Below are 115,343 nucleotides of genomic sequence, written 5' to 3' on the forward strand. Positions count from 1 at the left end.
AGCTTGCGTTTAGACGGCCTGGTTGAATTGACTGTGCTGCTCTGGATAACGATGAGTGCATCGGTAAATTAGCTAAGGGTCGGGACATTTCCCAGTTTTTCACAAATGAGGAGTCAGAAAAATGAGTACCAAAAAGCATATTGATGTCGAGGGTAAGCAAGTGATCATATCCGCCTCCATCCCCACAGAAGACGTGCTGGTTCGCTCTAAGACTGGATATATCCCTCAATACCTGACAGATATTTACGGTAAGACTGACAGGGTTTGCAAAGATGTGACGCTGCTAAGGTTGGTCAATCTTTCATTGAAAGATTTTCCCGGATATGAACTGGTCAGTTTAGGAACACCAGTCAATTTTGACGTTGCTCCCACTCATTTGACGCGCGTTGAAATGCATTTCAATGACAAAGATCAAGTGGAGAAATGTCTTAAGGAGATCAATACATCTGACATGATGATACGTTTGCGTGTACAGCCAGCCTGGGATTGGCAAGCCATTATTCGCAATGGACATGATGATGTTGTGCTGCATGTAGGTTGGTATGACACTGTCTATTTTTTGCAATTTAAAGATGTATTTCTTGGCGACTTGCATTGCCGTTATTCCGCCAAATTTGGCTTCGATCCCAAGGATGCAAAAATCACCCATTTCCGTTATGACGAGCGTGGACATCTGGAAATGATTGAATCACACAATGAAAATGAACGTAAGGCCGATGCGATGAAAGATCAGGTTGAATTCTTGCGTGTTTTCCGTGACGGTTCGGTTGAAACCACCTGATCACTTAATCCCCTGTTTTGAATATCCGATCTTTATCTGGGAGCCCATCATGCAAAATCACATGCAGGCAGCGGTAGTAGAACAATTTGGTCAGCCACTGGTGATACAACAGTTACCGATCCCCGTACCCGGCGCTGGCCAGATATTGGTCAGAACAGAAGCATGCGGTGTTTGTCACACTGATCTGCATGCGGCGCAAGGTGACTGGCCAATCAAGCCGGGTCTTCCCTTTATACCTGGTCATGAAGGGATAGGGATAGTCACTGCGCTGGGTGCTGGCGTGACAGCGGTAAAAATGGGTGACCGGGTTGGTGTGCCTTGGTTGTATTCGGCTTGTGGCCATTGTGAATACTGTCTGGCGGCACGCGAGCCGGTCTGCGCCAGTGCGGAGTTTGGCGGTTATACCAAAAATGGGGGATTCGCGGAATACATACTGGCTGATCCGAATTATGTAGCGCACATTCCGGCAAATCTGGCAGCGCGCGATGCAGCTCCATTGATTTGTGCCGGGGTGACCTCGTATAAGGGCATCAAGGAAACCCAGGTGAAACCAGGGGACTGGATTGTTATATCTGGTGTTGGTGGTCTGGGGCACCTGGCAGTGCAATTTGCGAAAGCGATGGGCTTGCACGTGTGTGCGGTGGATATCGATGATGGCAAGCTGGCCCATGCCAGGCGTTTGGGGGCGGATGTCACAGTCAATGTCAGGCAAAACGATGCGATTGCTGTCGTCAGGCAAATGACGGGTGGCGGTGCGCATGGGGTGCTGATTACTGCTCCTTCACTATCCGCTTTCAAGCAAGGCGTGGGGATGACACGCAAATGGGGAACCTGTGTCTTAGTTGGTTTGCCACCAGGTGAGTTTCCTACCCCCTTATTTGATGTGGTGGCGAACTGCATCACCATACGCGGTTCTTTTGTCGGAAATCGTTTGGATATGGCTGAAGCACTCGCTTTTGGTGCTGAAGGCAAGGTGAAGGCGGATATTGAGTTGCAACCGCTGACTGCAATCAACAGTGTTCTGAAGCGTATGGAGCAGGGTGAGATACCCGCACGTGTGGTGCTGGAATTTGGACACCAAGGACACTAAGAAATGCACGACCTAAAGAAGAGGAAGGGCAAGTTGATGTCGCATGCGGATAGGTAGTCTGTGATTGCTTAAGCCGGATACGCCGTCATTGCTCAGGGGAGTTGTATCAGATAAGTTGGGTTTGCCTTTGAAATGGAACGAATGATGAGAGATGCTACGCAAGCAGACGACTTTACTGCCATTGCAGCAGTTGACACTGCAATACCAGTGACCGGTCTGACTGAGGCAGAAGCCCGGCTACGTCTGGCTAAGGGTGGTGCCAATGAAATGCCTGAGCCTTTGCAGCGTAGCATGCTCAGGCTGGCTGCCGAACTGATCTCCGAACCTATGTTTCTATTGCTGTTAGCCTGTGGTGCTGTCTACATGGTGTTGGGGGACTGGCAAGAGGCGCTGATGTTGCTGGGCTTTGTCTTCATCGTGTTGGGGATCAGTTTTGTTCAGCGCCATCGTAGCGAGCAATCAATACGGGCTTTGCGTGATCTGGCCAGCCCGCGTGCAATGGCTGAGCGGGATGGAAAGCTCATCAATATTCTGGCCAGCGAGCTGGTTGTCGGTGACATAATCGTACTGTCTGAGGGCGATCGGGTGCCAGCCGATGCGCAATTGATCAGCGTGTCTAACCTGAGCATTGATGAGTCTATGCTGAGTGGTGAAGCACTGCCTGTGATGAAGCAGTGCGCTGTGCGGAATGCACAAACATCTCAACCATCGTCTCAACAATCAGTTCAACAAACAGAGCCAGAATCAGTACCGGAATCAGCGCAGTACTCAGATAAGTCGCGCTCCTATGCGTATGCCGGCACGATGGTCACAAGTGGCACAGCACGGGCGTTGGTTGTGGCGACGGGTACGCAAAGCGCTCTGGGGCGCATCGGTCTGTCGCTGGCGGGCATTGCACCAGCCTTGACGCCGGTGCAGCAGGAAACTGGGCGGGTCGTTAAATACGCTGCGATGACCGGGCTGGCGCTTGCGACTGCGCTGACGATCTTGTATTGGATTACAAGCGGCGACTGGCTACACAGTGTGTTGGCAGGATTGACTTTGGCAATCGCCGTATTGCCGGAAGAATTACCGCTGGTACTCAGCTTATTTCTCGGCCTGGGCGCATGGCGACTGGCGCGTGAACAGGTGCTGACACGGCAGATATCCGCAGTGGAACTGCTGGGTGCTGCGACCGTGCTATGTGTAGACAAGACTGGTACGCTGACGACTAACCATATGACGGTCATGCGTTTATGGACTTTTGCGGCAGCCTATGACGCCAATCAGGCTGCAACCCAGGCTGCAACCCAGGCCGCTATCGCCCCACTGCAAGAAGAACTGCACGGCATACTTGAGTATGCCGTGCTGGCCAGTCACCGCCGTCCGTTTGATCCTATGGAACTGGCCATTGCAGAAGCTGGACGAAGATTGTTGCTGGGTACTGAACATCTGCATAGCGACTGGGACTTAGTCGAAGACTACCCGCTCGCGCCGGACATGCTGGCGATGTCACGTGTATGGCAGTCACCTGATCATCGTGAACTGATGATCGCCAGCAAGGGCGCTCCCGAAGCTATCGTTGATCTTTGTCACTTTGATGCAGCTCAGGTTGATGCCGTGATGCGGCAGGTGCTTGCCATGGCCAGAGATGGACTGCGGGTGTTAGGCGTAGCCTGTGCGACTTTTCCCAGCGGCGAACTGCCAGATAAGCAGCATGATTTTCATTTCAGCTTCCTTGGGCTGATCGCACTGGAAGACCCGGTGCGGGCGGATGTGCCACAAGCGATTCGTGATTGCCAGGCTGCTGGAATACGGGTTGTCATGCTGACTGGGGATCATCCTGCAACCGCTGTTTCTATCGCAAAACAGGCGGGGATAAATACGGAGTCAGGCGTGATCAGCGGGTCTGAACTGGCTGATATGGATCAAGAAATACTCGCCTTGCGACTGGCAGCCAGTCATATTTACTGTCGTGTACAGCCCGAGCAGAAATTACGATTGGTGCGTGCATTCCAGGCCGCTGGTGAGGTGGTGGCAATGACAGGAGATGGCGTCAATGATGCGCCGGCACTTAAGGCCGCGGATATTGGTGTTGCGATGGGCGCGCGTGGCACAGAAGTAGCGCGTGAAGCGGCAGCAATCGTATTGTTGCGCGATGATTTTTCATCGCTGCTGACCGCAGTTCGCTATGGTCGCCGGGTATTTGCCAATTTACGCAAGGCGATTGTTTTCGTGATTGCGGTTCATGTCCCTATCGTAGGGCTATCCATCATTCCGGTCATGATGGGCTGGCCCATGGTATTAATGCCTGTGCATATCCTATTCCTGCAATTGATCATCGACCCGGCTTGTTCTATCGTATTTGAGGCGCAGCCGCTCGATACTGACGCCATGAAACAGCCACCGCGCCCGAAAACCCAGAAGCTGTTTGATCGCTTTGTATTGACGCGCGGATTCTGGCAAGGACTAGGACTGATGGGGCTTTTGTTACTGGTGTATGGCGTGACCAGAAGTGTTTTGTCTATCGATGTACAGCGTGATCAGTTGGCACGAACTTTGAGCTTCATCGTGCTGGTGTTGGCAAACCTGGCGCTGATTTATGTCAATCTGAGCTGGAGCCGTGGGGTTGGGACGTCTATCAAACGACTTAATTTTCCATTTGTCTGTATTGTTACAGCAAGCCTGGTTGCGCTTGGGCTTGCCTTGTATGTGCCAGCACTGACCAGGCTATTTGCTTTTGCAGAACCGACGCCGGTGATGCTACTTACCGCAATGGCTGTGGCAGGTCTGAGCCTGATGTGGTTTGAATTTATCAAAAATTTGCATGTGGATTACCTGGTGGATAGTCAGCAAGGCATGCGAGAAGGATATTCCGACTCTAAGCCAGCTTAGGTAGCTGCCTTAGAGAACAATTGGCATGGCGCTGTTAAAAGGACTGAAAACAGCGTCATCGTGTTTTATGCCAATAAGTGAAAATGTCTGACCAGAGCCAATAAGATCATGGCACCAATCACAGACATGATCAGACCGGCAGGGTGCAGTAAGCTGCCATCTGCCGGTTTACTGAACAAGCCGCTGATCATTCCACCGATGAATGAACCTGCGATACCGATCAGTCCTGTCATGAGTAATCCCATTTGATCAGCACCCGGCATCAAGAAACGAGCCAGTAGTCCGGTAAATATGCCAACGATAAACATCCAGATATATTGCATAGCGACTCCCTTAAATTCCCCGGCACCATTGCCGGAAGTTGAGTGCTGAGAATAGCCAGTTTTCTGATAGATAAATGCGGTGTGCTAAGGCGATTTTGTGAAGAATTGTTTTATTTTTATGCTAATTTACAAAATGTAAAGCAATAGTTTTTTTATGGAAACTTAATGTCAAAACTCGTATGAGTTCCCGACAATTCTGGATAGCACCACCCGCTAAGATCTTACTTTGAGCAAGATGGCTTCATTGCGAACGGTTCCAACGCAGCAGGCGTTCGTCTGAGGCTTCCTTCAATAAATGACGTGCACGCTGGCGGTCGGTATGTTGGGTATTATCAGTTTCCAACAGCAAGGCCAATGCATGGATAGCCGGTGGAAATTCACCTTCGGCGGATTGTTCCAGCCAGTCGCGGGCTTTTTCTTTATCTTGTTTGACGCCATCGCCGGTGTCATAAGCGTTGGATAGTAAGAACATCGCTTGTGCATGGCCGAGTTCACTGGCTTTCAATAGCCAGGCAACAGAGGCCTCGGAACTGGCACGCGTGCCTTCGCCGTATTTCGACATACGAGCCAGCATGAAAGCCGCTTTGGCATTGTTTTGCAGTGCTGCTGCCTGATACCAGACTTTTGCCTCTGCGTTATTTTTCTCGATTCCGAGCTGGGCTTTGTAGTTGGCTTCCGCCAGCGCAAATTGCGCTTCGATGTCGCCCGCCTGGGCTGCTGCTTTCAGCCATTTTCGCGCTTCTGCATAGCTTGCCGGATCAGAAGAACGTGCCAGGGCCAGCTCACGCTGCGCTTTGACGACGCCAGCTTGCGCCCATTTTTCTAAATAACGAAACGCTGCATCTTGTTTTCCCTGCAGGGCCTGCATTCCCGCCATTTCTATTTCCGAGGCGGCTGGAATCTTGCCCGGACCGATGGAACACGCAGTTAAGCTTGTCACTATGCTTGCCACTAAGCCTGCCACTAAACTTGCCATTAAGGCTGTCATCGCGAATCTACGCATTATTCATCATCCATCTATGTTGCCAGTGGATCTGCGCGCATAAAGATTACGCAGAGTTTGCAGCCCCACTGGCGATTTACTCAGGCCTCGTCCAGCTTAAGCTGAAATTTACTTCGATAAGTCTATCGCATACTTCGCGTAGCCCGACGCATCCAGCGCACCCTCGCTAACCACTTGCGGCAAGCCCAGGTTGGCTGCTACAGCCAGTTTTCCCGGTGCTGAACGCAGGATGACGGGGCCTTGTGTGCTGACTTTGACGAAGCTCCAGCTGCGCCCGGAACCATGCTTAACCAAGGTAACTGCACCTTGTTTTTTGACAAAATTGCTGACTACCGCCTGGTTGGCATCAGGGGACTTGATAATGGTTTTGCTGCCATCAATGCCTGGTACACTGCCACCGCCACTGGCGCGGTAGTCATTGGTCGCCACGATGAAGTCATCGCCATCTGCAACAGCTTTGCCTGCATATTGCAGATTGCTGATGCGGCTGCCTGCGGGTTTGGTCACATCGATTTGATAACGCAGTGCGTTATTGTCAGCATAGAACACGTCATAGTTGTAGATGAACGCGTAATCTGGTACCAGATCTTGTTCAGTCTTCAATGCAGGATTGATTTGTGCGAATTGCTTTGCGGCGGTTTCCAGCCAGTTTTTCAAATCACTGCCCTTGATTTTGACTGCCTGCAAATTGTTATTGCCGTAGAGGTAAAGATCGCCAGGGTTCCTGACTTGCAAAGTCACTGGATTGGCGACAGTAGCAGTTGGTGCGACATCGGTAAAATCGGTAGCGCCGTTACGACCCGCCTTGAACGGCGCGCTGCACGAAATAACCGGAATGGCTTTGTAACTCGCGATGACAGGATCAGTCGAGCTTGCAATGAAGTTTTTGACGTAATCGATTTGTGCCTGATTCACGATCTGGATCGCGCTGACATCACCCACCAGTGAGAAAAAGGCGGACATGCCGAAATCGGTGCTGGTACCCAGGGATTGCGCCGCATAGGCGAGGGTGGCTTTGTGTTCCGTATCTACCAGCGGTGCGATCGACGCATCTGCATCAATATTCGTGACGCCGTCCTTATACTTAAATCCGCGTGCTTCCACATTGGTCAGATCTTTTTGCACTACCCATTTGCCAGATTGGTATTTGAGCGTGAGTTGAATGATACCCAGGCGGCGGCCCCAGCTTTGCGCCATGACCGCTGGCACACCATTGACTAAACCCTTAACCGTATCGACTTTATCCGCTGGTAGGGCTGCGAGGGAAGCATCAAGTTTGGGGCCATTTTTTTCTTTGGCTGCCGGGAAAATCAAATGAGAATGGCCTAACATCAGCGCATCGATGCCGGTGGTGGTCAGGTGATAGCTGCCGTTTTCCATTTTTGGGCTGTATGGCGATGCATCCAGGCCGCCATGTGACAAGGCAACTACCAGATCTGCACCTTTAGAACGCAGTTCCGGCACATATTTTTGTGCGGATTCGACCACGCCGTTGACCATGACTTTGCCTGCCAGATTTTTTTGATCCCAATCCATAATCTGTGGCGGTACAAAGCCGATGATGCCGACATTAACCGGAACCACCATGTTACTGCCATCCGGTTTGGTGCCAACAAAGCGTTTGTAGATAATGGAGTAGGGATTGAAGATGGGCTGCTGGCTGGCGACGCCAACGACGTTGGACAACACCACAGGAAAACCCGGAGAACCACAGTTATTCGGCTTGGCAACGCCATCAATACCAAAGTCTTTGTTGGTGATCTGACTCAGAAAACTCAGCCCATAATTAAATTCATGATTACCGACACCGGCACCATCAAATTTCAAGGCATTCATCGCTTTGTGTATCGCGAGTGTGCCAGCACAGGTGACAGGAGAAGCCACGGCTTGCTGATCACCCAATAAGGTACCCTGAATCACATCGCCATCATCAAGCAGTACCGTATTCGGATTTTCAGCACGTGCGGACTGAATCAAGGCTGCGGTGCGTTCCAATCCTATGCTGGTGTCTGCCTTCAGGCCATAGTAATCATAGCTCAGGATATTCTGGTGCAAATCAGTAGTTTCCAGCAGGGAGACCTTCACGATCGTTCCCTCAGGAATCGCTTCTGCTTCCGTAGGGGAAGAGCCGGAATTGTTATTGGCGCATCCTCCCAGTATCAAGCCAGGGATCAGAGCGGGGAGCAGGGTGGTCCAGCAAGTTTTCTTCATGTTTTCTCCGAATTCGGGTAGCAAACGATTGCTCTTTAAATTATTTTAAGGCGCAATCGTTTGCTAAATTAATTTTAGTTTGGTGTAAATTTAGTCTCAAGCGCAATCTGCGGCCAGATTATCTGTAAATATTGTGTCCGTAGCATGACTTCTTGGAATTAATTTGAATATTCCGTATCCGCAACTGCTGCCGGACTGGTTCGGATTAGCGATGTCTTTGTTGCCAGCTTACTCGTATAATCGCTGCTTCGGCGAGCATGTAGTACCGGGCAGATAGCCGAATTGATGTTTATTTTTTGAAGATGAGATGAAATTGAATTTTTCCATACAAAGTAAAACCGCAGCAAGCGGCCTGAGCTGCGCGATGCTGGCGCTTGCCTTAAGCGCTTGCGTCACTTCTGCACCGGTGCAAACACCGGTCGCGCCGGCAGTTACTGCCGTGACAGCGCCGAAAGTGGCGCGTCCGGTCAGAATCGGCCTGGCGCTTGGCGGCGGCGCGGCGCGTGGCTTCGCCCATATCGGCGTAATCAAGGCTTTAGAGTCGCAAGGCATTGTGCCAGATGTGGTGGTGGGTACCAGTGCAGGCAGTGTCGTGGGAGCGATGTATGCAGCAGGGAATAATGGATTCACTTTGCAAAAAATGGCGCTGGAAATGGATGAGGCAACGATCTCAGACTGGTCGCTGCCTTTGTTTTCCAAATCCAGTGGCGTGCTCAAAGGCGATGCGCTGCAAGCCTATGTGAATCGCATGGTCGGACAAACGCCGATTGAACGCTTGAAAAAGCCCTTCGGCGCGGTAGCGACTGACCTTGCAACCGGTCAGGCTGTATTGTTCCAGCGCGGTAACACCGGTGCGGCAGTACGTGCATCATCTGCGGTACCGGCGGTGTTCCAGCCTGTGCGCATCAATGACAAGCAATATGTGGACGGCGGCCTGGTGGCGCCGGTACCGGTTCGGTTTGCGCGTGACATGGGAGCCGATCTGGTGATCGCGGTGAATATTTCTCAGGCAGTGGATGGGCAGAGCGGTACTGGAACGATAGATATTTTGCTGCAAACAGTCAGTATCATGGGTCAAAGCATTAATCAGTTTGAGTTGAAGCAGGCGGATGTGGTGATACGTCCGGATTTGCCATCGATGAAGGGCAGTGATTTCGCGGGCCGCAATCTGGCGATACTGGCAGGAGAAAAAGCGGCGATGTCAGCCATGCCGGAAATAAAGCAAAAACTCAAGGCCATGCAGGAGCGCTGAGTTGACTGCGCTTTGCATAATCGGCGACAAGTCGTTTATGCGGAAAGTTAAATAAAAAAGGGAGCGCTGGCTCCCTTTTCTTTCGTATGCTTAACTTAGTTGAACTTAGCTGGCTGCGTTACTTCGCTTCATCTTCATTGATGCGGCGCGCGCCATTGAAGCGCTTTTTCCAGTAAGCCAGATCCATACTTTCTATCCGAACCTGACCACCTGCAGAAGGGGAGTGGATAAATTTATTATCCCCCAGATAAATGCCTACATGCGAAAAACCACGACGCAACGTATTGTAAAAAACCAGATCGCCGGGTTGCAGGTCTTTCTGCTCAATTTTTTCGCCCACACGGCTGATTTCTGCAGAAGTGCGTGGAAGTTCAGCGCCCAAGGCATCTTTAAACACCAGACGCACAAAACCACTGCAATCCAGGCCATTTTCCGGGGTGTTACCACCGCGCTTATAGTGGATGCCGATGAAATCCATGGCCTTGACTGTCAGGTCCGAGGCTCTTTGTTTTAATTCTTGTAATTTGAGGTAGGCGGTGGAGGATTCGGGGAAAGTTGTGTCTGCCGCTATGGAGGCGTTGATGACACAAGTTTGCAGGCATGCCGCAACAAGCACTAATTTTGCATTTCTGAGTATTCTGGAAACGTTTATTAGCATCTTTACACCTGTTGAAAAAAACCGCTCAACTTTAAGTCAGTTTTTGAACAATGTAAACCGTTTGCTGGATTTTTCTGGTCATGTCTTGTTAAAGCTTAAATATAAGTGCAGGACCTCATTGTGCTTGGGTCTGACATCTGGCGCGTTGTTTGGGCGTGGTATTTGCGAAAATCAATTAAATTGTTTTCATCGCAAAAATAGTCAGGCTGGCATGCAACTTGGCTTACAATCAGCGCATATTTTTTAGGAGAAATTTATGCAATCCAAGCCTTATCTGGTCTTAGAAGATGTCAAAAAAATCGCTGCTGCTGCGGAACGGGAAGCAATCTCGAATGGCTGGGCGGTCGTGATCGCTATTGTGGACGATGGCGGACATTTGATCTGGCTGCAGCGTCTGGATGGTGTGGCACCGATTTCCACGCATCTGGCTCCTGCTAAGGCAAAAACAGCGGCAATGGGTAAGCGTGATTCAAAAATCTACGAAGACTTAATTAACAATGGACGCTATTCTTTTTTGAGCGCACCTTTGGTCGAAGGCATGCTGGAGGGTGGGGTGCCGATTATGGTTGATGGTTATTGTGTCGGAGCGGTCGGCGTTTCTGGCGTAAAGTCAGCGGAAGATGCGCAGGTAGCGCGTGCTGGTATTGCAGCTCTGGGTCTGGCCTGAGTTTCGCCGTTCGCCGCATATCGTTCAGGCAGTGGTTGAGGTAGTGCTTGATGCTGCGGAATTGCCAGTGAATTCGGGGTTTTGGGCTTGGCAAAGGGCGGTTTTCGGGCTATAATTCGAGGGTTTAACTAATCCGAAATCTCGCCGTAGCGCCTACCCAAATTTACATTGCTCCATACTTATTTCAGGCCGCACGGAAAGATAGTCCGGCCTGGGATAACGTCAATTTGGGGCATCGCAGCGGCGGTAACAATACAGGAGTTGCCCTTGCTGCCCATTCCGCAGTCCCTTCTTCGTTCCGGCCAGGACACCGCAATACTTGCTCTCGCTGATGGAACCATTTTTACTGGTTATTCTATTGGTGCTGCAGGTCATACGATAGGTGAAGTTGTTTTCAATACCTCGATGACCGGTTATCAGGAAATCCTCACCGATCCTAGTTACAGTTCCCAAATAGTCACTCTGACTTACCCCCATATTGGCAATACCGGCGTGAATGCTGAAGACGTCGAGTCTGAAAAAATTCATGCAGCAGGTCTGATCATTAAAGACCTTCCTATGCTGGTCTCCAATTTCCGCTCTGAATCCTCCCTTTCTGATTACCTCAAATCCCAAAACATAGTCGCTATTGCCGGTATTGATACGCGCAAGCTGACCCGTATTCTGCGTGAAAAAGGTGCGCAGGGCGGCGCGATACTGGTCGGTGCTGATGCTGAGAAAGCAATCGCACTGGCCAAGTCCTTCCCGGGCTTGTCTGGCATGGATCTGGCGAAAGTCGTTTCAGTCAAACAGTCTTATGTCTGGACTGAGTCTGAATGGGTGCTGGGTCAGGGTTATGGTCAGCAGAGCGCACCGCAATTCCATGTGGTCGCATTTGATTTTGGCGTGAAGCGCAATATCCTGCGTATGCTCGCAGAGCGTGGTTGTAAGGTCACTGTGCTGCCTGCGCAGTCCTCTGCTGCTGATGTGCTGGCATTGAATCCGGATGGCGTGTTCCTGTCGAATGGTCCTGGCGACCCTGAGCCTTGCGACTATGCGATTGCGGCAGCCAAAGAGCTGATAGAAAAAGGCGTGCCAACTTTCGGTATCTGCCTTGGCCATCAGATTATGGCGCTGGCTTCAGGTGCCAAGACCTTGAAGATGAAGTTCGGCCACCATGGTGCGAATCATCCGGTACAAGATCTCGATAGCAAACAAGTGCTGATCACCTCGCAAAATCATGGTTTTGCTGTGGATGCAGCTTCTTTGCCTGCAAATTGCCGCGTGACGCACGTATCCCTGTTTGACGGCTCCCTGCAAGGTTTTGCCCGTACCGATAAACCCGCATTCTGCTTCCAGGGACATCCGGAAGCATCACCAGGTCCGCACGATATTGCTTACCTGTTTGATCGCTTCATACAATTGATGACCACGGCAAAGACAGGAGAATAATAAAAATGCCAAAACGTACCGACATAAAAAGCATACTGATTATCGGCGCTGGCCCAATTATCATTGGTCAGGCCTGTGAATTCGATTACTCTGGCGCGCAGGCATGTAAGGCATTGCGCGAAGAAGGCTACCGCGTCATTCTGGTCAACAGCAATCCTGCGACCATCATGACCGACCCTGAAATGGCCGATGTGACATATATCGAGCCTATCACCTGGCAAGTGGTTGAGCGCATCATCGCTAAAGAAAAACCGGACGCGATTCTGCCGACTATGGGTGGTCAGACTGCGCTGAACTGCGCACTCGATCTGCATCGCCATGGTGTTCTGGTTAAATACGGTTGCGAACTGATTGGCGCTTCTCCGGAAGCGATCGATAAAGCTGAAGACCGCTTGAAATTCAAGAACGCCATGACCAAGATCGGCCTGGGTTCTGCGCGTTCCGGTGTTGCACACTCCATGGAAGAAGCCTGGACTGTGCAAAAAGACGTCGGCTTCCCGGTCATTATCCGTCCATCGTTCACGATGGGTGGTACCGGTGGCGGTATCGCGTATAACTCCGAAGAGTTTGAGGCTATCTGTAAGCGTGGTCTGGAAGCTTCACCTACCAACGAATTGCTGATCGAAGAATCGCTGATAGGCTGGAAAGAATACGAAATGGAAGTGGTGCGCGACAAAGCGGACAACTGCATTATAGTCTGTTCGATCGAAAATCTGGATCCTATGGGTGTCCATACCGGTGATTCGATTACAGTTGCACCAGCTCAGACGCTGACCGATAAAGAATATCAGATAATGCGTAATGCCTCGCTGGCTGTATTGCGTGAAATCGGTGTTGATACTGGCGGCTCCAATGTGCAGTTCTCTGTCAATCCGGCAGATGGCCGTATGATCGTCATCGAGATGAATCCGCGTGTATCCCGTTCTTCGGCGCTGGCTTCAAAAGCAACCGGTTTCCCGATTGCTAAAATCGCTGCCAAGCTCGCGGTTGGCTTCACTTTGGACGAACTGCGCAATGAGATTACTGGCGGTGCCACACCAGCATCGTTTGAGCCGTCTATCGATTACGTCGTTACCAAGATTCCGCGTTTCGCCTTCGAGAAATTCCCGACTGCTGATAACCGCCTGACGACACAGATGAAATCTGTGGGTGAAGTGATGGCGATCGGCCGCACCTTCCAGGAATCCTTCCAAAAAGCCTTGCGTGGCCTGGAAGTGGGCGTGGATGGTATGAATGAAAAAACCCAGGATCGCGAGTTGCTGGAAAAAGAACTGGGCGAGCCTGGTCCTGACCGCATCTGGTATGTGGGCGATGCATTTGCTCAAGGCTTTACGCTGGAAGAAGTGCATCAGCTGACGCATATCGACCCTTGGTTCCTGGTACAGATCAAGGATATCGTCGACATCGAATTGTGGCTGGATGAGCAAACGCTCGAAAGTATCGATCAGGCCATGATGCTGAAGCTGAAGCAAAAAGGCTTCTCCGATCGTCGTCTGGCGAAATTGCTCAAAACCACAGACACTGCTATCCGTGAAAAACGCCGTGCATTGAATGTGCGCCCGGTCTACAAACGCGTCGATACCTGTGCCGGTGAGTTTGCGACTAACACCGCGTACATGTACTCGACGTATGAAGAAGAGTGCGAATCAAATCCTACCGATAAGAAAAAAATCATGGTGCTGGGCGGTGGTCCTAACCGCATCGGCCAGGGTATAGAATTCGATTACTGCTGTGTTCATGCTGCGTTCGCTATGCGTGAAGATGGTTACGAAACGATTATGGTTAACTGTAATCCGGAAACTGTCTCTACCGATTACGACACTTCCGATCGTCTCTATTTTGAGCCGCTGACACTGGAAGACGTGCTGGAAATCGTCGACAAAGAAAAACCGGTAGGCGTGATCGTGCAGTATGGTGGTCAGACACCACTCAAACTGGCATTGGATCTGGAAGCGAATGGTGTGCCTATCGTTGGTACTTCGCCAGACATGATTGATGCAGCAGAAGACCGTGAGCGCTTCCAGAAGATGTTGCAGGAGCTGGGCTTGCGTCAGCCGCCTAATCGTACAGCGCGTACTGAAACTGAAGCTTTGGCGCTGGCACAGGAAATTGGTTACCCGCTGGTAGTGCGTCCATCCTATGTGTTGGGTGGCCGTGCGATGGAAATCGTGCATGAACAGCGCGATCTCGAGCGCTATATGCGTGAAGCGGTCAAGGTGTCGCATGACTCTCCGGTATTGCTGGACCGCTTCCTGAATGATGCGATTGAAGTCGACGTGGATTGCTTGTCAGATGGCGAGCGCACCTTTATTGGCGGTGTGATGGAGCATATTGAGCAGGCTGGTGTGCACTCGGGTGATTCTGCGTGTTCTTTGCCACCATACTCACTGTCTCAGGAAACTATCGCCGAACTCAAACGCCAGACTTCACTGATGGCTAAGGGCTTGAATGTCGTTGGTTTGATGAATGTGCAATTCGCGATTCAGCAAAAAGATGGTCAGGATGTAGTGTTTGTGCTGGAAGTGAATCCACGCGCATCGCGTACCGTTCCTTATGTGTCGAAAGCGACTGGCTTGCAGCTGGCGAAAATCGCCGCACGTTGCATGGTCGGGCAGTCGCTGGATTCTCAGGGTATAGGCGCGGAAGTGGTACCTCCTTACTTCAGCGTTAAAGAAGCGGTCTTCCCATTCGTCAAATTCCCTGGTGTGGACACTATCCTGGGACCGGAAATGAAATCGACCGGTGAAGTCATGGGTGTTGGCAAAACCTTTGGTGAAGCTTTCGTGAAATCCCAGCTTGGTGCCGGTGTGAAGCTGCCGACCTCTGGTAAGGTTTTCCTGAGTATCAAAAACAGCGACAAACCACGCGCAGTCAAGGTGGCAAAGGATCTGGTTGAGCTGGGCTTCTCGGTGGTTGCGACGCGTGGTACTGCGGCTGCGATTACTGAGGCGGGTATTCCGGTTGCGATCGTGAATAAAGTTGTTGAGGGTCGCCCACACGTCGTGGACATGATCAAAAATAACGAAATCGCGATGGTGATAAATACCGTTGAGGAAAAGCGTAATGCGATTTCCGATTCCCGCGCTATCCGTACCTCAGCGCTGATCGCACGTGCAACCACGTTCACGACCATCGCCGGAGCGGAAGCGGCAGTAGAAGGCATGCGTCACCTGAATGAATTGCATGTTTATGATTTACAAGGTTTGCATAAGTCATTAAACTGAGCAAAATCTCAGTGCGGCTGAAAAGCTGGCACTGCACCTTTGATACAGAGGTCGCAAAAGACATCACAGATGTTGCTTGCCCTCTGTATTTTTACTTTTATAAGCGTAAATGACATGAGTACAGTACCTATCACTAAATTCGGCGCAGAATTGTTGAAGCAAGAATTACACACCCTGAAAACAAAAGAACGTCCAGCTGTGATTAATGCGATTGCAGAAGCACGTGCTCAGGGTGATCTGTCTGAAAATGCAGAATACGATGCAGCGAAAGAGCGTCAGGCTTTCATCGAAGGCCGCATCGCGGAACTGGAAGGTAAATTGGGTTCTGCACAGGTGATAGACCCATCCACTCTGGATGCAGAAGGTCGCGTGGTGTTTGGTTCTACCGTTCATCTGGAAGATCTGGAAACCTCCCAGAAAGTGACTTACCAGATCGTTGGCGAAGATGAGGCCGATATCAAGGTCAGTAAGGTATCCATTACATCGCCTATCGCACGTGCTTTGATCGGCAAGTATGCGGGTGATGTGGTCGGCGTTCAGGCACCGGCTGGTATCCGTGAATACGAAGTGCTGGACGTGTCTTACGTTTGATTGGTTCCTGTTGTATCAGAGTGCGGCACTGAACTGAGTGCTGCCTGCCGGTTGAGCAGGGTAGCAAAAAAAACCCGGCACCAGGCCGGGTTATTTGATGCAGATGCTTTGACGATCAGCCAAGTGCATTCTTTTTCTTACTGGACTGACGTGGTTTTGCACGTTTGATATTGCCGCCCTGAGTGACGCGCTCGTTTCCTTTTACCAGAACTTTGGAAACAGTTGGCTTTTTCGTTCCACTTGGGCTAGGCTTCACGATAGTAACTTCTCTCAGGCCTCTGCCTTTTTTAACCAGTTTATTTTCTTTTACACCCTCAAGTTTCGGGCGATAGATCACCAGCAGTTTGCCGATGTGCTGCACAGGCGCTGCATCGAGTTCGCCGCAAATGGTGTCGTACATAGCAATACGTGCTTCACGGTCGTCGCCGAAAACGCGGACTTTGATCAGTCCATGTGCATCCAGACCAGCGTCAATTTCTTTTTTGACGGCTGGAGTCAGGCCAGCTTCACCGATCAATACGATAGGTTTCAGGCCATGTGCCTCGGATCTGAGTTCGCTGCGTTCAGCGGGTGTGAGTTTTAACATAGTAATTCCTTTAAAAGCAGTATTTTACGCGAATGGCAAAGAATAAATTCAATCAAAATTGGGTTCACGATCATATAAATGATCCATATGTGAAACTTGCACAAAAAGAAGGCTATCGTGCGCGTGCCGTCTATAAGCTGAAAGAGATCGATGAGGTTGAGAAATTAATCCGTCCTGGCCAGGTCATTGTTGACCTGGGTGCTACACCTGGCAGCTGGTCCCAGTATGTACGGAATAAACTGGCAGGCAAAGAAGGCGGCGGCATATTGGGCGAAATTTACGCGCTGGATTTGCTGCCTATGGAGCCGATTGCAGATGTTCAGTTTATTCAGGGCGATTTCCGTGAAGATGAAGTGCTGGATAAACTGGAAGTCTGCCTGTCAGGAAGAAAAGTAGATCTTGTCCTGTCTGATATGGCACCCAATCTTTCCGGCAATTCCACAGTCGATGCCGCAAGGGTGGAGTATATCATTGAGTTAGCAGTTTCTTTCGCGAAAGCACACTTAAAACCTGGCGGTGCCTTGTTGGTTAAGTGTTTTCACGGGCCGAGTTATAATAATATTGTCAATATGTTCAAGGACGAATTTAAAGTTGTCCAGAATAAGAAGCCGAAAGCAAGTAAGGATAAATCCTCAGAAATCTTCCTTCTGGGTAAAGGATTGAAAAATCCTGAGTAATTTTTCTCTTGATTATCGTCAATACAGGCATCATATGTTGGCTAGCAAGCTCTGCCTATTGCAGGTAGAATGAACAATTACAGTATCAGAAAAATAGCGCAACCTGCGTTCAAGGAGTTCTCGTGAATAATATGTTTTCAAAAGCAGCGATATGGGTGGTAGTTGCCCTGGTGCTTTTTACCCTGTTCAAACAATTTGAAGGGAAAAGCGGCAGCATCGGCGTTACTTCCGTACCCTATTCAGAATTTCTGGAAGAGGTGAAGGCTAAGCATATTAAAGAAGCCACCATCGATGATGCGAACCGCACCGTCACGGCGGTGACGACAGATGGTAAAAAGATTAAGTCTCAACTCACGATTTTTGATCGCGGTCTGGTCGGCGACTTGGTCAATAATGGCATTAAATTTGATAATAAACCGCCAGAAGAGCAATCTTTCCTGCAGCAGGTATTTATTTCCTGGTTCCCTATGTTGTTGTTGATCGGTGTATGGATCTTCTTCATGCGCCAAATGCAGGGTGGCGGCAAGGGTGGCGCTTTTTCTTTCGGTAAGTCGAAGGCAAGAATGCTGGATGACACCAACAATAACGTCACATTTGCCGATGTGGCTGGTTGCGACGAAGCTAAAGAAGAAGTCACAGAAGTGGTGGATTTCCTCAGAGATCCGACTAAATTCCAAAAGCTGGGTGGTCGCATCCCACGCGGTATTCTGATGGTTGGGCCACCAGGAACCGGTAAAACTCTGTTGGCACGCGCAATCGCAGGCGAAGCCAAAGTGCCATTCTTTACTATTTCCGGTTCAGATTTCGTTGAAATGTTCGTCGGTGTTGGTGCGTCCCGCGTACGCGATATGTTCGATACAGCGAAAAAACATGCACCATGCATTATTTTTATCGATGAAATTGATGCAGTTGGCCGTCATCGTGGCGCCGGTATGGGCGGTGGTAATGATGAGCGTGAACAGACACTGAACCAGATGCTGGTTGAGATGGATGGCTTTGAAGCGAACTCTGGTGTGATCGTCATCGCTGCGACTAACCGCGCCGATGTATTGGATAAGGCTTTGTTGCGCCCGGGTCGTTTCGACCGTCAGGTTTCCGTAGGCTTGCCTGATATCCGTGGTCGTGAACAGATCTTGAACGTACATATGCGTAAAGTGCCGGTCTCTTCGGATGTTCGTGCTGATATTTTGGCTCGCGGCACACCTGGTTTCTCCGGTGCTGATCTGGCGAACCTGGTCAATGAAGCTGCATTGTTTGCTGCACGCAGAAATAAACGCCTGGTTGAAATGCTGGATTTCGAGGATGCCAAAGATAAGATTTACATGGGGCCTGAGCGTAAATCCATGGTCATGCGTGAAGATGAGCGTCGTAATACCGCTTATCACGAATCAGGCCATGCGGTCGTCGCCAAGTTGCTGCCTAAGGCTGACCCAGTGCATAAGGTTACTATCATGCCGCGTGGTTACGCCCTGGGTTTGACCTGGCAGTTACCTGAGCACGATCAGATCAGTGGCTACAAAGATAAAATGCTGGAAGAGATTTCTATCCTGTTCGGCGGTCGTATTGCAGAAGAAATTTTTGTTGGCCAAATGTCTACCGGCGCGTCGAATGACTTTTCACGTGCGACTAAATTAGCCCGCTCTATGGTGACACGCTTTGGTATGTCAGACAGTATGGGTGTCATGGTTTACGAAGACAGCCAGCAGGAAGGTTATTTCGGTATGTCGTCCAAAACGATTTCTGAAGCGACTCAACAAAAAGTAGATGCGGAAATTCGCTCGATTTTGGATACGCAATATGCTTTGGCGCGTAAGCTGTTAGAAGAAAACCGCGATAAAGTTGAAGCCATGACTAAGGCCTTGCTCGATTGGGAAACGATCGATGCTGATCAGGTCAACGATATCATGAACGGTGTTGATCCACGCCCACCTAAAGCAGGGCAGTCTACCGGACGTGGCTCTTCCGGCAATGCATCTGGCGGCGTTTCCCCGAACGCTACTGCACCAGCCTGATTAACTATTTTTCAGACGGAAAGGTGAGGTAATAACCTCGCCTTTTTGCTTTTATGAAGAAAAACTTTCAATGTGGCCGTTTTCGCTTTCCTTTGAATGCGAAAGGTTTTCGCCCCTTAGTCATGGGCATCCTGAATGTCACGCCTGATTCATTTTCTGATGGCGGAAAATTTACTGATCTTGACGCCGCACTGGCACAGGTAGAAGCCATGCTCAGAGATGGCGTCGACATCATCGACATCGGTGCAGAATCCAGTCGTCCTGGTGCTACACCACTCTCCCTGCAGCAGGAACTCGACAGACTCATGCCTTTGGTATTTGCCATCCGCGATTGTGGTAAAGCCATTTCCGTCGATACCTATAAACCAGCCGTCATGAAGGAAGTGTTACTGGCTGGAGTCGATATGATCAATGACATTTCCGGCTTCTGCAGCGCTGAGGCTATCGCAGCGGTGGCATCATCCGATGCGGGCTTGTGTGTCATGCATATGCAACAGCAACCGCAGACTATGCAGCAAGCGCCGGCTTATGCAGATGTGGTGAGCGAGGTCGCCAGTTTTTTGCAAAACCGTAAGCAAGCACTGATTGCAGCGGGTGTGGAAGAAGAGAGGATTTGCCTGGATCCTGGATTTGGATTTGGTAAAACATTGGCGCATAATGTGACATTGTTTAAAAATACACGTCATTTGACCAATTTACTTGATAGTCCTTTTTTGATTGGCGTCTCAAGAAAATCAATGATAGGTGCATTAACTGGCAGAGAGCTTGAGCATAGGCTCGCAGGCAGCCTCAGTGCAGCGCTGGCTGCAGCGCATCAGGGGGCCGCAATTTTACGTGTTCATGATGTCAAAGAGACCGTGGACGCGCTCAAAGTTTGGAATAGTCTTAGTGATACAGATTGGAATTGTAATGTCTAGAAAATATTTTGGTACTGACGGTATACGTGGACGCGTTGGTGTAACGCCGATTACGCCGGACTTCGTGATGCGCTTAGGGTATGCCGCCGGCAAAGTGTTGGCTAAGGCTGGACATGTGGGCGAAGGACGTCCCACTGTGCTGATCGGTAAAGACACACGTATTTCTGGTTATATGCTCGAAGCCTCTTTGGAAGCCGGCTTTGCAGCGGCAGGTGTGGATGTCATGTTGTCTGGTCCGATGCCGACCCCGGCCGTCGCCTATCTCACTCGCGCTTTGCGTCTGGCTGCCGGTGTTGTGATTTCGGCTTCACATAATCCTTATGACGACAATGGGATTAAGTTTTTCTCTGCACAAGGGAATAAATTGCCGGATGAAGTAGAACTTGCTATCGAAGCTGAGCTGGAAAAAGAAATGCTGTGCGTGAGTTCTGAGCACTTAGGTAAAGCGCATCGCTTGCGGGATGCGAATGGCCGTTACATCGAATTCTGCAAAGGGACTTTCCCAACCGAGCTGGATTTGCGCGGCATGAAAATTGTCGTGGATTGCGCACACGGTGCGGCCTACGATATTGCGCCGCATGTATTCCATGAGCTGGGTGCCGAAGTAATCGCGATTGGCAATACGCCGAATGGGCTCAATATCAATGACAAAGTCGGTGCGACAGCGCCCGATGCACTCGCCTTAGCGGTACGTGCCAACCATGCAGATTTGGGTATTGCCCTTGATGGTGATGCTGACCGCCTGGTCATGGTGGATCGCCATGGGAAAATTTATAACGGCGATCAGTTGTTGTATCTGATGGTGTTGGATCGCCTCGCGACTGGCCCGGTAGCTGGCGTGGTCGGTACTTTGATGACGAATATGGCAGTCGAAGTCGCCCTGCAAAAACTGAATGTTGGCTTTTCACGCGCCAAGGTCGGTGATCGCTATGTACTGGAGCAAATGCATGAGCGTGGCTGGCTGCTGGGTGGTGAAGGCTCAGGTCATTTGCTTTGCCTGGATAAGCATTCGACAGGCGATGGTATCGTTTCTGCCTTGCAGGTCCTGTCTGCATTAAAGCGTAGCGGAAAAACTCTGGACGAATGTATTTCCGGTTTGGTGCTGTATCCGCAGACCTTATTGAATGTGCGTGTGACACCTGGTTTTAACTGGCAAGATAATGCTGCACTGGTCACAGAAAAAGCCAAAGTCGAATCCGAACTCGGCAACCGTGGCCGGGTACTGATACGTGCATCCGGCACTGAGCCGTTGATACGCGTGATGGTGGAAGCTGACGATGCAGACTTGGCCGCAGGTTCCGCGCGCCGTTTGGTGGATTGCATTAAATAATGCCATGCAGGCGGCTTTCGGGTCGTCTGAATATTGAAAGTATTGGCAATTACATGTAGTATTCAGCCTTCAGTTTTTCAGCGCAATTATGCTGAAATCTAAACTGTCCATAGCTCAGTTGGATAGAGCACGAGCCTTCTAAGCTCGGGGTCGTAGGTTCGATTCCTACTGGGCAGGCCAAAATATAAAGCCCAGCTTCAAGCTGGGCTTTTTGTTTGCTATCACGCAGAATCTGCATGCACGAGAAGGGGCTGCTATGGACTGGCAGCCCCCCTCATACTTACCAGATAGTGACGCGCTCTGCCGGTGGCAAATACATCTTGTTGGCTTCTTTAACGCCAAATGACTGATAGAACGGCGTCATATTGCGTAGCGTGCCGTTGGCTCGGAATTCGCCAGGGGAGTGCGGATCCGTTTTGATGCGGATGATCGCTTCCTGTTCGCGTAATTTGCCACGCCAAACCTGAGCAAAGCCCATGAAGAAGCGCTGATCACCGGTCAGGCCACCAATCACAGGAGCAGGTTTGCCGCCCAACGATAATTTATAGGCTTTGTAAGCGATGGCCAGGCCCGAATTATCAGCGATGTTCTCGCCCAGTGTGAGTTCACCGTTCACGTGGTAGCCAGGCACGGGTGAAAATGCATTGTATTGCTTCACCAGTGCCGCAGTTTTTGCCGCAAACTTTTCGTGATCTTCCTTCGTCCACCAGTCACGCAAATTACCCTGACCATCGTACTGTGCACCCTGATCATCGAAACCATGGCTGATTTCATGGCCAATCACCGCGCCTATGCCACCGTAGTTAACCGCATCATCGGCTTTCGGATTGAAGAATGGTGCCTGCAAAATAGCTGCCGGGAACACGATTTCATTCATTTCCGGATTGTAGTAAGCATTGACCGTTTGTGGTGTCATGCCCCATTCATCGCGATCGATAGGCTTACCTAATTTATTCAGTTCGGTTTGTGCTGCAAACTGGCGAATCGCACGCAGGTTACCTACCGCATCCCCTTTAACTATCTTCAGCTCAGAATAATCTTTCCATTTATTTGGATAGCCGATTTTAGGCATGAAGGTAGCGAGCTTAGCTTGCGCTTCTTTTTTGGTCGCATCACTCATCCAGTCCAGCGTGTCTACACTTTGCTTGTAAGCGAGCAGCAGATTATTCACCAGATGTTCCATCTTGGCTTTGCTATCAGCAGGGAAGTGCTTTTCAACATAGAGCTTGCCCAGGCTTTCACCCATGCCGCTGTCGACCAGACGTACGCCGCGTTTCCAGCGTACTTCCTGACTAGGAACGCCGCGCAGGGTTTTGCTGAAGAAGGCGAAGCTTTCATCCGCAAACTGTTTTGGCAATTGGGAAGCTGCAGAGCTGAAGGTATGCCATTTCAGGTAAGCCTTGATGGTATCCAGCGAAGTTTCTGCCAGCACTTTGCTCATGCCTGTAATGTAACTAGGCTGGGCGACAATTACATAGTCGATTTTGCCGCTCACACCCAGTTCTTTCAGGTAGGCATTCCAGTCATAGCCTGCGCCCAGTTTGCTGAGTTCATTCAAAGGAATTTTGTTATAGGCTTTGATAGGATCACGCAATTCAACCTTGGTCCATTGCACTTTGGCCAGCTCTGTCTCGAGTGCCAGAATCGCTGCTGCTTTTTTAGCGGCGTCTTTATCACCCGCCAGGCTCAGCATTTTCTCTATGTGCTGCAGGTATTTTTCGCGGGTAGCTTTGAGTTTGGCGTCGTCATCTTTCAGATAGTAATCACGATCTGGCAGCGCCAGGCCAGATTGACCAATATCGAGCACATATTTTGTCGAGTCTTTATTGTCCTGATGTACCTGCACATCGAAAGGTGCGGTAACGCTGATACGGTTCAGCCAGGCGAAAGTGGCTGGCAACTGATTTTTGTCGGAGATGGCATCTATCTTCGCAAAGTCGGCTTGCAAAGGTTTGAGGCCAGCGGCTTCTATGGCCTTGGTGTCCATGAAGCTGGCAAATAAATCGGCGATCTTCTGTGCGTCGCTGCCTTGTGTATTCTGAGCTTTGGATAAGCCCTGAATAATCGTGTGCAAACGTGGCACTACGGCTTCACGCAAATCCATAAACGCACCCGCTGAAGAGCGGTCAGACGGGATCTGCGCATTTTTGAGCCATGCACCATTCACATGACGATAAAAGTCGTCCTGAGGTGTAATGGATTTGTCCTGGAATTTAGTATCTATGCCAGACAACAATATTGAAGTCGACGCCGCCTTGGCAGGTTCTGCGGCATAACTGGTGGCAGTGCTGGTTGTGCCAGCGATGAGCAGCGCGATAACGCTGAGAACTTGGGCTTTCACGTAAGGTTTCTCCTCTTTAGTAGCAGGTCACAGATCTGGCTTTGTTGTATTCGTGACCTGATTTTCAACATGGTGTAACAAAGAACGGCTGAAGTGTTTACTACGACGCCATAAAACACGTAAAGTTCAGCGTCAGCCTGAGATTGACTGCACGCGCATGCATTTGCCAAATCGCAGACCTATTCACTGACGCACAGCAGTGTAACTGTATTGAGCATGAACACAATAAGCAAGGTGTCTGGTTTGAAAAAAAATGAGATGAAGCGTGCGTTTACGCTCGATTTACCGTCAGGAAGCGGCCCCTTTCCCTGCCTGGTGCTGGCTCCCGGTTTGCGTTATGGGATGCAAAGAGAACTTTTCCTGGCTATCTCTGGCGAGTTAACCCGCTCTGGGATAGCGGTAGCCAGATTTGACTGGGATTTTTTTCAAAAAAATCCAAAAGAAGGCCAACCTTCGGCAGATCTTTCTGCTGAAAGCAGACAACTACGCGAAGTAGTGCGCCAATTGCGGCTGGATGACAATATCCATTTTCAGCAAATTGCGCTGGCTGGTAAATCGTTTGGTTCCGTAGTGGCCTGGCGTGTTTTATGTGAAGACGCCAAGTTCAAAGCAGGCATTTTTCTGACGCCCTTATTTGATGAAAAAAAAGATGGGCCAGAAGCCAGCTATGTCGCAGCCCGCTATTATCCCTATGCGTCTTCTTTACGCTTGCCGCTCATGATGATTACCGGTGATCAGGATGCGCATTGTTCGGCGCGCAGCTTATATCGCTTTGCATTTGAAAATACCAGCGCGATCCGTGTCGCAGTCGTCAGCGGTGATCATGGATTTAGTCAGGCTGCAGACGCGAAAATAAGTGAGAACAGCCATCTATTGGTGGCTGCTCATATACTGGATTTTTTGCGTCACACCGCTTTTGCCTAAAGACAGTCAGACTTAGGTATCGATGTGTTCAACCAAGAGCTGCACCTTGGTCACGCCATTGTATTCATTCGCATCCAGGCGGAAAGCGACATTGACGACTTCATCCAGTTCATCGGTATGTCCAAACCAGATCGCATCAAAACGCTGGCCATTCTTTTCCAGCACCAGCTTCAGATGGCGTTCTTTCAGTATGCGCTGAGAAATCAGCCGGAACTGATCGCAAAACACGGGAGGAGGGAAGTGCTGCCCCCAGACTTGCTGGTCCAGTAGCTGAATAAAGTCAATGCTGAAATAGGCATCTTCTAAAGCGCCATCAGTTTCTATGATGCGTTCTAGCTGGTGCTTTTCCAGCCAGGACTGCCCGACCGCCTCAAAGGCTGCCTGAAACACGGCTAAGTCCTCATGCGCCAGACTCAGTCCGGCCGCCATGGCGTGACCACCAAATTTGTGTATGACGCCGGGGATTTGCTTAGACACCAAATCCAGCGCATCGCGCAAATGGAAACCAGGGATAGAGCGGCCTGAACCTTTGATCAGGCCATCACCGGCCGGCGCAAACGTAATGGTAGGACGGTAGAATTTATCCTTGAGACGGGAAGCCACTATCCCGATCACGCCCTGGTGCCAGCTTTCATCATAGACGCTGATGGTATGGCTGTCTGCCACCTGCAAATCATCCAGATGCAGCAGCGCGATGTCCTGCATTTCACGCTCTATGTCTTTGCGATCGCTGTTGATTGCCTGCAGTTGCTGCGCAATATGCCAGGCATGTGCCTCATCATCGGTCGTCAGGCAAGCGATGCCGAGTGCCATATCCGCCAGTCTGCCAGCGGCATTCAGACGTGGGCCCAGGGCAAAGCCCAGATCAAAAGGACTGGCCTTCTGCGCCTCACGTCCGGCGACACGAAACAGCGCCGCAATACCGGCACACATGCGCCCAGCGCGCATACGTTTCAGGCCTTGCGCCACCAATACCCGGTTATTCGCATCCAGACTCACCACGTCTGCCACGGTGCCGAGTGCAACCAGATCCAGCAAGCTATCCAGCTTAGGCTGGGTTTGCTGATCAAACAGTCCGCGCTGACGCATTTCAGCGCGCAACGCCAGCAAGACATAGAACATCACACCTACGCCGGCCAGGTTTTTACTTAAAAATGTGCAGCCCGGCTGATTCGGGTTGACGATCACCGCGGCCTCAGGCAATTCTTGTCCGGGCAAATGGTGATCCGTGACCACCACCTCTACCCCCAGCTCTTTCGCACGTTTGACGCCATCCACACTGGCGATGCCATTGTCGACCGTGATGATGATGTCGGGTTGTTTTTCCCTGACCGTCAGTTCCACGATTTCCGGTGTGAGCCCATAACCATATTCAAAGCGATTCGGCACGATGAAATCGACTCGCGCACCCAGCATACGTAAGCCACGGATACCAACTGCGCAAGCGGTGGCACCATCACAATCGTAATCTGCCACGATGGTCATCACTTTGTGGCTGGCGATTGCATCGGCCAAAAAGCAGGCTGCTTCTTTGATGCCCTTCATTTCTGCCGGAGCATGCAGGCCAGACAGTTCAGTCGATAAGTCTTTTTCAGTCGTCGCATGGCGTGCCGCATACAATCGGGCTAACACCGGATGCATGCCGCGCTGACGCAAGAGTTCGGCTTCGCGGAAAGCGTAGGGGCGGGTCGCAATTCTGGTCATGATGCGAGTCCCTCAAACAAAGGCGACAAGCTGGGCTTTTTCCAGAACTTCCACTTGCTGCTGCGCCGGATATGAAATTCGACACAGCGCCGTGTATCTGTGCAAATCAAACGCAGGCTGTCGATGTCAGCCGTGTTCAGCGCATCCAGTGCGGGCTGCAAAAGGTGCTGATCCATCACATGGAATTGATCCAGCCAGCTGGCCCAGTCGCTATTGAGTGCGGCGCTGATCAGCGCATCGTAATGCCACAATCCACTTTGCGTAGGTTGGCAGTGCGCGCTCAGCCAGTGCGGCACATCCGTATCTGTCACTGTGGGAACCGTCAGATTTTCCGGCGTCGTGCCGCCATATAACCAGAGAGAGTTAACCGGCTTCAGGCCACTTAGCTCCCGGCTCTGGTTGACTTCGTGCTCAAACCACTGCATCTGTACTTCATTTTGAAATTTGCGCCAGGCGCGTGCTGACTCGCCTTGCGGCATCCACACGTCAATATTGTGACCGCAAGCCGCATCCGGCGTCGCGGTTTTCAGGTCGCGCCATTGATCGGCACGCAAAAACCAGTGACTGCTATCATGCGCCAGCAATTCCAGCCCGTATTCTTGTGCCGTCTTACTGGCGATTGCAAACAGTTGCGATGACTGCTCGTCTGTCAGTGCCAGCTGACGATGATCGGTCAATACCAGATGATCACGTGCGATATGGATGTGTACCGGTTGAAGGCTAAACCAATAGCCTTCAGTCAGAGCAGGGTGCGCTTGCAAGTGTTGAGTTGTAATGTAAGAAGGGCTCTGCAGCGTGCTTTCAGGCGGAAAATGGCCTGTCAGCCAGTATTCATGCGGTAAAGCACGTGCAAATGCATCCAGATCCGGGGCGCGCTGGCGCTCAGCCCAGCCTAGCAAACTTGCGCTGGCAGGGGTGTTCAGATTGCGCAGCAGGTCTTTTTCGAGTCCGGAAGGCGGTATGCTGAAGGGAATAATCAATGCTAAATTTTTCATATTGAGTATTGTATGGCAAACTGACGCCACCTTAATTGATAACCCCAGATTTGCAGTGAAAAATCTCTCTTTCGAATGGCTGGTCGGACTACGCTATACCCGGGCCGGTAAACGCAGTGGCCGCAATGGCTTTATTTCCTTTATTTCTATGATTTCCATGTTTGGCATCGGTCTCGGGGTAGCCGCCCTGATCATCGTGCTGTCTGTGATGAATGGTTTTCAAAAAGAAGTACGCGACCGCATGCTGTCCGTAATCGCCCATGTAGAAATTTTTGATGCCACCGGCGCGATCCCTGATTGGGAAAAAACTGCCGCCGAGGTGAAGAAAAATCCCGCAGTGCTGGCCACCGCGCCCTATGTCGATGGACAGTCCATGATTATCCATGACGAGGTAATGCGCGGCGTGATCATCCGAGGTGTATTGCCGGAACTGGAGCCTAAAGTCTCCGAGGTGGCTGACAAAATGAAAAGCGGCCACTGGCAGGATTTACGCTCAGGTGAATTCAATATCATCCTGGGCTCGGCACTGGCTGCCGGTTTGCGGGTGCAAGTCGGCGATAAAGTTACGCTGGCCGCACCGGAAGGGCAGATGACGCCAGCCGGCATGATGCCACGTCTGAAGGCTTATACGGTAGCCGGCATTTTCGAAGCAGGCCATTATGAGTATGACGCTGGCATGGCTTTCATGCACGTCGATGACGCACAAAAGTTTTTCCGCCTCGCCAGCCCATCCGGCTTACGCGTCAAAATCAGAGATATGCTGAAAGCACCGCTGATTGCGCTGGAATTATCACGCAGCCTGACCGGTGACTTGCTGATACGGGACTGGTCGCAACAGAACAAAAACTACTTTGCTGCGGTAAAGACAGAAAAAACCATGATGTTCATCATCCTGACGCTGATCGTGGCGGTGGCTGCATTTAACCTGGTCTCTACGCTGGTCATGACTGTGACGGATAAGCAGGCAGATATCGCGATTTTGCGCACCCTGGGTGCTTCGCCTGCTTCGATCATGAAAATATTTATGATACAGGGCGGTATTACTGGTCTGGTCGGTACCGGGCTCGGCGTCTTATTCGGTGTGCTGGTTGCGCATAATATCGACGTCATCGTGCCGTGGATAGAACATACGATGGGCGTCGCTTTCCTGCCTAAGGAACTGTACTTCATCACCACTTTACCATCCGACCTGCGTACTGCCGATGTGCTGCAAATCAGTGCTATCGCTGTCGTCCTGGCCTTTGTCGCCACCCTTTATCCTAGCTGGCGTGCCGCCCGTGTGAAACCAGCTGAGGCTTTACGTTATGAGTAATCGTTCTATGGAATCCCCAGTCGTGCTGTCCTGCCATCAGTTGAGCAAAAGCTTTAACGAGGGCAGCGATGCAGTTCATGTATTAAGCAATATTTCCTTCGATGTCAGAGCAGGTGAACGGGTCGCGATTATCGGCGCCTCCGGTTCTGGCAAATCCACCCTGTTGCACTTACTGGGTGGGCTGGATACGCCCAATAGCGGCAGTGTGAAATTGCTGGATAAAGAGCTGGCGACACTGAGCGAAGCTGAGCGCGGCCAAATGCGTAATCAGTCGCTGGGTTTTGTGTATCAGTTCCATCATTTGCTGCCTGAGTTTTCTGCACTCGACAATGTCGCCATGCCACTCATGATACGACGCATGCCTCGTGCTGAAGCGCAACAAGCCGCGCAGCGTATATTGGAGCGTGTCGGTCTGGGAGAGCGCGTGAAGCATGTGCCGGGTGAGTTGTCCGGTGGTGAACGGCAGCGGGTGGCGCTGGCGCGTGCGCTGGTGGCGAACCCGGCCTGTGTACTGGCTGATGAACCAACCGGCAACTTGGACAGCGATACCGCGCAAAAGATATTTGCACTGATGCTGGAGTTGTCGCAAACCCTGGGCACTGCTTTTGTCATCGTCACCCATGATGCGGAACTGGCCGGGCGTTGCGACCGGGTTTTACGATTAAACCGGGATGGCTTGCTGCCAGCCTGAACCTATCTATGATGAAGACTCCCAAATATCTGCCTCAATTAGTCTGTGTGCTGGCCACATTGCCAGCTCTGCCTGCTTCTGCAGCCAATGAATTGGTCCTGCAGCTGGAGACTTCGCTGACCCGCGACACCAATCCTTTGCGTTTCACGGATCAGGCAAACACGGACCCTGGCCTTGTCAACTCTGCGCAAAAACAGGCAGATACTGTGGCTGCTGCGGATTTGCGTTTTGGCGCCATCGTCCCAGTGCTGTCCGATCAGACCAGACTGGTGTTGACCGGCTCGCTTGGTAATCGTCACTATAAAAACTACAGTCAGCTGGACCACCAGACTGGCGGTGCAGATCTCGCATTTGACTGGGTTGCGGGACATGCACTGTCGGGGCGCATCAGTGCTGGTAAGTCAAAACGCCTGTTCCAGTACATTAATGGCAGTCTGACTGAGCGTGATTTGTCGCATGAGCAGCGTGCCGGCAGCGATTGGCGACTGAGAATAAATAATGACTTTCTGTTGGCGGCCAGCCTGAGCCGCTCTGGCCTGGATTATGACTTGCCAGTGAATCAGTTATACAACTTCCGTGAACACAGCAAACAAGCGGGTCTCAGGTACACATCCACCACCGGTTCTATGCTGGAAGGCGGGCTGCGCTGGTCGGATACCGAATTCCCACAACGCACTGAGGCACAAATTACCCAACTGGACCGCGCATACAAAGAGCGTGAAGCCTATCTGGATGCTGAATGGAATTACAGCGTTAAAACCGTATTCAGTACCCATCTGGGTTTGATTAAACGTAACTATGAAACCCTGAGCGAGCGCGATACCAATTTGCTCAACACCATAGTCCGTGGCACCTACCTGTATTCACCGCAGCTTCGGTTTGATCTGCAACTGTTTGACCGTCCGTTTTCCATCGTCGATCCTGCCATCCTGTATGTGCAGACTAAGGGGATAAGACTGGACAGTAGCTGGAAATATAGCCCTAAGTTGCAATGGAATGCCTCGGTATTGTGGCAGGATAGTGATCAAAAACTGATACCGCGCTTTGATTCCGGTGCGGCGCTGCAATCGCGTAAAGAAAAACTGCAACGGCTAGGATTCGGCGGCAGCTATCTGATAGACCGTGGTTTCCGCTTATTTTTAGACAGTGCTTATGAACGCACTCAGCGCGAAGCCGATGGCGTGCAGCTAAAGCAGGCCATCATCAAGCTTGGATTTGAATATACCTATGAAAACATCGCCGGTTCCGCAGCACGTATGGGCTTGAACCGCTATCAGCAATTCTACAGTGCGACCGAGGCCACTAAATGAGTGCGATGACGCATTCCTTGGTGCGCAAAGCCAGTCGTTTCGCGGCCAGGCATACGCTGCAGCGCTGGCTGCCACTGCGACACCAACGTGCAGTGATCAGCTTTTCATTTGATGATGTCGCACTCAGTGCCTGCACCACAGGCGCAGCACTGCTGCAGGAATATCAGGCCAGAGCAACGTTTTTTGTCTGCGGCGGGCTGGAGAATCAACTGGAGCAGGGACAGCTTTGCCATCACGGCGCACAACTGCAACAACTGCACAGCGATGGACATGAAGTCGCCTGTCACACTTATTCGCATTTGAATTGCGAGCTACAGCCGCTGTCTGTGCTGCAGACAGACTGGGATAGAAACCGCCAGTATTTGGCAGAACTGGGCATACCAGCCTCGGGCTTTGCTTTTCCGTTTGGTGCCTACGATCTGGGTAGTAAATTTGCGGCGGCACAGCGCTTCAGCTATAGCCGTATCACGGGCGGCGGCATGCAGCAGGGCAGGGCAGATTTGCATGCTTTGCGCGCTCAGGCTTTGTATGCAGACAAAGCAACAGAACAGGAAATTCGCAATTTGATTGCGCAGGCTGTGGAGCAAGGTGCCTGGCTGATTTTCTACTCCCATGAAGTCAGCGATCAGCCTGGCCCCTGGGGTAGCACGCCGGCACAGCTGCGTTTCGCATTGCAGACCGCGCGCGCTGCAGGCTGTGATTTGCTGAACATCCGCGATGCGATTCAAGCCTATCAGGCTTTCCCTGCGTGAAATGGCTGCGGATGTTACAGATATTTACTGTATAAAAAAATAATTAAGTTAAACTTCGATTCTTTCGTAGATAGGATATGTAATGAGTCAACAAAGTCAGTTTGCCCTGATGACACAGCGTCGCTTCGCGCCGTTTTTCTGGACTCAGTTTCTGGGTGCATTTAACGACAATGTATTTAAAACTGCTTTATTGACCATACTGACTTTCGATGCGCTCAGCTGGACCACGCTGGATGTAGGCTTGCTGAATCAGCTGATACCTGGCTTGTTCATCTTGCCGTTTGTGCTGTTTTCTGCGACTTCTGGTCAGTTTGCTGATAAATTTGAAAAAGCCGGACTCGCCAGAAAAGTCAAATTGCTGGAAATCGCCATCATGAGCATGGCTGCATTTGGCTGGATGACGCATAACCTGTGGGTCCTGGTCGCTGCGGTGGCTGGCATGGGCATCCATTCCACTTTATTTGGTCCGGTTAAATACGCTTATCTGCCTCAGCATCTGAAAACCGACGAGCTGGTCGGTGGCAACGGGCTGATAGAAATGGGCACCTTCGTCGGCATCCTGATCGGAGAAATTCTGGGCGCCATGCTGGTGGTGCATCAGCCTTGGGGCGTACAGCTGGTGGCCTTTGGCGCGATTGCGATTGCGGTGCTGGGTTATCTGACCAGCCTGAAAATTCCCGTCTCGCCAGCGCCTGAGCCTGAACTGAAAATTAACTGGAATCCAGTCAGCGAGACCATACGCAATATCAGTTTCAGTAAACAAAATCGCCCGGTCTTCCTGTCTTTACTCGGCAATTCCTGGTTCTGGTTCTACGGTGCGATCGTACTTGCACAGTTCCCGCTGTATGCCAAAAACTATCTGCATGGTGATCACAGCGTATTCGTGTTGTTACTGACGGTATTCTCGTTCGGCATCGGTGCCGGTTCTTTATTGTGTGAAAAATTATCGGGTCATAAGGTAGAGATAGGTCTGGTTCCTTTCGGTGCCATCGGTCTGTCTTTGTTTGGTCTGGATTTGTATTTTTCCAGTGTGTCTTACACCAATACCTTGACGGTTGGCGCGCTGGATTTTGTGCGCCAAACCGGTAGTCTGCGGATATTGGCGGATATCGTTTTGCTCGGTATTTTTGGCGGTCTGTATATCGTGCCGCTGTTTGCATTAATACAGACCCGTTGCGACCCTAAGCATCTGTCGCGCACCATCGCCGGTATGAACATCCTCAATGCGCTGTTCATGGTGGTGGCTTCACTGGCCGCATCCGCCATGCTGCTTAAGGGTTTCACTATTCCGCAAATCTTTATGGCGACCGCTATTCTGAATGCACTGGTTGCCGTTTATATTTTCAGCCTGGTGCCTGAATTCCTGATGCGCTTTATCGCCTGGTTACTGATACACACCGTGTATAAAGTCAGAACCGTGAATGCTGACAGCCTGCCTGCTGAAGGCGCAGGGGTGATGGTCTGTAATCATGTCAGCTATATGGATGCGATCGTGATCGTGGCTTGCAGCCCACGTCCTATCCGCTTCGTGATGGATCACAGAATATTCAAAATACCTTTCCTGTCCTGGGTTTTCCGCACAGCGAAAGCAATTCCGATTGCGCCAGCCAAAGAAGATCCATGGCTGATGGAAAAAGCCTATATCGACATCGCCCAGGCTTTGCATGAAGGTGAGCTGGTCTGTATTTTCCCTGAAGGTAAACTCACAGCGACCGGCGAACTGAATGAGTTCAAGGGCGGTGTCATGAAGATTCTGGAACGCACCCCGGTGCCGGTCTATCCGATGGCCTTACGCGGCCTGTGGGGCAGCTTTTTCTCGCGTGATAAAACCAATCCGTTTGAGCGCGCGTTCAGACGCGGTCCGTTTTCCAAACTGGAACTGATCGTCGGTGATGTGATGTTGCCGACAGAAGTGACACCGGAAGTATTGCAAAAAGAAGTCAAATCCCTGCGCGGTGACTGGAGATAAAAATGAAGAAACATGTCGCTACTTTGTTGACCGGACTTACACTCAGTCTGCTGAGTGCCAGCGGGCTTGCTGCCAGTATTACCAGCTTTTCGCCGCAGGGTGAGATCGCTGGCGTCCGGCAGGTCAGAGCGACATTTTCTGAACCAGCAATCGCCTTTGGCGATCCTAAGGCGGATAAGCCTTTCGATATTCAGTGCAGTGCCGCAGGCAGTGATCGTTGGGCTGATGAAAAAAACTGGATCTATGATTTTAATCAGGATCTGGGTCCGGGCAGTAAGTGCAGTTTTCAGCTCAAGCCAGGATTCAAACTCAAGTCTGGTGCTGCGGTAACAGGCAAGACCCAGTTTCAATTCAATACCGGTGGCCCTTCCGTTAGCCGCGTACTGCCTTACACGGGCAGCGGCATCGAAGAAGATCAGGTCTTTATGCTGTTCCAGACTGGCGCTGCAACTGAGGCTAGCATTAAACAGAATATGTATTGTGAAATTTCCGGTGTACAGGAACGCGTGCCGGTCAAGCTGATCAGTGGTGATGTTCGTAAAAAGTTAGTTGAAAATTTCGCCAAAGGCAGCGTAGCTGAGGCGGTCACGACCCTGCAGTGCCAGCAGAAATTCCCTGCTGAAGCAGATGTGAAACTGGTCTGGGACAAAGGTATAGCGACCACCAGCGGTATAGTCACCTCATCGAAACAGGAATTCAGGTTCAAAGTCAGAAAAGACTTTACTGCCAGCATGTCCTGCCAGCGCGAAAACGCCAACGCAGCGTGTACGCCTATTTTGCCGATACAGTTGTATTTCAGCGAAGGCATCAGTCGCAAACTGGCTGAGAAAATCGTACTGAAAAGTGCGAAAGGCAGCGTCAAGCCTGACTTGCCTAAAGCCGAAGATAATCAACAAATCCAAAGCCTGAGTTTTACCGGTCCTTTCCCGGAAAAGACGGAATTGAGCATAGAGCTGCCATCTGATCTCAAAGATGAAAGCGGACGCGCACTCGCGAATGCGGGGCAATTCCCGAAAAAATTCATGACTGCCGATTTCCCGCCGCTGGCAAAATTTCCTGCCGCGCCTTTTGGTATCGTGGAATTGAATGCGGATGCGACGCTGGCCGTCACGCTGCGCAATGTCGAAAACGAACTTTTGTTGAAGTCAGCCGATGGCAAACAGCCACCGGTCAAGCTCGCGAATTTAAAACTGGCCGAAGATGCATCCATCATCGAGTGGATCGCGAAATTAAATAATTATCACGAAACCAGTATCTACATTAACAAGGAAGCGGTCGAAACCCGCAGCCTGTCCTTGCTCAAAAACGAAGCTAAGGCAGTAAAACTGAATTTACCTTCGGTCGAGAAAAAGAGCGAACGCCCGTTTGAAGTGGTAGGCATTCCTTTCAAAGATCCTGGCTTCTATGTGCTGGAACTGGAATCTCTGAAACTGGGTACTGCTTTGCTGGGCAAAACCGCACCTATGTATGTGCGTACCAGCGCCTTAGTCACCAATCTTGCTGTACATATTAAGACTGGCCGTGAAAATGGCGCAGTCTGGGTCACTCAGCTGGATAACGGCAAAGTTGTTCCCGATGCGGCGATCCAGGTCTCGGACTGCAGCGGCGAACTGCTGTGGAAGGGTAAAACAGATAGCAAAGGTATCGCTATGCTGCCAGCAGGTTTGAATACCCGTTGCGAGGAAAGCAGCGGCCGTGCTGGCAAACGCAAGGTCTCGAAAATTAACGGTTATTTTGTCAGCGCGCGCAAGCAGGATGCGCAAGGCAGAATGGATATGGCATTTGCTTTATCGTCCTGGAACAACGGCATAGAAAGCTTCCGTTTTAATTTGCCGACTGACTTCAGCCCGGCAGCGACGCTCAAGGCACACACCATACTCGATCGCAGCCTGTTCCGCGCTGGTGAGACGGTGTCGATGAAACACGTATTCCGTGCTGAAAACATGAAGGGTATGGCGTTTGCGAGCGATACGGATTTACCTAAGCGTGTCAGGATCATTCATCAGGGTAGTGGTCAGGAGTTTCAGTTCCCGCTGAGCTGGCGCAAAGGTGGCGTGGCGGATAACCGCTTTGCAATTCCTGCTCAGGCCAAGCTCGGTCAATACGATATTTTGCTCGATCATGGCACAGCAAAAACGAATACGACTGAGAATGAAGGCGGTGAAAATGCACCCATGTATGGCAGCCGCACTTATAGTTCGGGCAGCTTCCGGGTCGAGGAATTCCGTTTGCCACTGATGCAGGGCAAGCTGATACCGCCTAAAGGACCACACATCAGCCCGAAAGAATTACCACTCGGTTTGCAGCTGAATTACATCAATGGCGGCGGCGCTGCTTTACCGGTGCAAGTGACCAGTCTGCTCAGAAATAAATTCCTACAATTTTCAGGCTACGAACAATTCACTTTCAATAATGTTGAGACGGAAGAAGATAGCCAAAAAATCGTCGCTAATAAACTGGCCGTCACGCTGGATAAAAACGGCAGCGGTAAAACCGTGATAGGCAGCTTGCCTGCGATTACCCAGCCGCAGGAGTTATTGACCGAAATGACTTACGCCGACCCTAACGGTGAGGTACAGACCATTTCCAATGTGACTGCTTTATGGCCAGCTGGAGTGGTAGTCGGTATTAAGAGTGAAGACTGGGTATCTGCCAAAAATAAAACCCGCTTTATTCTGGTCGCGCTGGATACCGCTGGCAAACCTTTGGCGGATGTGCCTTTGCAAGTCAATGGCACATTGCGTCTGAATAACTCGCACAGAAAACGCATAGTCGGTGGCTTTTACGCCTATGAAAATGCTGAGTCATCTAAAGACTTAGGTCAGCTATGTTCAGGTAAATCGGATCAGCGTGGCTTGCTGCTGTGTGAAATTGAGCTCAAGGAGTCGGGCAATGTTGAGTTACTGGCCAAGGCTAAAGACGCCAGCGGCAAAGTCGCCTCAGCCAAAAGCTCGATCTGGGCGACAGGTAAAGGCGAAGTCTGGTTCGACGGCGAAAATCAGGACAGAATGGATGTGCTGCCTGAGAAAAAACACTATAAGGCCGGTGAAGTCGCTAAATTCCAGGTGCGTATGCCTTTCCGCAGTGCGACCGCACTGGTTGCGATAGAACGTGAAGGCGTGATCGAAACCATCATCGCAGAATTGCGTGGCAGTGATCCCAGTATTTCGGTGCCGATCAAAGCAGAGTATGGCCCGAATGTGTTTGTGTCTGTGCTGGCAGTACGTGGCCGCATGCGTGAAGTGCCCTGGTATTCCTTTTTCAGCTGGGGCTGGAAAGAACCGATCAACTGGTGGCATGAATTCCGTGAATATCAGGCACCGACTGCAACCGTCGATCTGGCTAAACCTGCCTATAAATTCGGCGTCGCTGAAATCCAGGTCGGGACCGAAGGCAATCAGTTAAAAGTCAATGTCAGCGCCGATAAACAGCAATATCCTATCCGTGCCGTGTCTAAGGTGAAGGTCTCAGTCACCTTGCCGGATGGACGGCCAGCCGCAGGTGCTGAGGTCGCCATTGCTGCTGTAGACGAGGCTTTGCTGGAGCTACAGCCTAACGAAAGCTGGAATGTCTTGAGCGCCATGATACAAAGACGCAGCTATGGCATAGAAACCGCAACCGCACAAATGCAGGTCATCGGTAAGCGCCATTATGGCCGCAAAGCGGTCGCTGCAGGTGGTGGCGGCGGCAAGGCGCCGACCCGCGAATTACTCGACACGCTATTGTTATGGAAGCCGGATCTGCTGCTGGATGCCAATGGCCAGGCCAGCATTGAGGTGCCGCTGAATGATGCCTTGACCAGCTTCCGTATCGTCGCGGTCGCCCAGTCAGGTGCCTCGCAGTTCGGAACCGGTACTACCTCGATCAAGGCAACACAGGATTTGCAAATCATTCCTGGTTTGCCGCCCGTGGTCAGGGAAGGCGACAGTTATCAGGCGATGGTCACAGTCCGTAACTCCAGTACACGTGCGATGGAGGTGCTGGTACAAGGGAAAATCCTGAACGCCAATGCGCTGCCGGATCAGAAAATCAAACTGGCCGCCGGTGAATCGCGTGAGCTGAGCTGGACCGTGCAGGCACCAGAGCTGACGGCAGATGTGCTCAGTCAGCAATTGCAATGGGAGTTGTCCGCGAAAGAAACGGCGCCACCACAAGGACAGGCTGCAGTGGCGGATGCGATCAAATGGAGCCAGAAATTGCTGCCAGCTACACCAGTGACGGTGCAGCAGGCGACGATGCTGCAACTGGATCGCAGCATGAGTTTGCCGGTTGCACAGCCTGCCGACAGTCTGCCTGGCCGCGGTGGCTTGCAATTACATCTGTTGCCGAGTTTGCTCAATAGCGGTGAAGGCTTGAAACGTTATTTTGAAAGCTATCCATACAGCTGTCTGGAACAAAAAACCTCGAAAGCGATCGGTCTGCACGACAATGCGATGTGGCAGAAGATCGTGAACGATTTGCCAGCTTATCTGGATGCTGATGGGCTTGCTTACTACTATCCACCCTCAGACAGTGCTGCGCGGCTGGGTAGCGATACCCTGACCAGCTATCTGATTTCTGTTACCCACGAAGCAGGTCTGAATCTGCCGGACAGCGCAAGACAAAAAATGCTGGCCGCTTTGTCTGCGTTCGTGGAAGGCAAAATCACGCGTGATTTCTGGTCGCCACGCAAAGATCTGGAAACCCGCAAGCTGGCAGCACTGGAAGCCCTGTCACGCTATGGCATGGTACAGCCGCGTATGCTGGGTTCCATACAGATCACCCCAAATCTGTGGACGACCAGCGCCATTCTCGATTGGTATGCGATCCTGAAACGTACTGCAGCGATCCCGAATCGTGATGCAGCCTTGAAAGAGGCAGATCAGATTCTGCGCAGCCGCCTGAATTACCAGGGAACACGCCTGGGCTTTTCGACAGAAAAAGACGATTACTGGTGGTGGCTGATGAGTAATACCGACGTCAACGCCAATCGCCTGCTACTGACGATGATAGACAATCCAGCCTGGAAAGACGACTTGCCTAAATTAGTCAACGGCAGCATACAGCGTCAACACAATGGCGTCTGGATGACCACGAATGCCAATGTCTGGGGCTTGCTGGCACTGGAAAAATTCGCACGTCAGTTTGAAACAGAAAAAGTGGCTGGTACATCCAAAGCCATGCTGTTGCAAACTGCCACAGCGACTCCGGTTCCGCCACAAAGCTTTAACTGGCCAGTCAGTGGCGGTGGCAAGCTGAATCTGCCTTGGCCAGCTAAAGCTGCTGCGGATGACAAGCTGAGTCTGAGCCACGAAGGCAAAGGCAAGCCTTGGATAGTGCTGCAAAGTCTGGCTGCAGTACCTTTAAAGACGGCATTCTCCAGTGGCTATCGCATCAAAAAAACCATCACGCCGTTAGAGCAAAAAGACAGCAAGCTGATGCAGCGCGGTGATGTATTCCGCATTACGCTGGAAATCGATGCGCAGACCGATATGACCTGGGTGGCCTTGACTGATCCGGTACCAGCGGGAGCCAGCGTGCTGGGCTCAGGCTTAGGTCGTGATTCTGCCATCGCTGCCAAAGACGATAGTAATGAGCAGGGTGGTGCCTGGCTGGCTTATGAAGAGCGTAGTTTTGAGGCCTATCGTGCGTATTACCAGTTTGTTCCGAAAGGCAAATTTGTGAAGTCTTACACCATACGTCTGAATAATGCAGGCCAGTTTAAGCTGCCACCGACGCGGGTAGAGGCGATGTATGCGCCTGAGATGTTTGGTGAATCACCTAACGCTGCAATACAGGTGAAATAAGACGTGAGATTTGCGTTATGGCGGCAAGCGGCGCTTGTCTGTATCTGTAGTCATCTATCTAGTCTGCTGCCATATGCCGTCAATCCGGCATATGGCAACGAGCTCAGCGATTTTGCGCGCTTCAAAGCGGCCTCTTTGTCTTCAGATGCAACGCTATACGATAGAAATGGCCAGGTTTTACAGCGTCTGCGGGTCGATATGCAGGAACGCAAGCTGGCCTGGGTCCGGCTGGAGGATATCTCTCCCGCCGTCAGAAATGCGCTGATCGCCTCGGAAGATAAGCGCTTTTATGCGCACTCGGGCGTAGACTGGAGCGCTGTTGCTGCATCGGCCTGGGGGAATCTGTGGAATACCCGCACCCGGGGTGCATCCACCATTACCATGCAATTAGCTGGCTTACTGGAGCAGGATTTACGCCGCAAAGCTGGCAGCCGTAGTCTGGCACAGAAAGTGAATCAGGCCTGGGTCGCGCAAACACTGGAACGTAACTGGAAAAAAGATCAGATACTGGAAGCTTATCTGAATCTGGTGCCATTTCGCGGCGAACTGGTTGGTATTCATGCGCTGTCTCAAGTCATGTTTCAGAAGCATCCCAGCGGACTCGACTATATCGAAGCCGCAATCGCCGTAGCCTTACTGCGCGGACCGAATGCAACTGAAGCCAAAGTCACTGAGCGTGCCTGTCTGATTTTGCGTGAACAAAAACAGCCAGGCTTATGCAGTAATCTTGAAGGCCAGATCAGGCTCGCATTTGCTCAGCTGAGTCGTGGGCTTGCGGTAGCAGGTAACTTCAGCAACGAAACGGCTGTCGCCAATCTGGCGCCACATTTTGCGCGTAAGGTCTTAAGTCTGCAGCAGCGCGAATTCCACTCCAGTTTGTCGCGTCCTTTACAGGTTTATGCACGGGACAGCCTGGTCCGACATTTGTCAGCGCTGGTCGAGCGCAATGTCGAGGATGGCGCGGTGCTGGTGCTCGATAATGCGACCGGAGAAATCCTGGCCTGGGTTGGCTCCAGTGGCCAGTTATCGGATGCCAGTCAGGTCGATGGGGTGCAGGCTTTGCGGCAGGCAGGATCAACGCTGAAGCCATTTTTATTTGAAATGGCGATAGAAAACCGTTTGATTACGGCCGCCTCGGTGCTGGATGATACGCCAGTCAATCTGAGTACCAGCAATGGGCTGTACATCCCGCAGAATTACGATAAGCATTTCAAGGGCCTGGTCAGTGCGCGTACTGCATTGGCCTCTTCACTGAATATACCGGCAGTGCGCTTACTGGTATCGCTGCAGCCGGAAGCTTTTTTCCAGCGTTTGCGTGCGCTGGGCATGGATTTGCGTGAATCCGGAAATTACTATGGCTATAGCCTGGCATTGGGCAGTGCCGACATCAGCCTGCTACAGCTGACCAATGCCTATCGTACGCTGGCTAATCAAGGCAGCTATACACCGGTCAAATGGTCAGTCGCTGAGCAGGGGACTGCGGCTAAACAAGTGATGCAGGCTGGTGCCAGCTACATCGTCAGCGATATCCTGAGCGACCGGGCCGCACGCGCTGTGACTTTTGGACTGGAGAATGCACTGTCTACCCGGATCTGGACCGCAGTCAAAACCGGTACCTCCAAGGATATGCGTGACAACTGGTGTATCGGCTATTCTGACCGCTATACGGTCGGCGTCTGGGTCGGCAATGCATCCGGCGCACCGATGTGGGATGTGTCCGGTGTGACCGGTGCGGCACCCGTGTGGCAGGACGTCATGCATTATCTGCACCGCTCACGCCCACAGCGCGCCATTGCGCCACCCAATGGCCTGGTCAGACAAACGATACGCTATGACAATGCGCTGGAAGCAGAGCGCAGCGAATGGTTTTTAGCGGGCACTGCGCAAAGCCAGATACAGTTAGGTACATCAAACCAGATACAGCCACACATCCTGTATCCCAAAGCAGGCATGATCGCCGCACTGGACCCCGATATCCCGCTCGAACGCCAGCGCATACGCATCGCCGCTTATAGTGAGCGTGGCATGCTGGTATTGGATGGTAAAAAGCTGACTGCCAGCCTGAATCCGAAAAAAGAACTGAGCTACGACTGGTTCCCCTTCCCGGGGCGACATATGTTGAGCCTGCTCGATGCAGAAGGCCATCTGCAGGACCAGATTGTGTTTGAAGTGCGTGGCGCGCAAATGAAGGCGCCAAGCCGCTGATGTTATCTATGGCTTATCTACGCAGCTTACACTTTCATTAATGACCGGCATATCAGGGATTAATCTGCGCCACCATCGGTGTTATGGAAGGAGTCCCGCTGCTTTGTTCTGAATGACGCAGCTTTTTTTGAGTATGGTTATTGCCTCAAATCAATGGAGACAACTCATGAAACGCAGCAGCTTTATCTTTGTTTTATCCCTCTTTTCTTTGTTTACACTTCATGCAAAGGCGGAAGACGCTGATCCGCTCTGGATGAAGGTCATTGCACAAAATAATCTGATCAAGAAATGGGTACCGAAAAATGTTGAGCAAACATTGGTGATCACCAAATCAGGTGAGGAATCAAAAACGATACAAATAAAGAAGCAATATGAAAAATGGGATAAAGGGGCGCCTGTCTATAAATTGCTGAATATCGAACCGGCCTTGCCTGCCGGTGCTAAACCTCCGCTATTCGATATGGCACAAATGTTTGCAACTGAAGCTGAGCCAGAGGTGTTTTCAGCAAAAGCGAAAGTCAAACGCAGCGATGGACAAACCTTGAATGGTAAGAGCGTGGTGGTGTTTGAGACCAGCCAGGCACAGTCCAAGGTCAGATTATGGGTTGATGCAATCAATGGCGCTATCTATCAGCGCTTGCTGGAGATTTCAGTTCCGCTTACTTTCGAAGGCAGTATGCTGACTGAGTATGTGCGCAGTGCGGAGGGGAATCCGGTGATCAGAAAATCTGAAACCGATTTATCCGTTCTGATTCCGTTCAAAAAAGCCAAAATGAAAAGTACAGATCAGTATTCAGACTGGTTTGAACATCTGTAAAGCCAGGGACATCTGCATGCGGAATAGAGCAATACAGGGAGTGTCAGCTCCCGTACGGCTCTATCCGGAACATTATGAGATAAATGAGCTGGGGGCTAGTGCGCACCGCCCGCATCGACCGGCGCCGAAGATTTTTTCGGTCTGGTGAGCCAGACAAAACCGATCAACACCAGAAAAATCATCGCTGCCATATAAAATATATCGGTGGCAGCCATGGTGCTTGCTTGCACGCTGATGCTACGGTCTAGCACTGCATAAGCAGCCTGATCCGGCAATCCCGCTTGCTGCATGGTTTGCATATTTTGCACAAATGCAGGTGAGGCATAGCCGGTGGCCTCGGTCAGTCTGGCATGGTGCAGGGTGCTGCGGTCATCCCACATGGTGGTCATGATGGAAGCTCCCATGCCGCCGCACATAATCCTGACAAAATTGGACAGCCCCGATGCCGCTGGAATTTTTTCCGGCGCCTGACCTGACAAAATGATAGAGGTCAGCGGAATAAAGAACATAGACATAGCCGCACCTTGTATCAGGGTAGGGATTAGCAAGCTCACGGTATCGACCTCGGTATTGAAGCGTGCACGCATAAAGAACACCAGCGCAAAACCGAGGAAGGCAAGCGAGGCGATGCGGCGTGCATCCACCTTAGGCAGGATCTTGCCTATGATGGGTGACAAGATAATCGCAAACACACCAACCGGCGCCATCACTTTACCGGCTTCGGTCGCGGTATAGCCCAGCTGAGTCTGCAACCACAAAGGCATGATCACCAGGCTGCCAAAGAACAGGCCATAGCCAACTGAAATCGCAAGTACGCCGGCGGAGAAATTTCTGCCTTTGAACAGCGAGAGATCGACCACAGGATGATCCTGACCGTTTTCCCAAACAATGAAATAGATCAGACCAACGACAGCAGTCACGGTCAGCAAAATAATCTCGCCGGAATTAAACCAGTCCAGTTCCTTTCCTTTATCCAGCATCAGCTGCAGGGCACCAACCCAGATCACCAGCAGTGCCAGACCGATTTTATCTATCGGAATAGCGCGCGTGACGGATTCCCGTTTGGCATAGATGGACCAGGTGGCCCAGGCGGTAAAGAGTCCGACCGGAATATTGATATAAAAAATCCAGGGCCAGGAATAATTGTCTGAAATCCAGCCCCCCAGCAAGGGACCCATAATCGGTGCTACCAGCGTCGTCATGCCCCATAGCGCTAGCGCCATTGAGCTTTTTGCAGGCGGATAACTACCCAGCAGCAGTGCCTGGGATAAGGGGATCATGGGGCCTGCGACTGCGCCTTGCAAGATACGCGCGGCAATCAGTGTTTCTATATTCGGTGCCATGCCACATAGCCAGGATGACAGTACGAACAACAGGATGGATGCCATAAACAGCCTGACCTGACCGAACTGCATGGTCAGCCAGCCTGTCAGCGGTACCGAAATCGCATTCGCCACCGCGAATGAGGTAATGACCCAGGTACCCTGTTGCGGCGAGACGCCGAGGTTACCGGAAATGGCTGGAATCGAGACATTCGCAATCGATGAGTCCAGCACATTCATAAACACCGCCAGTGACAGTGCCAGCGTGCCCATGGCCAGCTGACTACCTTGCAAAGGCGGATGCGGAATACGGGCAGCTGCGCTCATTACTTCGCCTTCGCGCTATGAGATGGCAGATTGGCCTGGATGATGTCGGCGATGCGGCGATCGGCATCCTGTGCGCTTTGTTCAAAGACGCGGGTCTGGAATGCCGGAATGCTGCGTGCAGCCGGAGCGGCATTCAATGCCTGTCCTTGTTGTTGTGAGATATCGACCTTGACCTGCATAGAGACGCCTACGCGCAAAGGATGGGCGGCCAGTTCTTTCGGGTCCAGAGAAATTCTCACTGGGATACGTTGTACCACTTTGATCCAGTTGCCGGTCGCATTTTGTGCTGGCAATAAAGCGAAGGCGGAACCTGTGCCTGCCGATACACCCATGACCTTGCCGTGAAATTCCACGTCGCTGCCATACACATCAGAATGCAGGATCACGTCCTGACCGATGCGCATTTTAGCCAGTTGTACTTCTTTGAAATTGGCATCCACCCACAGACTGTTCAGCGGGACGATGGACAGTAAAGGACTGCCGGCTGCGACGCGTTGGCCGATCTGCACCGCACGCTTGGCGACATAACCGGAAATCGGCGCTGGCAAGCTGGTGCGGCTTTCAGCAATCATCGTTTCTTTCAGACGCGCGGCGGCCCGCAGCACGTTAGGATGCTGTTCTATGCTGGTGTTTTCGGTCAATACTTTATTGGAAGCAAGCTGCTCTTTGGCAGTGTTCAATGCTGCTTCGCTTTGTTTGACTGCATTGCGTGCGTGTTCGATTTCTTCCAAAGAAACCGCGCCGCTGTTACCTGCTGCCATGCGACGTGCTAAGTCCGATTTGGCACGTTCCAGTTCCACATTACGCATATCTGCCATTGCTTGCAGGCTGTTGTTATTGGCAAAGGTCAGGCGAACTTCTCTGACAGTTTGCGCCAGTTGAGCTGCAGCCTGAGTGCTGCCGACTTTCGCATCAGTATTATCGAGTGCAATCAGGGTTTTGCCAGCGTCCACCAGATCGGTGTCATCAGCATGGATCGCAACCACGGTACCGGCGACCTGCGAAGTCAGCTGCACCAGATTACCCGCCGCATAGGCATCTTCGGTATGTTCAAAATTCTTCAGCACGGTCAGCCAGTAATAGCCGTAAGCTGCAGCGGCGATCAGCAGGATGAGGCTGATGATGATGAGCCGGGTTTTACGTTTGGCCGGTGCAGCTTCTGGTGCGATAGTCGCATTCTGTGTGTTTGCTGCGTCTTTATTTGTGGTGTTCATGAGGTTCTGAATTAAAGTTTAATTTGGCCGTTGGCTTGTGCTAACAGCGATTACTTGAATTATTCGTTTGAGTCTGGCTGAATTTACTGCTGGGTTGCCGGGTAAGTACCACCAAGTGCTTTGATCAGGTTCACACGTGCATCAAGCTGGCGGGCACTGAGTTCAGCCATGTTTTTTTGCTGGCTGATGAGCGCTAATTCGGCACTGATTACTGGCAGACGGTTGCTGGTGCCGATCTCAAAACGCTGGCGGTTTATAGTCAGCACTTGTTGTGCAGCCTGCTGCGCCTGTTCCTGTTGAGTGATTTGCAGTGCGGTACTTTGCAGAGTCTGCAACTGTTCCGCTGCGTCCTTGAGTGCATTCAGCACGGCCTGGTTGTACTGTAAAACTGCGCTGTCAGTATCTGCCACTTTGCCCGTTAACTGCGCGCGCAGCCTGCCACCTTCGAACAGCGGCAGATGGATGGCCGGGCCTGCGCCTATGATGGCGCTGTCGGACTTGAGTAATTTATCCAGACCCAGACTGGATAAACCTGTAAAGCCGACCAGATTGATATTCGGATAAAAACGATTTTTCGCGAGTTCCACTTCGCCCCGCATTGCCTCTATGCGCCATTTTGCCGCGATGATTTCAGGCTTACTGCTAATCAGATCAAGTGGCAATTCGGAAGGTAAATGAAAATCCGCTTTGTGGAGCGCAGCAGGTGTTGCAATGCTGGCGGCATATTCCGGTGTTTGTCCTGCCAGCAGCGCCAGTTGCAGCTTGGTCTGCGCGATGGCTTCACGCCAGTTAAGCGCTTCCGCTTGCAGGTTGGCGACCGAAACCAGATTTTGTTGTGACTCAGAGCGGTTATCCAAACCGGCTTTCAGACGTTGCTGACTCAGGCTATCCCAGTCTTTTCTGAGTTTCAGCTGCTGCTCAGTGAGTGTGAGTTGGGCTGCTTGCTTTTGCAATTGCACCCATTGCCTTGCGATCGCATTGGAGAGCAGCAATTTGGCACTCTCGGTTTCAGCTCTGGCCGCCTGTTCGGTGGACAGACCTACACGCGACTGGGCCTGATGTTTGCCCCAGAAGTCGAGTTCATAACTCAGATTTACCGTCATCTGGTTGTTCGACTCAGAACTGCCAGCTAAAGGTGGCGGCACCATGCCATTCTTAGTGAAACGCTGATAGGTACTTTCGGCGTTGCCGGTCAGACTAATCTGACGGTCTGCGGCTAACTGATCCTGTAAAGCCCTGGCATTCGCTATACGTGTGGCAGCAAGCTGTACGCCTGGATTATCCTTGAGTGCAGTTTGTATCAACTGGCTCAGCTGAGCGCCGCCCAATTCCTCACTCCAGCTGGCATCCGGCCAGCGCACAGAGTCAGCCTTACCTGACTGGGTGACTTTGAGTTCTGTCGCCTGCTCTTTAATACCTGAGAAATCAGCGCAAGCGGATAACAGCAGCGCTGCGCTCAGGCTGGTCGCGATCAGACTGAGTCTGGCCGGACTGATTTTGAAAGTTTGCTTCATAGAATTAATGATGTGTGGATTATTAATTGCCTGAGCAATTAATTTGGTAGGTATCAAGTTTGTCTCGGTTAGCGAGTAATTTGCGTAGCAGGCATTTCAGAAAGCCCAGCTCTTCCTGCGTGAAGCCAGTCAGCGCCACATCCATCACGGCGCGGTAGACCGGTGGCAGTTGCACTGCAAGTTGTTTGCCTGCCTCAGTCAGCTCCAGCCGGAACAGGCGCTTGTCGGATAGATCTGCAACCCGCGCTATCCAGCCTTTTTCAGCCATTTTATCCAGCGTGCGCTTCATGGCAGCCGAGTCGATGAACAGGTCGCGTGCCAGCTCGGCCGCAGTTGAGCATTTCTGCATATGCAGCATCATGAACACGCTACCCTGAGCATGGGTGACGCCCAGCTGATTTAAGGCTTCGTCGATAGAGCGCGAAACCATGGTGCGTGAACGTGCCAGTAAATAGCCTATGCTATCTTCGATCTGGGTTACGTCGAACTGCAAAGGAGTGGGGGTTTCGTGCATATTTCCTCAAGTAAATTCATTGCCTAGGCAATAGTATAGTGCATCTGAAAATTTTCTGCAGGGCATAAAAAAAGCACCGCGTACGGTGCTTTTTAAACAGAGTGGAAATCGCTCAGAGTATTTCACTGGCATGATCGGCCAGCCTGGAGCGTTCCCCCCGGGCCAGCGTGACATGACCGCTATGTGCCCAGCCTTTGAAACGATCTACGACATACGTCAAACCGCTGGAACCTTCGGTCAGGTAAGGTGTATCGATCTGCGCGATATTGCCGAGGCAGACGATTTTAGTGCCAGGGCCGGCACGGGTGACCAGCGTCTTAACCTGTTTCGGCGTCAGATTCTGGGCTTCATCAATAATCAGGAACTTATTGACGAAAGTACGGCCACGCATGAAGTTAAGCGATTTGATCTTAATCTTGGAGCGGATCAGATCCTGAGTCGCAGCGCGACCCCAGTCGCCGGCATCGTTATCGGATTTATTCAATACTTCCAGATTGTCGTCAAATGCGCCCATCCAAGGTGACATTTTCTCTTCTTCCGTACCAGGCAAGAAGCCGATATCTTCACCTACCGGTACCGTCACACGGGTCACGATGATCTCGTTATAGGTCTTGGTTTCCAATACCTGCGCCAGGCCAGAAGCCAGTGCCAGTAAGGTTTTGCCGGTACCAGCCTGACCCAGCAGGGTAACGAAATCGCATTCCGGATCCATCAGCAGATTCAGTGCGAAATTCTGTTCACGGTTGCGAGAGGTGACACCCCATACGCTATGTTTCACATGTCCATAATCACGCAGGGTTTGCAAGACTGCGGTTTTGCCATTGATCTGTCTGACCTGACCATAGAAAGAGGCTTCACCATTCTTGGGTTCCAGATAGACAAACTGATTGACCAGCAGGCTGGGAATCACAGGGCCGGTAATGCGGTAGAAGGTGGTGCTGATACCGTTTTTATTTTCCTGCCAGGTTTCTATGCCTTTGCCATGTTTATTCCAGAAATCGTCAGGTAACTGCACGATGCCTGTGTACAGCAGATCTGAGTCTTCCAGTACATGATCGTTGAAGTAATCTTCAGCGGGTAAGCCCATGGCACGCGCTTTAATGCGCATGTTGATGTCTTTGGACACCAGTACGATAGGGCGTCCAGGGAATTCTTTTTCCAGTGCCTGCACGACACCCAGTATCTGATTATCCGCTTTGCCTTGTGGCAGGCCGCGTGGCAAATCGATATTCTGTAATTTGGTCTGGAAGTAGAGGTGGCCACCTGCATCCTTATTGCCGAGCTTAGACAGCGGGATACCGCGCTCGATTGCGTCATGGCTAATGTCTGCCACCAGGCCATCTAAAGTACGTGAAACCTGTCGTGCATTGCGCGCGACTTCAGACATGCCTTTTTTATGATCGTCCAGCTCTTCCAGCGTGATCATAGGCAGGTAGACATCATGTTCCTCAAAGCGGAACAGGCAAGTTGGGTCATGCATGAGCACATTGGTATCGAGCACGAACATTTTGCTGATACCGGATTTATCGGCCGCGCGGCTGATGCCGGATTTCGCCTTGTTTTGCGGATTTTTTGCTTTGACCGCAGCCACCTGTTGGGTCGCTTCACGCGCGTTCTGCGCAGGTGCTGCCGCTACCGCAGACGGTGTCGGGTTAGCAACTGGTTTAGCTGCGGCCGCTGGTTTCGCGGCTGGCTTTTTAGCAACAGCTTCAGTTTTAAATACGGGTTTTTCCTTCTCGACAGCGACTTTTGCTGTTTTGCCTGTTATCGCCTTCTCTGCGGTCGGATAGTCCTTAGGCGAGAGCAGGGCAGCTGGTTTTGTCGGCATTTTGGGCAATGGCATGAAAACCTCAATCAAAAAGTGAGAGCAGAAAAAATCAAAGCCACAGCGGCAAGCTCCTGTTGCTTCAGGGGCTTAGCCGTTGTGGCTTGAATAGATGAGAAAGCGAAGGAGTTCAATTAATTAGGGGCACTCACAAATTTAAGTACTTCATCGACGTGACCTGCAACTTTCACGCCTCTCCATTCTTTCACCAACTTACCTGTTGCGTCAATCACAAATGTGCTGCGTTCGACACCACGCACCTGTTTGCCATACATGTTTTTGAGCTTCATCACATTAAACATGGTACACAGTGCTTCGTCAGGATCGGAGATCAATTCGAACGGTAAGGCGAGTTTGTTTTTGAAGCCTTCGTGTGAACGCAGGCTGTCACGGCTGATGCCGAATACAACTGCGTTCTGCGCTTCAAATTCGGCATGCAGATCACGGAAAGCGATGCTCTCCGTGGTGCAGCCCGGGGTATTGTCTTTCGGGTAAAAATACAGCACCAGGGTTTTTCCACTGTAGTCATTCAGGTCAAAGGGCTTCTGACCTGTCATGGCGGCGCTAAAGTGGGGAACCTGGCAATTTAGTGCAGAGGGGGTGTCAGCCACTGTCATCTCCTGAGTAATTGAAGGGAGACTGTTGCTGCCACCTCAGATGACAGCGACCAGATCTCCGGAACGTCCTGGTAAGCTTGCCCAAGTTAAGGGCTTAATTGGTAGTGCGTCTGCGTTCAGAGCGGTATAGTAATCCGCCATCGATATGCAACGGTATCCCAGCTGCTTCCAGCCAGTTAGCAATTGCTCGAATATGGGGGCAAGTTTCTGCCCTTCAAGCTCGGCATGCAAAGTAAATACATGGTCGCGTTGATCGCGGCACAAATCCAGAATAAATGCGGCGATAGTTGAAGTCGTGATTTCCTGACCATTAATTTCACGACCCAGCAATTCATCCAGCGTAGGCAAAGTAGTCGGCATCTGTATGCATTGCTGCAGCTTGCCATTCACTTGTAGCCGGTAAGGGCCAGCGTTCGGGTCAGTCAGGCTACCATCCTCATTGAGCATTGCTCTGCCATCGGAGGCATACTGCATACCGAATGCATCGAGTTTATCGAATGCATGCGGATTCATTTGCCAGCCTGCCGCACCATGTGTACGTGGCACAGTGCCAAAAACGGAGCTGAAACGTGCATGCGCCGCATCCAGCTGACGCTCGGTCCAGGCACGGTCTTTGGTTCTGACATTATCCTGCCACACCACATGATCCCAAGTGTGGATGCCGCACTCAAAACCTGCCTGTTGAACTGCGCGCATTTCAGTGACACAGGCACCGATATCGGGTGCTGGTAAAAAGACCCCATACATCAGGGTCTTGATGCCGTAATGTTCGAGCACGGAAGTGCGCGACACTTTTTGGAAAAAACCAGGCCGGAAAGCGCGCCTTAAGGCCCAGCCGGTATGGTCTTTACCCAGTGAGAACAGGAACGTGGCGCCGGCCTGATGCTGGCTCAGCAGACGTACCAGATTCGGTACGCCTTCTTTAGTGCCGCGATAGGTGTCTACATCAATTTTGAGTACGATATTTGGCATGCGTTGCTGCATCAGTCCATCAATGCGCGGGCTTCCGCAACCTGGGAACGGTATGCGTCAAAAATGTTACGCATGGTGTCCTGCATGGTTGTCACTGGCTTCCAGCCCAGCTCTTCACAGGTGTTGGTGATTTTCGGCACGCGGTTTTGCACGTCCTGATAGCCTTTACCGTAGTAAGCAGCCGAAGTGGTTTCGGTCAGCTGTACTTTTTTCGCGGTTTCAGCGTATTCAGGATATTCAGCAGCCAGATCCAGCATCATGTGCGCCAGTTCGCGGATAGAATAGTTGTTAGTCGGATTGCCGATGTTATAGATCTTACCGCTGGCAACACCGTCTTTATTGGCGATGATACGCATCAGCGCATCAATACCGTCGTCGATGTAAGTGAACGCACGTTTTTGCGCGCCGCCATCGACCAGGGAGATATTCTCGCCGCGTACGATATGACCAAAGAATTGCGTCACTACGCGTGAGCTGCCTTCTTTTGGTGTATGGATGTTATCCAGGCCGGCGCCGATCCAGTTGAAAGGACGGAACAGGGTGAAGTTCAGGCCTTCCATGCCATAGCCCCAGATCACGCGATCCATCAGCTGTTTGGCGCAAGAGTAAATCCAGCGTGGTTTGTTGATCGGGCCGCAGATCAGTTCAGATTCTTCCGGGTCAAATTCTTCATCGTGGCACATGCCATACACTTCGGAAGTGGATGGGAATACCAGATGCTTACCGTATTTAGCTGCAGAACGTACGATAGGCAGGTTGGCTTCAAAGTCCAGTTCAAACACGCGCAAAGGCTGTTTGACGTAAGTGGAAGGGGTTGCGATTGCGACCAAAGGCAAAATGACGTCGCATTTTTTAACGTGATATTCAACCCATTCTTTATTGATGGTGATGTCACCTTCAAAAAAGTGCATACGCGGGTGATTGATCAAGTCGCCCAGACGTTCGGTCTGCATATCCATGCCGTAGACTTCCCAGTCTGTCGTTTCGAGGATGCGCTTGGACAGATGGTGACCGATAAAACCGTTCACACCGAGAATGAGGACTTTTTTCATAATGGTTTCTTCTTTAAAAAGGATGATTGCTATGTTTTTTATGTTGCTGTTTCAGGGGCCAGACTGATTTAACCAGTCAGTGACTCAAGAAGCCAGCATGTCACGCAATTCTTGCGCTGTAACGGCACGTGGTCCATTCAGCAATTCTAATATTTTCACTGCACGGCCATCGCCGCACACGCCAAATATCATATTATCTAACACATGTAAGCCAATCGCCAAATTTCCGACTTCCTGGTCAGTTAATCTTGCCTTTCCAATCACGAAACGATGTCCGTTCTGATCAAAAAAGGCACCAGGGTAGGGCGGAGCGACAGCGCGATGCAGATTGTAGACCTGCTGTGCGGTCTGGGACCAGTCTATACGACCATCTTCCGGTTTGCGACCACCAAAATAACTGCCTTGTTCCAAAAGATTAGGCAGCGTTTGGCTCTGACCGCTCAACAATCCAGGTAAGGCCTGCCATAAAGTCTGTTCGGCGGCGACTGTCAGCTTACCGAATACTTCGTAAGCGGTATCGTCGGGCAAAATAGGCACAGCAACTTGCGCGATGATCGCACCCGCATCTGGCTTGGCCGCCATTTCATGCAGAGTAGCGCCGGTCTCCGTTTCGCCATGCAATACCGCCCAGTTAACCGGGACGCGTCCACGATACTTAGGCAGCAGCGAACCATGCAGGTTATACGCACCGCGTTTTGCGAGTGCCAGCAAATTCACCGGCAGCATGTGACGGTAGTAAAAGCTGAAGATAAAGTCGGGTGCGATGGCCGCGACTTGCGCATACAAGGCTTCAGACTTGGGGTCTGCTGGCGTGATGCTGGGAATGCCATGCTCTGCACACAGCGCTGCGACCGATTCAAACCAAATGGTTTCAGCCGGATTATCTTCATGGGTGACCACCAAAGCGATGTCTATGCCTTTAGCGAGCAGGGTCTTAATGCTGCGTACACCGACGTTATGATAAGCAAAGACAACGGCTTTTGCGTTTGGATTAGTCAATTCAGTTTCCTTCTTTTTCATTCAGCACGTTATCTTGCAGAATAGTCTGCACCACATAACGTGGACGACCTCTGACTTGCTGATAAATCCGGCCTACGTATTCACCGAGCAAACCGATGCCGAACAGGATTACGCCCATCAGGAAAAAAGCGATTGCAAATAACGTGAACAGACCTTCAGCTTCAGCGCCGAATACAAAGCGGCGTATCAGCAATAAACTGACCAGTCCACCGGATAACAGCGACAGCATCATTCCCAGCATAGAGAACCATTGCAAAGGCATGATAGAGAAGCCGGTCATGAGATCAAAATTAAGCCGTATCAGACTGTACAGCGAATACTTCGATTCACCGGCGGACCGCTCTTCATGTTCAACCGTGATTTCTGTCGGTTTGCGTGCAAAGGTGTACGCAAGTGCAGGCACAAAGGTATTCACCTCGCTGCACTGATTGATCAGGTCGATCACATTGCGGCCATAGGCGCGCAGCATATTGCCCTGATCAGTAATTTTGATGCGGGTGATTTTTTCACGCAGACGGTTCATCGCCTTTGATGCATAGGTGCGCCAGGCGGAGTCCTGACGCTTGCGGCGGATAGAACCGACATAGTCATAACCTTCGCGCATTTTATCGACCAGGGCGCCGATTTCTTCCGGTGGATTCTGCAGGTCCGCATCGAGTGTGACCACGATGTCGCCACGGGTGGCTTCAAAGCCAGCCAGGATCGCCATGTGCTGACCATAATTTCCGTTGAACAGCACGACCCGCGTCACATCAGGACGGGCGCGAAACTGATCCGCCAGGATCAGAGCAGTATTATCACGGCTGCCATCATTGACAAAGATGATCTCATAGCTCACGCCACGTGTCGCCAGTTGATCCAGTGCCGGATACAGGCGGGCGAACAGGTGGGCGAGGCCAGCTTCTTCGTTATAAACGGGAATAACAACGGAAAGTTCAGGTTTCATCGTGGTTGTAACTTAGGGCAAATTCAAAGAAGGCAGGATTTTACCGCAGACACCACTCTTTCGACATCTGCATTTGTCATCGCCGGGAATAAAGGCAGCGTCACGATCTGTTTGCCAACCCGTTCAGCGATAGGGAACATGCCTTCTTTGAAACCGCGTTCACGGTAGAGTGTGAATAAATGGATGGCGCGGTAGTGGTAACCCAGACCGATTTTCACATCCAGCATTTTCTGCATGAAGTCGCTACGATTCACGGTTTCCGGCAACACCACATGGAACATATGCCAGTTAGAGTTTTCAAAGTCGGCCACCGGTAACTCGGCACCGCTCAGGGCTTCAAAGTCAGCACCGAAAGTGTCGAAATAATGCTGCGCCAGCGCCTTGCGCTTGCCATTGAATTCTTCCAGGCGTTTTAATTGTCCCAGGCCGATCGCTGCCGCCATATCAGTCATATTGTATTTACCACCCAGGACATCGACATCGATGCCATCCAGGCCTTGACGTGATACGCCTTGCAGACGGTATTTTTCTGCCAGTCTGGCTTCTTCTGCATTGTTAAGAACCAGGCAGCCACCTTCGCCGGTCATGATGTTTTTATTGACCTGGAAACTGAAAGAAGCAAAGTCGCCGAAAGAACCGATACGCTTGCCTTTCCAGGTCGAGCCTATCGCCTGCGCAGCATCTTCAATTACGCGCAGCTTGTATTTCTCAGCCAGCGCATACAAGTGATCCATATCACAAGGCAGACCGCACATATGTACAGGAATCACCGCTTTGGTTCTGGGGGTGATGGCCGCTTCCAGCTTATTGAGGTCGATATTATGGGTTTTCGGATCGATGTCCGCGAATACTGGCGTTGCGCCGACTTCGATAATCACATTCGCGGTCGCTACCCAGGAATTCGGCGTCGTAATGACTTCGTCGCCCGGACCGATGCCTGCGATACGCAAGGCGATTTCCATGGTGCAGGTACCTGAATTAAAGGTACGGACCGGACGGCCACCGAAAAATTCAGACAGCTTAGCTTCCAGTTCCTGTACTTTAGGACCGCTGGTCAGCCAGCCTGAGCGCATCACATCGGCCACGGCGGCGATCATATCTTCGTCGATAGTCGGTTTGGTAAAAGGCAGAAAAGCCAGTTCATTACTCATGATTTTCCTTTCAGGTCTGCGCAGGCGCAGGAATTTTTTATTGTTTGATGGGTAGTATTTTTCTTGGCGCTTCCTGGAATCAGCTTTTCACCAGCAGTGCCACACCAATGATGATGATGCCGATGGCCAGCATACGCTGCAATGACATCACTTCACCCAGAAAATACCAGGCACCGATGGCATTGACGATATAGCCTATGGACAGTAAAGGGTAGGCGATAGTCACATCGACGCGGGACAAGCCGATAATCCACACCACCACGGAAATAACGTAGCAACTCAGGCCGCCTATGATCGGTAACTGGGTCGCCAGTTGCAGGCCGGTAGACAACCAGTTTTCCGCATTCAGATGGATGGCCCCCACTGCATTGGTGCCTTTTTTCAGTAACAGTTGAGCGACCGCATTGAGCATAATGCCGGTCAGGATGAAGCCGAAAGTTTGGATATTCATTATTTAGTTTGGTCGATATTGAGTCTTATTTCGCAGCCGGAACTGCGACGATAATACGTTTTGGATCCTGAGCAATGACGCGCATTGCGACACCTGCTTTTTTCAGGTCGTCATAAACATCATCACGCATGATGGCGACTGCAGGTTCGCCCGCTTGCTGATGGGCCTGCCATTTTGCGACAAAATCTTCGCGCTTTGGTATCCACAATTCAGGCTGCTGTTGTAAGCCGAATTGCATCTCGTCCGGGAATTCAACCAAAATTACTGTGCGTTGCAAATAGAACGGCAAGGCTTGTTCATAGCGACCGACCGCATAAATCGGGGTCGTGGTGCTGACTAATTCTTTTTGTATCGCAGGGATATGCGCGCTGCCAGCGATATAGCGACCCCAAGGCTCGTGACCAAGGAAAGCGATCTGACCGAGCAGATAGCCGGACGTCGCCAGCACGATAATGGCCCAGTCTTTGCCGTTGCCAGGCTTGCGTGCCAGCAGCCAGCTCACAGCGCCGCCCAGCAAGGCCAGTGCAGCGACGACATACAGCCAGTTGGCATATGCAGCACTTAAAGCCTGCTCGATTGCGGGTTTATCCTTACTGATGTCGATCGCTTTGCCTACGCCCAGCAATCCGGCCAATCCTAGCAGCACCATTAAGATTGCCGCCAGTTGCAGGCTGCGGCTACCGCTCTGCTCCAGTTGCACCGCAATCAGGATGGCGAGGGCAGGGAAGATAGGCAGGATATAGCCCGGCAGTTTGGAGCCTGAAATACTGAAAAAGAAAAAGAAGAACACTGCCCAGATCAACAGCATCAGCGAAGGTTGAAAGCGTGTTGGCGCTTTTTTCATCCCGCTCAGCAAGCCTTGTATCAGTGCGCCCAGCCAAGGAATGATGCCCAATGCCAGCAGAGGGAAAAAGTAATGCCAGGCACCGCCACGTTTATGCACGCCGCTGGTGAAGCGGTCAAAGTGCTCGTGGATGAAGAAAAAGTGCGGATGCTCAGGATTTTTCAGCGCGATCAGGATGAACCAGGGCGCAGTGATGGCAAAAAACAGCAGCAGTCCTTTGCCAAAATGCAGTCGCGTCCACAAGCGCCAGTCACGGGTAATCAGTGTGTACAGAATCAGTACCGTGCCCGGCAACACAAAACCTATCAGGCCCTTGGACATAGTTGCCAATGCCATACCAGCCCAGCAAATCAGCATCGCGTTTCTTTGTTCAGTAGCGCTGACGCCATCACGTTGTCCCAGCAGCAGGCCGCACATCGTCAGCGCCATCATGCCCGATAAACCCATGTCCAGCGAATTCACATGCCCCATGCCAGCCCAGTAAAAGCTGGAGCCCAGCACCAGCGCGGCTATCACACCAACCCTCGGTGAATACACGCGTTTGCCCGTGAGCCAGACCGCAGCCACGCCGATCAGCCCGCATAAGCCGGTCCACAGGCGCGCCTGCCAGTCACCCAGGCCAAACAGTGCAAAGCTGATCGCATTCATCCAGTTTTGCAGTGGTGGTTTTTCGAAATATTTAATGCCGTTCAGGCGTAATGTGATCCAGTCTCCGCTGGCCAGCATCTCACGCCCCATTTCGGCGTAGCGTCCTTCATCGGTAGGCACTAAGGTACGTGCGCCCAGCATATAGAACCAGATGATCAGAAAGCCGATGGCTAAGGCCCACAGCGTACGCGGTGATTCCAATGGTGATTTGTGCAGTGACTTAAGCGTTGTCTGACTCATGCCTGCTCCATAATCAGCGCCAGTGCCACTTTGCGGCCTTCTGCCATCAAAATATTATAGGTGCGGCAGGCAGCCTGACTATCCATACTCTCGACACCGATACGTTTAGCGGTAAGCGCCTGGATCAGACGCGGATGGACAAACTGCTGTTTCGCACCTGTGCCGAGGATGACCACATCCGGCTGATGCGCCAATACCTGTTCAAAACTAGCCTCGGTTAACTCTGCAAAGCGTTTGACCGGCCAATCGACAGGTTTAATTTCCGGCAGCACGATCAGGCTGTGTTGATAGACGATAGCGTTAATTTCAACACTGTCCGTTTCGTACCCGGTAATGGTCTGGTACTGTTGTGTAGGCGTTGTGTGCAGCTTCATAGTGTTGCGGTATTCCAGGCTTAGTTGACCGGTTGTTCCGGAAAGTGCGGCATTGTAACTTTTTTTCAGCCCAACGAAAGCGGCATTCATCATACGAATCGTTTCCGCTTTCCTGATGCACAGACTTATTACAAACAGGCATGGTGGGCGTTAACAGGAGAAGCAAACGATTTCCTAGGGTAAAACGACATAAGCTTATATGGATTTGGAATTAAATTCGGTGAAAATGCAATTTAAGTTTATCTAAATGCAGAAAACGAATTGATTTAAGTGCTTACCTTGGGCAAAATGCATCGTTCGGCAGTGCAGCAAATTCGCTTGATCCTTGTGTCCACAGACAGTGTTTGCGTCGTGGTGTCATCTTGGTGGGGCAGCTAAGCTTGCACGCAATACTCGTATTGAATCTCGTGTTGAGTCTCTGATGAAGATAGTCAACTGAAAGTTAAAAGGAATTCTGAGTGCGTCCTATTCAAAAATCACAAAAATTAGCAGATGTCTGTTACGACATACGCGGACCAGTTCTGGAAAAAGCCAAACAAATGGAGGATGAAGGGCATAAGATCATTAAGCTCAACATCGGCAACCTGGCTGTTTTTAACTTTGATCCGCCAGATGAAATCGTGCAGGACATGATACGGAACATGCACGGCGCCGCGGGCTACACGGATTCCAAGGGCATGTTTGCGCCACGTAAAGCAATCATGCACTATACCCAGCAAAAGCATATTCATGGCGTGACGATAGAAGACGTGTATATCGGTAATGGCGCGTCTGAACTGATCGTGATGGGCATGAATGCCTTACTCAATAGTGGCGATGAAGTGCTGGTGCCTGCACCCGATTATCCATTGTGGACGGCAGCTGTCAGTCTGTCGGGCGGTAAGCCTGTGCACTATGTCTGTGATGAAAGTGCAGACTGGATGCCGGATATCGACGACATCAAGAAAAAAATTACACCGAATACCAAAGCTATCGTCGTCATCAACCCCAATAATCCTACCGGTGCGCTGTATCCGGTAGAGGTGCTGCAGCAAATCGTCGACGTCGCACGTGAACATCAGCTGATCGTGTTTGCTGACGAGATTTACGATAAGACCTTGTATGACGGCGAAGTGCATACCTCGATCGCTTCGCTGGCGGATGATGTGTTATTCCTGACCCTGAACGGCCTGTCTAAGAATTACCGCTCCTGCGGTTATCGTGCTGGCTGGATGGTGGTGTCCGGTGAAAAGCGTCATGCTAAGGACTACATCGAAGGTTTGAATATGCTGGCTTCCATGCGCTTGTGCGCCAATGCGCCCGGCCAGTTTGCGATCCAGACTGCATTAGGTGGCTACCAGAGTATCGATGATCTGGTGGGCCCCGGAGGTCGTTTGCTCAAGCAGCGCGATCTCGCCCATAAACTGCTGACGGAAATACCCGGCGTAAGCTGTGTAAAACCGAAAGCAGCCTTGTATATGTTTCCGAAACTGGACCCCGAGATTTACCCAATCAAGGATGACCAGGAATTCATACACGAATTGCTGACTGAGCAGCGCGTGTTGTTAGTGCAGGGCACAGGTTTTAACTGGATCAAGCCGGATCATTTCCGGGTTGTGTTCCTGCCAAATACGGATGATTTAACTGAGGCGTTCGGCAGAATTTCTCTTTTCCTTGAATCCTACCGAAAACGTCACGGTACTTATTAATTTTTTTTAGTCAGAGCTCATATGAAACCCATCAAAGTTGGTCTGTTAGGTATAGGAACCGTTGGTTCCGGCACATTCAATGTCTTAAAGCGCAATCAGCAGGAAATTATGCGTCGCGCTGGCCGTTCGATTGAAATTACCATGATTGCAGACCTGAACACTGAACGGGCACGTGAGCTGGCTGGCGACAGTTGTGAAGTGGTGAATGACGGTAATCTGGTGGTCACGCATCCTGATATCGATATCGTGATCGAGCTGATAGGCGGCTATGGCATTGCTAAAGACCTGGTGTTAAAAGCGATCGCGAATGGCAAGCATGTGGTGACTGCTAACAAAGCCTTGCTCGCTACTCACGGCAATGAAATTTTTAAAGCAGCGCAAGAAAAAGGCGTGATGGTGGCGTTTGAAGCCGCAGTCGCCGGTGGTATCCCTATCATCAAGGCCCTGCGCGAAGGCCTGACCGCTAACCGCATCGAATGGATAGCTGGCATCATCAATGGCACCACCAATTTCATTTTGTCTGAGATGCGTGATAAAGGTCTGGACTTCGCGACTGTGCTCAAGCAAGCGCAGGCCTTGGGTTATGCCGAAGCGGATCCGACTTTCGATATCGAAGGCGTAGATGCGGCGCATAAGGCCACCATCATGGCCTCGATCGCCTACGGCATACCGATGCAGTTCGATAAGGCCCATGTGGAAGGCATCACCAAACTGGAAGCCAGCGATATTCGCTATGCTGAAGAGTTAGGCTATCGCATCAAGCTGCTGGGTATTACCAAGCGCACACCGGATGGCATAGAATTGCGCGTTCATCCTACCCTGATCCCGGAAAAACGCCTGATCGCCAACGTAGAAGGCGCGATGAATGCGGTGCTGGTACAAGGTGATGCAGTCGGCGCGACACTGTATTACGGTAAAGGCGCAGGCTCTGAACCAACCGCCTCAGCTGTGATCGCTGACCTGGTCGACATCACGCGCCTGGCGACGGCTGATCCGGAACACCGTGTGCCGCATCTGGCTTTCCAGCCCGACGCGCTGAGCAACCTGCCTATTCTGCCTATGTCAGAAATCGTGACCAGCTACTACCTGCGTATGCATGTGGAAGATCGTCCTGGTGTATTGGCAGACGTAACACGCATACTGGCTGATCTGACGATCTCTATTGATGCGATGCTGCAAAAAGAACCGGGCGATGGTGAAACACGTACCGATATCATCATCCTCACGCATCAGACGAAAGAAAAAAATATCGTCGCTGCGATAGAGAAAATCGAGCAGTTGCAAACTGTGTTCGGTGCTGTCACTAAGTTACGTCTGGAAGAGTTGAGCTGATCTCAACTCCCGCTTTCAGGCGGCTTCTGACAAAAAAACGCGCCCATGGCATCATGGACGCGTTTTTTTATTTCTTCCACTCATGAGCCAACTATCCAACTGTGACGGTGTACTGCTGAGCCGCTGGCAAATTCTGGCCTATGCCTTGTTTGCTTATCCGCTCGCGATGCTGGCCTTGCCAGTCTATGTGTATTTACCGCAGTTTTATTCTGAGCAGTTTGGTCTGAGCTTATCGCTGATAGGCAGTATTTTGCTGGTGTCCCGAATGCTGGATGCCTTTTTTGATACGCTGGCAGGCAGCTATATTGATCGCTACTCACCGCAAACTGGATTCCGCCGTTTTTTGCTGCTGGCAGTACCAGCTTTGCTCACAGGTTTTCATGCTTTATTCCATCCACCGGCCTGGTCTGGTACGGCTTTACTGAGTTGGCTGTGTGGCTCACTCATGCTGGTGTATGCTGGATTTAGTCTGGCCAGCATCGCTTATCAAAGCTGGGGCGCAACGCTGAGTGCCGATCCGGCATGGCGTACCAGACTCACCGCAAGCAGAGAATTTGTGGGTTTGCTCGGAGTGATTTCTGCCGCCTTATTCGTACAGTTTGCACCGGTTCAGCATCTGTCCTGGCTGCTGCTAATCAGCAGTGTGATCGCACTCAGCAGTCTGTTGCGCTGGACACCGGATCGCCATCAGCCATCGACACCCGCCGCAGCCAGGGACAATGCCCTGTCTTTGCGCCAGCTATTTGCCGGACGCGACTTCCGCAAACTGTTTTTGGTCTTTGTACTTAATGGGATAGCCGCCGCGATTCCGGCCACCTTATTTCTGTTTTTCGTGAAAGATAAACTCAGGCTGGAGCAAAGCGCAGGGCTGTTATTGCTGGCCTATTTCTTAAGTGCTGCTATTTCTATGCCAGTCTGGAGCTGGCTGGCGGCGCGTATCCATGAAAGCCGCGCCTGGGCGATAGGCATGCTGCTTGCGATCAGCAGCTTTGTCTGGGCTACGCTATTGTCTGCGGGGGATCTGACTGCATTTGCAGTAATTTGTGTGCTATCCGGTTTTGCACTTGGCGCAGATCTTGCGCTGCCACCGGCCTTGCTGGCGGGTGTGATACAGGCAGCCGGACATCACGATAAGTATGAGGGCAGCTATTTCGGAGTCTGGAACTGGGCAAACAAAATGAATCTGGCACTGGCGGCAGGCTTGGTTCTGCCCGCGCTGGAATGGTCGGGCTATACACCGAATGCAGTCTCAGGCAGTGTACAAGCTTTGAGTGCTTTGACGATCACGTATGCGGTCGTGCCCAGCATCCTGAAGGCAGCCGCACTGCTGGTACTGATGCGTGCAAAGCTGGATAAGGTTTGAGATAAGCGCATCCATCCAGCGCGAGAGACCCGCACTCAGCGCAAAGTTTTTTCCATAAATTCTGTGCTGCCGTCGTGGTGTATTCTGAGCAGGGTTGAAACCCGGGTGCCATAGTCTTGCGACACGATGCAGGGGGAGGACAACAGCCGCTCGCGTTCGAAAGAAATGCCGGTATCGGGTAAACGGCAATCCGGAGCCTGCGTCGTATTTGACAGCATTTCAAAAAAAGCGTCTTGTGGCGCCAGCTGACAAATCAGGCTCGCGAATTCAGCTTTAGTGCGGACTACCTTATGCCAGCAGGTATCCAGCGCAGCATTCGACACACCATAAATGCCCGGTGCTAAAGCGATGCCATTCTTCGGATTGTCGCGGTGACGATTGGAATACCAGATCATGTCCTGGCCATCATTGACCAAAAGGTTGTAGCCATTGTATTCATCATCAAAGGCGGCAATCTGACGCACATATTCAGCCGCAGAGATATCATTTTCGAGGAAGCGGCTGACCAGTTCGCCGCGGCTGCGTGCCGATTCTTTCGATTCAGAAGGCGCACGCACATTGGTCACAGCGGCAAACTTAGTCGCCTGCAGCGCATCCTGACTCAGGCTGCGTATACCCAGCCAGGTACCATGGGACTGCAAATCACGACCAGCGAAAATACCTGGTTTATCTTGCCAGTGATGCGCCTCACTGGCAGCGCGGGCGTAATACTCATCTCTGTTGGCCGCAACCACCAGTGGTGTATCAGGGAGTAACTTCCAGGCAAAAACAATCAGGCACATACCACTACATCCACAAAATATTCAGCGTGACGCTCAGCATACTGCAACTCAGGAAAATCCACATGCTGCAATGCGGAGCGCAACAGCGCTTCAAAGTTGTCCGGCACCTCACGGTAAATTTCCATCCAGGTGATCAGTCCCTGCTTTAACTCTGGACGGCGCTGCAATGCCATTCCTGTCTGCTGCAGTTCAGGAGACAGGGCGCGCAGGCGTTGCTGTAGCAGAGCGACTTCTGCAATGACCGCACCGGACTTTGCTTCCGGCGTCTTAAAGTAAATATAGCAATCCATACTGATATCTCGCTTTGCCCTGAAGTTCAGCGCATCGTTAAGCTCAATCGCGCGTGACATCCACAATCGCGTAGGGCAGAGGCATCAGACTGATGACCGGGCCATTCGGGCTGCCTGCATGCAGTATGCCTGCCTCCTGATCTGCCAGCGTGGATTCGAATAAAATCAGACTGCTATCCGCGCCCGCATTTTCTGCATTCACAATGGTGCCGCAGGCTTGCTCAGGGTGGTCTGCGTGATACACATCCATGCCAGCCACCAGGTCCGTAGTCGCTACCTGTCCCAGTGCCATACGACGCTTTAATTTGCCCAGATACTGGCTGCGCGCCACGATTTCCTGGCCCGGATAGCAGCCTTTTCTGAAATTCACACCACCGACTAATTCGAAATTAATCATTTGCGGTACAAATTTTTCTTGCGTCGCCGCCTGTATATGCGGGATGCCAGCCAAGATATTACTCAGATACCAGTCACTCGAATTACAGACCGCCAATTGCGCTGATAACTGAGTCCAGGCCTGATCTGCCAGCGCGGCCGGGCATATCCAGATCAGGCGCAGCAAACCTTGCACGCCGTCCTGACGTATCAGAGTGCCAGCGGCATTGCTGCGCTGTTTACCATCTGCAGGCAATTCCGGAAACCAGCTTTGTACCGCAGCATGTGCCTGAGCTCCGCCAAGGGCGATACTGACATACTGCTCGTTGCAGTCAGCCAGTTTTGCTTTTGCGCGCAGTACAAACATTTGCAAACGCTTTTGGGTGCTGGCTTGTAGGTCACGCGCCATTTGCAGCATGATGCCTTGTTCGGTTTTCCAATACAAAACGCTGGCCAGCATACGACCCTTGGCGGTGCAGTAGGCTGCGCGGCGCACCGCATTTTGCGGCAAGCGTTCGACATCATTGCTGATCTGCCCGTGCAGGAAGCTGGCAGCATCGTCGCCGCTGATCAGTGTCAATCCCTGATCAGCCAGCAAGCTGACAAAGCCTTGCTGAAATGCGGGCTGATTCCAGGCAGGTGAATAGCCATGGAGACGGTTTTCTGAAAATGTTAACTGGTGGCGGGCAGCGAATTCTTGCGACATAGTGAAGCGTAACCTTATAAAACAATTCGATATAGGGCGATATATATCATAATTGATCAATTCGTGTATGACCGCGGGTTCCGCGCCCGCAGTGAAGCAATAAAATTTACAGCGATCCGCGCCGGATAAGCTCAACTTCGCATGCGACATGCGGTAAACTACGCGCCTTACAAAATCCCGTTCTGCCACCCCCTGTTTGAGACTGATAAGACTGATGAGACTGATCAAAAACCTGATCGTGCTGTGTTTTTTAATCGCTGCCAGTGCAGCCGGCGGCTTCTATTACTGGTCACAGCTGGGCATGGACATGGATGGCGCAAAAAAAGAATTCACGATACAACCCGGTAGCAGTGTGCGTGCTGCTGCACGTCAGATCGAGGCAGCAGGCGTACCAGCGCCTGCATTCTTATTCGAGGCATTGGCACGGTGGTCGGGCAAAGCTAACCGGCTCAAGGCTGGCTCTTATGAAATTGAATCAGGCAGCACGCCGCTCGCTTTGCTAGATAAGCTGGTACGCGGTGATTTTTCGCAAGCGAGCGTGGCCATTATAGAAGGCTGGACTTTTGCTCAGATGCGCAAGCTGATTGATGCGCATCCCGGCCTGCGACACGACACCAGTCAGTTGAGCGAAGCCGAACTGATTCGTAAGATCAATCCTGAACTCAGCTATGCCGAAGGCATGTTTTATCCGGATACCTATCTGTTTGCCAAAGGTAGCAGCGACTTACAGGTGTATCAGCAAGCCTATGCATTGCAAATGAAAAAGCTGGATGAAGCCTGGCAGGCGCGTGCCAACGGACTGCCTTATAAAAACAAGCAGGAAGCATTGATTATGGCTTCCATCATAGAGAAAGAAACCGGGCAGCAAGCTGAGCGGCCATTAATCGCTGCGGTGTTTGTCAATCGCCTTAAAACCGGCATGCTGTTACAGACAGATCCGACCGTGATCTACGGCATGGGCGCTAAGTATCAGGGTAAGATTTACAAAAAAGATTTGTTGACTGATACCCCCTACAACACTTATACACGGCCAGGTTTGCCACCCAGCCCGATTGCCTTGCCTGGGCTGGCATCCATCACGGCGGCTTTAAATCCGGCCAGCAGCGATGCACTGTATTTCGTGGCGCGTGGCGATGGGACCAGCCATTTTTCGACTAATCTGAGCGAACATAACCGCGCCGTAAATCAGTATCAACGTTAAGGAATAGAGTATGCGTGGAAAATTTATCAGCTTTGAAGGTATCGATGGCGCCGGAAAATCGACCCATATCCGCTATGTAGCGGACTACCTGCAGCAGCGCCTGCAAGCGCACGGTCATCAGGTGATTTGCAGTCGCGAACCTGGCGGCACACCGTTGGGCGAGCAATTGCGCGACATCCTGCTCAAACAAAGCATGCATCTGGAAACCGAAGCCTTGCTGATGTTTGCGGTCAGGCGTGAACATATCGCTGAAGTCATACAACCAGCACTGGAGCGCGGTGACTGGATAATTTCAGATCGCTTTACCGATGCCAGCTTTGCCTATCAGGGCGGAGGGCGTCATTTGTCACTCGAGAAGCTGAATCAACTGGAACAATGGGTGCATCCTGATCTGCAACCTGACATTACCTTGCTGTTTGATGTGCCCTTAGAAGTCGCGCGTGCCAGACTGGATGCAACACGTGAACTGGATAAGTTTGAACAGGAAAAAGCCCAGTTTTTTGCGGATACCAGAAATGAATACCTGCGTCGTGCCGCGCAATTCCCGCAGCGTTTCCGGATTATTGATTCCACCCGCAGTATTCCTGAGATTCAGCAAGAGTTAGCTGTTATCCTCGATCTGTTACTGCAGCAGGCAGAATAAGTCTATGAATCCTCTATACAGCTGGCAATCCGGCTCCTGGCAGTATTTTCAGGGCTTGCGGGATCGTTTGCCACATGCTTTCCTGCTCTATGGCCCGCAAGGCATAGGCAAAACCCGCTTCGCTGAGCAGATGGCGCAATCCCTGTTATGCGAAACGCCGGATAGTGCTGGCCACGCCTGCCAGCAATGCGCGTCCTGCGGCTGGTTTAGCCAGTACAGTCATCCGGATTACCGCCGTGTGCGTCCGGAATTGCTGGATGAAGAAGAGGCTGCTGCGCAAGATGTGGAAGCTGACAGCAATACCAAATCAGCGAAAGCCAGCAAAACGCCGTCCAAAGAAATCGTGATTCATCAAATCCGTGCCTTGTCGGATTTCATGAACATTTCGACCCACAGGCAGGGGCGGCGTGTGATTGTGCTTTACCCGGCGGAAGCTCTGAATATTCCAGCCGCCAATGCCTTACTGAAATCCTTAGAGGAACCAGCAAAAGACACCGTCTTTATTTTGGTTTGCCACAGTATTGATAAGCTGTTGCCGACTATCCTGTCGCGCTGCCACAAATTCCCTATGAGTTTGCCTGAGCACTCCCTGGCGCTGGACTGGCTCAAACAACAAGGCGTCGCCGACGCGGATGTCTGGCTTGCGCAACAAGGCGGTGCGCCGCTGGCAGCCATGGAGATGGCGCAGTCAGAAACCCGGGAAGCGATGCAGGATTTCCTGAATCACATTGCGCAACCGGGTAGCGATATGGCCTTAAAACTGGCCGATAAAATGCAGAAAATGGATGTGCCAACCACGATCGCATGGATGCAACGTTGGTTATATGACCTGTTTTCTTACAAACAGAGCGCCAGAATCCGGTATTATCCGCGTTATGAAAAAGAAATTGCTGGCCTGGCATTGCGCGTCAACACAGATCGTTTGATGCAAATGATCAAGGCTAACAATGAAAGACAAGCGATTGCCACTCATCCTTTGTCGCCTAAATTATTTCTCGAAGATATGTTGCTGGAATACGCAGCAGCCTTCGCTTAACATCAGGATATTCAGCTATGTCAGATATGTCGAATGATAGCGCCGCCGTCAGCGCACCTAACCGTCCTTCCGTTTTATCGCTCGCTATTAAGGAAAAGGCGGCTCTGTTTGCCGCTTACATGCCATTCCTCAAAAATGGTGGCATCTTCGTGCCGACGAATAAAAATTACCGTATTGGTGAGGAAATTTATCTGATTCTGACTTTGCTGGATGATCCGGCAAAATACCCTATCGCCGGTAAAGTCGCCTGGATCACACCAGCCGGAGCCGGAAACAATAAATCGCAAGGTATAGGTGTGCATTTCCCGCCGGATGAAACCGGTACCCGTATCCGTTTGCGCATAGAAGAAGCTTTAGGAGCGGCAGTACGCTCCAGCCGTGCCACCCACACCATTTGATGATGAAAGTAGTTTGATGAGTTCCGGTTTCCATTATCGTCTGGCCCAGGCCGATGATCTGCCAGCGATAGTCGCTATCTATAATTCCACCATTGCGTCCCGTGCGGTAACGGCGGATACCGAAGAAATTACAGTTGCTTCCCGTGAGAACTGGTTTGCTGAGCATACGCCGGACCGCAGACCCTTATGGGTGAGTGAGGAAAATGGTAAAATCACAGGCTGGCTTTCGTTTTCCAATTTTTATGGACGTCCGGCTTACTCCGGAACAGCGGAGCTGTCTATTTATCTGCATGAAGACGCGCGCGGCCGCGGTTTGGGGAAAAAATTCCTGCAACTGGCTATAGCGCACGCCCCAACGATTCAGGTTCATACCTTATTAGGCTTTATTTTTGGACATAATCAGGCTAGTCTGGAGTTATTTAAACGCTTTGGTTTCGACACCTGGGCCAACATGCCGCGCGTTGCCAATTTGGATGGCATAGAACGGGACTTACTGATACTGGGTAAGCGCATCGCCTGATCAGGTCCTCGACAGGCTACATCGCTGACGCTGTCCGGTTTCAGCAAACTTCAGCAAACAACGGCAATCTGCTTTGCAGCTTGCCTTTCATTTTTTATAGGAATACCAATCATGTTCAGCTATCGCCACGGCTTTCATGCTGGCAATCATGCCGACGTGTTAAAGCATTTTGTTCTGGTTCAGTTAATTCAATACCTGAATCAAAAAGACACCGCCTACACGTATATCGACACCCATGCCGGTGCCGGCTTGTATGCCTTAGACAGCGGCTATGCCACTAAAAATGCTGAATTCGAAACCGGTATTGGGCCACTGTGGGGTAAAACTGATTTACCGCCAGCCTTGGCAGAGTACATGAAGCTGATTAAGGACTTGAATCCCAGCGGCAAGCTGCGCTATTACCCGGGTTCGCCATTTTGTGCAGAGAAAATACTGCGTGAGCAAGACAGGCTGCGTCTGTTTGAATTGCATCCTAGCGAAATCAAAGTGCTCAGCGAGAATTTCCGTAAGCTGGACGCACATCAGGCAGAGCAGGGCAAGCGCCCAACCGTACGTGGCAAGCGGATTATCATTTCCGATACGGACGGTTTTGACAGCCTGAAAACCCTGCTGCCACCGCCATCACGTCGCGCATTGGTATTGATCGATCCACCTTACGAAGTCAAAGATGATTATCGTCGTGTCAAATCGGCCCTGGATGAGGCGGTCAAGCGCTTCCCAAGTGGTACCTATGCAGTCTGGTATCCGATTTTGCAGCGCATGGAATCGCGTGAACTGCCAGAAAAGCTGAAGCGGGTTGAGTGCAAGGAATGGCTGAATGTGAGTTTATCGATCAGCGGTCCGGCACCAGACGGCTTTGGCTTGCACAGCAGTGGTATGTTCATCCTGAATCCGCCGTGGACGCTGGTGGCAACATTAAAAGAAGTCATGCCTTACCTGGTAGCTGTACTGGGGAAAGACAAACAAGCTAAGTTTGAAATCCAAACCGGTACGCCATTAACCGGGCAAAATCCACGCTTCAAGAAGCCCGGAACCGTAGCCTGATTCCAGCACATACAAAACCGTAGCTTAAGCTGCGGTTTTTTTTTGCAATTTTTCGCTCAAATAATGCAAAAAGATGGCGACTTCATGAAACAGTTAATCTCGAAAGAAACAGTTGCTGCATTGCAAAATGAATAAAGATTGACCTTTCCGCACGGTCGTACAAAAATCTGCCATGAATTTAATTTAGTCTTTTCGCTCTAAAACCAACGAAACACTAACCAACCCGAATTCATACGAGGAGAACAGATGTCAGCCTACCCTAAGAGTCCTTTAATGGGTCAAATGATGGAAAAACCGATGCTGATTTCCAGCATTATTGAGCATGCTGACCGGTATTTTGGTACGAGTGAAATCGTCTCCCGACGGGTAGAGGGAGATATTCATCGCTATAACTATAGCCAATGTCATCAACGCAGTAAGCAACTGGCCAATGCATTGACTCAGCTTGGGGTGAAGCTCGGAGATCGCGTGGCGACTATCGCCTGGAATGGCTACCGCCACCTGGAGGCCTATTATGCAGTGTCGGGCTCAGGCGCTGTATTGCATACGATTAATCCACGCCTGCATCCCGAGCAAATCGTCTACATGATCAACCATGCGGAAGATCAGTACCTGTTTTTCGACATCACTTTCCTGCCCATCGTGGAAGGGATTGCAGCCCACTGCCCGGGTGTGAAGGGCTTCGTCATGATGTGCGACCGATCCCATATGCCCGCAGACAGCAAGCTCAGCAACTTACTGTGTTACGAAGAATTACTGGCGGCACAAAGCACAGATTTTGTATGGCCTTTGTTTGATGAAAATTCAGCCTCCAGCCTGTGTTACACCTCAGGCACAACCGGGCATCCCAAAGGCGCACTGTATTCTCACCGTTCAACTATCCTGCATTCCTATGCATCGGCATTGCCAGATGGGCTGAATGTGTCTGCCCGCGACACGGTATTGCCTGTCGTTCCTATGTTTCACGTCAATGCCTGGGGCTTGCCTTATTCGGCACCACTGACTGGTGCGAAACTGGTGTTTCCGGGACCGTTCCTGGATGGTAAGTCTCTGTATGAATTATTTGAACAAGAACAGGTTACTTTCTCTGCCGGTGTGCCCACCGTATGGTTAGGGCTGTTAAACCATGTGAGCCAACACGAGTTGCGTTTCTCCAGCTTTAAACGCACGGTCATCGGTGGCTCAGCCTGTCCTCCAGCCATGATGCACACCCTGCGCCATACCTATGGCGTTGAGGTCGTTCATGCGTGGGGAATGACAGAAATGTCGCCTTTGGGTACGGCCTGTACTTTACTTGCCAAACACACTGAGCTGCCAGAAAGTGAAAAAGAAGCGGTACTGACCAAGCAGGGCCATGTTCTGTACGGCGTAGAGATGAAAATAGTAGATGACGCAGGTAAGGAGTTGGCATGGGATGGCAAAACCTATGGCAACTTGCTGGTCAAAGGCCCCTGGATTATCAGTGCGTATTACAAAGGTGATGGCGGTGATGTGCTGCAAAATGGCTGGTTTGCCACCGGTGATGTGGCGACCATAGACGCAGATGGCTATATGCAAATTACCGATCGCAGCAAAGACGTGATCAAGTCAGGCGGCGAATGGATAGGCAGTATCGATCTGGAGAATGTGGCGATGGGGCATCCTGCGGTCATGCAGGCCGCTTGTATCGGTGTATTCCATCCTAAATGGGATGAGCGGCCGCTATTGCTGGTTGTGAAAAAGCAGGGCGCAGAAGTCACGCGAGAAGAACTTTTGCATTTCTTTGAAGGTAAAGTAGCCAAGTGGTGGATACCGGATGACATCGCCTTTATTGAAGCGCTGCCACTGGGTGCAACTGGCAAAATCCTGAAAAATAAACTGCGTGAGCAATTTAAAGAGCATCAGTTGCCGACCGTCTGATGTTATGTCGCCTCACTTCACAAGCAGTCCAGTCCGAAGTGAGGCTGTAGCGAGCAGACCTACTTTATAGCTGGCACATCGTCGGGCAATTCTTCCTGCAGGTATCCATACAGAGAGTAGTAACACAGTTTCATGCAAGGCTGTATCCGTCCTTATGTAGTCCCATCAGACCATCAATACCGGAGAGTGAGCATATGAAATGTAGCAAACGGGCAGTACACATCGCACTGGGCACACTGTTTTGCGCCAGTGCTTCCCTGAGCCAGGCGGAAACCATCAAAATCGCCTATATCGATCCTCTCTCTGGCCCATTTGCGCCAGTCGGACAAAATATCCTCAACTCGTTTCAGTATGTAGCCGACAAGGCAAATGCCGAAAAATGGGCGGGCGAACATAAGCTGGAGGTGGTTGGCTTCGACAATAAAGGCAGCCCGCAGGAATCCCTGAATGTACTGAAAACCGTGATAGACAAAGGCTTTCGCTATGTCACCCAGGGCAATGGATCTGGCGTTGGGATGGCCTTGCTGGACGCTATCAATAAACACAATGAGCGCAATCCCGGTAAAGAAATTGTTTACCTGAACCATGCCGCAGTCGATCCGGATATGACCAACAGCAAGTGCAGCTTCTGGCACTTCCGCTTTGATTCCAATTCCGACATGAAGATGGAAGCCCTGACCACCTATATGGCGGCAGATAAGAACATCAAAAAAATTTACATCATCGGCCAGAATTATTCCTTCGGCCAACAAGTCACACGTGCCGCCAAGGAATACCTGGCACGCAAACGTGCCGATATCCAGATAGTCGGTGACGATCTGCATCCTATCGGTCAGGTCAAGGATTTTGCCCCGTATATCGCCAAGATCAAAGCATCTGGCGCGGATACCGTCATCACTGGTAACTGGGGCGCAGATCTGGCGCTGCTGATTAAGGCCGCTAAAGACGCAGATCTGAAAGCGAACTTCTACACCTATTACGCGTCCACCACAGGCGTGCCGACAGCAATGGGCGCGGCCGGTATCGATCATGTGAAATATGTCGCCTATTGGAATCCGAATAATGAGACTTTCTCCGGTAAAGACATCGTGGAAGGATTCAAGGCTAAGTACAAAGACGACTATTATTCAATTGCGACTTATTCTGTGCTCTTAGGTCTGTCGAATGCGATGAAACAGGCTAAGTCCACTGATCCGGTTAAAGTCGCTTTCGCCCTGGAGGGACTGAGCTTCCGCAGCCTGAACGGTGAAGTCACCATGCGTAAAACCGACCATCAGTTGCAGCAGCCCCTGTATATCGCTACCTGGGTAAAAACCAATGGCAAAGACGTCAAATACGATCAGGAAAATACCGGGCTGGGCTGGAAAACCAATCAAAAAATCGACGCTTTCGTCGCTTCCCAGCCATCTTCCTGCCAGATGAAACGGCCATCGTAAGCAAATCTGAAAGAGAGCCGCACTGCGGTGCCGGCTCTCTTTTTTTGCCTGTATTTGTCTGAAATCTGCCATTCGCGAAAAGTTAAGTACGCATACCAGTGGTTGGAAAGGATGTGTTGTGGAATTTATTTTGATTAGCCTGCTCAATGGCGTCAGCTACGGGCTGCTGCTGTTCATGCTGTCGTCGGGCCTGACTTTGATTTTCAGCATGATGGGGGTGCTGAATTTTGCCCATGCCAGCTTCTACATGCTGGGTGCGTATTTCGCCTATATGCTGAGTAGTCGTTTCGGCTTTTGGCCTGCTTTTTTTCTGGCACCCTTACTGGTTGGTGTATTGGGCGCGCTGGTGGAAAAGTACGGTCTGCGCCATGTACATCGCTATGGCCATATTCCCGAACTGCTGTTCACCTTCGGTTTGTCTTATGTGATTGTGGAGCTGGTACAACTGATCTGGGGCAGATCCAATGTGCCCTATGCGATCCCGACTTCGCTGGAAGGTCCCTTATTCACCATTTACACCACCACTTTTCCAGTCTACCGTGGCTTTATGATGTTGGTTGCACTGGCGATGCTGCTCGCGATTTATCTCATGCTGACCAAAACCCGCATTGGTCTGGTGATACAGGCAGCGCTGACCCATCCTGACGCCGTTGAGGCGCTCGGGCACAATGTGCCGCGTGTATTTATGCTGGTATTTGGCGGCGGCTGTGCACTGGCCGGGCTGGCGGGTGTGGTGGGTGGCAATGCTTTTGTGACTGAGCCCGGGATGGCCGCCACACTGGGCAGTATTATCTTTGTGGTGGTCGTGGTCGGTGGCATGGGGTCGCTGGCCGGTGCTTTTGTCGCCTCACTGTTGATAGGCATCGTGCAGACATTTGCAGTCGCTATTGATTATTCGCTTGCCAGCGTTCTGCTCAAAGCTGGTGTGCCGCTGACGCCAGATTTGCCAGGCTATGCCTTAGCCCAGGTTACGATCTCTCAGGCAGCACCGGTCATGCCGTATTTGCTGTTGGTGTTAATACTGATCTTCAGGCCGCGCGGCTTGCTGGGTAACAGAGAGGGCTAAACGATGCTGACGACAATAAGATATAAGCCTTTGAATCTGGCGCGCTGGCTGATCTGGAGCAGTTTCGCGCTGCTGTTACTGGCCGCGCCTAAGCTGTTCACACATGGTGCTGCGCTCTCACTGCTGTCACAGATCGGCACCGTGATGATATTCGGTCTGTCCTTCAATATGTTACTGGGGCAGGGCGGCATGCTGTCTTTTGGACATGCGGTGTATTCCGGACTCGGCGCATTCTTCGCGATTCATGCCATGAACCTGGCCAGTGCCGGGCACATTCCGGTGCCGCTGCCCCTGATCCCCTTGATAGGTGGCCTGGCAGGGATGGCTTTCGGCATTTTGTTTGGTTATGTGACGACCAAAAAATCCGGCACCACTTTTTCCATGATCACGCTGGGTATGGTGGAACTGGTGTTTGCCTGCTCGCTGATGTTTCCTAAATTCTTCGGCGGAGAAGGCGGTGTTTCGTCTAACCGGGTGTATGGCGAAGCCTTATTCGGCATCAATTTCGGCCCCCAGATACAGGTCTACTACCTGATCGCGGTCTGGTTGTTTATGTCTACCGTCGCCATGTTTGCATTCACCCATACCCCGCTGGGACGTATCTGTAATGCAGTGCGCGACAATCCGGAGCGTGCCGAATTTGTCGGCTATAACACGCAGTGGGTACGTTATCTGACGCTGATTGTATCGGCATTTTTTGCAGGCGTATCCGGTGGTTTATCAGCGATTAATTTTGAAATTGTGACCGCTGAAAATGTCAGTGCCGTGCGCTCAGGTGCGGTGCTGCTGTTCACTTTCATCGGTGGTATAGGTTTTTTCTTTGGGCCGATGATAGGTGCAGTGATAGGCGTCTTCCTGACTGTGATGTTGTCCGATCTGACCAAGGCCTGGCAATTGTATCTTGGGCTGTTTTTCATACTGATCGTGATGTTTGCCCCTGGTGGCATCGCCAGCCTGATCATGTTGCAGTTACGTGTGATGGCACATGGCATGCTGCGCCGTATTGCCTTGCCTTTGCTTAAAGTCAGCCTGAGCTGTGTAGTCGCTTTTTGTGGCTTAGTCATGCTGATAGAAATGTTGTATCAGCGCTCGCTGGAGCAGGCTGCAGAACCGGTATTGCATTTGCTCGGCATGACGCTTTCTGTGCAAAGCTGGCAGGACTGGGCGATTGCCATGCTGGTCTTGCTGACCGGAGCGGCTGGTTTCTTTTTCTTCAGCAAACCCTATATGCAAGTCTGGAGCCTCATTAATACAGAGATAGAAGATAAAATCAGGAGGTCGCAGGCATGAGCTTCGCTTTGGAATTACAGGATGTCAGAAAAAGCTTTGGGCAAGCCGAAATTATCCGTGGTGCCAGTCTGCAGGTTCCGGCTGGCCAGAGGTTTGCCATCATCGGCCCGAATGGGGCAGGCAAATCGACTTTATTCAATCTGATTTCGGGGCGCTTTGGTATCAGTGGTGGCGATATACGCTTGAATGGTGAGAGCATCGCCAACCTCGCGCCATATCAAATCAACCGGCGCGGTCTGTCGCGCAGCTTTCAGATCACCAACATCTTTCACAGGCTCAGCGTATTTGAAAATCTGCGCTGTGCCGTTTTGTGGTCCTTAGGCTACCGTTATTCGTTTTGGCACCGCCTGAATGCCTTGAATAAGGTCAGTGATCAGGCCGAGCAAGTACTGGAAGAGATAGGCCTGAAACGCAGGCGCGACGTCATTGCCGGCTCGCTGACCTATGCGGAGCAACGTGCGCTGGAAATCGGCATCACAATTGCCGGTGGTGCACAAGTCATCCTGCTCGATGAACCTACCGCTGGTATGAGCCGCTCAGAGTCGGATGCGGCGGTCGAGCTGATACGTCGTGTCACAATTGGAAAAACGCTGCTCATGGTGGAGCACGATATGAGTGTGGTGTTCGGCCTGGCTGACCAGATTGCGGTAGTGGTGTATGGGCAGGTGATCGCTTGCGATACGCCACAGAATATCCGAAATAACCCTCAGGTAAAAGAAGCCTATCTGGGCGGCCACGCCCACACAGGAGAACAGGTATGAGCCATTTGCTTGAGCTCCGCGATGTAAATGCGTTTTACGGTAAAAGTCATGTGCTGCACGGCGTGAATCTGCATGTTGGCGCGGGTGAGATTGTCAGTTTACTCGGACGCAATGGCGTCGGACGCTCGACTACCGTTAAAGCAGCCATGGGCCTGGTGGATGCACGTGGTTCTGTGCTGTTTAAAGGCCAGCAGTTGTTAGGGCTGAAGGCATTTGAAATTGCCCATAAAGGCTTGGGCTATGTGCCGGAGAACCGCGATATTTTCCCTACCCTGACGGTAGAGCAAAATTTGCGCCTGGGTGAAAAATCGGGCAAAACCGCTTCTTCACGCTGGCAGATCGACGATATGTATCAGATGTTTCCGCGCTTGAAGGAACGCCAGCATACGCAGGCTGGCGTGATGTCAGGCGGTGAACAGCAAATGCTGACCTTGTGCCGTACCCTGATGGGTGATCCTGATCTGATTATGATCGATGAACCCACAGAAGGACTGGCACCGAAAATTGTTGATCTGGTGGCCGAATACCTGATGACCTTGCGGCAAAAAGGCATATCCGTCTTGCTGGTGGAGCAAAAGCTGGCAATTGCGCTCGATATATCGCAACGTGTGTATGTGATGGGGCATGGCAGCATTGTGTTTGAAGGCAGTCCGGCGGACTTAAAGCAAGATCAGCGCATACGTCAGGAATGGCTGGAAGTATGAAATGTAATTTCTGTATATTCATCGTCCGAAAATTTTTCATCCATTAAAAACAATAAATAATACGATCGTACTATTTTTAAGGTATAGTCAGGCTCAGACCGGAACAGGCTTTGCTGGCGCAATGCAAAATGCATCCAACACGAGTCGTAGAATGGCCGGCATTAAGATCTGAGCTAACACATCCAATCTATCCAACAAAGCTGAGGAAGAGACATGAGCGCTGAATATCAAGTACAGGGCAATCTGGCTGTCATTACCCTGAATAATCCACCGGTCAATGGTCTGGGTCACGCGACCCGCCAGGCCATCGTGCAAGGCATCGGCCGTGCGCAGGAAGATGCGACCGTCACCGCCATCATCATTACCGGCGCCGGAAAAGCATTTTCAGGTGGCGCGGATATCAAGGAATTCAATTCACCGAAAGCCTTTGCAGAGCCCAGCCTGCATACCGTGATCAGCGTACTGGAAGAAGCAGAAAAACCCGTCATCGCCGCGATCCACAGCGTGTGCATGGGTGGAGGACTGGAGCTGGCGCTGGGCTGTCATTACCGTATTGCGAGTCCGGGTGCGCAGATTGCACTGCCAGAAGTGAAGCTCGGCATCTTGCCTGGCGCCGGTGGCACGCAGCGCCTGCCACGTGTAGTCGGGCTTGAGACAGCGTTGAATATGATTGTTTCCGGCAATCCGGTGAACTCAGAAAAACTGGCGCAGACAGCGCTGTTTAATCAAATCGCCGAAGGGGATTTGATGACTGCCGCCACCGCATTTGCTAATCAGGTGGCTGCCGTCCGTCCTTTACCTAAAGTGCGCGATATCCGCATTGACTACCCTAACTACGAAGCTTTCCTGCAGTTTTCCCGAAACACCGTCAAAGCGATGTCTGGCCCATTCCCGGCGCCTCTGGCCTGCGTGGAGGCAGTCGCTGCAGCGGTCAGCAAGAAATTTGACGATGGCATACAGTTTGAACGCGAGTTATTCCTGAAGCTGGTACAAACCACAGAATCAAAAGCCTTGCGCCATGCGTTTTTCGCAGAACGCGCGGCCAGCAAGCTGCCGGATGTGCCAGACGACACGCCGGTACGCACCATTAAATCGGTGGCTGTGGTTGGCGCTGGCACCATGGGTGGCGGCATTGCGATGAATTTTGCAAATGCAGGCATTCCGGTACGCATCCTGGAAATGAAACAGGAAGCGCTGGACAAGGGCCTGGCGACTATCCGTAAGAATTACGAGAATACGCTCAAAAAAGGCAAACTGACGCAAGAGAAGTTTGAGCAGCGTGTGGCGCTGATCAGTGGCACGCTGGATTATCAGGAAATCGCCCAGGCAGACATCGTGATTGAAGCCGTATTTGAAGACATGTCGGTGAAGCAGCAAGTGTTTCAACAACTGGATGCGGTCATGAAGCCGGGAGCGATACTGGCGTCCAATACATCCACGCTGGATGTGGATCAGATCGCCGCTTTCACCCAGCGTCCTCAGGATGTGATCGGTACGCATTTCTTCAGCCCGGCCAATGTGATGAAGTTACTGGAAATCGTCAGAGGCAAACTGACCGCTAAAGACGTATTGGCAACGGTCATGGCTTTATCGAAAAAAATCCGCAAAACCGGCGTGGTATCCGGCGTCTGCGATGGTTTCATCGGTAATCGCATGATAGAACAGTACAGCCGTCAGGCCGGGTATTTGCTGGAAGAGGGCTGCACTCCTGAGCAAGTCGACAAGGCCGTTGAAAAACTCGGTTTCGCGATGGGCCCGTTCCGTATGGGTGATCTGGCTGGTAACGATATAGGCTGGTATATCCGCAAACGCCGTTATGTGGAGAAACCACATATCGTGTATTCGAAAACCGCTGATTTGCTGTGTGAAATGGGGCGCTTCGGTCAGAAAACCGGCGCTGGCTGGTATGACTATAAACCGGGTGACCGCAAGCCTTATCCATCGGCAGTGGTCAATGAGATGATCGTTAAACATTCATCCGATATCGGCGTAGAGCGCAGAAAAATCAGCGATCAGGAAATCACGGAGCGCCTGATTTATGCGCTGGTTAACGAAGCTGCCTATATCCTTGAAGAGGGCATCGCCAATCGTGCTTCCGATATCGACATGGTCTATCTGACGGGCTATGGCTTCCCGCTGCATACCGGCGGCCCTATGTTTTATGCCGACACTGTAGGTCTGAGTAATGTGGTGAGAGCGATGGAAAAATACGCCAAGGGTCGTCACGGCGAGGCCTGGAAACCCGCGCCGTTACTGGCTAAGCTCGCAGCAGAAGGTAAAACCTTTAACTAAAACAGAAGCTGAAACCGAGAACTGAGCCAGCTTCATCAGCTGATTCAACTCCTGGCCTCCTGCAGAACTGCAGGAGGCTTTTTTATGTGGCTGATTTATCTGCCAGGCAATATCTGAGCATTTCTGCTAGACTCTTCGCGCAATGCTGGCATCTGTTCTGTCGCTGTTTTGCGCAGGCAATCCAACACAATCCGGCTGCACAATCATGCCGCTATGCGCTTTAGCCGAATTTTACCCACATCGATTAATTCAACTTGCACTATGAACCTGAGTACTTATTTAGAACGCAGCGGCCTTCAGCAATATGCAGCGAATACGGAATTTGAACAACAAGTTGCGGCTTATGCTGCAGACCTGAATCTGACATTGGCGCACAGTGACGCAATCGATGTGCAATGGCAGTATCAGGTGCCAGAGTTAGGTGAGGGTGGTGCCTGTTCTTTGTTTGGGCAGTTAGCGGCGCAACCTTTTGATCTGGCCAGTGCACTGGGTGGCATCAATGCCCAAAATACACAGATGCTGCAAAAAGTGACTGCACTGGTTCAGTTTTATCAGGCCCGCAGTGCCAGCCACTGGTTTGGCGTGTACCGCAAGCACGAACGGGCAGCTGCGGATGCGGTGTTGATGAAGCTGGCCTACTTCGGCGCTGCGTCACGTGCAGAATTTCCACTGACGCCGGAATTTGCCGCGATCAGTAACAACAGCACCGTGGGTTTATCCGGGCGCGGCAGGATTATCAATGATGTTGCCAGCTATGTTGCTGGCGGCGGCGAATACTACACCTGTGACCCGAAAGTAAAAGCGGAAGCCTGCCTGCCTTTGCTCAATGAACAGGGCGCAGTAGTCGGGATTATCGACTCTGAAGCTTTTGAACAAAACCTGTTCAATGGACAAGAATTAGCCTTATTGCTGGCGGTGGTACTCGCATTGCCTGAAATACTGCAAGCCTGAGCCTGCTTGCCTGCGCCAATCAGCAGGCAGAATCAAATACTAAAGACGGGGAGTCCATGCTGGCTCCCCGTCTTTTTGCCATATGACACCCGCAAGCGATGTTATAATGCAAGGTTAAATCCCATTCGTAATTGCTTTGTATCCTACAGATCACGCGGCTCTATGCAGCGCCTGCTGGACGCAAATCAGTTCACTTTCTATTGCAAAAGGTTCTTCAGTGCTCTCAACAGCTAATATCACCATGCAGTTTGGCCCCAAGCCACTGTTTGAAAACATCTCAGTTAAGTTTGGCGAAGGCAATCGCTATGGTCTGATTGGCGCCAATGGCTGCGGCAAGTCCACTTTCATGAAAATCCTGGGTGGCGATCTGGAACAGTCCTCCGGTACCGTCATGCTGGATCAGAATGAGCGTCTGGGTAAGTTACGCCAGGATCAGTTTGCCTACGAAGAAATGCGCGTACTCGATGTGGTCATGATGGGGCATACCGAGATGTGGGCCGCAATGTCTGAACGCGATGCGATCTACGCGAATCCGGAAGCAACGGATGAAGACTACATGAAAGCGGCTGATCTGGAAGCCAAGTTTGCAGAATACGATGGCTATACGGCTGAAGCACGTGCCGGTGAGTTGCTGTTGGGCGTAGGCATACCGATTGATCAGCATCAGGGCCCTATGAGTGCAGTTGCCCCAGGTTGGAAGCTGCGTGTGTTGCTGGCTCAGGCGCTGTTCTCTAATCCTGACATTCTGCTGCTGGACGAACCAACCAATAACCTGGACATCAATACCATTCGCTGGCTGGAAGAAGTACTGAATCAGCGCAACTGCACCATGATCATCATTTCCCATGATCGCCACTTTCTGAATCAGGTATGTACCCACATGGCGGATATGGATTATGGCACGCTGAAAATTTATCCTGGCAATTACGATGACTACATGCTGGCATCGTCCCAGGCACGTGCGCAGCAATTGGCCAACAATGCGAAAGCCAAAGAGAAAGTGGCTGAATTGCAGGACTTCGTGCGTCGCTTCTCGGCTAACAAATCCAAGGCGCGTCAGGCTACTTCGCGCGCTAAACAGATCGATAAGATCAAGATCGAAGAATTCAAACCATCCAGCCGTCAGAATCCTTTCATCCGCTTTGACGGTGAAAAGAAATTGCATCGTCTGGCAGTAGAAGTCCAGGGCTTGACCAAAAAATACGATCGCACGCTGTTCAGCGGCTTTGATCTGATGGTGGAAGCCGGCGAAAAAGTCGCGATTATCGGTGCCAACGGCGCGGGTAAAACGACGCTGCTGCGCTGCATAGGCGGCACAGACATCGCAGGTCTGGAGGCAGATCATGGCGTGGCAAAATGGGCTGAAAACGCCAATGTGGGCTATATGCCTCAGGATCCTACCGAAGAATTCGCGGTCGATAAAAACCTGACTGACTGGATTGGCGAGTGGACGCAGGAAGGCGACGATGATCAGGCGGTACGCTCCATTCTTGGCCGTTTGCTGTTTGGTGGTGATGATGTGAAAAAATCGGTCAAAGTGCTGTCCGGTGGTGAAAAAGGACGCATGATGTACGGCAAGCTGATGCTTGGTCGTCACAATGTCTTGCTGATGGATGAACCGACCAATCATATGGATATGGAATCCATCGAGTCGCTCAACGTGGCTCTGGAAAAATATGCAGGCACACTGATTTTCGTATCGCATGACCGTGAATTTGTCTCCTCGTTGGCGACCCGCATTCTGGAAATCAAAGATAAAGAAATTATCGATTTCCAGGGCAGCTATGAAGAGTATCTGAACAGCCAGGGCATCGAGTCTTAATGGCTTAAGTTTCTGTCCTATACAAAAAAAGCCAGGTTCGCCTGGCTTTTTTTGTTTTGCATACGCGTGTACTTGACTGCTCAGTGCTCAGTCGGCGCAAACACACGCAAGCGATGGCCATCCGGATCCAGCGCTACAAAGGTATAGCCAAAATCCATCTGCGTCGGTGTTTGGGCAATCGCCAACCCGCGTGTGCACCAGCTCGCATACAGTTCATCCACTTCCTGATCGCTGCCCAGTGCAAACGCTAATTCACCGCCAAGCCCGTGCGCAGGCACCGATGGCTCTACAGTATGGCGACTCCATAAGCCCAGCATCATGCCGAAAGAAAGCGCAAATAGCGCAAAAGTAGGGGAGGATTCTAAGGGAGACTTGCCCAATAAATCCGCGTAGAAACGGGCGCTGGTTTCCGGGCTGTTGACGTACAAAAGAATGAAGTTAGGATCGGTCATAAAATGCCTCCGCAGTGTTACAGACGAGTGGTGAATAAAAAGGTACGGGTTTCTGGCCCGGTACTCAGCATCATAAGACTGGCTACTGTCAGTTTCTGTCAGTAGCCTTAGCTCCACCTGCAGCTGACTACGGCGCCATCTCTGCCTGATTCCATCCTACCGACTCTTAATGTGCCTCAGGCTTGTTTTCCAGCGGCAAAAACATTACTTGCAGTACACGCGAATCTTGCGCCAGTGCCTGGTATTCGGCAGCGATGTAGCTCGCGTCCAATGCGATCTCGCCATATAGAGGATTGACAAACACGCGCCTGGCATTTGGACGGGAACTGATGAACGTTTCATAGTCCACACCATCTTTGAGTACAAAACGAAGTCCGGACTGGTAGAAATCCAATTGGCCGCTGGCAGTATCTCGTAAAACCAGAATGGTTTGATTTACATTGTCTTGATTGACTTGGCGCGTTCCCAGCACCTGCCAGGATTGACCTTCGATCAGAACTGGCTTGCTTTCGCTTAAGCGTCGGTCTAATTGTGGTTCATGTTGATTGATTGCTGCCTTCGGCTTCAGCTCAGAATTGCTTGCTGACGACAAGGTGGCATTTGCCATCGCTGCTATCCCCGACGTAGAGATAGCAGCGGGTACGGAGCCAGCATTATCCGTGTATGACGTGCCAGCGATTGGCGCATCAGACAGGCGCAAGCTGATCAGCGTAATAAACAGAATAGAAAACAGGATGAATGCGATTTTTTTCATAGAGAATGTTTCTTCAATTATTGATCACCAGCCGCACACTACTTGTCGGGCATAGCGCAGAAAATACAATTAAGGATGTCACGGCACATCACCAACCTGAACTTGCACAGCGCAATGTGTGCAAGTCGGGTGAGTATCTGTTACAAGGCTGCACAAGCAAACTGCTGTCCGCCTTCGCTTCAAAACGATATGCTGGTGCAGTGGCCAGCCTTACATACTGAAAGAAGTGAGTTTAGGCGTGAAGTTCAAATCTCTGGATTGAGTTGAGAAATCAATAACAGTTACCTTAAAGGTGGCATTCAATTTTTCGCCATAAAATGCATTCGTATGGAAACGGAACTTTTTCTTTCCGCCTTCCGCGATAGGGAACTGTTTTCCACCTACATACCAAGAACTAAAGGCGGGCATGACGATAGATTTTGTGCCGGTGGCTGTATTTTCTATCACGAATTGCAGTTGACCAGGATTCAGATCTCCATCGGATTCATTGCTCAGCGTTAAGTCCAGGCGTATAGCGCCGGTCACGGCATCTGTCGTGGAAAATTTCACTTTAGCAACATGCATGCCCACCTTATCTACTTCTACCAGTTGTGCAGCTTTACCCGTGGCTTCCAAGGGAGCAGCGCGTCGACCACTTGGTGCGGTATAGTTACTAGCCATGCGCACTGCAGCATCAGCATCTACCATGCCAAAGCCATAACGATTCTGAAAGTGAAAACCTGCGCCATTTACACTCCAAGGGAAGTCTAAAGGCCAGGAAAATCTGCTGCCAAATGGTGTGAAATGCACTTTTCTCGCACCGCTGGCAATATCATCGTCGACCTTCTTAGCAGTTTTTGCCAGGATATAGCCAATATCTTGCGCAGTCAGTTTAGGGTTGGCCTCTAACATCAATGCAGCTACACCTGCCACACTGGGCGTGGCTGCAGAAGTGCCGTTCATGCGTCCGGTGTAGTTACAACCAGGATCCTTGGAATCTTCGGCGTTGAAGAAATCAGCCACCAATTTGCCCAAAGTACCAGCTTTGAATCTCGCAAGTAAATTGTTCTTATTGTTGACACTGTTTTTACCACTGGCGCAAGTGCTGTTATCGGTGGTAATCATGGCGGCTTCTTCCGTGCCGTATTCACCACCGAAACCACTTACCCAATTGGCTGCACCGCTGGACGAATACGAAGCAGCTTTGCCTGTATTGTGCATGGCGGCAATATTGTAAAAATAGGGTTTGAAACCAGACTCGTGATTCAGATTGCCGCAGCTCATGCCCTTCATATTCGAAAATACGCCACCTATAATGCTACGATCCGCATTTAAGCTGACTTCGCAATTGACATCCATTCTGCTACCGTCTGGTAATGAAGCTTTCCTGATATCGGTATAGGCATTGCCTGATGACTGAAAGTAGACGGCCCCCAAGCCACCGCGTAGATTTGTTGTTCCCCATTTCGCTGAAACGGTCGCTGGTGCAATTTCGCTCACGGTCGCGGGTGCGGCATAGCCGCTTCCGGCACTAAAGTTAAAAATCGCCGTATTATCGGCGCGCGCGCCAAACGTATTCACAATGGCGTTCTTCTTATCTGCGAGGGTATGCGCGCCAAATGCCAGATAGTACATATTGCTTTGGCTGATACGCGGATTATTGTTGGCACTTAAGATGTTGTAACCAACCAGTGAGGCAAACGGTGCGATACCGCGTGAACCTTCACCATTCCAGCCGCGCGCCGCCGCAATTCCGCCTACGGCAGTACCATGGTCACTGACATCAGAATATTTTATTGGGCTAGGGTCGTCGTCATTGTCTCTGAAATTCCAGGATTTGCCAGGCACAACATTGGCCATTAAGTCGTCATGATCAATTTCTAATCCGCTGTCGACGATGGCGATTTGCACGCCCTTGCCGGTACAGCCCTTACCGTTTTTATGGACGTTTTCCACATTCGCATCGATGCCGGCCACACCGTTGTTTTTGAAAGCGGAAACAAGTTGCGATGCACCAGTATTTTTGAGCGCCCAAGTATTTTCGTAAAACGGATCATCCTCTCCGAGGTAATTGGTCACACCACCGGCATAGCAATTTTTCAGTGGCGATCCTGATCCTGGTGGCGTTTCTATGATTGAGGAGTTGGCTGGAGCTAATGCAGCGAGCGATGTGCTGGATGCAGCTGAAGCTGTTGACACAGCGAGTGGTGCATCTGCAGCTTGGGCTTCAGCAAATGGATCGTCTGATGCGGATGCTGCAGTACGCTTATTATTTTGTGCGCTCAGGTCAAGACTACCGTCACCGCATGCACACAGCATGGCAGCCAGCGCCATTGTAGACAGCATGCCAAGCGCATTGCTTTTTTTGGCAGCGTTAGCAAAATGAGTTGATGTAGAAGTGTTTGCTTGATTGAATTTGCTATCTGAATAAAACATGTACTGGAATTCCTAAAATATAGTTGGTAGTCATTAGGACTTTCGCAAACACGCACTGCGCTGCTTGTCGATAATTTTCCGCTACATCGCCTTGTATTAAAGGAGCTGTTACCTGCGACATTGATTTCGAGGCTGGACGATTTTGCGGAAGTCCTAGTGTTTGCATTGATTTTTTTTGCTATGCAGCGATGTTATTGCACTGCAATTTTGTCGCTGTCATCATCGATAATGAGATCTGCAATGATGGGATAGCTGTCGAAGAGCAAGGCTGCGGAAAGCTTGGCAGTATTGATGACTGGATTTTGTAGCGTGTAAATTTTCAATTTATTTCCTTTGTGTTTGTGGTTTTCAACAAAGGACAGACGCAGTCGGATAAATGTTGCTGCACGATCTTGAGGAATAACAATGATCGATCACATCTAACCGGTAACCCCGCTACCATAATCTTTTCAGACATTAGGCCGGAGGCTTTGCGTCCCTGCTTTTCAGCAAGTTTGCCCAGGCCGAAGTATCAGTCGCCAACAATTCATCGTCAAGTTGAAAAGATCGCTTTTTAAGAATCTTTAACCATTCGTAAGTACTTGATTATTAATAGTAAATATCTTCTTCAAAGTAAATTTCAATTTCATATGTATAAGGCATAACTGATTAAGTTTTAAGCAAATCAATGCGGCATCATTTAAGGAAATATAGTTTCCGAGTTGGTGCAATATGGATTGGCAAGGATAATTTTATTTGCCTAAACCTAAAATTGACTTGTTCGTGATGGACTAAGCAATACGTCCATTCTTTAACGGCGAATTAGCTCAGTGCAAAGCCGGGATAGGCATTCAAATTGCGTTAAATTGCTCTGAAGGAGACGTACAAATTTCTTAGAGCACAAATTGCTGCGCAGCTATTGATCTGTTTATGCCTGCCACATCAGGCAATATTTTTCTTGGGGGAGTGATTTTGTGCAACGGGTGACTTTGCAATACATGGCCACCGTTGTAGAGAAATGATGCAGGATGTAAAGCGTTTTCAGGGCAAGCAATGCACCAAAAAGGAATTGTTCAATATACCGCCAGCCTTAGCTTACTGCTCTGGCATGCCTTCGTTTATACCTTCATTTTCGCGCCAATCCTTGAGCAATGCCTGGCGCCTCCTCGGATAGTGCTGATCCGTAAGCAGTAGCGATACAATGCGATCGGTGCGGAAATGCCGAAAATCCTCGCGCGCTTCACACCAGGCAACCAGGACTTGCACATTATCGAAATAGCCGAGTGCAAAAGGCCATATGGTGCGCTGCGAGGGCTTGCCTTTGAGGTCGCAATAGCGCATCTCTAATTTTCGCTCGGAGCGAATGGCTTGGCGGATTTGTCGCAGTTCAGCGTCTCCGCCATGACTGGCAGTCTTGGGGCCAATCAGCAAAGTAGAAGCGTCCAGGGTATGCCTGAGCTCATTGGGTAAAACTGCCGCAATTTTGGCGAGCGCGCTTTGCGCTGCGGAGCCTAGCTGCTGATCAGTACCTTGAGCGACCCAGCGCGACCCCAGCACCAAGGCCTCTATTTCTTCTTCTGAAAACATCAGGGGAGGAAGCATAAAGCCGGGCCGCATTAGATAACCCAGCCCCGGTTCCCCCTCAATATGCGCACCTTGTTGCTGCAGCGTGGCGATATCGCGATACAAAGTGCGCAGACTGATACCAAGTTCGGATGCCAGTGCAGCACCAGTCACCGCAAAGCGGTGACTGCGCAAAATTTGAATCAGATCAAGAAGGCGTTGGGCGCGCGACATGAGGTTGTTAGTTGCTTAGGGCGACAGACATAGTCTGGATGAGAAATTAATCATCGTCCAGTACAGTGACCCCTTGGATTTGCCGTCCCTGATAGAGCAGAATATCCAGCTGGTCGCGCAAGTTTCGTGCAAAATCACGCCCCTTGGCCTTCATCACAGCTTCCAGAAAAGGAATACGTAAGTGCTCAAAGTCGTCCAGATTACCGGCGCGCTCTACCTTGAGCTGCAAGGCAAAGCCGCGAAAGCCCAGATTTGCCTTGATCGTTTCATTGAAAAACCGGTATACCGCCTGGAATTGCTCAGCACCGGACAATTCCGGCAACGGGACATCTGAGACAGAAGTCAATGCTGCGGAATGATCAGCCTGTCCCTGCGGATGCTGAATAGGCTCAGGCGCGTCCTGCGTAGTTGGAGCGGCAAACTCAGCTTCAGCGCTGTCTATTAGCGGGGCAATGAAATCCCCATCGATCAATTCCTGTACGCTATTTTCATCCAGACCCAAAGCCTGAACTTTGCGCAATAATTCAGCTGCACTTTGTTTACCATCCACCATCACCAACAGCGTACGTAAACGGTTTTGTAACTGGAATTGCCTGGTTGCGATTTCTTGTCGCCCTTTATCAGTTTTATCGTAAATACTGGCAAACATACTACTGCGTCTCCATCAGTTTTTCATTCAAACAAATGCTGAATGATAATTTCTGGAAAGCATACCCGAGAGCAATGCATTTGGCTATCAATCCCGGGAGATAGCGCGTGTTTAGCGCGAAAGGATCACTGTTTCTTCATATAGATCACCGATCCGGGCTGATGCTTGACGGATAGATCGGTCGCAGCTGGTGTGCTGCCTGAGGAAGATGCGCAGCCGCCGCAGCCGGATGAGCAGCTGTCACCACATGTGCGGGACAGCGCACGAAAACGGCTTGCCAGTGCTGGAGATGTCACCTGCAGACGCAAGTGCAAACGAGTCGCCCATGGCCCTGGCAACCACTTCAGTAATAAATACGCGGCAGCCAGAAAAACCAGAGTAATCGTAATAATGGTCTGCAGCATATCAGCTTCCCAATAAATAACGCGACACCTGATAAGTGATAAATGAAGCGGTGTATGCCAGACCGAACAGGTAAGCCGCCATCAGCAGTGGATAGCGCAGAGTATTCGTCTCACGTCTGACCACGCTCAGGGTCGCGATACATTGCGGTGCAAACACGTACCAGGCCAATAAAGACAATGCGGTTGGCAAGCTCCAGGATTGGGCGATCAGCGGTTCCAGTGAGTGTGCCAGTTCATCGCCGTTCTGTGATAACGCATACACTGTACCCAGGGCTGCGACCGCAACTTCACGCGCCGCCAGTCCTGGAACCAGCGCAATACAAATTTGCCAGTTAAAACCGATAGGCGCAAACACCACTTCCAGCATACGTCCCAGATAGCCGGCAATACTGTAGTAAATCGCAGGCTGAGTGGCATTTTCCGGTGCACCGGGGAAGCTGCTCAGGAACCACAGCAAGACCATCAGGGAAAGAATGATAGTCCCGACACGGGTGGTGAAAATCTTCACGCGTTCCCATAATCCCAGTAAAAGATTGCGGCCATTTGGCAGGCGGTAGTCAGGCAATTCCAGCATCAGCGGATGCTTTTCTGAGCTACCCCATTTTTTCTTGAATACCAGTGCCACTAACATTGCCGAAACGATCCCTGCCAGATAAAGCGCAAACAACACCAGGCCTTGCAGACTGAGCACGCCCAACACTTCTCGCTCAGGGATGAAGGCGGCAATGATTAAGGCATACACCGGCAGACGGGCAGAGCAGGTCATCAGCGGTGCAATCATGATCGTGACCAGACGATCACGCGGGTTTTGTATGGTACGGGTCGCCATCACGCCCGGAATGGCGCAGGCAAAACTGGATAACAGGGGAATAAAGGCGCGGCCAGACAAACCAACTTTGCCCATCACTCTGTCCAATAAAAACGCAGCACGTGGCAAGTAACCGGAATCTTCCATTACCAGGATGAAGAAGAACAGGATGATAATTTGCGGCAAAAACACCAGCACGCTACCGGCACCGCCGATCACACCCTTGACCAGCAAACCCTGCAACATGCCTTCAGGCATATGGGTTTCTACCAGCGTACCAAAAGCTTCCATGCTGGACTTGATGAATTCCATAGGAATCTGGGCCCAGGCAAATACGGCCTGGAATACCAGGAACATCAGCAGCGCGAAAATAAAGGGGCCGATTACGGGATTTAATACCCACTGATCGATGCGGAAACTGAGCCTGTGCAATTCTGCCTGTTGCGCGGCTGGGCTGCGCACGCATTTATCGAGCACTGCATTGACTTGCGCCTGAATAGCCTCCGGCGTCTGCTTGTCCAATGCCAGCGGCAAGTCGCGTTGGACAATGCTAAGCTGTTGCGCCAAAACTTCGAGTTCACCAAGCAAACTATCTATGCCATGACTATCAACTGCGACTGTTTCCACGACTGGGATGCCAAGCTCTGTTTGCAGGCCAGCCACATCAATTTCCAGGTGGTGGCGGCGCGCCACGTCCATCATGTTGACAGCCAGTATGCAAGGCAGATTCAGGCTTTTTAATTCAAATACCAAACGCAAGCCGCGCTTGAGATTGCTGGCATCAACCACGCACAGTACCGCATCCGGCAACGCTTCATTGGCGCGCTGCCCGGTAATGACTTCTTCGGTGATTTTTTCGTCCGGCGTAATCGCATGCAGACTGTAAGTGCCAGGTAAATCCAAGACCTGCCAGTGGCGACCGGAAGGAGAAGTAAACTTACCTTCTTTTCTTTCTATGGTGACACCAGCGTAATTGGCGACCTTTTGGCGTGCGCCAGTCAGGCGGTTAAATAATGCAGTTTTCCCACAGTTGGGATTTCCTACCAGGGCAATACGGGGTGAGGCGAGGGTGGAACTTGTCATTAGCAGCTACCAGGCAGAGCTACACCTATCAGTGCAGCTTCAAAATGTCGTAAAGCAAAAGTGGATTGACCAACCCGAACCGCCAGCGGCTCACCACCAAAATATCCCTTGTGCAAGATCTGCACCGTTTCACCACTGACAAAACCCAGCTCTTTCAAGCGGCGGGCAATTTCAGTATGGCTTCCAGGCTGATCATGCTGCTGACTGCTGACATCGGTCACAACCGCCTGGGTACCAACACGCAAGCGGTCCAGCGTAGTGGGGACGCCGTTCAAAAAAGCTTTCATAGAGAGCCATTCCAAAGTAGGGTGAGGGAAGCGGATAAAAACTTGATTGCTGTGCGAACAATAAACAACAGACTTTACGCAGACATAACAAATTACTGGTCTTTTCCACTTCTAAATGATAATGAGAATATATCTCAATATCACTCAGTGTACAACACTTCTATATCGCAGGTTAAAAATGCAGGCCTCATCGCTGGGACAAATGATCTGCATCAATAAAAAGGCGCTGCATAGCATCAGGCTGCTTTATTTGCCTTGATGGGTGGCTGCGAGTCTGGCTGCTGCAACTGCCATTTCTCTTTGCATTTCCTGCGTCAGCTTCAGCAGGCTGGCTTCGTACTGACGTCTTTCTACTTCATGCAATTCACGCATTTCCTGTTGTTCTTGCTCTAATTTACGACATTGTTTTTCTTGCTGTGCATGCATGTGGCGTGTTATTTGCAGCTCGTCATGCAATTGCTGGCGTTTTTGCTCGCTGAACGCCGTCTTTTCCGCCATTCCAGCCAATTCCTGATCGCGCAACCTGATCGTAAACTGCAACTCTTGCAGGCTGAGCTTGTCTTGTTCTGCGCTGAGTTTTAGTTGCTGATGGCTATTCAATAGTGCTTCATACAATTGCATCAGACTCGATTGCTCAGAGCTTTGACGCGCAAATTGCTCTTGCAATGCCTGCAGTTGCTGGTGGGCATGCTGCAGCTGCACTTCTAAATGTGATGACCTGGCCTCAAAGCTTGCTCTTTCTTCCTGGCGCTGAGTCAGTGCTGCTTGCTGCAAATGCTCGAATTGCCTGAGTTGCTGCGTATTTTGCTGCTTCAATTCAGTCACTTGCTGTTCCTTGTCAGTGAAACGCTGCAATAGCGCCTGATGCTCAGCCTGTAGCTGTTGCAATGACTGCGACAGATGCGTGCATTGCCTTTCTGCATCTCTAGTCGACTGTCGCCATTCCGCCAGCTCTGAGCGAAATTGTTCAGCTGCTGCATGCAATTGCTGTTGCTCGGTCTGCCATGTGGCGCGTTGCGACGCAAAGTCCGCTTCTTTCTCTGCAAATTCCGCCTCTTGCGCCTGCATATTCAGCGCTGCGTCTTCTTGTAACGTTGCATACAAGGCTTTGACCTGATTCAGCAAGCCCTCGGGCAGGCTGGCTTGCTGCAAGCGTGCTTCGCCTTCCTGGCTTTCTTTCCATTGCTTCAGATAGGGCGCAATCGTGCTTTTGCTGCCGGTATCACCCATGGCTTTTCGCACATTGTCGACCGTCACCGTTTTTCCCGTCGCCAGCAATTCGGTCGCTGCGCGGACTACATCTGAATACAGTATGCCAGCTCTAGCCATGATATCCTCGAATAAAATGTGTTATTACGTAATACGTAATAGTACATTAATTATCTATAAAAATTCAATTTATAGAAACAAAATATAAGATTCGATAATGTATATTATCGTGTGTTATAATCGAATAAGAGGCAAATTCAGGTGTAACGCCTGGCTGCAGAAAAACAAAACCCCATGTTCGGAATTTTCGCCACAAAATGAAGCTCACGCCGCAATCAAACCAGGAAAATGCCATCCTTCCCGAGGAGAAAGCGGGTATAACGATCGCAAATGGCAGGGCAGGGGAGTTGGCTTTGCGTCAGGCGGCTTATATTCAGGCAGCCAGTTCAGACAACACCAGGCGTACCTATCAGTCTGCGGTGCGTCACTTCTTGAAGTGGGGCGGCGTATTGCCTGCGAGTGAAGATCAAATTCGAAATTACCTGCTTGCGCATGCTGAACAGCTGAATCCACGGACCCTGGCATTACGATTGACGGCACTTTCGCAATGGCATCACCATCAAGGCTTCGCCGATCCGACCGCGCATAGCGGGCTACGCAAATTACTGACCGGCATACAGCGCGTCAGCGGCAAGCCCAAAAAGAAAGCCAAGGCCTTAGAGCTGGAGCAATTAGAGGTGCTGGTCACTTATCTGGACAGCCGGGATGAACTCAGCGCGCGGCGTGACAGCGCTTTGTTGCAGCTCGGCTTTTTCGGCGGCTTCCGGCGTTCTGAGCTGGTGAGTTTGCGAGTCGAACACATACAGTGGGAAAAAGCCGGTATACGCATCTTGCTACCACGCTCTAAGACTGATCAAAGTGGGGAGGGGATAAGCAAAGCCATCCCTTACGGTGAACATATCTGTTGCGCTGCGCGCGCTTTGAAAGTCTGGCTGGCCGCCGCGGGTATTACGCAAGGCCTGATTTTTCGCGGCATTAATCAATGGCAGCAAGTCGCAACAGCAGGCCTGCATCCAGCCAGCATGAATACTATCTTAAAAAAACATGCGGCCAATTGCGGTCTGGGCGAGACAACAGGCTTCAGCAGTCACAGTCTGCGACGCGGCATGGCGACCAGCGCTTATCGTGCCGGCGCCAGTTTCCGCGACATCAAACGCCAGGGTGGCTGGCGTTTTGATGGCACGGTACATGGTTATATCGAAGAGGCGGATTTGTTTGAAGAAAATGCGATGAAGACTTTACTCAGCAAATCAGGCGCAGGGAAGGCTGGTAACAACAAATAAGTGCTACTTCGAGCGGCTGTTCGGAATTTTTGATTTTTTCCAAAGCTTTTCTGACTCAGCCTGGCAAACGATCAGAGTAGAAAATCCCTTTGAGCCGCTTTCTGAAAATCGCCATCAGCAATGCCAGGCCGAAAAAGACCATATTAAAACCGAGTATCTTACTGCCGCCATAATCCACAAATGGCACGGAATTCGATGGCATGGTAGCAGCGTTCAATCCGCGGTCATAGCTGGCACCGATCACATGACCCTGATTATTGATGGCATTCGTCAGATACAGGCTTTTCCCGCTAGGATGCAAAATCATCTTATTGTCACGCCAGACAAAAGCGAGGCGCATATCCGGCACGTCGACGATACCAACCACATGGCCCTGATTATTGATGCCGGTCGCAAAGCTGTCCCCAAATCCGATTTTTGCACCCAGATCTACCATGCGTGTGCCATCGTGGATGAAAGCATGCCAGCGCCTGTCTTTGGTTTCGGAAGAACCGACGACTACGCCATGGTCGTTCAGTGCGGTGGCGGTGCTGAGTTTTCCGCCCAGGGTGCCCAGATCGCGCATACCTGTCGCTTCATCATACAGAAACGCATGGCGGTAACCCTCGCTATCCATCGCGGTACCGACAACCTGATCACGCGCATTGATGCTGCTGGCGTAACTGACTTTACCGCCCAGGGTGCCCAGATCTTGTACCGCTTTACCATCTTTCTGAATAAACGCATGCCAGTCGCCATCTGGTGTATCAGAAAAACCGACTGCAGTACCGCTGTTATTCAAGGCAGCGCCATAGCTGTGGCGACCGCCAAGGCTGGCAATTTCACGCCTGCCGTTGGCATTACTGTATATAAATGCGCGCCAAATTCCATCGCGCTTAGCCGAACCGATGATTTCGCCTTTTTCATTGATACGTTTGGCTTCACTTTCAGACTCGCCATCGCCTTCCAGGCGCGTCAGTTTGCCTTTATCGAGAACGACTGCATGTGAAATGCCGTTTTTTTCCTTGATCACCGCAGCTACCTGACCGGAAGCATTCATGTCATAGGCGATAGATTCGCCATAGAGCTTGCGTTGTATGCCTAGGGAATGTGTCGTTGCCTGAGATTCGATGCACAGTGCGCTAAGCATCAAAGTGAGCAAGGCAGAGCGGTAAGAATAGCGGTAAGAATAGCAGCGCATAACATCATCCTAAGACAGTTAAGGTGAATTGCTTCGCGCCAAATGATTTGGCAGTTTTACAAATATACTGCGTTTTAATTTAATGGCAAGATATTGTCACACTGCAGTTGCCGGGATCTGACACATGTTTAAGCATCTCAGACCGCCAGATGGCGTTTGACCTCATCGCTATCCATTATCTGTTGCGAACCTGAGGCAACTACCTCTCCACGCGACAACACCACAAAATGATCGGCCAGCTCACGCGCAAAATCAAAGTATTGTTCGCACAGAATAATGCCCATCTCTCCACGCTCGCGCAGCAAGCGAATCACGCGCGCAATGTCTTTAATGATGGAGGGCTGTATGCCCTCGGTGGGTTCATCAAAAATAATCAGTTTAGGCTCGGCAAGCAGGGCGCGCGCAATCGCAAGCTGCTGTTGCTGACCGCCCGATAAATCGCCGCCGCGCCGGTGCAGCATCTCCTTGAGTACCGGGAATAATTCATACACTTCTGCTTTGATGGTTTTCGCACGCGCAGCAGGCAGCGTCGCCATGCCCATCAGCAGATTTTCTTCAACGCTTAAACGGGCAAAAATATCCCGGCCTTGCGGTACATATGCGATGCCGGCCTGGGCGCGCTGATGCGGAGCCAGATGTAATATCGACTTTCCCTGAAACAGAATGTCGCCGCCGGACGCAGGCAGCACGCCCATCAGGCATTTCAACAGCGTGGTTTTTCCTACCCCATTGCGTCCCAGCAGGGTCAGACATTCACCGCGCTGTACCGATAGCGAAATCCCGCGCAGTGTATGGCTGGAGCCATAGTGTTGATGCAGTTGTTTTACTTCCAGCATAATTTTTCCATGAAAATGATTCGTCTGAGGCTGCTATCTTTGTCCGTCCCCGATTTATCCGAGGCGCGACAGTTCATCGACCAAGATACACTTCGATGACTCTGTCATCCGATTGCACCTGCTGCATGCTGCCCTGGGCCAGCACAGCCCCTTCATGCAGCACTGTGACTATGCCTTGCTGTGCAATCTCAGCCACGAAACCCATGTCATGCTCGACCACCATAATGGAATGCTTGCCCCGGAGTTCATTGAGCAATTCGGCAGTTCTGGCGGTTTCAGCATCTGACATACCCGCCACCGGTTCATCGAGCAGTATCAGCTGGGGCTCCTGTATCAATAACATACCGATCTCCAGCCACTGCTTTTGTCCATGCGACAGCAAGCCTGCCGGTCTGGACTCCTGTCCGGTCAAGCGAATCAACTGCAAGATGGCAGCAATTTTGTCGCGCTGCTCACTGTTAAGCCGCGCGAACAGGGTAGTGCCGACCCGTTTATCCATCTTCATCGCCAGTTCCAGATTCTCAAACACGGAATGTTGTTCAAACACGGTAGGGCGTTGAAATTTTCTGCCTATCCCGGCATGGGCGATTTCGACTTCTGTCATGCGGGTCAGATCCAGGCTTTGCCCGAAGTAGGCTGTACCGGAGCTGGGCCGGGTTTTGCCTGTGATGACGTCCATCATGGTGGTTTTTCCGGCGCCATTAGGGCCGATAATGCAGCGCAATTCACCAACTGAAATATCCAGATTCAAATGATTGATGGCTTTAAAGCCGTCAAATGAGACAACCACATCTTCCAGATACAGAATGGCGCCATGGCGGGTGTCGACACCTTCAGGTCTGACCCGGCCATACGACACGCCCTGATCGCCAACCGCTGACACATACTGCGCTCCCGGGCGCAAGATGCCACTCATCACATAGCTCATGCGGTCTCCTTAGATTTTTTGAATTGCGCAATCAGACCGAGTATGCCTTGCTGCATAAACAGCGTAACCAGGATGAACAACAAACCCAGCGCATACAGCCAAAGGTCGGGAAAGGCCGTGGTGAACCAGCTCTTCAGACCATTCACGGTGAATGCTCCGATAACCGGACCCAGCAGGGTGCCGCGTCCACCAACTGCGGCCCAGATCACCATTTCTATCGAATTGGCAGGCGACATTTCCGAAGGATTGATCATGCCAACCTGTGGCACGTAAAGGGCACCGGCGATACCGCACAACATGGCAGACAGGGTCCAGACGAAGAGCTTGAACCACAAAGGGTCGTAGCCGATGAACATCAGGCGTGATTCCGAATCCCTGACCGCCTGCAACACCCGGCCCAATTTGGAGCTCACGATCCAGCGGCATAGCATTAAGCTGGCCAGCAATATGCCCAGCGTCACCAGATACAACACTGCCTTGGTATACGGTTCAGTCAGACTGAAACCCAGTATGCGCTTAAAGTCAGTGAAGCCATTATTGCCGCCAAAGCCAGTATTGTTACGGAAAAACAGCAACATAAAGGCAAAGGTCATGGCCTGGGTGATGATGGAAAAATACACCCCCTTAATCCTGGAGCGGAACGCAAAATAACCAAACACAAATGCCAGCACCCCGGGCACCATGACTGCAAGCAGCATGCAATACCAAAAGTGCTCAGTCAGCGACCAGTACCAGGGATAGGTTTTCCAGTCCAGGAAGACCATAAAATCGGGCAAATCACTCTGATACACACCTTCACGACCTATCGCCCGCATCAGATACATACCATGTGCATAGGCGCCCAGCGCAAAAAACACACCGTGACCGAGTGACAAGATGCCGGTGTAACCCCACACCAGATCCAGGGCCATCGCAGCCAGTGCATAACACATGAATTTGGCGATGATCGCAATCGCATAGCTGGACACATGCAAGGCATGGCCAGTCGGAAAAACCAGATTCAGTAAGGGTAAGCTTGCTGCAATAGCCGCAATGACTAAGATGCCAGCCCATGCGGGACGGGAAAATAGTTGAGACTTCATTCCACGCTCCTGCCTTTGAGTGCGAACAGACCCTGCGGCCTGCGCTGAATAAAGATAATGATAAAGACCAGGATCACGATTTTTGCCATGACTGCGCCCGCCACCGGTTCCAGGAATTTATTCAACTCCCCCAGGCCAAAAGCTGCGATCACTGTACCCGCCAGCTGACCAACACCGCCCAGCACCACCACCATGAAAGAATCCACGATATAGTTTTGCCCCAGATCCGGTCCGACATTGCCCAACTGCGACAGCGCGACGCCACCCAGTCCGGCGATACCCGAACCAAGGCCGAAAGTCAGCATATCAATACGCCCGGTCGGCACACCGGTACAATCGGCCATACGGCGGTTCTGCGTCACTGCGCGCAGAAACAAACCGAGCCGGGTTTTGTTCAGGATCAGCCAGACTGCCAGCACCACCGCCAGCGAGAAAGCGATAATGATCAGGCGGTTATACGACAAGACCAGCGAACCCAATACCGTCACACCACCGGACATCCAGCCCGGATTGGACACTTCCACATTTTGTGCGCCGAACAGGGAGCGTACACCTTGCATCAGTATCAGACTGATGCCCCAGGTGCAGAGCAGGGTTTCGAGCGGTCGTCCATATAACCAGCGGATTACGCTGCGTTCCAAAATGATCCCAACTCCGCCAGACACCAGAAAGGCTGCGGGCAAGGCCAGTAACAGATACGCATCCAGGGCAGCCGGGAAATAGGTGCGGAACAGCAGCTGGCACAGATAGGTGGTGTAGGCACCTATCATCAGTAATTCACCGTGGGCCATATTGATGATGCCCATCAGGCCAAAGGTGATTGCCAGCCCGAGCGCGGCCAGCAACAGCACGCTGCCCAGTGAGATGCCATAAAACAGGTTTCCGGCGAACTCCATTCTGGCCAGCCGGGCTTCTATCGCATGCAGCGTCGTGACCGCGGCGATACGTATGCCTTCATCCGCCTCACCATAGCTGCCATCCGCTTGTTGTGCCAACATTGCTTGCAACACCGGGATCAGCTTGGGATTCGAGCTGTTAACCAAAGTTTTGACAGCCGCTTTTCGTATAGCCGGATCATCTGCCTGCAGATTGGCGGTCGCAATCAGCATTTGCAGCAGATTGCCAATCTCTGCATCCGTCTCTTTGACATAGGCCTTATTCAACAGAGGGAGCTGTTCCGGCGTCGCCTCTTTTTGTAAATCCAGTGCCGCTTGCAAGCGCATGCGCCGTTCGGGGGAAAATAACTTCATGCCAGATAAAGCACTGTCCAGCGCTGCACGCAGACGGTTATTCAGCGCTATCGGCTCGGCACCATCGGGCAGTGCAACGATACGTTCATCTGCCAGCGAGGTAACCCGTTCTCCATCGACGATAAATAAAGCGTCGTCTTTCGCATACAGCGCTTCGTTTTTCATCGCATTGAGGATGGCGACAGCCTGTACATCAGCCTGGGCCGCCAGTTGACTGACGGCCTGTATGCGCGCATCGGTATCGTCGCCGCTGAGCGCATTGCGCATAGCGGGTGTCAGCATCGCTGCTGCGTTCGCCCATGTTGCTGTACACAGCAGCACCCAGGTCAGAACCAGCAAGGTAGTACGAAGAGACTTTATAGGCATAAGTGATCGTAGTTTGTTGGGTTTGCTGCGGCATCAGAACCCCAGCGCACCTGACGTGCATCAGCAGCACTCCGGACATGCTTGATGACTTAGCGCGTGATATCCGGAGCGGGCAGGGTGCAAGGGAATAGCCGGTGATGTGCTTCAAATCACAGCACCGGCAAGGGCTTACATTTTTTGTTTGGCTTCATTCCCGGCTATGTAAGGGCTCCAGGGCTGGGCACGGATCGCTGCCTTGGTTTTGTACACCACACTGAACTGCCCATCTGCCTTGATCTCGCCTATCATCACTGGCTTGTGCAGATGATGATTGGTTTTATCCATCGTCAGCTCAAAACCCGATGGCGCCTTGAAGGTCTGGCCGCCCATGGCAGCGATGACTTTATCGGTATCGGTGGACTTGGCCTGTTCCACTGCCTGCTTCCACATATGAATGCCGACGTAGGTTGCTTCCATCGGGTCATTGGTGACGACGGTGGCAGCATTCGGTAGTTTTTTGGCGGCGGCATAGGCTTTCCACTTTTTGATAAATTCGGCGTTGACCGGATTTTTGACTGACTGGAAGTAGTTCCATGCAGCGAGATGGCCTACCAGCGGTTTTGTATCTACACCGCGCAATTCCTCTTCACCGACCGAGAATGCCACCACCGGCACGTCGGTCGCTTTCAGCCCCGCATTACCCAGCTCTTTATAGAAAGGCACATTTGAGTCACCGTTTATAGTCGAGATCACAGCGGTTTTGCCACCGGCTGAGAATTTCTTGATATTGGCGACGATAGTCTGGTAATCCGAGTGACCAAACGGTGTGTAGACTTCATCGATGTCGCTGTCTTTCACGCCTTTGCTATGCAGGAAAGCACGCAGGATTTTGTTGGTCGTTCGCGGATAGACATAGTCGGTTCCGAGCAGCACAAAGCGTTTTGCTGCGCCGCCTTCCTTGGACATCAGATATTCGGTCGCCGGTATCGCTTGCTGATTCGGCGCCGCGCCGGTATAGAACACGTTTTTCTCCAGCTCTTCACCCTCATACTGAACCGGATAAAACAGCAGACTGTTCAATTCTTTAAACACGGGCAGTACCGATTTACGTGATACCGAGGTCCAGCAGCCAAAGACCACCGCTACTTTGTCCTGGGCGATCAGTTGACGTGCTTTCTCTGCAAACAGTGGCCAGTTTGAGGCCGGATCGACGATCACGGGCTCCAGTTTTTTACCCATTACGCCGCCTTTGGCGTTGATTTCGTCTATCGTCATCAAGGCGACATCTTTGAGTGAAGTCTCCGAGATGGCCATGGTGCCGGACAACGAATGCAAAATGCCGACTTTGATGGTGTCAGCGGCCAGGGCCTGGGACATCCAGCCGCCGGCGGCCAGTGTCATTGCTGCGACTGCGGTTGCTTTCAGAACGATGCGACGTGTCATGGTGACTCCTGAGGGTGGTTGAAAATAAGAGACTGCCGGTTTTCAACTCTCATTTAGCAGATAGCGTGCCAGCTTTTGTGCGGTGCAATATACACCCCCTCTGGCAACGCTGAAATGCCGGATTAAAACATGTCGCTCCAGAGAGAAATGGGAGATAAAAAACTGCCTTTCTCCTAGATAGGCTCAACGTCTACATTGCATAAAAGTGGCGTTAATCGCTGTCAGAACGCGGTTCCGCATTGAGGGTGAGCCAAAACAGGGAAGAATATTTCCGGATAAAAATTTTCAAAATTTTTTCACGAAAAAGCTCTGCATTTCAGTGCAGCTGCGTGCCGAAACTGTGCGAAACCCTGTTCAGCGGTTAGCAATTGCCTGAGCTGGCAAGGGGAAGAGCGGAGGAGGGAAGTTCTCGCTCGCCCATTGGCACTCACTGTGGCAATGGCCGAGGGTAGTGCAGATAAATCACGATGAAATCATTGTGGGCAGCCTAAATACCGACCTGCTTACCTGCTGGTCTATTGCAAGGCTTCAGCAGGTCCGAAAAATTCATAATGACGATGTTCCTCAGGCAGACCAAGCGCAATCAGGGCCTGATGAATGGCACGCATGAATGGCTTAGGCCCCAGAAAATAAGCATGGGACTGCGCCGGTATCCAATGCTTTAAGTGTTCCAGCGATGGTCGGCCACAAACCACATCGCCTGTGCCATCAGCAGCACCATCTTCCAGCACGATATGTTTGCGGAACTGCGGATGCTCACGCTCCCATTGCGACAAAGTGGAGCTGAAAGCCTGTACTTCTGCATTCCGAGCATAATGGATGAACACGACTTCGCGTTCTCCTGCCAACAGAGCCGCCTCGCTCATCGCCAGCGTAGGGGTAATGCCGACGCCGCCAGAAATCAACACCAAGGGCGCCTTGCCGGATTTCAATACAAACTCACCAGCCGGCGGAAACACCTCCAAGACCTGACCAAGCGTTACCTGATCATGCAAATAATTAGAAACGACGCCACCGGTTTCTCGTTTGACACTGATGCGCAAAGAGCGGCCATCGGCGTGCTGCGACAACGAGTAATTACGGCGTACTTCCTGTCCGTCTATCAGTAATTTCAGTCCCAAATATTGGCCGGGCTGATAATGAATCACCGCAGCACCATCCAAGGGCTCCAGGTAAAACGAGGTGATTTCGCTACTTTCTGGCTGCTTAGCGACGACTTTGAATTGACGGGTACCACGCCAGCCGCCGGGGGCTGAAGCGAGTTTGTCATATTCACTCGTTTCAGCCGCAATCAGGATATTCGCCAATTGCCAATACGCCGCACCCCAGGCATCGATCACCGCATCGGTGGCGACTTCCGCGCCCAGCACTTCGCGGATCGCACGTAACAGACAGGTGCCAACGATAGGGTAGTGCTCAGGCAAAATCTGCAAAGCCACATGTTTTTGTATGATCTGTGCTGGCAAGTTTCCCATCGCAGCCAGATTGTCGATGCAACGTGCATAGCGCAAAATCGCGTTTGCCAGCGCTCGGGCCTGAGTTCCCTGTTGCTGATGGGCCTGATTGAATAAAGAGCGGACTTCCGGATAGTCGCTCAACATGATTTTATAGAAGTGCTGGGTCAGCACCTCACCGCCGGTTTCCAAAATCGGTACTGTGGCTTGAATAATAGAGATTTGCTCAGGGGACATCATCGTTGACTCTTTTCTTAATAAACGGAATAAGGGATTAAAGGAATTTGCTGGCATTACATGCTCAGGCAGCACGGGGATCGCTGTGATAAAACTCCACACAGACACTGACTTTGCCTAAGGGCTCAACAAAGTGATCTTGCTGCGGGGCCAGGTAACCGGGATTGCTGGCATCAAGCACTTGTTCAGAATGGGGTTCCAAAAAGGTCAGCTTCAACTGGCCCTGTTTCACCCGGATCACGCCCCATACGTCGCTGGCCGTGTTATGGCGTCGTTTCAAAGCGGCCGGCAAGGTCGTTTCATTGAAATCAGCGGTCTTACGGTAGGGCGTGACAGCTGGTTTTTCAATTTCCAGCGTCGATGCATGCCAGGGGTAGGGTGCCAAATCAGAGTTGAGATCGGGGCTGAGACCGGAGTTGGCAGCCTGATCACCCAACTGTGCGGCGAAGCCGTGATTCACATCACGATGATGTGCCTCATCTGCCCTGACGACTAAAACTACATCGCGCAAAGTCGCATTGGCAGGCAAGCCCCAATACTGCAGCGCGATAGCCGGTGCTGGTACATTGGCACTGCGGCCAGCATCGATTTCGTTCAAATAATGGGTGTAACTGATGACCGCTTCCTCTTCGAAATAGCCAACCAGCCGGTGCGCGGTACGTGCACTGAACAAATACAAAACAAAGAAGCCGATATAAAACAGCCATTGCACCAACAGGATCAGCCAGCGCTCAAACAGCGTAGGCTGAGCGACGGCTACGAAGGTCATCAAGTGCATGCGCTCGTTTTCCGCTTCTTCCATTAAGGTACGGATCCAGCCGCGGTCCGCTTCCAGCTTACGCAAACAACGCAAATGGGTCAGTGTCGCACCAACCATACCGGGCACCGCAGCCACCGTTTCTAATACGATCGCTCTGTGACCATAGCGCTTCGCAAAAAAAGTATCCGCACACCAGCGCAACAGCTTGGTCACGCTCAATGCAAAACGGTCAGACAGATCGCCAGGTTGATGATGTACGGTCAGGTCAACCGCAGGAATGGTGGGGGTATTAGCTTGTGTCATGATCTTTATCTCTTCATCTCTTCAAATATTCAGTGAATACCTCATACCGGTATAGCTGTAGTCGGCGCTGGCGAAATCGGGACAGAACGTGGTATGTCCTGATAAATACCAAACAGTGAAAACTGCAGGCTCTTGGCGATGTTCTCCGCCTTACTCAGCATCGCCTCTGCCAACTCCGGTACCAGCAGCTCAGTACAGGTTTGCGACCACAGCCCCAGCCAGCTGACAAACATCTCAGGCTGAATCGACGTGACGTGACGCATATGCGCCTGCACAGGTTTACCGTGATAACGGCCGCTGCTCAGCATGATGGAAGACCAGAAATCAACCATCTGCGCCAGATGTTGCGGCCATTTAGCGGCAGGAATAGCTGCTTCGAATACAGCCGATAATTCCTTATCCTGCTGCACCCGCTCATAGAAACGGCGAACAAGCTGAATAACTTGTTCTTCGCTCACAGCCTCAGCAGCTTCATTACTTTCAAATGCCATCATTACCTCCATGAAATTCAAATACATTCATTTGAAATGAATTTTAATGCGAAAAAGAATTAGATGCAAATTAAATGAATCTTTAAGGACTTGAGACCGGCACCTGCATTTCCTGCGAATGTTCCTAAAACGGGTGTGTTGATTGCTGCTGGCTAGATACATCAACTTTTAAGCAAAAGATTGATAGCAGTTAGCGTTATTTTCTGATTACGCTGGCTTTCTGGGAATGGGTGTATTGCAATCGAGCGATAATATAAGCACAATATTCATTAAGAACAGACTCGGTATACGAGGGATAAATGCAGAACATCAAATATGGTTTCAGTCCAGAGGCACATTGATGGATCTAGAGCAATGTTTTAAACAGCCGGAGAATCAACGTAAGGAATGTGTAGACTTGGAGCTAAATAACATCAAAGTACGTGCAGAGATTCAGGAGATTCAGGCTAAGAAGGGGTTTGTTTGGCAGAAATATTTCACCGTATATGAGGCCGCTCCAACTTTTGAGTTTAATTATTTTTACTTTGATGGACGAATTTACTTTGATTTTTATCCTGCTGCATTTGTTCGCCTTAGATTACCGCAGGAATTGGTCACGGAGTCACCGAAAATACCGCCATATATGTCGGGCATCGAGCAATTATGCGGAGTTGCAGCACTATCAGTGATGCTGATTGCTTCCGCGCTGATAGCCACGTACAAGCGATATACGTCCCAGACTGGAGCTAATGCTAAAGGCCTGTCTAGTGCCAACTCATGAGCAGGCGCCTAAAAAAGAGAGATTGCTGATCCTCCAGTGCACAGCAGACTTAGCAGTAAAGTAGGCAAGGATGAATCAAACTACATTTAACAATCCAGAACCGTTTCCTGATGTAATTTACTGTAGTTAGTCAATAACGTATTTTACATAATATAAATTATGCGAACTATATGTAGTTTGCCACGTGTTGCGTTGCCATAAAAACCTAACAAAAAACCAATTTAACAAATGGTGCTTTCTTGTGTTGCTTTTACTAATACAACGCAGAGATGATCATCCAAATCTCAACGCTTTCAGTTTCGCAAAGCCTGTCCGGACAAGTTTCATGCGATGCTGGCCTACATCAGCAATTGCTGACTCAATCTCGAAGCCGGGACGTAATGATTTTGAAAGTACACTTCAAACCGCTCACCCTGGGTATGATTAGTTAGCGTCTCTCCACCTAACGCAGTGTCGTTTCGCCAGCTTACAACATCTCCCTGTTCAACAGTATCACCTCCCAACAGCTCAAAGATTGAATACTGACTGTTATCGGTCAACACCGCCACCATGCCCCGAGCATGATTAATATATTTAATTACGCCTTTCAATTACTCCCCCACCTTTCAAAACATCTTAAACATTCATTCAGATAAAGCCTAGACGACGCTTATCCAAATTGCTCATGCCCAGCTGCATAGAGTTGGCATATACTTCAACTACCTTCGCCATATTTGTACTTGCGTAAAGCAAGATCTTCGTCAGCACGCTGCTTCTCGTATTCGATCATGCTCTCCAGATTTTTCGTGAACCATCGCGCAAAAATCTGTACATGGGGGGAGTCGCAGGCTTCCCACAACGCGATCTCTGAGCGCTTGTGCTCAAACGCGTTCACCATCCCATATTCCCCCGACACTACGCCGGTAGATCTAATGCAGACAGCGACTTCGTTCCATTGCTCTGATCCCTCTGGCGTAACTTTGATAATCGCCTTACAAACTTCGAAGATCGCATCAGATCCATCGTAGGCGCGAAGGATAGCCAATACGAAAGCAATGTCCTCTTCGTTGCCTCCTGCAACGAATTTCAATAGAATCTCTTCTAGAGGCTTCTCAAATTTTGTGAATGTAGCTGTTATTAGCCTTGCCCCTCGATACGTGAACATTCCTCGTTCTTCTTCGGCAAAGTCACTCCGCATCGCCTCCAATAATGCGCTAGGCACGTTAGTAAATACTTTATCTAACATATGAAGGTCGTATGGAATAGCTTCAAATCTTAAATCGTCGGGCGAGCTGCCTGAGCCGCCTGCAACTTTCCGACCAAGCTTAGGTTGTTCCCGTGCTCGCTTAAGACGCCCGACAAGATAGTCAAGCACGGATTGCACGTCCTGCTCTGCGATTGCAAACAAGATTTCCTCTGCCTGATAATTCAACACTGAAAGCGATGCTAATGATGTCAGCACTTCGGAACGCTCGTCCGAAGACATTGAGCAGACCAAAGAGCGAAAGCTACCACTGAACCAAACAATGGTAGCCCATCGTGTATCGCCATGTTTAGCCAATTCACGTAATGCATGCATGAAGATCGCTTTGGCTTCTAAGTGTCCTTCCACATATAAACTGGCAGCCACTCCCATTACTTGGACGATTGCACCCGGATCATCAAGCAATACGCTCTTAGTAATTACGGAGTCCAAAATTCCTAAACGAGAAGCTCCCACATTAAACAGTGACTTGGCAATAACATTCAGATTTACACCTTGCGCAAGCCAGCCCTCTATAATCGATTCAACCCTCTTGGACTCCTCGCTTGTCCACAGGCCACGTAACAGAGCAACGAGGAATGGTGACATGACCTCCGCGTGTGCAGTTACAAGCTCTAGCGCCAGCACTGGCTTCTCCCGACCAATTGACTCTAGGAAATCAAAGTAAACCGGAAAGGTTGCCAGATCATCGGAACGGGTCTTTGAAAATTCTAGGATGCGAGCACGCCAATGTTCACAGGTCTTAGAATTAATTTCTTCAACATATTTTTGAGCAGCAGCGCGACGCGTACTATCGGTGTAGTCCCATGCAGATTTGGAACGGCGCAACTCCTCCCAATTACCAAAAATACCTTCAAAGCCGATTAGCTGTTTATAGATTTGATACTCAGCATGATCCAACAACACGTCACGCACAGCAAGGGCAGCTACTTCAATTGCGGGCGAAGCTGCATGATAATAATTCCAATATGCTTGATGTTCAATTTTCTGAACCAGCGGCAATGGTTCATTCGGAACAAGCTGACGAAGAAAGGTCAAAACGTTCAGAGCATCGCGATCAAACATCGATGTAGTTTCTGAGTCAACAATCGGCCTTTCGTGACGAGTAGCCTCATTGAGTGCATTAAGTACCACCTTTCGATATGCGACCGATGCCTCTAGGGAGTACATTCTCTTCAATAATTCAATCGTAGCATCACGCATCTCCGCAATGCCTGCCCCACTCATGATCTCGCCGCGACTTATGGTTAACGTGCTGTAAGTCCAAGAATGTCCCTCCATAGACGGAGATAACAAATTCCGAAGAACACTCAAAATTGGCTGTGCATTTGCCTTCAACTGAGAGTCAACCATCAAAGAAAAATGTTTCACAACTCTGGATTGGGGCTCAGCGCCGAGTCCGCGTTCACCATAAAAGACATCTAAATCAAACTTTGCAAGCCTTTCAAGCATTCGTGCGGCTTTGCCACTGACCGCGTCATCAATGGAGCTGGATAACTCAAGAAGAAAATCAACGACAGACTCAATGTACAGATATCGCACCGGATTTAAGACGTCAATGGCTTCGCGAATAAGATGACTAGCCGATCGGTAGCGACGCATTGATTCTGCAATCGGTGTGCCCTTTTGAGTCAGTATCCTTGATGGAATAGCACGTACAAATGTCAACAACAATGGCACAACTGCCCTATGAAATCTTGGTGCCAGTACTGCTGCTGTCTTTAGCGCCCAAAAAAGTTCATCGTAATCTGCGCTGTTTGTAAGGACGGTTTCTACTCGGCGATATTCTTCGCTCAGGCGAAGCGCTACGGCCTCGGATCTGTTGTCTATCAGGTGAGAAAGTGCCGCTAGTCGTAATTCAAAGTCAATCATGAATAGCTTTCATCAGAAGCTCCAGCACCAATGGCTCTTGTGCTGCCTGCTTAGCCAGCGCTCTATTTGTTGGAATGAGGTGGCTTCCAGTGTCCACCATGACTTCAGAAAGAACGAGAGTCTTCGCTTCATGCTCGGCGAATAATCGGTTAACGCCAACTCGCTCAAGCGTTGCAAACAGCTTTTCTTTGCTCGGTGAACCAAGCACCTCGTTCATGCCCAGCACGATAATATCAACTTTATCAAAGGATAAGCTCCGAAGCTGATCCAACGGAACCATCGCCGCTGTCGGTACTGGCATACGTATTGGCGAGACAGCGGTAGCCCTCTCAATTTCCGCATCCAGCTTCTCAACGTCATCCCAAAGTTCAAACCCGGCATCGGCAAGTGCGGCTTCAAGTTTGCCGTCTACGATCAAAACACAGTGTCGGCCAGTCTTTGCCTTTACATCCAGTGCCGCCTCTAAAATCCATGAATCGGGTATATCCTTCCGCCTGTTTTCACGAATTTCTCGATGATTGAAGGGTGGTTTTACGCCAAAGTAGCGTCCCCATGCATTACTGGCATGGTCGGACGTGATCGGCAATATCTCAACCTTATTATCAGCCAGATATTTCCCGAATACTCTGCACGAATTTCGGTCCACGTCTTCCTTAGTTGGCAGCAGCAAATCAGGCTCTGGAAGACCGTCAATGAGCATTGCTATTTGGCCGCGTTGCATTTCCCTAAGTGTAGTCCGCATTTTTTCTGCCAGTTGGGCGTGCTCGTCCACAAGTTGAGTCCGACGCTCCTCCAGAGCTATATATGGGATATAAACCTTGGCGACGCCTTGCTGCACACGCTGAAGAAGTCGTTTGAAATTAGGGTGGCCGAATGGTGTCTTACGCAAAACGCTGGTGTCGAAGATAACGTGGAATACATTCATTTTTTATTAGCGTGTCTTTTTTTAATGGATCTAGAGCGATCTAGCAGCAACATTAGTCCAGCTAAACATCGCCGGCGTCAGCACAGACACGCCATAGCGCAAATGGAAAGCGTTTTGGAAGATGCTGCTGCAGCATCGTCACCCTCTCATGGAGTATTCAAACACCACTGATATTCATCCTTTTGTACATGGAGGGTCTGGAAGCTGGATTCGAACCTGCGCCCTTATGTTAAAGGCCAGAATTCATTCGCTGAACTTCCTTGGAGTTGCCATTCTCCTTCCCTATTTTTGTATGAGAATGAAATCCTTTCGAAAGGGCAAAGATAAAGACGTTAAATTACAGATAAATTAAATAGTTGGCAATATCGAGTGCATTATTTTTAAATTGTGGCTTCAACCAAGTCGTGTTGCTTGAAGCGGACAATTTCATTTATTTGTGCGACAACACGCAACATATGGAGTGAGTTTCTCTGAAAACCATTGAACTGCCTGTTGCGTGAGCCCTCATATCAAGAGCAACAGGTTGAAATAAATGTGGGTAGCAACAAAAACGACAAAATTTTGTTGGTAATTTCTGCTCTAAGGCGTTGAAAAATAAAAAGAATCTTAAAATCAAAAACAACGCAACAGCATCCTAAACTACCAAGATTCCGAAATATTAGCCATATTTAAAATGTTGCGGTTTGATAAATAATTCCCACCACTCGCTTAGAGTTACTGCGCCGGCAGCTTTAATCCGCTCAATATGTCAGCACAGCGTTTTATCCCAGGCTCAAGGTGTTTGCTTATCAAACACCGGTTCAACACCTTGAACGCTGTAGAGCTTAGAAAAATCCTGCCTGGAAAAATCATGAAGTGCTGGCCGGTTTTGGACTCTGCTCAACGACCAAGCGTAAATACAGGAATACCTCATGTGATTGCATGGAAAATTACACGTAAAACGCTGCTTTTTCCGGCCTATGTCCTCCAAACTCATCTCAAAACCGCTCAAAACAGTATTTTTAACAGTATTTAATAGTTGGCATTAAATTTGCTGAAACTCAATTTAATTAAATTTAATTTGAGGGAGGGATTTTTAATGGATACCAAAATAAAAGTCATTATCGATACCGATGTGGACTTCGACGATTACATGGCGATGGTCTATTTGCTGCAGAACCCGGAAATTGAAGTAATCGCCATTTCTGTCACAGGATGCGGTGCTGCGCATTTGAGCAAAGGTGTAAATAATGTCGCCAATTTGCTCACGTTGTTTGGAAGCCGGGAGCAAAGAATTCCTATTTTACGAGGTGCTAAGGCCCCTCTTCTGTACAGTAATGTTTTTCCGGCTTATGTAAGATCTGACGCAGACATTCACTACGCCGCCCAGTTTCCGGGGACAAATCGCAATCCGAATATTTTTGACGCTCAGGAGTGGTTACGCAACTATTTTCTCGATACCACTGATGAAGTGACAGTGCTGTCGATTGGTGGCGGCACCAATTTTGGACGCTTGTTTCAAAGCGCGCAAACCAATGAACTTTTAAAAGCAAAAATACAGAAACACATCACGCAAATTGTGATGATGGGTGGAAATCTGCTTGAAGAGTATTTCACGCCTGGTGCCGCTGGCAACATCGAGCCGACTTTAGGAAACAATGTCTACTACCAAAACAAAGTCGCTGAGTGGAATATCTTTATCGATCCGCTTGGCGCCAAGCTCATGTTTGAATTTGGAGTTCCAATTCGCCTGATCGCGCTAAATGCCACTAATTATGTCCCGATAGAGCAATCCTTTGTGGATAGTTTAAAGGCGATCAACACGCCGCAAGCACAATTTATCAGCGCAATCCTGGCCTACCCTGCTAACGCTGCGGGTATCGGCACCTTCCTCTCATTTTGGGATCCCTTAGCAGCCTGCACGATCACCACACCCTCTTTAATCACTGCTGAAACATTTAATCTTTTGGTGCATCAGGAACTTGATGAAGAAGATGATCAGTCGGCCAAGATCGTCGTCGACGATGCCAAAGGCATTGCCATTGAAGTGGCCACTTTCGCTAATAAAGATGAGGTATACGCAGAGTATTTGCGCGTACTTAGTCTGCCCGTGCCAATGGAGTAAGCACAGTGTAGTAGTCCCTTGCAGCTGCAGCACATTAAATAAACACAAACAATAGGGAGTAATCGTCCATGAAAAAAATAGCGCATGCCATCGTCTTAAGTATGATGGGTATCTCAGGTGTGTCTTTCGCAGAAAACACAAAGCCATATACACCAGTGGATACGTGCAGCGGCACTTATCCAAGCTACTGGCAAGATATTAATCCGAAGTTTGCTGAAATGTGGAAGGGTCAAGACGTGAGCAATGCGCCCTCAGGTGCATATTCTGGCCCCGTATTTAAATTGGCGGATGATTATCCCCGACAGCCTGTCGATGATAAGGCCAACCAGCCTTGGCGGGCGGCAAAGTTTGACGCGATGTTCAAGCCCTCCACCAGCAAAGAATTAAAAGCTAAGCTTGCCAAGGAATATGCCTGGTTAGTCTACAACTATGCATTGGCGGGAAATATTAATCAAAAAGGACAGTCGGACTTCGATGTTTGTAAAAACCCGGTTCGCCCTTGGTATCACATCGCCTTTCAAACTTATGATCCATTAAGTGGCCGCGAATTCATTCATGGTTTGACACGTGAAGCACCTGTGACCTTCTCCATTAAATCTGGAACAGGAACAGCAGCGACAACGATGTGGGCTGTGGCAATTTACAATCCGACTGCAGCCTACACACTAGGAAAAGTCTGGCAAAAAGACGGTACCGCAAAGGTGCCGACAGCCAATATCCGGTTTGACGAGGGTTCTGTGATTGCCAAGCCCCTCTTCAATACCGCGACCATAGATCAGTTACCCGTATTGGCCAATATGCCGATGTGGAATGCGAATATTTCTGATCCAAGCTTTTGCAAAACGGCTGAAACCACCCTCGTCGGTCAAGCTAACGCTTGCCCGCGCAGCTATGCACAATGGAGTGACGTACGTTTGATGCAGTTTGATATCTCGATTGCTGATAGTCGCGCGCCCGGAACTGGATGGGTATATGGTACGTTTGTCGCGGATGGCCGACGCAAGGCATCAACCAAGGAACAATGGCAACGTGTGAGTTTGTTAGGACTGATGTGGGGAAATGACACCCCGCCACAAGGGCAACTCGCTTATAACTATCCCGTCGACCCACGCAAGAACGGCTTCAAGGAAGAAGTGGTGTTTTGGGATGTCGTTGATGAACTTAACTCGTATGGCGGAACGGGAATGGTTCGCAAAATGGGCCATCTGGGATCCAATCAGCGTTTGAATGGCCCTGCCGACAATGCGAATAGCTCATGCATTTCTTGTCACGGAACCGCATCTGTGCCGGACAGCAATTTTACGACACCGCCATTATTGGCACAGTTTTCGAGTATGACACCACAATCCGTTGCATTGATAGATGGCCTGAGGGCCAAGGGTATGCAACGTAGTGGAGAAGTCGCTACTGAAAACGATGGTGTGACTTTCTCCGAAATGGATGCTATCTATTTCGCGAATGTCATGGCCGGTACGTCTTTCAACATGACGACACCGGGCGGCAAAAACGTGATGGGTGAAGGTGTGCCGAACTATCCAAACCCAGCACAGAAAGCGTGGATATCTTTAGATTACTCCTTGCAACTGTCTATGTCATTAACCCAATGGATGCAGTGGCAGGCTGATCATAAAGCACAAACCCCACCGCAGAACCGAAAGTTTGTGAAAGCCTTGCGTCGTCTTCAGTAAGAAATGAACCTCTTGATCTGAGTTGTTCAAAATGCGGACAAGCGCTTAATTGAGAGCGAAACCATTGGCGCGGCAACGCGCCAATTCCACATCATTACCACTCAACTTAGCCTGAAATCAAGCCTTTAGCATTTCCTCAAAACGACGCTGTAGAAATTCTCTGAGTAACTGTACCGCAGGACTCAGTTGCCGACGATCCGTGCAGAGTAAATGCAATGGCGTCGCCTCGCCTTGCCATTGCTCGCATAAAGCGACCAGACGTCCGGTCCGGATGTCGTCCCATACATCCAGTTCAGACTTAAAGGCAATTCCGCGCCCGGCCAAAGCCCAACGGCGTACCGCATCGCCATCATCACCGATGCGGTTTCCACGCACATGAACCGTTATAGACTGCTGGTCACGCTGAAATTGCCACTTGTCGTGTACATAGTCGCCCAGCATGAAACAAAGGCAGTTATACCTGACCAGATCGTCAGGCGTTTCCGGTCTGCCGTGTTGAGCCAGGTATTGAGGCGATGCGCATAATATCCGGCGGTTGTCGGCAACAAGTGGCAGCGCCACCATCGTCGAATCGGATAACTCGCCATAGCGGATGGAGATATCTACCGGTTCTTTGTAAAGGTCAGCAATCCGGTCAGACAGTTGTATGCGCAGTTGTAAATCGGGATGTCTTTCCATGAAGTCATCCAGCCACGGCAACAGGCTGTTACGCCCGATATCTGAAGGGATAGACAATTGAAGACTGCCTTTCACCACTGTTTTACCGACAACCAGCGCTTCTTGGCCGGATGTCAGCAGTTGCAAGGCTTCCTGACAGTGGCGCAGATAGATTTCGCCTTCATAGGACAGGCGCTGACTACGTGTCGAGCGTATAAACAATTGCATGCCCAAATGTTCTTCCAGCCGTTTCAGTGAGGCGCTGGCAGCGGCTGGTGACAGGTCAAACATCCGTGCAGCGGCGCTCAGACTGCCGGACTGGGCAGTGCGAACAAAGATTTCCAGATCTCGCAAACTAATCATTTTCAAATTTCATTTGTAAGTAATTCACAGATATCCTCATTTATCAAACAAATCTAGTCAAGGATAATGTGCACATTGATTGATGCAGCGACCGAATTGCAATCGAACCAGCGTAATTCTGCCCTGCTCCGGCGTCAGTCGATTCAGTCAAACTGCTGTTTTATGCGACAGCTTACCTACTCATTTTTTGGGAACTCTTTATGAAAGCCATTGCTTATCAACATGCATTACCGATAGCCGAACCGCAATCCCTGGTCGACATCACACTGCCCGCCCCCGTTGCAAGCGGGCATGACTTATTGGTCGAAGTGCGCGCCATCTCTGTCAACCCTGTCGATGCTAAGGTGCGCGCCAACGTGAGCCCGGAGCCAGGTGAGTGGAAAGTGCTGGGATGGGATGTGGCTGGCGTAGTTCAGGCTGTGGGGCCGGATGTCACGCTGTTTAAACCTGGCGACCGCGTCTGGTATGCCGGTGACATTTCCCGTCCTGGTGCCAATGCGGAGTTGCATCTGGTGGATGAAAGAATCGTCGGACATATGCCAAAGTCGCTCAGCTTTGCGCAGGCTGCCGCCCTGCCGCTGACCACCATCACCGCATGGGAGCTGCTATTTGATCGCCTGCAAATCGTGCCGGGTAAACGCCCAACGCATGAAACGCTGCTCGTCACAGGCGCAGCTGGTGGAGTGGGTTCCATTCTGACGCAACTGGCCAGCAGGCTCACTGCAGTGACGGTAATCGGAACGGCATCCCGTGCAGAGACCAAAGAGTGGGTGAAAAGCCTTGGCGCCCACCACGTGCTGGATCATAGCCAGTCTCTTGCTACTCAAATCAAAGAAGCCGGATTAGGACCAGTCACGCATATCGCCAGCCTGACCCAGACGGATCAGCATTATGCAAAACTGGCTGAATTGATTGCCCCACAAGGCAAACTGAGCCTGATTGATGACCCGGCTGTCCCCATCGATGTGATGAAGCTGAAACGTAAAAGCGTCTCGCTACACTGGGAATTCATGTTCACCCGCTCTCTGTTCCAGACCAGCGATATGCTCACGCAGCATCGCTTACTGACTGAAGTTGCCGCGCTGATAGACGCAGGCGTCATACGCTCCACGCTGGGTCAGCATTTCGGCAACATCAATGCGGGCAATCTGAAACGTGCACATGCTCTGCTGGAAAGTGGCAAAGCACGTGGAAAAATTGTGCTGGAAGATTTTGCAGATTAAACCCTGTTGACACCGCCGGGTCTGGCAAAAAAAAGCCGCTGATTGTTGTCAGCGGCTTTCCGGAAAAACTATTCGTATCAGGATGGAGTATTCAAATCCGCCAGTTTTTTATTGAACTTGAACAGCCAGATACGGTTAGGACGTTCACTGTCCGCGCCGCGCGCAACGCGCATGGTGTTGCCAGCGGTACAGCCCAACGCACCGGCGGTCGTCGTCAGCGCACCATTTGCATCAACGGTACATTTCGTGACATCAGCACCCGGAATGATCGCACCATTAGGATCAACGATGACGGTCTTCATGCCAAAGTCATCGTCATTGGTCAGCGCCAGGGTGTAGTCATCGACCAGAGCCAAACCTTCGGCTTTTTCTGCCAGCCAGCCTGCATTGTTCAGATCAAACAACTGCGTCTTTTTAAGCAGCACAATGTTTGCGAAATTCACGCCATTCACCGCTGCACCGGTCATGCTGCTCTTTTCCAGATCGGTACCCATGGCCGCAATATCCGTCACATTGGCCGGGACCTGAACCAGCATCAGCTTATTGAAGGCTTTGCCATTCGGGTCTGTGCCCTGCTCGATGACGATGAATTTGCCATTGCCCAGCGAGACCATGTCGCCCAGTTTGGCATTACCGGTTTTGCCTGCGGTGTATTGCGTGCTGTCGATAGGATAGGCATACAGCCTGGTTTTTTCAGTGGCTGGATCAAACTCTACCCAGCGGTTGAATTTTGCGTAATCCTTGATGCTTTCATTGGTCGCGACACTGGCACCGGGGAGGATATAGCTGGCTTTACCATCATCTAATGGGCTTTGTATGAAGCCATTGAGCTTACCGGTTGCCACGTCCAGCGACAGACCTTCCATGCCACGGTTAGCACGGCGTTTCAGCAGTACCGCAGGCAAATCACTTGCATTGCTGCCTGGCTGATATTTTTTCTGGATGATGCCGGTATTCACATCGATCTTCAAAATAAAGGGACCGTATTCGTCGGATACCCACACCACACCGCGCGCCGCGTCATAGACGATGGATTCGGTATCGAGGCCATAATCGCTGAACGTCGTTTTGCTGTTAGGATCAAATCGCGCCGCGTCATTCAAGGGCACTTCAGCCGAAGAGCCGACTTTGCCAGCAGCGATAGACAGGCCAGATGCATTGATGGTGCTGCTGAACTTAATCGGTGTGCTTGATTTCAGAACTGCACCATCTTTACCTATGCTGATCAGACCAAACGAAGGCGTAAAGCTTGGCGATGGAAAGAATTTCGCATCGCTGGTCCCAGTTGCACCCGGCGTCACGACAGAATTCGGCACTTTAGGGCCATCGCCATTCGGACCACGGTCGGTGATGCCGTAAAACTCCAGTGAGCCATCGGCCGCCTTGCCTTTGAAAGTCAGGCCAGATCCATAAGAAGGCAGGAAACCCTTAGGAAACGCCGCCTTGACCGCGGCATTACTGCCTTCGTAAGGAACGAAGAAATTATCTGCAGCCTGTATCTGATAACGGGTGACACTGGCACTGATACTACCCAGCGCATTGGTCTGGGTTACCGTATGCACCACAGGTGCGCCCAGTTTGGACGCCAGAGTGTCTTCAAAATGCTCACGTACCAGGGTGCGGCGATCGGCATCGACACTGGGCTTTTGTACATTCGCTGGCAGCTTGTCCAGCGTTGCCGTCAGCGCGGCGTTGAAAGCAGTTGCACCGGCATTGAAATCCAGGGTTTGTGTAGCCAGTGCTGTTTTGACTGCAGCCGGGATTTTAATGCCAGTCGCCGTATCATTATCCTCATCCAGCAATTGCAGGAACAACAGACGATTCACCACATTGTCATCCATCACATTGTTGGATGACGCCAATGTCAGTGGCGTGATGCTGGCAGCGCAAGGCGCAGAACCGAGTGCGACGCCACCAACAGAAAACGTAACCGTTTCACCCTGATTGCAGCTAAAG

At 50.9% G+C, this 115,343-nt stretch carries 91 protein-coding genes, 1 tRNA gene and 1 riboswitch (1 of these 93 only partly in view); of the genes, 45 read left to right on the top strand and 47 right to left on the bottom strand.

Annotated features, from left to right (window positions below):
- The first annotated feature begins 121 nt into the window (after positions 1-121).
- From EYB48_RS01510 to EYB48_RS01520, 3 genes are all read left to right on the top strand, one after another.
- Positions 122-781, top strand: coding sequence for a hypothetical protein (locus tag EYB48_RS01510; RefSeq protein WP_162018506.1), 660 nt, complete (start codon positions 122-124; stop codon positions 779-781).
- A gap of 49 nt (positions 782-830) precedes the next feature.
- On the top strand, positions 831-1,871 hold the full coding sequence (locus EYB48_RS01515; protein WP_162018507.1) for a zinc-dependent alcohol dehydrogenase: 1,041 nt from the start codon (positions 831-833) through the stop codon (positions 1,869-1,871).
- 141 nt (positions 1,872-2,012) lie between these two features.
- Positions 2,013-4,745 carry a cation-translocating P-type ATPase gene (locus EYB48_RS01520; protein ID WP_235934837.1) on the top strand — a complete coding sequence of 911 codons (2,733 nt, stop codon included), beginning with the start codon at positions 2,013-2,015 and terminating at the stop codon, positions 4,743-4,745.
- 65 nt (positions 4,746-4,810) lie between these two features.
- Here EYB48_RS01520 and EYB48_RS01525 read toward each other — a convergent pair whose 3' ends face one another.
- The 3 genes from EYB48_RS01525 to EYB48_RS01535 all read right to left on the bottom strand — a co-directional run bounded on the left by EYB48_RS01525 (position 4,811) and on the right by EYB48_RS01535 (position 8,282).
- Complete coding sequence (locus tag EYB48_RS01525) at positions 4,811-5,068, bottom strand: GlsB/YeaQ/YmgE family stress response membrane protein (RefSeq protein WP_162018508.1); 258 nt, start codon at positions 5,066-5,068, stop codon at positions 4,811-4,813.
- Positions 5,069-5,309: 241 nt separating this feature from the next.
- A complete protein-coding gene (locus EYB48_RS01530) occupies positions 5,310-6,008 on the bottom strand; it encodes a tetratricopeptide repeat protein (RefSeq protein WP_162018509.1) in 699 nt (232 codons plus the stop codon).
- A gap of 171 nt (positions 6,009-6,179) precedes the next feature.
- Positions 6,180-8,282, bottom strand: a complete 2,103-nt coding sequence (locus EYB48_RS01535; RefSeq protein ID WP_162018510.1) for a bifunctional 2',3'-cyclic-nucleotide 2'-phosphodiesterase/3'-nucleotidase — start codon at positions 8,280-8,282, stop codon at positions 6,180-6,182.
- A 364-nt stretch (positions 8,283-8,646) separates the two neighbouring features.
- On the opposite strand from EYB48_RS01535, the gene EYB48_RS01540 reads away from it, so the two are divergent.
- The gene (locus EYB48_RS01540; protein ID WP_235934865.1) at positions 8,647-9,534 is read left to right on the top strand and encodes a patatin-like phospholipase family protein; all 888 of its coding nucleotides are present in this window, start codon (positions 8,647-8,649) and stop codon (positions 9,532-9,534) included.
- 118 nt (positions 9,535-9,652) lie between these two features.
- Here the strand turns inward: EYB48_RS01540 and EYB48_RS01545 are convergent, their stop codons facing one another.
- The gene (locus EYB48_RS01545; RefSeq protein ID WP_162018512.1) at positions 9,653-10,192 is read right to left on the bottom strand and encodes a C40 family peptidase; all 540 of its coding nucleotides are present in this window, start codon (positions 10,190-10,192) and stop codon (positions 9,653-9,655) included.
- Positions 10,193-10,448: 256 nt separating this feature from the next.
- Here EYB48_RS01545 and EYB48_RS01550 point away from each other — a divergent pair, with 256 nt between their 5' ends.
- From EYB48_RS01550 to greA, 4 genes are all read left to right on the top strand, one after another.
- Positions 10,449-10,859: a GlcG/HbpS family heme-binding protein gene (locus EYB48_RS01550; RefSeq protein WP_162018513.1), complete on the top strand. Its 411-nt coding sequence runs from the start codon at positions 10,449-10,451 to the stop codon at positions 10,857-10,859.
- Between the two features lie 276 nt (positions 10,860-11,135).
- Positions 11,136-12,290: a glutamine-hydrolyzing carbamoyl-phosphate synthase small subunit gene (carA, locus tag EYB48_RS01555; RefSeq protein ID WP_162018842.1), complete on the top strand. Its 1,155-nt coding sequence runs from the start codon at positions 11,136-11,138 to the stop codon at positions 12,288-12,290.
- A gap of 5 nt (positions 12,291-12,295) precedes the next feature.
- Entirely contained in the window at positions 12,296-15,514 is a 3,219-nt protein-coding gene (carB, locus tag EYB48_RS01560; RefSeq protein WP_162018514.1) for a carbamoyl-phosphate synthase large subunit, read from the top strand.
- A 114-nt stretch (positions 15,515-15,628) separates the two neighbouring features.
- Complete coding sequence (gene greA, locus EYB48_RS01565; RefSeq protein ID WP_162018515.1) at positions 15,629-16,105, top strand: transcription elongation factor GreA; 477 nt, start codon at positions 15,629-15,631, stop codon at positions 16,103-16,105.
- Between the two features lie 115 nt (positions 16,106-16,220).
- On the opposite strand, the gene EYB48_RS01570 is transcribed toward greA, so the two are convergent.
- Positions 16,221-16,691 carry a YhbY family RNA-binding protein gene (locus tag EYB48_RS01570; RefSeq protein ID WP_162018516.1) on the bottom strand — a complete coding sequence of 157 codons (471 nt, stop codon included), beginning with the start codon at positions 16,689-16,691 and terminating at the stop codon, positions 16,221-16,223.
- A gap of 32 nt (positions 16,692-16,723) precedes the next feature.
- Between EYB48_RS01570 and EYB48_RS01575 the strand changes: the two genes are divergently transcribed.
- The 5 genes from EYB48_RS01575 (at position 16,724) to EYB48_RS01595 (ending at position 21,807) form a co-directional block, all read left to right on the top strand.
- Positions 16,724-17,368 (top strand): RlmE family RNA methyltransferase, encoded by a 645-nt coding sequence (locus EYB48_RS01575; protein WP_162018517.1) that lies wholly within the window; start codon positions 16,724-16,726, stop codon positions 17,366-17,368.
- 122 nt (positions 17,369-17,490) lie between these two features.
- Entirely contained in the window at positions 17,491-19,380 is a 1,890-nt protein-coding gene (gene ftsH, locus EYB48_RS01580; RefSeq protein WP_162018518.1) for an ATP-dependent zinc metalloprotease FtsH, read from the top strand.
- A gap of 53 nt (positions 19,381-19,433) precedes the next feature.
- Entirely contained in the window at positions 19,434-20,297 is an 864-nt protein-coding gene (gene folP / locus EYB48_RS01585; RefSeq protein WP_162018519.1) for a dihydropteroate synthase, read from the top strand.
- A complete protein-coding gene (gene glmM / locus EYB48_RS01590) occupies positions 20,290-21,627 on the top strand; it encodes a phosphoglucosamine mutase (protein ID WP_162018520.1) in 1,338 nt (445 codons plus the stop codon). Before folP ends, glmM begins: the two co-directional genes overlap by 8 nt.
- Positions 21,628-21,730: 103 nt before the next feature.
- Positions 21,731-21,807 (top strand) — tRNA-Arg (locus tag EYB48_RS01595).
- Between the two features lie 100 nt (positions 21,808-21,907).
- Here the strand turns inward: EYB48_RS01595 and EYB48_RS01600 are convergent.
- Entirely contained in the window at positions 21,908-23,968 is a 2,061-nt protein-coding gene (locus tag EYB48_RS01600; RefSeq protein WP_162018521.1) for a M13 family metallopeptidase, read from the bottom strand.
- 216 nt (positions 23,969-24,184) lie between these two features.
- On the opposite strand from EYB48_RS01600, the gene EYB48_RS01605 reads away from it, so the two are divergent.
- A complete protein-coding gene (locus tag EYB48_RS01605) occupies positions 24,185-24,892 on the top strand; it encodes an alpha/beta hydrolase (protein WP_162018522.1) in 708 nt (235 codons plus the stop codon).
- Positions 24,893-24,904: 12 nt separating this feature from the next.
- On the opposite strand, the gene recJ is transcribed toward EYB48_RS01605, so the two are convergent.
- Entirely contained in the window at positions 24,905-26,596 is a 1,692-nt protein-coding gene (recJ, locus tag EYB48_RS01610) for a single-stranded-DNA-specific exonuclease RecJ (protein WP_162018523.1), read from the bottom strand.
- Complete coding sequence (locus tag EYB48_RS01615) at positions 26,593-27,591, bottom strand: hypothetical protein (protein ID WP_162018524.1); 999 nt, start codon at positions 27,589-27,591, stop codon at positions 26,593-26,595. Before EYB48_RS01615 ends, recJ begins: the two co-directional genes overlap by 4 nt.
- Positions 27,592-27,646: 55 nt before the next feature.
- Between EYB48_RS01615 and EYB48_RS01620 the strand changes: the two genes are divergently transcribed.
- The 8 genes from EYB48_RS01620 to EYB48_RS01655 all read left to right on the top strand — a co-directional run bounded on the left by EYB48_RS01620 (position 27,647) and on the right by EYB48_RS01655 (position 42,433).
- Entirely contained in the window at positions 27,647-28,903 is a 1,257-nt protein-coding gene (locus EYB48_RS01620) for a lipoprotein-releasing ABC transporter permease subunit (RefSeq protein WP_328823217.1), read from the top strand.
- The gene (gene lolD, locus EYB48_RS01625) at positions 28,896-29,594 is read left to right on the top strand and encodes a lipoprotein-releasing ABC transporter ATP-binding protein LolD (RefSeq protein ID WP_162018526.1); all 699 of its coding nucleotides are present in this window, start codon (positions 28,896-28,898) and stop codon (positions 29,592-29,594) included. Before EYB48_RS01620 ends, lolD begins: the two co-directional genes overlap by 8 nt.
- An 8-nt stretch (positions 29,595-29,602) precedes the next feature.
- The gene (locus EYB48_RS01630) at positions 29,603-30,904 is read left to right on the top strand and encodes a hypothetical protein (protein WP_162018527.1); all 1,302 of its coding nucleotides are present in this window, start codon (positions 29,603-29,605) and stop codon (positions 30,902-30,904) included.
- The gene (locus EYB48_RS01635; protein ID WP_162018528.1) at positions 30,901-31,656 is read left to right on the top strand and encodes a polysaccharide deacetylase family protein; all 756 of its coding nucleotides are present in this window, start codon (positions 30,901-30,903) and stop codon (positions 31,654-31,656) included. Before EYB48_RS01630 ends, EYB48_RS01635 begins: the two co-directional genes overlap by 4 nt.
- An 82-nt stretch (positions 31,657-31,738) precedes the next feature.
- Positions 31,739-33,625, top strand: coding sequence for an MFS transporter (locus EYB48_RS01640; RefSeq protein ID WP_162018529.1), 1,887 nt, complete (start codon positions 31,739-31,741; stop codon positions 33,623-33,625).
- Between the two features lie 2 nt (positions 33,626-33,627).
- A complete protein-coding gene (locus tag EYB48_RS01645; RefSeq protein WP_162018530.1) occupies positions 33,628-39,411 on the top strand; it encodes an alpha-2-macroglobulin family protein in 5,784 nt (1,927 codons plus the stop codon).
- A gap of 42 nt (positions 39,412-39,453) precedes the next feature.
- Positions 39,454-41,616: a penicillin-binding protein 1C gene (pbpC, locus tag EYB48_RS01650; protein WP_408058249.1), complete on the top strand. Its 2,163-nt coding sequence runs from the start codon at positions 39,454-39,456 to the stop codon at positions 41,614-41,616.
- Between the two features lie 166 nt (positions 41,617-41,782).
- Positions 41,783-42,433, top strand: coding sequence for a hypothetical protein (locus EYB48_RS01655; RefSeq protein ID WP_162018531.1), 651 nt, complete (start codon positions 41,783-41,785; stop codon positions 42,431-42,433).
- Positions 42,434-42,528: 95 nt separating this feature from the next.
- Here EYB48_RS01655 and EYB48_RS01660 read toward each other — a convergent pair whose 3' ends face one another.
- The 14 genes from EYB48_RS01660 to EYB48_RS01725 all read right to left on the bottom strand — a co-directional run bounded on the left by EYB48_RS01660 (position 42,529) and on the right by EYB48_RS01725 (position 57,464).
- Positions 42,529-44,082, bottom strand: coding sequence for a DHA2 family efflux MFS transporter permease subunit (locus tag EYB48_RS01660; protein ID WP_162018532.1), 1,554 nt, complete (start codon positions 44,080-44,082; stop codon positions 42,529-42,531).
- Positions 44,082-45,296, bottom strand: coding sequence for an HlyD family secretion protein (locus EYB48_RS01665; RefSeq protein WP_162018533.1), 1,215 nt, complete (start codon positions 45,294-45,296; stop codon positions 44,082-44,084). The genes EYB48_RS01660 and EYB48_RS01665 overlap by 1 nt, the downstream gene beginning before the upstream one ends.
- Before the next feature lie 83 nt (positions 45,297-45,379).
- A complete protein-coding gene (locus EYB48_RS01670; protein WP_162018534.1) occupies positions 45,380-46,810 on the bottom strand; it encodes an efflux transporter outer membrane subunit in 1,431 nt (476 codons plus the stop codon).
- A 22-nt stretch (positions 46,811-46,832) separates the two neighbouring features.
- Positions 46,833-47,324: a MarR family winged helix-turn-helix transcriptional regulator gene (locus tag EYB48_RS01675; RefSeq protein ID WP_162018535.1), complete on the bottom strand. Its 492-nt coding sequence runs from the start codon at positions 47,322-47,324 to the stop codon at positions 46,833-46,835.
- Between the two features lie 112 nt (positions 47,325-47,436).
- Complete coding sequence (locus EYB48_RS01680; RefSeq protein ID WP_162018536.1) at positions 47,437-49,167, bottom strand: PhoH family protein; 1,731 nt, start codon at positions 49,165-49,167, stop codon at positions 47,437-47,439.
- Between the two features lie 116 nt (positions 49,168-49,283).
- Complete coding sequence (locus EYB48_RS01685) at positions 49,284-49,766, bottom strand: peroxiredoxin (RefSeq protein WP_202927628.1); 483 nt, start codon at positions 49,764-49,766, stop codon at positions 49,284-49,286.
- Between the two features lie 36 nt (positions 49,767-49,802).
- Complete coding sequence (locus tag EYB48_RS01690; protein WP_162018538.1) at positions 49,803-50,738, bottom strand: polysaccharide deacetylase family protein; 936 nt, start codon at positions 50,736-50,738, stop codon at positions 49,803-49,805.
- Between the two features lie 11 nt (positions 50,739-50,749).
- Positions 50,750-51,790 carry a bifunctional UDP-4-keto-pentose/UDP-xylose synthase gene (locus EYB48_RS01695; RefSeq protein WP_162018539.1) on the bottom strand — a complete coding sequence of 347 codons (1,041 nt, stop codon included), beginning with the start codon at positions 51,788-51,790 and terminating at the stop codon, positions 50,750-50,752.
- Positions 51,791-51,874: 84 nt separating this feature from the next.
- On the bottom strand, positions 51,875-52,789 hold the full coding sequence (locus EYB48_RS01700) for a formyltransferase (RefSeq protein WP_235934839.1): 915 nt from the start codon (positions 52,787-52,789) through the stop codon (positions 51,875-51,877).
- Between the two features lies 1 nt (position 52,790).
- Positions 52,791-53,756: a glycosyltransferase gene (locus tag EYB48_RS01705; protein ID WP_162018541.1), complete on the bottom strand. Its 966-nt coding sequence runs from the start codon at positions 53,754-53,756 to the stop codon at positions 52,791-52,793.
- Between the two features lie 23 nt (positions 53,757-53,779).
- A complete protein-coding gene (locus tag EYB48_RS01710) occupies positions 53,780-54,907 on the bottom strand; it encodes a DegT/DnrJ/EryC1/StrS family aminotransferase (protein WP_162018542.1) in 1,128 nt (375 codons plus the stop codon).
- A 79-nt stretch (positions 54,908-54,986) separates the two neighbouring features.
- Entirely contained in the window at positions 54,987-55,358 is a 372-nt protein-coding gene (locus tag EYB48_RS01715) for an EamA family transporter (RefSeq protein ID WP_162018543.1), read from the bottom strand.
- 25 nt (positions 55,359-55,383) lie between these two features.
- On the bottom strand, positions 55,384-57,090 hold the full coding sequence (locus EYB48_RS01720) for a glycosyltransferase family 39 protein (protein ID WP_162018544.1): 1,707 nt from the start codon (positions 57,088-57,090) through the stop codon (positions 55,384-55,386).
- Entirely contained in the window at positions 57,087-57,464 is a 378-nt protein-coding gene (locus tag EYB48_RS01725; RefSeq protein ID WP_162018843.1) for an Mth938-like domain-containing protein, read from the bottom strand. The genes EYB48_RS01720 and EYB48_RS01725 overlap by 4 nt, the downstream gene beginning before the upstream one ends.
- 458 nt (positions 57,465-57,922) lie before the next feature.
- On the opposite strand from EYB48_RS01725, the gene EYB48_RS01730 reads away from it, so the two are divergent.
- The 3 genes from EYB48_RS01730 to EYB48_RS01740 all read left to right on the top strand — a co-directional run bounded on the left by EYB48_RS01730 (position 57,923) and on the right by EYB48_RS01740 (position 61,847).
- The gene (locus tag EYB48_RS01730; RefSeq protein WP_162018545.1) at positions 57,923-59,152 is read left to right on the top strand and encodes a pyridoxal phosphate-dependent aminotransferase; all 1,230 of its coding nucleotides are present in this window, start codon (positions 57,923-57,925) and stop codon (positions 59,150-59,152) included.
- Positions 59,153-59,173: 21 nt separating this feature from the next.
- Positions 59,174-60,484: a homoserine dehydrogenase gene (locus EYB48_RS01735; protein ID WP_162018546.1), complete on the top strand. Its 1,311-nt coding sequence runs from the start codon at positions 59,174-59,176 to the stop codon at positions 60,482-60,484.
- Positions 60,485-60,566: 82 nt separating this feature from the next.
- Entirely contained in the window at positions 60,567-61,847 is a 1,281-nt protein-coding gene (locus EYB48_RS01740; RefSeq protein WP_162018547.1) for an MFS transporter, read from the top strand.
- A gap of 35 nt (positions 61,848-61,882) precedes the next feature.
- On the opposite strand, the gene EYB48_RS01745 is transcribed toward EYB48_RS01740, so the two are convergent.
- Genes EYB48_RS01745 through ygfZ form a run of 3 tightly spaced genes read right to left on the bottom strand, consistent with a single transcriptional unit; the run spans position 61,883 to position 64,000 of the window.
- Positions 61,883-62,629 (bottom strand): NRDE family protein, encoded by a 747-nt coding sequence (locus EYB48_RS01745; protein WP_162018548.1) that lies wholly within the window; start codon positions 62,627-62,629, stop codon positions 61,883-61,885.
- On the bottom strand, positions 62,620-62,919 hold the full coding sequence (locus EYB48_RS01750; RefSeq protein ID WP_162018549.1) for a DUF4936 family protein: 300 nt from the start codon (positions 62,917-62,919) through the stop codon (positions 62,620-62,622). Before EYB48_RS01750 ends, EYB48_RS01745 begins: the two co-directional genes overlap by 10 nt.
- Before the next feature lie 43 nt (positions 62,920-62,962).
- Positions 62,963-64,000, bottom strand: a complete 1,038-nt coding sequence (ygfZ, locus tag EYB48_RS01755) for a CAF17-like 4Fe-4S cluster assembly/insertion protein YgfZ (RefSeq protein ID WP_162018550.1) — start codon at positions 63,998-64,000, stop codon at positions 62,963-62,965.
- Positions 64,001-64,214: 214 nt separating this feature from the next.
- On the opposite strand from ygfZ, the gene mltG reads away from it, so the two are divergent.
- The 15 genes from mltG (at position 64,215) to EYB48_RS01830 (ending at position 81,063) form a co-directional block, all read left to right on the top strand.
- Complete coding sequence (mltG, locus tag EYB48_RS01760) at positions 64,215-65,201, top strand: endolytic transglycosylase MltG (RefSeq protein ID WP_162018551.1); 987 nt, start codon at positions 64,215-64,217, stop codon at positions 65,199-65,201.
- 10 nt (positions 65,202-65,211) lie between these two features.
- Positions 65,212-65,844: a dTMP kinase gene (gene tmk / locus EYB48_RS01765; RefSeq protein ID WP_162018552.1), complete on the top strand. Its 633-nt coding sequence runs from the start codon at positions 65,212-65,214 to the stop codon at positions 65,842-65,844.
- Positions 65,845-65,848: 4 nt separating this feature from the next.
- On the top strand, positions 65,849-66,880 hold the full coding sequence (holB, locus tag EYB48_RS01770; protein ID WP_162018553.1) for a DNA polymerase III subunit delta': 1,032 nt from the start codon (positions 65,849-65,851) through the stop codon (positions 66,878-66,880).
- Positions 66,881-66,897: 17 nt separating this feature from the next.
- Positions 66,898-67,278 carry a PilZ domain-containing protein gene (locus EYB48_RS01775; RefSeq protein WP_408058241.1) on the top strand — a complete coding sequence of 127 codons (381 nt, stop codon included), beginning with the start codon at positions 66,898-66,900 and terminating at the stop codon, positions 67,276-67,278.
- Positions 67,279-67,294: 16 nt separating this feature from the next.
- Positions 67,295-67,798, top strand: coding sequence for a GNAT family N-acetyltransferase (locus tag EYB48_RS01780; protein ID WP_162018554.1), 504 nt, complete (start codon positions 67,295-67,297; stop codon positions 67,796-67,798).
- Between the two features lie 111 nt (positions 67,799-67,909).
- Positions 67,910-68,842, top strand: coding sequence for a 23S rRNA (adenine(2030)-N(6))-methyltransferase RlmJ (locus EYB48_RS01785; RefSeq protein WP_162018555.1), 933 nt, complete (start codon positions 67,910-67,912; stop codon positions 68,840-68,842).
- A 246-nt stretch (positions 68,843-69,088) separates the two neighbouring features.
- Entirely contained in the window at positions 69,089-70,741 is a 1,653-nt protein-coding gene (locus EYB48_RS01790; RefSeq protein ID WP_162018556.1) for a 3-(methylthio)propionyl-CoA ligase, read from the top strand.
- 194 nt (positions 70,742-70,935) lie between these two features.
- Positions 70,936-72,177, top strand: a complete 1,242-nt coding sequence (locus EYB48_RS01795; RefSeq protein ID WP_162018557.1) for a branched-chain amino acid ABC transporter substrate-binding protein — start codon at positions 70,936-70,938, stop codon at positions 72,175-72,177.
- Positions 72,178-72,295: 118 nt separating this feature from the next.
- Positions 72,296-73,243 carry a branched-chain amino acid ABC transporter permease gene (locus EYB48_RS01800; RefSeq protein WP_162018558.1) on the top strand — a complete coding sequence of 316 codons (948 nt, stop codon included), beginning with the start codon at positions 72,296-72,298 and terminating at the stop codon, positions 73,241-73,243.
- Between the two features lie 3 nt (positions 73,244-73,246).
- Positions 73,247-74,533 (top strand): branched-chain amino acid ABC transporter permease, encoded by a 1,287-nt coding sequence (locus EYB48_RS01805; RefSeq protein ID WP_162018559.1) that lies wholly within the window; start codon positions 73,247-73,249, stop codon positions 74,531-74,533.
- Positions 74,530-75,294, top strand: a complete 765-nt coding sequence (locus EYB48_RS01810; RefSeq protein WP_162018560.1) for an ABC transporter ATP-binding protein — start codon at positions 74,530-74,532, stop codon at positions 75,292-75,294. The genes EYB48_RS01805 and EYB48_RS01810 overlap by 4 nt, the downstream gene beginning before the upstream one ends.
- Positions 75,291-75,998 (top strand): ABC transporter ATP-binding protein, encoded by a 708-nt coding sequence (locus EYB48_RS01815; RefSeq protein WP_202927629.1) that lies wholly within the window; start codon positions 75,291-75,293, stop codon positions 75,996-75,998. Before EYB48_RS01810 ends, EYB48_RS01815 begins: the two co-directional genes overlap by 4 nt.
- A gap of 213 nt (positions 75,999-76,211) precedes the next feature.
- Positions 76,212-78,290 (top strand): 3-hydroxyacyl-CoA dehydrogenase NAD-binding domain-containing protein, encoded by a 2,079-nt coding sequence (locus EYB48_RS01820; protein WP_162018561.1) that lies wholly within the window; start codon positions 76,212-76,214, stop codon positions 78,288-78,290.
- Between the two features lie 261 nt (positions 78,291-78,551).
- Positions 78,552-79,241 (top strand): hypothetical protein, encoded by a 690-nt coding sequence (locus tag EYB48_RS01825; RefSeq protein ID WP_202927630.1) that lies wholly within the window; start codon positions 78,552-78,554, stop codon positions 79,239-79,241.
- Between the two features lie 217 nt (positions 79,242-79,458).
- Positions 79,459-81,063 (top strand): ABC-F family ATPase, encoded by a 1,605-nt coding sequence (locus tag EYB48_RS01830; protein WP_162018563.1) that lies wholly within the window; start codon positions 79,459-79,461, stop codon positions 81,061-81,063.
- 80 nt (positions 81,064-81,143) lie between these two features.
- On the opposite strand, the gene EYB48_RS01835 is transcribed toward EYB48_RS01830, so the two are convergent.
- The 9 genes from EYB48_RS01835 to EYB48_RS01870 form a co-directional block, all read right to left on the bottom strand.
- Positions 81,144-81,515 (bottom strand): VOC family protein, encoded by a 372-nt coding sequence (locus tag EYB48_RS01835; protein WP_162018564.1) that lies wholly within the window; start codon positions 81,513-81,515, stop codon positions 81,144-81,146.
- A gap of 166 nt (positions 81,516-81,681) precedes the next feature.
- The gene (locus EYB48_RS01840; protein ID WP_162018565.1) at positions 81,682-82,269 is read right to left on the bottom strand and encodes a hypothetical protein; all 588 of its coding nucleotides are present in this window, start codon (positions 82,267-82,269) and stop codon (positions 81,682-81,684) included.
- 210 nt (positions 82,270-82,479) lie between these two features.
- Positions 82,480-84,684 (bottom strand): S8 family serine peptidase, encoded by a 2,205-nt coding sequence (locus EYB48_RS01845; RefSeq protein WP_162018566.1) that lies wholly within the window; start codon positions 84,682-84,684, stop codon positions 82,480-82,482.
- 191 nt (positions 84,685-84,875) lie between these two features.
- Positions 84,876-85,007 (bottom strand): hypothetical protein, encoded by a 132-nt coding sequence (locus tag EYB48_RS19350; protein WP_268895108.1) that lies wholly within the window; start codon positions 85,005-85,007, stop codon positions 84,876-84,878.
- Positions 85,008-85,106: 99 nt separating this feature from the next.
- A riboswitch (cyclic di-GMP riboswitch) is annotated at positions 85,107-85,193 on the bottom strand.
- A 565-nt stretch (positions 85,194-85,758) separates the two neighbouring features.
- Entirely contained in the window at positions 85,759-86,460 is a 702-nt protein-coding gene (locus EYB48_RS01850; RefSeq protein ID WP_162018567.1) for a helix-turn-helix transcriptional regulator, read from the bottom strand.
- Positions 86,461-86,506: 46 nt separating this feature from the next.
- Entirely contained in the window at positions 86,507-87,109 is a 603-nt protein-coding gene (locus EYB48_RS01855; RefSeq protein WP_162018568.1) for a hypothetical protein, read from the bottom strand.
- Positions 87,110-87,514: 405 nt separating this feature from the next.
- On the bottom strand, positions 87,515-89,404 hold the full coding sequence (gene feoB, locus EYB48_RS01860; protein ID WP_162018569.1) for a ferrous iron transporter B: 1,890 nt from the start codon (positions 89,402-89,404) through the stop codon (positions 87,515-87,517).
- Positions 89,404-89,691, bottom strand: a complete 288-nt coding sequence (locus EYB48_RS01865) for a FeoA family protein (RefSeq protein WP_162018570.1) — start codon at positions 89,689-89,691, stop codon at positions 89,404-89,406. Before EYB48_RS01865 ends, feoB begins: the two co-directional genes overlap by 1 nt.
- Positions 89,692-89,937: 246 nt before the next feature.
- The gene (locus tag EYB48_RS01870) at positions 89,938-91,020 is read right to left on the bottom strand and encodes a DNA-binding protein (RefSeq protein ID WP_162018571.1); all 1,083 of its coding nucleotides are present in this window, start codon (positions 91,018-91,020) and stop codon (positions 89,938-89,940) included.
- Positions 91,021-91,217: 197 nt separating this feature from the next.
- Between EYB48_RS01870 and EYB48_RS01875 the strand changes: the two genes are divergently transcribed.
- Positions 91,218-92,243, top strand: coding sequence for a tyrosine-type recombinase/integrase (locus EYB48_RS01875; protein WP_162018572.1), 1,026 nt, complete (start codon positions 91,218-91,220; stop codon positions 92,241-92,243).
- Between the two features lie 55 nt (positions 92,244-92,298).
- Here EYB48_RS01875 and EYB48_RS01880 read toward each other — a convergent pair whose 3' ends face one another.
- The 9 genes from EYB48_RS01880 to EYB48_RS01920 all read right to left on the bottom strand — a co-directional run bounded on the left by EYB48_RS01880 (position 92,299) and on the right by EYB48_RS01920 (position 102,555).
- Entirely contained in the window at positions 92,299-93,423 is a 1,125-nt protein-coding gene (locus tag EYB48_RS01880; protein ID WP_162018573.1) for an HAF repeat-containing protein, read from the bottom strand.
- 137 nt (positions 93,424-93,560) lie between these two features.
- Positions 93,561-94,259, bottom strand: a complete 699-nt coding sequence (urtE, locus tag EYB48_RS01885; RefSeq protein WP_162018574.1) for an urea ABC transporter ATP-binding subunit UrtE — start codon at positions 94,257-94,259, stop codon at positions 93,561-93,563.
- A 73-nt stretch (positions 94,260-94,332) separates the two neighbouring features.
- On the bottom strand, positions 94,333-95,175 hold the full coding sequence (gene urtD / locus EYB48_RS01890) for an urea ABC transporter ATP-binding protein UrtD (protein WP_235934871.1): 843 nt from the start codon (positions 95,173-95,175) through the stop codon (positions 94,333-94,335).
- A gap of 8 nt (positions 95,176-95,183) precedes the next feature.
- Complete coding sequence (gene urtC / locus EYB48_RS01895; RefSeq protein WP_162018576.1) at positions 95,184-96,269, bottom strand: urea ABC transporter permease subunit UrtC; 1,086 nt, start codon at positions 96,267-96,269, stop codon at positions 95,184-95,186.
- Positions 96,266-97,885, bottom strand: coding sequence for an urea ABC transporter permease subunit UrtB (urtB, locus tag EYB48_RS01900; protein WP_162018577.1), 1,620 nt, complete (start codon positions 97,883-97,885; stop codon positions 96,266-96,268). Before urtB ends, urtC begins: the two co-directional genes overlap by 4 nt.
- Before the next feature lie 168 nt (positions 97,886-98,053).
- Positions 98,054-99,307 (bottom strand): urea ABC transporter substrate-binding protein, encoded by a 1,254-nt coding sequence (urtA, locus tag EYB48_RS01905; protein WP_162018578.1) that lies wholly within the window; start codon positions 99,305-99,307, stop codon positions 98,054-98,056.
- 515 nt (positions 99,308-99,822) lie between these two features.
- The gene (hmpA, locus tag EYB48_RS01910) at positions 99,823-101,001 is read right to left on the bottom strand and encodes an NO-inducible flavohemoprotein (RefSeq protein ID WP_162018579.1); all 1,179 of its coding nucleotides are present in this window, start codon (positions 100,999-101,001) and stop codon (positions 99,823-99,825) included.
- Between the two features lie 61 nt (positions 101,002-101,062).
- Positions 101,063-102,061 (bottom strand): alternative oxidase, encoded by a 999-nt coding sequence (locus EYB48_RS01915; protein WP_162018580.1) that lies wholly within the window; start codon positions 102,059-102,061, stop codon positions 101,063-101,065.
- 41 nt (positions 102,062-102,102) lie between these two features.
- A complete protein-coding gene (locus tag EYB48_RS01920; RefSeq protein WP_202927631.1) occupies positions 102,103-102,555 on the bottom strand; it encodes a group III truncated hemoglobin in 453 nt (150 codons plus the stop codon).
- Between the two features lie 337 nt (positions 102,556-102,892).
- Here EYB48_RS01920 and EYB48_RS01925 point away from each other — a divergent pair, with 337 nt between their 5' ends.
- Positions 102,893-103,312, top strand: coding sequence for a hypothetical protein (locus EYB48_RS01925; protein WP_162018581.1), 420 nt, complete (start codon positions 102,893-102,895; stop codon positions 103,310-103,312).
- A gap of 694 nt (positions 103,313-104,006) precedes the next feature.
- On the opposite strand, the gene EYB48_RS01930 is transcribed toward EYB48_RS01925, so the two are convergent.
- Together EYB48_RS01930 and EYB48_RS01935 are read right to left on the bottom strand one after the other, a co-directional pair.
- Positions 104,007-106,427, bottom strand: a complete 2,421-nt coding sequence (locus tag EYB48_RS01930) for a hypothetical protein (protein ID WP_162018582.1) — start codon at positions 106,425-106,427, stop codon at positions 104,007-104,009.
- Complete coding sequence (locus tag EYB48_RS01935) at positions 106,420-107,352, bottom strand: PIN domain-containing protein (RefSeq protein WP_162018583.1); 933 nt, start codon at positions 107,350-107,352, stop codon at positions 106,420-106,422. Before EYB48_RS01935 ends, EYB48_RS01930 begins: the two co-directional genes overlap by 8 nt.
- A gap of 1,078 nt (positions 107,353-108,430) precedes the next feature.
- Between EYB48_RS01935 and EYB48_RS01940 the strand changes: the two genes are divergently transcribed.
- Both EYB48_RS01940 and EYB48_RS01945 read left to right on the top strand, forming a co-directional pair.
- Positions 108,431-109,456 (top strand): nucleoside hydrolase, encoded by a 1,026-nt coding sequence (locus EYB48_RS01940; RefSeq protein ID WP_162018584.1) that lies wholly within the window; start codon positions 108,431-108,433, stop codon positions 109,454-109,456.
- Positions 109,457-109,524: 68 nt separating this feature from the next.
- Complete coding sequence (locus tag EYB48_RS01945; protein ID WP_162018585.1) at positions 109,525-111,144, top strand: hypothetical protein; 1,620 nt, start codon at positions 109,525-109,527, stop codon at positions 111,142-111,144.
- Positions 111,145-111,261: 117 nt separating this feature from the next.
- Here EYB48_RS01945 and EYB48_RS01950 read toward each other — a convergent pair whose 3' ends face one another.
- Positions 111,262-112,164: a LysR family transcriptional regulator gene (locus EYB48_RS01950; RefSeq protein ID WP_162018586.1), complete on the bottom strand. Its 903-nt coding sequence runs from the start codon at positions 112,162-112,164 to the stop codon at positions 111,262-111,264.
- Positions 112,165-112,364: 200 nt separating this feature from the next.
- On the opposite strand from EYB48_RS01950, the gene EYB48_RS01955 reads away from it, so the two are divergent.
- Positions 112,365-113,387, top strand: a complete 1,023-nt coding sequence (locus EYB48_RS01955; RefSeq protein WP_162018587.1) for a zinc-binding alcohol dehydrogenase family protein — start codon at positions 112,365-112,367, stop codon at positions 113,385-113,387.
- A 77-nt stretch (positions 113,388-113,464) separates the two neighbouring features.
- On the opposite strand, the gene EYB48_RS01960 is transcribed toward EYB48_RS01955, so the two are convergent.
- Positions 113,465-115,343, bottom strand: the 3' portion of a protein-coding gene (locus EYB48_RS01960; protein WP_162018588.1) for an esterase-like activity of phytase family protein. Its footprint extends 209 nt past the window's final position; the window shows 1,879 of its 2,088 coding nt (coding positions 210-2,088); its start codon lies off the right edge, out of view — the gene reads right to left on this strand; the stop codon is at positions 113,465-113,467.

Source organism: Cognatundibacterium crateris (genome assembly GCF_010078235.1).
Taxonomy (GTDB): domain Bacteria; phylum Pseudomonadota; class Gammaproteobacteria; order Burkholderiales; family Burkholderiaceae_D; genus Undibacterium; species Undibacterium crateris.

Coding starts and splice junctions, on each gene's coding strand:
- EYB48_RS01785 (WP_162018555.1), top strand. CDS start 67,910: ATGTTCAGCTATCGCCACGGCTTTCATGCTGGCAATCATGCCGACGTG.
- EYB48_RS01675 (WP_162018535.1), bottom strand. CDS start 47,324: ATGCACGAAACCCCCACTCCTTTGCAGTTCGACGTAACCCAGATCGAA.
- EYB48_RS01740 (WP_162018547.1), top strand. CDS start 60,567: ATGAGCCAACTATCCAACTGTGACGGTGTACTGCTGAGCCGCTGGCAA.
- EYB48_RS01820 (WP_162018561.1), top strand. CDS start 76,212: ATGAGCGCTGAATATCAAGTACAGGGCAATCTGGCTGTCATTACCCTG.
- EYB48_RS01575 (WP_162018517.1), top strand. CDS start 16,724: ATGGCAAAGAATAAATTCAATCAAAATTGGGTTCACGATCATATAAAT.
- EYB48_RS01670 (WP_162018534.1), bottom strand. CDS start 46,810: ATGAAGCAAACTTTCAAAATCAGTCCGGCCAGACTCAGTCTGATCGCG.
- EYB48_RS01870 (WP_162018571.1), bottom strand. CDS start 91,020: ATGGCTAGAGCTGGCATACTGTATTCAGATGTAGTCCGCGCAGCGACC.
- EYB48_RS01715 (WP_162018543.1), bottom strand. CDS start 55,358: ATGAATATCCAAACTTTCGGCTTCATCCTGACCGGCATTATGCTCAAT.
- EYB48_RS01680 (WP_162018536.1), bottom strand. CDS start 49,167: ATGCCATTGCCCAAAATGCCGACAAAACCAGCTGCCCTGCTCTCGCCT.
- EYB48_RS01535 (WP_162018510.1), bottom strand. CDS start 8,282: ATGAAGAAAACTTGCTGGACCACCCTGCTCCCCGCTCTGATCCCTGGC.
- EYB48_RS01570 (WP_162018516.1), bottom strand. CDS start 16,691: ATGTTAAAACTCACACCCGCTGAACGCAGCGAACTCAGATCCGAGGCA.
- EYB48_RS01640 (WP_162018529.1), top strand. CDS start 31,739: ATGAGTCAACAAAGTCAGTTTGCCCTGATGACACAGCGTCGCTTCGCG.
- EYB48_RS01915 (WP_162018580.1), bottom strand. CDS start 102,061: ATGACACAAGCTAATACCCCCACCATTCCTGCGGTTGACCTGACCGTA.
- EYB48_RS01705 (WP_162018541.1), bottom strand. CDS start 53,756: ATGAAACCTGAACTTTCCGTTGTTATTCCCGTTTATAACGAAGAAGCT.
- EYB48_RS01695 (WP_162018539.1), bottom strand. CDS start 51,790: ATGAAAAAAGTCCTCATTCTCGGTGTGAACGGTTTTATCGGTCACCAT.
- EYB48_RS01850 (WP_162018567.1), bottom strand. CDS start 86,460: ATGTCGCGCGCCCAACGCCTTCTTGATCTGATTCAAATTTTGCGCAGT.
- EYB48_RS01660 (WP_162018532.1), bottom strand. CDS start 44,082: ATGAGCGCAGCTGCCCGTATTCCGCATCCGCCTTTGCAAGGTAGTCAG.
- EYB48_RS01775 (WP_408058241.1), top strand. CDS start 66,898: ATGTCAGATATGTCGAATGATAGCGCCGCCGTCAGCGCACCTAACCGT.
- folP (WP_162018519.1), top strand. CDS start 19,434: ATGAAGAAAAACTTTCAATGTGGCCGTTTTCGCTTTCCTTTGAATGCG.
- EYB48_RS01790 (WP_162018556.1), top strand. CDS start 69,089: ATGTCAGCCTACCCTAAGAGTCCTTTAATGGGTCAAATGATGGAAAAA.
- EYB48_RS01645 (WP_162018530.1), top strand. CDS start 33,628: ATGAAGAAACATGTCGCTACTTTGTTGACCGGACTTACACTCAGTCTG.
- EYB48_RS01510 (WP_162018506.1), top strand. CDS start 122: ATGAGTACCAAAAAGCATATTGATGTCGAGGGTAAGCAAGTGATCATA.
- EYB48_RS01545 (WP_162018512.1), bottom strand. CDS start 10,192: ATGCTAATAAACGTTTCCAGAATACTCAGAAATGCAAAATTAGTGCTT.
- EYB48_RS01925 (WP_162018581.1), top strand. CDS start 102,893: ATGGATCTAGAGCAATGTTTTAAACAGCCGGAGAATCAACGTAAGGAA.
- EYB48_RS01690 (WP_162018538.1), bottom strand. CDS start 50,738: ATGCCAAATATCGTACTCAAAATTGATGTAGACACCTATCGCGGCACT.
- EYB48_RS01685 (WP_202927628.1), bottom strand. CDS start 49,766: ATGACAGTGGCTGACACCCCCTCTGCACTAAATTGCCAGGTTCCCCAC.
- urtD (WP_235934871.1), bottom strand. CDS start 95,175: ATGAGTGGCATCTTGCGCCCGGGAGCGCAGTATGTGTCAGCGGTTGGC.
- EYB48_RS01525 (WP_162018508.1), bottom strand. CDS start 5,068: ATGCAATATATCTGGATGTTTATCGTTGGCATATTTACCGGACTACTG.
- EYB48_RS01780 (WP_162018554.1), top strand. CDS start 67,295: ATGAGTTCCGGTTTCCATTATCGTCTGGCCCAGGCCGATGATCTGCCA.
- glmM (WP_162018520.1), top strand. CDS start 20,290: ATGTCTAGAAAATATTTTGGTACTGACGGTATACGTGGACGCGTTGGT.
- EYB48_RS01720 (WP_162018544.1), bottom strand. CDS start 57,090: ATGAGTCAGACAACGCTTAAGTCACTGCACAAATCACCATTGGAATCA.
- EYB48_RS01635 (WP_162018528.1), top strand. CDS start 30,901: ATGAGTGCGATGACGCATTCCTTGGTGCGCAAAGCCAGTCGTTTCGCG.
- urtE (WP_162018574.1), bottom strand. CDS start 94,259: ATGCTGGAAGTAAAACAACTGCATCAACACTATGGCTCCAGCCATACA.
- urtA (WP_162018578.1), bottom strand. CDS start 99,307: ATGACACGTCGCATCGTTCTGAAAGCAACCGCAGTCGCAGCAATGACA.
- EYB48_RS01845 (WP_162018566.1), bottom strand. CDS start 84,684: ATGTTTTATTCAGATAGCAAATTCAATCAAGCAAACACTTCTACATCA.
- EYB48_RS01735 (WP_162018546.1), top strand. CDS start 59,174: ATGAAACCCATCAAAGTTGGTCTGTTAGGTATAGGAACCGTTGGTTCC.
- EYB48_RS01930 (WP_162018582.1), bottom strand. CDS start 106,427: ATGATTGACTTTGAATTACGACTAGCGGCACTTTCTCACCTGATAGAC.
- urtC (WP_162018576.1), bottom strand. CDS start 96,269: ATGAAGTCTCAACTATTTTCCCGTCCCGCATGGGCTGGCATCTTAGTC.
- EYB48_RS01875 (WP_162018572.1), top strand. CDS start 91,218: ATGAAGCTCACGCCGCAATCAAACCAGGAAAATGCCATCCTTCCCGAG.
- EYB48_RS01955 (WP_162018587.1), top strand. CDS start 112,365: ATGAAAGCCATTGCTTATCAACATGCATTACCGATAGCCGAACCGCAA.
- EYB48_RS01725 (WP_162018843.1), bottom strand. CDS start 57,464: ATGAAGCTGCACACAACGCCTACACAACAGTACCAGACCATTACCGGG.
- EYB48_RS01515 (WP_162018507.1), top strand. CDS start 831: ATGCAAAATCACATGCAGGCAGCGGTAGTAGAACAATTTGGTCAGCCA.
- EYB48_RS01935 (WP_162018583.1), bottom strand. CDS start 107,352: ATGAATGTATTCCACGTTATCTTCGACACCAGCGTTTTGCGTAAGACA.
- EYB48_RS01665 (WP_162018533.1), bottom strand. CDS start 45,296: ATGAACACCACAAATAAAGACGCAGCAAACACACAGAATGCGACTATC.
- mltG (WP_162018551.1), top strand. CDS start 64,215: ATGAGACTGATCAAAAACCTGATCGTGCTGTGTTTTTTAATCGCTGCC.
- EYB48_RS01795 (WP_162018557.1), top strand. CDS start 70,936: ATGAAATGTAGCAAACGGGCAGTACACATCGCACTGGGCACACTGTTT.
- EYB48_RS01710 (WP_162018542.1), bottom strand. CDS start 54,907: ATGAGTAATGAACTGGCTTTTCTGCCTTTTACCAAACCGACTATCGAC.
- lolD (WP_162018526.1), top strand. CDS start 28,896: ATGAGTAATCGTTCTATGGAATCCCCAGTCGTGCTGTCCTGCCATCAG.
- EYB48_RS01805 (WP_162018559.1), top strand. CDS start 73,247: ATGCTGACGACAATAAGATATAAGCCTTTGAATCTGGCGCGCTGGCTG.
- EYB48_RS01840 (WP_162018565.1), bottom strand. CDS start 82,269: ATGAAAAAAATCGCATTCATCCTGTTTTCTATTCTGTTTATTACGCTG.
- EYB48_RS01815 (WP_202927629.1), top strand. CDS start 75,291: ATGAGCCATTTGCTTGAGCTCCGCGATGTAAATGCGTTTTACGGTAAA.
- tmk (WP_162018552.1), top strand. CDS start 65,212: ATGCGTGGAAAATTTATCAGCTTTGAAGGTATCGATGGCGCCGGAAAA.
- recJ (WP_162018523.1), bottom strand. CDS start 26,596: ATGACCAGAATTGCGACCCGCCCCTACGCTTTCCGCGAAGCCGAACTC.
- EYB48_RS01825 (WP_202927630.1), top strand. CDS start 78,552: ATGAACCTGAGTACTTATTTAGAACGCAGCGGCCTTCAGCAATATGCA.
- EYB48_RS01550 (WP_162018513.1), top strand. CDS start 10,449: ATGCAATCCAAGCCTTATCTGGTCTTAGAAGATGTCAAAAAAATCGCT.
- EYB48_RS01655 (WP_162018531.1), top strand. CDS start 41,783: ATGAAACGCAGCAGCTTTATCTTTGTTTTATCCCTCTTTTCTTTGTTT.
- EYB48_RS01855 (WP_162018568.1), bottom strand. CDS start 87,109: ATGTTTGCCAGTATTTACGATAAAACTGATAAAGGGCGACAAGAAATC.
- EYB48_RS01540 (WP_235934865.1), top strand. CDS start 8,647: ATGCTGGCGCTTGCCTTAAGCGCTTGCGTCACTTCTGCACCGGTGCAA.
- EYB48_RS01940 (WP_162018584.1), top strand. CDS start 108,431: ATGGATACCAAAATAAAAGTCATTATCGATACCGATGTGGACTTCGAC.
- EYB48_RS01630 (WP_162018527.1), top strand. CDS start 29,603: ATGATGAAGACTCCCAAATATCTGCCTCAATTAGTCTGTGTGCTGGCC.
- feoB (WP_162018569.1), bottom strand. CDS start 89,404: ATGACAAGTTCCACCCTCGCCTCACCCCGTATTGCCCTGGTAGGAAAT.
- hmpA (WP_162018579.1), bottom strand. CDS start 101,001: ATGATGTCCCCTGAGCAAATCTCTATTATTCAAGCCACAGTACCGATT.
- EYB48_RS01810 (WP_162018560.1), top strand. CDS start 74,530: ATGAGCTTCGCTTTGGAATTACAGGATGTCAGAAAAAGCTTTGGGCAA.
- greA (WP_162018515.1), top strand. CDS start 15,629: ATGAGTACAGTACCTATCACTAAATTCGGCGCAGAATTGTTGAAGCAA.
- EYB48_RS01950 (WP_162018586.1), bottom strand. CDS start 112,164: ATGATTAGTTTGCGAGATCTGGAAATCTTTGTTCGCACTGCCCAGTCC.
- EYB48_RS01880 (WP_162018573.1), bottom strand. CDS start 93,423: ATGCGCTGCTATTCTTACCGCTATTCTTACCGCTCTGCCTTGCTCACT.
- EYB48_RS01865 (WP_162018570.1), bottom strand. CDS start 89,691: ATGAAAGCTTTTTTGAACGGCGTCCCCACTACGCTGGACCGCTTGCGT.
- EYB48_RS01920 (WP_202927631.1), bottom strand. CDS start 102,555: ATGATGGCATTTGAAAGTAATGAAGCTGCTGAGGCTGTGAGCGAAGAA.
- EYB48_RS01750 (WP_162018549.1), bottom strand. CDS start 62,919: ATGGATTGCTATATTTACTTTAAGACGCCGGAAGCAAAGTCCGGTGCG.
- EYB48_RS01520 (WP_235934837.1), top strand. CDS start 2,013: ATGATGAGAGATGCTACGCAAGCAGACGACTTTACTGCCATTGCAGCA.
- EYB48_RS01745 (WP_162018548.1), bottom strand. CDS start 62,629: ATGTGCCTGATTGTTTTTGCCTGGAAGTTACTCCCTGATACACCACTG.
- carB (WP_162018514.1), top strand. CDS start 12,296: ATGCCAAAACGTACCGACATAAAAAGCATACTGATTATCGGCGCTGGC.
- EYB48_RS01835 (WP_162018564.1), bottom strand. CDS start 81,515: ATGACCGATCCTAACTTCATTCTTTTGTACGTCAACAGCCCGGAAACC.
- EYB48_RS01945 (WP_162018585.1), top strand. CDS start 109,525: ATGAAAAAAATAGCGCATGCCATCGTCTTAAGTATGATGGGTATCTCA.
- EYB48_RS01615 (WP_162018524.1), bottom strand. CDS start 27,591: ATGAAAAATTTAGCATTGATTATTCCCTTCAGCATACCGCCTTCCGGA.
- holB (WP_162018553.1), top strand. CDS start 65,849: ATGAATCCTCTATACAGCTGGCAATCCGGCTCCTGGCAGTATTTTCAG.
- urtB (WP_162018577.1), bottom strand. CDS start 97,885: ATGCCTATAAAGTCTCTTCGTACTACCTTGCTGGTTCTGACCTGGGTG.
- ygfZ (WP_162018550.1), bottom strand. CDS start 64,000: ATGTCGCAAGAATTCGCTGCCCGCCACCAGTTAACATTTTCAGAAAAC.
- EYB48_RS01605 (WP_162018522.1), top strand. CDS start 24,185: ATGAACACAATAAGCAAGGTGTCTGGTTTGAAAAAAAATGAGATGAAG.